This is a genomic window from Capnocytophaga sp. oral taxon 338 str. F0234 (assembly GCF_000192225.1).
In the GTDB taxonomy this organism is placed as follows: domain Bacteria; phylum Bacteroidota; class Bacteroidia; order Flavobacteriales; family Flavobacteriaceae; genus Capnocytophaga.
In genome coordinates this window covers 1,816,828-1,932,170 of the sequence record NZ_GL872413.1, presented here as the reverse complement: position 1 = coordinate 1,932,170, position 115,343 = coordinate 1,816,828, and the positions used below count along the sequence as shown (strand labels likewise).

The 115,343-nt window shown below is 34.8% G+C and carries 102 protein-coding genes and 2 pseudogenes (1 of these 104 running past the window's edge); 74 read left to right on the top strand and 30 right to left on the bottom strand.

Annotated features, from left to right (window positions below):
- The 3 genes in view from HMPREF9071_RS08710 to HMPREF9071_RS08700 are tightly spaced (at most 37 nt apart) and all read left to right on the top strand, a layout consistent with a single transcriptional unit that may run on beyond the window.
- Window positions 1–777, top strand: partial view of a DKNYY domain-containing protein gene (locus HMPREF9071_RS08710; protein WP_009746258.1) — the end only. Its footprint begins 837 nt before the window's first position; only the last 777 of its 1,614 coding nucleotides appear in the window; its start codon lies off the left edge, out of view; the stop codon is at window positions 775–777.
- A gap of 37 nt (window positions 778–814) precedes the next feature.
- Window positions 815–2,485: a DKNYY domain-containing protein gene (locus HMPREF9071_RS08705; protein WP_009746257.1), complete on the top strand. Its 1,671-nt coding sequence runs from the start codon at window positions 815–817 to the stop codon at window positions 2,483–2,485.
- 29 nt (window positions 2,486–2,514) lie between these two features.
- A complete protein-coding gene (locus HMPREF9071_RS08700) occupies window positions 2,515–3,429 on the top strand; it encodes a hypothetical protein (protein ID WP_009746256.1) in 915 nt (304 codons plus the stop codon).
- 280 nt (window positions 3,430–3,709) lie between these two features.
- Here HMPREF9071_RS08700 and HMPREF9071_RS08695 read toward each other — a convergent pair whose 3' ends face one another.
- A complete protein-coding gene (locus HMPREF9071_RS08695) occupies window positions 3,710–4,519 on the bottom strand; it encodes a hypothetical protein (RefSeq protein WP_009746254.1) in 810 nt (269 codons plus the stop codon).
- Window positions 4,520–4,731: 212 nt separating this feature from the next.
- Between HMPREF9071_RS08695 and pheT the strand changes: the two genes are divergently transcribed.
- The 9 genes from pheT (at window position 4,732) to HMPREF9071_RS08650 (ending at window position 19,229) form a co-directional block, all read left to right on the top strand.
- Entirely contained in the window at window positions 4,732–7,158 is a 2,427-nt protein-coding gene (gene pheT / locus HMPREF9071_RS08690) for a phenylalanine--tRNA ligase subunit beta (RefSeq protein ID WP_009746253.1), read from the top strand.
- Between the two features lie 16 nt (window positions 7,159–7,174).
- Window positions 7,175–7,783 (top strand): recombination mediator RecR, encoded by a 609-nt coding sequence (gene recR / locus HMPREF9071_RS08685; RefSeq protein WP_009746252.1) that lies wholly within the window; start codon window positions 7,175–7,177, stop codon window positions 7,781–7,783.
- Between the two features lie 81 nt (window positions 7,784–7,864).
- The gene (locus HMPREF9071_RS12680; RefSeq protein WP_009746251.1) at window positions 7,865–9,715 is read left to right on the top strand and encodes a 2-oxo acid dehydrogenase subunit E2; all 1,851 of its coding nucleotides are present in this window, start codon (window positions 7,865–7,867) and stop codon (window positions 9,713–9,715) included.
- Between the two features lie 18 nt (window positions 9,716–9,733).
- Window positions 9,734–10,612 carry a lysophospholipid acyltransferase family protein gene (locus HMPREF9071_RS08675; RefSeq protein ID WP_009746250.1) on the top strand — a complete coding sequence of 293 codons (879 nt, stop codon included), beginning with the start codon at window positions 9,734–9,736 and terminating at the stop codon, window positions 10,610–10,612.
- A gap of 146 nt (window positions 10,613–10,758) precedes the next feature.
- Window positions 10,759–13,557 (top strand): 2-oxoglutarate dehydrogenase E1 component, encoded by a 2,799-nt coding sequence (locus HMPREF9071_RS08670; protein ID WP_009746249.1) that lies wholly within the window; start codon window positions 10,759–10,761, stop codon window positions 13,555–13,557.
- Between the two features lie 314 nt (window positions 13,558–13,871).
- Window positions 13,872–14,600, top strand: a complete 729-nt coding sequence (ric, locus tag HMPREF9071_RS08665; protein WP_009746248.1) for an iron-sulfur cluster repair di-iron protein — start codon at window positions 13,872–13,874, stop codon at window positions 14,598–14,600.
- A 151-nt stretch (window positions 14,601–14,751) separates the two neighbouring features.
- Window positions 14,752–16,356 (top strand): signal peptidase I, encoded by a 1,605-nt coding sequence (lepB, locus tag HMPREF9071_RS08660; protein ID WP_009746247.1) that lies wholly within the window; start codon window positions 14,752–14,754, stop codon window positions 16,354–16,356.
- A gap of 11 nt (window positions 16,357–16,367) precedes the next feature.
- On the top strand, window positions 16,368–18,605 hold the full coding sequence (locus HMPREF9071_RS08655) for a DNA methyltransferase (RefSeq protein ID WP_009746246.1): 2,238 nt from the start codon (window positions 16,368–16,370) through the stop codon (window positions 18,603–18,605).
- Window positions 18,606–18,608: 3 nt separating this feature from the next.
- On the top strand, window positions 18,609–19,229 hold the full coding sequence (locus HMPREF9071_RS08650) for a WbqC family protein (protein ID WP_009746245.1): 621 nt from the start codon (window positions 18,609–18,611) through the stop codon (window positions 19,227–19,229).
- A gap of 18 nt (window positions 19,230–19,247) precedes the next feature.
- On the opposite strand, the gene HMPREF9071_RS08645 is transcribed toward HMPREF9071_RS08650, so the two are convergent.
- From HMPREF9071_RS08645 to rpsU, 3 genes are all read right to left on the bottom strand, one after another.
- Window positions 19,248–20,087 carry a DUF6048 family protein gene (locus HMPREF9071_RS08645; RefSeq protein ID WP_009746244.1) on the bottom strand — a complete coding sequence of 280 codons (840 nt, stop codon included), beginning with the start codon at window positions 20,085–20,087 and terminating at the stop codon, window positions 19,248–19,250.
- Entirely contained in the window at window positions 20,053–20,550 is a 498-nt protein-coding gene (locus tag HMPREF9071_RS08640) for a DUF6452 family protein (RefSeq protein WP_009746243.1), read from the bottom strand. The genes HMPREF9071_RS08645 and HMPREF9071_RS08640 overlap by 35 nt, the downstream gene beginning before the upstream one ends.
- Before the next feature lie 61 nt (window positions 20,551–20,611).
- On the bottom strand, window positions 20,612–20,806 hold the full coding sequence (gene rpsU / locus HMPREF9071_RS08635; RefSeq protein WP_040358084.1) for a 30S ribosomal protein S21: 195 nt from the start codon (window positions 20,804–20,806) through the stop codon (window positions 20,612–20,614).
- Between the two features lie 532 nt (window positions 20,807–21,338).
- On the opposite strand from rpsU, the gene nadE reads away from it, so the two are divergent.
- The 4 genes from nadE to HMPREF9071_RS08615 all read left to right on the top strand — a co-directional run bounded on the left by nadE (window position 21,339) and on the right by HMPREF9071_RS08615 (window position 26,340).
- Window positions 21,339–22,118: an NAD(+) synthase gene (nadE, locus tag HMPREF9071_RS08630; protein ID WP_009746241.1), complete on the top strand. Its 780-nt coding sequence runs from the start codon at window positions 21,339–21,341 to the stop codon at window positions 22,116–22,118.
- Window positions 22,119–22,253: 135 nt separating this feature from the next.
- Window positions 22,254–24,347, top strand: coding sequence for a carboxy terminal-processing peptidase (locus HMPREF9071_RS08625; protein WP_009746240.1), 2,094 nt, complete (start codon window positions 22,254–22,256; stop codon window positions 24,345–24,347).
- A gap of 97 nt (window positions 24,348–24,444) precedes the next feature.
- Entirely contained in the window at window positions 24,445–25,641 is a 1,197-nt protein-coding gene (locus HMPREF9071_RS08620; protein ID WP_253908271.1) for a serine hydrolase, read from the top strand.
- A gap of 24 nt (window positions 25,642–25,665) precedes the next feature.
- Window positions 25,666–26,340 carry an SDR family oxidoreductase gene (locus tag HMPREF9071_RS08615; protein WP_009746238.1) on the top strand — a complete coding sequence of 225 codons (675 nt, stop codon included), beginning with the start codon at window positions 25,666–25,668 and terminating at the stop codon, window positions 26,338–26,340.
- A gap of 3 nt (window positions 26,341–26,343) precedes the next feature.
- Here the strand turns inward: HMPREF9071_RS08615 and HMPREF9071_RS08610 are convergent, their stop codons facing one another.
- From HMPREF9071_RS08610 to HMPREF9071_RS08600, 3 genes are all read right to left on the bottom strand, one after another.
- Window positions 26,344–27,324: a DUF4837 family protein gene (locus HMPREF9071_RS08610; protein ID WP_009746237.1), complete on the bottom strand. Its 981-nt coding sequence runs from the start codon at window positions 27,322–27,324 to the stop codon at window positions 26,344–26,346.
- 379 nt (window positions 27,325–27,703) lie between these two features.
- The gene (locus HMPREF9071_RS08605) at window positions 27,704–29,227 is read right to left on the bottom strand and encodes a carbohydrate-binding domain-containing protein (RefSeq protein WP_009746236.1); all 1,524 of its coding nucleotides are present in this window, start codon (window positions 29,225–29,227) and stop codon (window positions 27,704–27,706) included.
- An 11-nt stretch (window positions 29,228–29,238) separates the two neighbouring features.
- On the bottom strand, window positions 29,239–29,904 hold the full coding sequence (locus HMPREF9071_RS08600; protein WP_009746235.1) for a porin family protein: 666 nt from the start codon (window positions 29,902–29,904) through the stop codon (window positions 29,239–29,241).
- A gap of 340 nt (window positions 29,905–30,244) precedes the next feature.
- Between HMPREF9071_RS08600 and greA the strand changes: the two genes are divergently transcribed.
- The 3 genes from greA to HMPREF9071_RS08585 all read left to right on the top strand — a co-directional run bounded on the left by greA (window position 30,245) and on the right by HMPREF9071_RS08585 (window position 33,126).
- Complete coding sequence (gene greA / locus HMPREF9071_RS08595; protein ID WP_173301506.1) at window positions 30,245–30,718, top strand: transcription elongation factor GreA; 474 nt, start codon at window positions 30,245–30,247, stop codon at window positions 30,716–30,718.
- 12 nt (window positions 30,719–30,730) lie between these two features.
- Complete coding sequence (locus HMPREF9071_RS08590; protein ID WP_009746233.1) at window positions 30,731–31,120, top strand: HIT family protein; 390 nt, start codon at window positions 30,731–30,733, stop codon at window positions 31,118–31,120.
- Window positions 31,121–31,317: 197 nt separating this feature from the next.
- Window positions 31,318–33,126, top strand: a complete 1,809-nt coding sequence (locus tag HMPREF9071_RS08585; protein ID WP_009746232.1) for a lysophospholipid acyltransferase family protein — start codon at window positions 31,318–31,320, stop codon at window positions 33,124–33,126.
- Between the two features lie 71 nt (window positions 33,127–33,197).
- Here the strand turns inward: HMPREF9071_RS08585 and HMPREF9071_RS08580 are convergent, their stop codons facing one another.
- From HMPREF9071_RS08580 to smpB, 3 genes are all read right to left on the bottom strand, one after another.
- A complete protein-coding gene (locus HMPREF9071_RS08580; RefSeq protein ID WP_009746231.1) occupies window positions 33,198–35,312 on the bottom strand; it encodes a TonB-dependent receptor in 2,115 nt (704 codons plus the stop codon).
- A 239-nt stretch (window positions 35,313–35,551) separates the two neighbouring features.
- Window positions 35,552–36,256: a tRNA1(Val) (adenine(37)-N6)-methyltransferase gene (locus tag HMPREF9071_RS08575; RefSeq protein ID WP_009746230.1), complete on the bottom strand. Its 705-nt coding sequence runs from the start codon at window positions 36,254–36,256 to the stop codon at window positions 35,552–35,554.
- 6 nt (window positions 36,257–36,262) lie between these two features.
- Entirely contained in the window at window positions 36,263–36,730 is a 468-nt protein-coding gene (gene smpB / locus HMPREF9071_RS08570; RefSeq protein WP_009746229.1) for an SsrA-binding protein SmpB, read from the bottom strand.
- Between the two features lie 131 nt (window positions 36,731–36,861).
- On the opposite strand from smpB, the gene trpS reads away from it, so the two are divergent.
- The 4 genes from trpS to HMPREF9071_RS08550 all read left to right on the top strand — a co-directional run bounded on the left by trpS (window position 36,862) and on the right by HMPREF9071_RS08550 (window position 42,831).
- Window positions 36,862–37,833 (top strand): tryptophan--tRNA ligase, encoded by a 972-nt coding sequence (trpS, locus tag HMPREF9071_RS08565; protein ID WP_040358083.1) that lies wholly within the window; start codon window positions 36,862–36,864, stop codon window positions 37,831–37,833.
- A gap of 15 nt (window positions 37,834–37,848) precedes the next feature.
- A complete protein-coding gene (locus HMPREF9071_RS08560; protein ID WP_009746227.1) occupies window positions 37,849–39,765 on the top strand; it encodes a LysM peptidoglycan-binding domain-containing protein in 1,917 nt (638 codons plus the stop codon).
- A 139-nt stretch (window positions 39,766–39,904) separates the two neighbouring features.
- A complete protein-coding gene (locus HMPREF9071_RS08555; RefSeq protein ID WP_009746226.1) occupies window positions 39,905–41,089 on the top strand; it encodes an OmpA family protein in 1,185 nt (394 codons plus the stop codon).
- 350 nt (window positions 41,090–41,439) lie between these two features.
- A complete protein-coding gene (locus HMPREF9071_RS08550; protein WP_009746224.1) occupies window positions 41,440–42,831 on the top strand; it encodes a decarboxylase in 1,392 nt (463 codons plus the stop codon).
- 274 nt (window positions 42,832–43,105) lie between these two features.
- On the opposite strand, the pseudogene HMPREF9071_RS12160 reads toward HMPREF9071_RS08550, so the two are convergent.
- Window positions 43,106–43,228 (bottom strand): annotated as a pseudogene (locus HMPREF9071_RS12160) (IS982 family transposase); the annotation flags it as partial.
- A 453-nt stretch (window positions 43,229–43,681) separates the two neighbouring features.
- Here HMPREF9071_RS12160 and HMPREF9071_RS08545 point away from each other — a divergent pair.
- The 7 genes from HMPREF9071_RS08545 to HMPREF9071_RS11805 all read left to right on the top strand — a co-directional run bounded on the left by HMPREF9071_RS08545 (window position 43,682) and on the right by HMPREF9071_RS11805 (window position 47,689).
- Window positions 43,682–44,377 carry a MotA/TolQ/ExbB proton channel family protein gene (locus tag HMPREF9071_RS08545; protein ID WP_040358082.1) on the top strand — a complete coding sequence of 232 codons (696 nt, stop codon included), beginning with the start codon at window positions 43,682–43,684 and terminating at the stop codon, window positions 44,375–44,377.
- Window positions 44,378–44,379: 2 nt separating this feature from the next.
- Entirely contained in the window at window positions 44,380–44,769 is a 390-nt protein-coding gene (locus HMPREF9071_RS08540) for a biopolymer transporter ExbD (RefSeq protein ID WP_009746220.1), read from the top strand.
- A gap of 8 nt (window positions 44,770–44,777) precedes the next feature.
- Window positions 44,778–45,638, top strand: coding sequence for a hypothetical protein (locus HMPREF9071_RS08535; RefSeq protein ID WP_009746219.1), 861 nt, complete (start codon window positions 44,778–44,780; stop codon window positions 45,636–45,638).
- Window positions 45,639–45,771: 133 nt separating this feature from the next.
- Window positions 45,772–46,683: a DnaJ C-terminal domain-containing protein gene (locus tag HMPREF9071_RS08530; protein ID WP_009746218.1), complete on the top strand. Its 912-nt coding sequence runs from the start codon at window positions 45,772–45,774 to the stop codon at window positions 46,681–46,683.
- A complete protein-coding gene (locus HMPREF9071_RS08525; RefSeq protein ID WP_009746217.1) occupies window positions 46,667–46,942 on the top strand; it encodes a chaperone modulator CbpM in 276 nt (91 codons plus the stop codon). The genes HMPREF9071_RS08530 and HMPREF9071_RS08525 overlap by 17 nt, the downstream gene beginning before the upstream one ends.
- A gap of 37 nt (window positions 46,943–46,979) precedes the next feature.
- Window positions 46,980–47,267 carry a GIN domain-containing protein gene (locus tag HMPREF9071_RS11810; protein WP_009746216.1) on the top strand — a complete coding sequence of 96 codons (288 nt, stop codon included), beginning with the start codon at window positions 46,980–46,982 and terminating at the stop codon, window positions 47,265–47,267.
- Between the two features lie 41 nt (window positions 47,268–47,308).
- Window positions 47,309–47,689, top strand: coding sequence for a head GIN domain-containing protein (locus HMPREF9071_RS11805; RefSeq protein WP_253908270.1), 381 nt, complete (start codon window positions 47,309–47,311; stop codon window positions 47,687–47,689).
- Between the two features lies 1 nt (window position 47,690).
- Here HMPREF9071_RS11805 and lnt read toward each other — a convergent pair whose 3' ends face one another.
- Together lnt and hutH are read right to left on the bottom strand one after the other, a co-directional pair.
- The gene (gene lnt, locus HMPREF9071_RS08515) at window positions 47,691–49,280 is read right to left on the bottom strand and encodes an apolipoprotein N-acyltransferase (RefSeq protein WP_009746214.1); all 1,590 of its coding nucleotides are present in this window, start codon (window positions 49,278–49,280) and stop codon (window positions 47,691–47,693) included.
- A gap of 19 nt (window positions 49,281–49,299) precedes the next feature.
- Window positions 49,300–50,817, bottom strand: coding sequence for a histidine ammonia-lyase (gene hutH / locus HMPREF9071_RS08510; protein ID WP_009746213.1), 1,518 nt, complete (start codon window positions 50,815–50,817; stop codon window positions 49,300–49,302).
- Window positions 50,818–51,634: 817 nt separating this feature from the next.
- On the opposite strand from hutH, the gene mltG reads away from it, so the two are divergent.
- Window positions 51,635–52,672, top strand: coding sequence for an endolytic transglycosylase MltG (gene mltG, locus HMPREF9071_RS08500; protein ID WP_009746211.1), 1,038 nt, complete (start codon window positions 51,635–51,637; stop codon window positions 52,670–52,672).
- Between the two features lie 49 nt (window positions 52,673–52,721).
- Here mltG and HMPREF9071_RS08495 read toward each other — a convergent pair whose 3' ends face one another.
- Both HMPREF9071_RS08495 and HMPREF9071_RS08490 read right to left on the bottom strand, forming a co-directional pair.
- Window positions 52,722–53,891, bottom strand: a complete 1,170-nt coding sequence (locus tag HMPREF9071_RS08495) for a MalY/PatB family protein (protein ID WP_009746210.1) — start codon at window positions 53,889–53,891, stop codon at window positions 52,722–52,724.
- 59 nt (window positions 53,892–53,950) lie between these two features.
- Window positions 53,951–54,244, bottom strand: a complete 294-nt coding sequence (locus HMPREF9071_RS08490) for a DUF721 domain-containing protein (protein WP_009746209.1) — start codon at window positions 54,242–54,244, stop codon at window positions 53,951–53,953.
- A gap of 153 nt (window positions 54,245–54,397) precedes the next feature.
- On the opposite strand from HMPREF9071_RS08490, the gene thrS reads away from it, so the two are divergent.
- From thrS to rplT, 4 genes are all read left to right on the top strand, one after another.
- Window positions 54,398–56,347, top strand: coding sequence for a threonine--tRNA ligase (thrS, locus tag HMPREF9071_RS08485; protein WP_009746208.1), 1,950 nt, complete (start codon window positions 54,398–54,400; stop codon window positions 56,345–56,347).
- 17 nt (window positions 56,348–56,364) lie between these two features.
- Entirely contained in the window at window positions 56,365–56,916 is a 552-nt protein-coding gene (infC, locus tag HMPREF9071_RS08480; RefSeq protein ID WP_083808008.1) for a translation initiation factor IF-3, read from the top strand.
- Between the two features lie 46 nt (window positions 56,917–56,962).
- Window positions 56,963–57,160 (top strand): 50S ribosomal protein L35, encoded by a 198-nt coding sequence (rpmI, locus tag HMPREF9071_RS08475; protein WP_009746206.1) that lies wholly within the window; start codon window positions 56,963–56,965, stop codon window positions 57,158–57,160.
- A gap of 88 nt (window positions 57,161–57,248) precedes the next feature.
- Window positions 57,249–57,593: a 50S ribosomal protein L20 gene (gene rplT / locus HMPREF9071_RS08470; protein ID WP_009746205.1), complete on the top strand. Its 345-nt coding sequence runs from the start codon at window positions 57,249–57,251 to the stop codon at window positions 57,591–57,593.
- A gap of 72 nt (window positions 57,594–57,665) precedes the next feature.
- Here rplT and lysA read toward each other — a convergent pair whose 3' ends face one another.
- Window positions 57,666–58,871 carry a diaminopimelate decarboxylase gene (gene lysA, locus HMPREF9071_RS08465; RefSeq protein ID WP_009746204.1) on the bottom strand — a complete coding sequence of 402 codons (1,206 nt, stop codon included), beginning with the start codon at window positions 58,869–58,871 and terminating at the stop codon, window positions 57,666–57,668.
- A 150-nt stretch (window positions 58,872–59,021) separates the two neighbouring features.
- Between lysA and HMPREF9071_RS08460 the strand changes: the two genes are divergently transcribed.
- The 5 genes from HMPREF9071_RS08460 to pyk all read left to right on the top strand — a co-directional run bounded on the left by HMPREF9071_RS08460 (window position 59,022) and on the right by pyk (window position 62,885).
- Window positions 59,022–59,561 carry a YfiT family bacillithiol transferase gene (locus HMPREF9071_RS08460; protein WP_009746203.1) on the top strand — a complete coding sequence of 180 codons (540 nt, stop codon included), beginning with the start codon at window positions 59,022–59,024 and terminating at the stop codon, window positions 59,559–59,561.
- An 11-nt stretch (window positions 59,562–59,572) separates the two neighbouring features.
- Window positions 59,573–60,427 carry a DUF4240 domain-containing protein gene (locus HMPREF9071_RS08455; RefSeq protein ID WP_009746202.1) on the top strand — a complete coding sequence of 285 codons (855 nt, stop codon included), beginning with the start codon at window positions 59,573–59,575 and terminating at the stop codon, window positions 60,425–60,427.
- A gap of 64 nt (window positions 60,428–60,491) precedes the next feature.
- A complete protein-coding gene (locus HMPREF9071_RS08450) occupies window positions 60,492–60,944 on the top strand; it encodes a dCMP deaminase family protein (protein WP_009746201.1) in 453 nt (150 codons plus the stop codon).
- A 14-nt stretch (window positions 60,945–60,958) separates the two neighbouring features.
- The gene (locus tag HMPREF9071_RS08445) at window positions 60,959–61,435 is read left to right on the top strand and encodes an IPExxxVDY family protein (RefSeq protein ID WP_009746200.1); all 477 of its coding nucleotides are present in this window, start codon (window positions 60,959–60,961) and stop codon (window positions 61,433–61,435) included.
- A gap of 13 nt (window positions 61,436–61,448) precedes the next feature.
- Complete coding sequence (gene pyk / locus HMPREF9071_RS08440; RefSeq protein ID WP_009746199.1) at window positions 61,449–62,885, top strand: pyruvate kinase; 1,437 nt, start codon at window positions 61,449–61,451, stop codon at window positions 62,883–62,885.
- Between the two features lie 65 nt (window positions 62,886–62,950).
- On the opposite strand, the gene HMPREF9071_RS08435 is transcribed toward pyk, so the two are convergent.
- A complete protein-coding gene (locus tag HMPREF9071_RS08435) occupies window positions 62,951–63,544 on the bottom strand; it encodes a master DNA invertase Mpi family serine-type recombinase (protein ID WP_009746198.1) in 594 nt (197 codons plus the stop codon).
- A 182-nt stretch (window positions 63,545–63,726) separates the two neighbouring features.
- On the opposite strand from HMPREF9071_RS08435, the gene HMPREF9071_RS08430 reads away from it, so the two are divergent.
- The 4 genes from HMPREF9071_RS08430 to HMPREF9071_RS08415 are packed head-to-tail and all read left to right on the top strand — an operon-like array spanning window position 63,727 to window position 65,730.
- Window positions 63,727–64,527, top strand: coding sequence for a TaqI-like C-terminal specificity domain-containing protein (locus HMPREF9071_RS08430; RefSeq protein WP_009746197.1), 801 nt, complete (start codon window positions 63,727–63,729; stop codon window positions 64,525–64,527).
- Window positions 64,528–64,582: 55 nt separating this feature from the next.
- On the top strand, window positions 64,583–64,855 hold the full coding sequence (locus HMPREF9071_RS08425; protein ID WP_040358486.1) for a hypothetical protein: 273 nt from the start codon (window positions 64,583–64,585) through the stop codon (window positions 64,853–64,855).
- A complete protein-coding gene (locus tag HMPREF9071_RS08420; RefSeq protein ID WP_009746195.1) occupies window positions 64,852–65,298 on the top strand; it encodes a PIN domain-containing protein in 447 nt (148 codons plus the stop codon). The genes HMPREF9071_RS08425 and HMPREF9071_RS08420 overlap by 4 nt, the downstream gene beginning before the upstream one ends.
- A gap of 42 nt (window positions 65,299–65,340) precedes the next feature.
- Complete coding sequence (locus tag HMPREF9071_RS08415; protein ID WP_009746194.1) at window positions 65,341–65,730, top strand: type IIS restriction enzyme R and M protein; 390 nt, start codon at window positions 65,341–65,343, stop codon at window positions 65,728–65,730.
- A 45-nt stretch (window positions 65,731–65,775) separates the two neighbouring features.
- On the opposite strand, the gene HMPREF9071_RS08410 is transcribed toward HMPREF9071_RS08415, so the two are convergent.
- Both HMPREF9071_RS08410 and HMPREF9071_RS08405 read right to left on the bottom strand, forming a co-directional pair.
- On the bottom strand, window positions 65,776–69,231 hold the full coding sequence (locus HMPREF9071_RS08410; protein ID WP_009746193.1) for an Eco57I restriction-modification methylase domain-containing protein: 3,456 nt from the start codon (window positions 69,229–69,231) through the stop codon (window positions 65,776–65,778).
- An 8-nt stretch (window positions 69,232–69,239) separates the two neighbouring features.
- Window positions 69,240–72,674 carry a helicase-related protein gene (locus tag HMPREF9071_RS08405; RefSeq protein ID WP_009746192.1) on the bottom strand — a complete coding sequence of 1,145 codons (3,435 nt, stop codon included), beginning with the start codon at window positions 72,672–72,674 and terminating at the stop codon, window positions 69,240–69,242.
- A gap of 222 nt (window positions 72,675–72,896) precedes the next feature.
- On the opposite strand from HMPREF9071_RS08405, the gene map reads away from it, so the two are divergent.
- On the top strand, window positions 72,897–73,703 hold the full coding sequence (gene map / locus HMPREF9071_RS08400) for a type I methionyl aminopeptidase (RefSeq protein ID WP_040358478.1): 807 nt from the start codon (window positions 72,897–72,899) through the stop codon (window positions 73,701–73,703).
- The gene (locus HMPREF9071_RS08395; protein ID WP_009746190.1) at window positions 73,703–74,464 is read left to right on the top strand and encodes a class I SAM-dependent methyltransferase; all 762 of its coding nucleotides are present in this window, start codon (window positions 73,703–73,705) and stop codon (window positions 74,462–74,464) included. Before map ends, HMPREF9071_RS08395 begins: the two co-directional genes overlap by 1 nt.
- A 37-nt stretch (window positions 74,465–74,501) precedes the next feature.
- Here the strand turns inward: HMPREF9071_RS08395 and HMPREF9071_RS08390 are convergent, their stop codons facing one another.
- Together HMPREF9071_RS08390 and pdxA are read right to left on the bottom strand one after the other, a co-directional pair.
- Complete coding sequence (locus HMPREF9071_RS08390; protein WP_009746189.1) at window positions 74,502–76,178, bottom strand: putative transporter; 1,677 nt, start codon at window positions 76,176–76,178, stop codon at window positions 74,502–74,504.
- Between the two features lie 29 nt (window positions 76,179–76,207).
- On the bottom strand, window positions 76,208–77,278 hold the full coding sequence (gene pdxA, locus HMPREF9071_RS08385) for a 4-hydroxythreonine-4-phosphate dehydrogenase PdxA (RefSeq protein WP_173301486.1): 1,071 nt from the start codon (window positions 77,276–77,278) through the stop codon (window positions 76,208–76,210).
- A gap of 70 nt (window positions 77,279–77,348) precedes the next feature.
- Here pdxA and HMPREF9071_RS08380 point away from each other — a divergent pair, with 70 nt between their 5' ends.
- The 18 genes and pseudogenes from HMPREF9071_RS08380 to HMPREF9071_RS08300 all read left to right on the top strand — a co-directional run bounded on the left by HMPREF9071_RS08380 (window position 77,349) and on the right by HMPREF9071_RS08300 (window position 91,719).
- Window positions 77,349–77,948, top strand: a complete 600-nt coding sequence (locus tag HMPREF9071_RS08380) for a riboflavin synthase (RefSeq protein ID WP_040358477.1) — start codon at window positions 77,349–77,351, stop codon at window positions 77,946–77,948.
- 5 nt (window positions 77,949–77,953) lie between these two features.
- Window positions 77,954–78,829, top strand: a complete 876-nt coding sequence (locus HMPREF9071_RS08375) for a hypothetical protein (protein WP_009746186.1) — start codon at window positions 77,954–77,956, stop codon at window positions 78,827–78,829.
- 31 nt (window positions 78,830–78,860) lie between these two features.
- Entirely contained in the window at window positions 78,861–79,901 is a 1,041-nt protein-coding gene (locus HMPREF9071_RS08370; RefSeq protein ID WP_009746185.1) for a DUF445 domain-containing protein, read from the top strand.
- Window positions 79,902–79,944: 43 nt separating this feature from the next.
- Window positions 79,945–81,075: a tRNA guanosine(34) transglycosylase Tgt gene (gene tgt / locus HMPREF9071_RS08365; RefSeq protein ID WP_009746184.1), complete on the top strand. Its 1,131-nt coding sequence runs from the start codon at window positions 79,945–79,947 to the stop codon at window positions 81,073–81,075.
- A gap of 22 nt (window positions 81,076–81,097) precedes the next feature.
- Window positions 81,098–82,177: an LptF/LptG family permease gene (locus HMPREF9071_RS08360; protein WP_009746183.1), complete on the top strand. Its 1,080-nt coding sequence runs from the start codon at window positions 81,098–81,100 to the stop codon at window positions 82,175–82,177.
- Window positions 82,178–82,228: 51 nt separating this feature from the next.
- The gene (locus HMPREF9071_RS08355; RefSeq protein WP_009746182.1) at window positions 82,229–82,783 is read left to right on the top strand and encodes a hypothetical protein; all 555 of its coding nucleotides are present in this window, start codon (window positions 82,229–82,231) and stop codon (window positions 82,781–82,783) included.
- A gap of 145 nt (window positions 82,784–82,928) precedes the next feature.
- Window positions 82,929–83,747: a hypothetical protein gene (locus tag HMPREF9071_RS08350; protein ID WP_009746181.1), complete on the top strand. Its 819-nt coding sequence runs from the start codon at window positions 82,929–82,931 to the stop codon at window positions 83,745–83,747.
- Between the two features lie 301 nt (window positions 83,748–84,048).
- Window positions 84,049–84,314 (top strand): annotated as a pseudogene (locus HMPREF9071_RS12020) (hypothetical protein); the annotation flags it as partial.
- A gap of 23 nt (window positions 84,315–84,337) precedes the next feature.
- Complete coding sequence (locus tag HMPREF9071_RS08345) at window positions 84,338–84,598, top strand: hypothetical protein (RefSeq protein ID WP_009746179.1); 261 nt, start codon at window positions 84,338–84,340, stop codon at window positions 84,596–84,598.
- A complete protein-coding gene (locus tag HMPREF9071_RS08340; protein WP_009746178.1) occupies window positions 84,565–85,335 on the top strand; it encodes a hypothetical protein in 771 nt (256 codons plus the stop codon). The genes HMPREF9071_RS08345 and HMPREF9071_RS08340 overlap by 34 nt, the downstream gene beginning before the upstream one ends.
- Before the next feature lie 257 nt (window positions 85,336–85,592).
- Window positions 85,593–85,880: a hypothetical protein gene (locus HMPREF9071_RS08335; protein WP_009746176.1), complete on the top strand. Its 288-nt coding sequence runs from the start codon at window positions 85,593–85,595 to the stop codon at window positions 85,878–85,880.
- An 87-nt stretch (window positions 85,881–85,967) separates the two neighbouring features.
- Window positions 85,968–86,336 carry a hypothetical protein gene (locus HMPREF9071_RS08330; protein ID WP_009746175.1) on the top strand — a complete coding sequence of 123 codons (369 nt, stop codon included), beginning with the start codon at window positions 85,968–85,970 and terminating at the stop codon, window positions 86,334–86,336.
- 465 nt (window positions 86,337–86,801) lie between these two features.
- Window positions 86,802–87,497 (top strand): hypothetical protein, encoded by a 696-nt coding sequence (locus tag HMPREF9071_RS08325; protein ID WP_009746173.1) that lies wholly within the window; start codon window positions 86,802–86,804, stop codon window positions 87,495–87,497.
- 22 nt (window positions 87,498–87,519) lie between these two features.
- On the top strand, window positions 87,520–88,272 hold the full coding sequence (gene fabG, locus HMPREF9071_RS08320) for a 3-oxoacyl-[acyl-carrier-protein] reductase (protein WP_009746172.1): 753 nt from the start codon (window positions 87,520–87,522) through the stop codon (window positions 88,270–88,272).
- A gap of 135 nt (window positions 88,273–88,407) precedes the next feature.
- Entirely contained in the window at window positions 88,408–89,172 is a 765-nt protein-coding gene (locus tag HMPREF9071_RS08315; RefSeq protein WP_009746171.1) for a ParA family protein, read from the top strand.
- Between the two features lie 9 nt (window positions 89,173–89,181).
- Window positions 89,182–90,084 (top strand): ParB/RepB/Spo0J family partition protein, encoded by a 903-nt coding sequence (locus tag HMPREF9071_RS08310; RefSeq protein ID WP_009746170.1) that lies wholly within the window; start codon window positions 89,182–89,184, stop codon window positions 90,082–90,084.
- The gene (locus HMPREF9071_RS08305; protein ID WP_009746169.1) at window positions 90,074–90,670 is read left to right on the top strand and encodes a DUF5683 domain-containing protein; all 597 of its coding nucleotides are present in this window, start codon (window positions 90,074–90,076) and stop codon (window positions 90,668–90,670) included. The genes HMPREF9071_RS08310 and HMPREF9071_RS08305 overlap by 11 nt, the downstream gene beginning before the upstream one ends.
- Window positions 90,671–90,693: 23 nt before the next feature.
- Window positions 90,694–91,719, top strand: a complete 1,026-nt coding sequence (locus HMPREF9071_RS08300) for a DUF3078 domain-containing protein (RefSeq protein ID WP_009746168.1) — start codon at window positions 90,694–90,696, stop codon at window positions 91,717–91,719.
- Window position 91,720: 1 nt separating this feature from the next.
- Here HMPREF9071_RS08300 and hemW read toward each other — a convergent pair whose 3' ends face one another.
- Genes hemW through HMPREF9071_RS08285 form a run of 3 tightly spaced genes read right to left on the bottom strand, consistent with a single transcriptional unit; the run spans window position 91,721 to window position 94,386 of the window.
- Window positions 91,721–92,854, bottom strand: coding sequence for a radical SAM family heme chaperone HemW (gene hemW / locus HMPREF9071_RS08295; RefSeq protein ID WP_009746167.1), 1,134 nt, complete (start codon window positions 92,852–92,854; stop codon window positions 91,721–91,723).
- 9 nt (window positions 92,855–92,863) lie between these two features.
- Complete coding sequence (ruvC, locus tag HMPREF9071_RS08290) at window positions 92,864–93,409, bottom strand: crossover junction endodeoxyribonuclease RuvC (protein ID WP_009746166.1); 546 nt, start codon at window positions 93,407–93,409, stop codon at window positions 92,864–92,866.
- Window positions 93,410–93,423: 14 nt separating this feature from the next.
- Window positions 93,424–94,386 carry a type I phosphomannose isomerase catalytic subunit gene (locus tag HMPREF9071_RS08285; RefSeq protein WP_009746165.1) on the bottom strand — a complete coding sequence of 321 codons (963 nt, stop codon included), beginning with the start codon at window positions 94,384–94,386 and terminating at the stop codon, window positions 93,424–93,426.
- A 201-nt stretch (window positions 94,387–94,587) separates the two neighbouring features.
- Between HMPREF9071_RS08285 and rplM the strand changes: the two genes are divergently transcribed.
- The 6 genes from rplM to nadD all read left to right on the top strand — a co-directional run bounded on the left by rplM (window position 94,588) and on the right by nadD (window position 98,589).
- The gene (gene rplM / locus HMPREF9071_RS08280) at window positions 94,588–95,043 is read left to right on the top strand and encodes a 50S ribosomal protein L13 (RefSeq protein WP_009746164.1); all 456 of its coding nucleotides are present in this window, start codon (window positions 94,588–94,590) and stop codon (window positions 95,041–95,043) included.
- Window positions 95,043–95,429: a 30S ribosomal protein S9 gene (gene rpsI, locus HMPREF9071_RS08275; protein WP_009746163.1), complete on the top strand. Its 387-nt coding sequence runs from the start codon at window positions 95,043–95,045 to the stop codon at window positions 95,427–95,429. The genes rplM and rpsI overlap by 1 nt, the downstream gene beginning before the upstream one ends.
- A gap of 128 nt (window positions 95,430–95,557) precedes the next feature.
- Window positions 95,558–96,286 (top strand): 30S ribosomal protein S2, encoded by a 729-nt coding sequence (gene rpsB / locus HMPREF9071_RS08270; RefSeq protein ID WP_009746162.1) that lies wholly within the window; start codon window positions 95,558–95,560, stop codon window positions 96,284–96,286.
- A gap of 73 nt (window positions 96,287–96,359) precedes the next feature.
- On the top strand, window positions 96,360–97,325 hold the full coding sequence (gene tsf / locus HMPREF9071_RS08265; protein WP_009746161.1) for a translation elongation factor Ts: 966 nt from the start codon (window positions 96,360–96,362) through the stop codon (window positions 97,323–97,325).
- 92 nt (window positions 97,326–97,417) lie between these two features.
- Window positions 97,418–97,987 (top strand): guanylate kinase, encoded by a 570-nt coding sequence (gene gmk, locus HMPREF9071_RS08260; RefSeq protein ID WP_009746160.1) that lies wholly within the window; start codon window positions 97,418–97,420, stop codon window positions 97,985–97,987.
- A 14-nt stretch (window positions 97,988–98,001) separates the two neighbouring features.
- On the top strand, window positions 98,002–98,589 hold the full coding sequence (gene nadD, locus HMPREF9071_RS08255; protein WP_009746159.1) for a nicotinate (nicotinamide) nucleotide adenylyltransferase: 588 nt from the start codon (window positions 98,002–98,004) through the stop codon (window positions 98,587–98,589).
- Between the two features lie 117 nt (window positions 98,590–98,706).
- Here nadD and HMPREF9071_RS08250 read toward each other — a convergent pair whose 3' ends face one another.
- From HMPREF9071_RS08250 to cdd, 3 genes are read right to left on the bottom strand one after another with little or no spacing between them, the layout of a single operon-like run.
- Window positions 98,707–99,405: a metal-dependent hydrolase gene (locus HMPREF9071_RS08250; RefSeq protein WP_009746158.1), complete on the bottom strand. Its 699-nt coding sequence runs from the start codon at window positions 99,403–99,405 to the stop codon at window positions 98,707–98,709.
- Between the two features lie 18 nt (window positions 99,406–99,423).
- The gene (gene bshC, locus HMPREF9071_RS08245) at window positions 99,424–101,067 is read right to left on the bottom strand and encodes a bacillithiol biosynthesis cysteine-adding enzyme BshC (protein WP_009746157.1); all 1,644 of its coding nucleotides are present in this window, start codon (window positions 101,065–101,067) and stop codon (window positions 99,424–99,426) included.
- Between the two features lie 51 nt (window positions 101,068–101,118).
- Window positions 101,119–101,598, bottom strand: coding sequence for a cytidine deaminase (gene cdd, locus HMPREF9071_RS08240; RefSeq protein ID WP_009746156.1), 480 nt, complete (start codon window positions 101,596–101,598; stop codon window positions 101,119–101,121).
- Between the two features lie 234 nt (window positions 101,599–101,832).
- Between cdd and HMPREF9071_RS08235 the strand changes: the two genes are divergently transcribed.
- Together HMPREF9071_RS08235 and HMPREF9071_RS08230 are read left to right on the top strand one after the other, a co-directional pair.
- Window positions 101,833–102,396 (top strand): hypothetical protein, encoded by a 564-nt coding sequence (locus HMPREF9071_RS08235; RefSeq protein ID WP_009746154.1) that lies wholly within the window; start codon window positions 101,833–101,835, stop codon window positions 102,394–102,396.
- Window positions 102,397–102,455: 59 nt separating this feature from the next.
- Window positions 102,456–104,027 (top strand): flotillin family protein, encoded by a 1,572-nt coding sequence (locus HMPREF9071_RS08230; protein WP_009746153.1) that lies wholly within the window; start codon window positions 102,456–102,458, stop codon window positions 104,025–104,027.
- Window positions 104,028–104,114: 87 nt separating this feature from the next.
- Here the strand turns inward: HMPREF9071_RS08230 and HMPREF9071_RS08225 are convergent, their stop codons facing one another.
- Window positions 104,115–104,861: a hypothetical protein gene (locus HMPREF9071_RS08225; protein ID WP_009746152.1), complete on the bottom strand. Its 747-nt coding sequence runs from the start codon at window positions 104,859–104,861 to the stop codon at window positions 104,115–104,117.
- A gap of 5 nt (window positions 104,862–104,866) precedes the next feature.
- Window positions 104,867–107,857, bottom strand: coding sequence for a VIT domain-containing protein (locus HMPREF9071_RS08220; RefSeq protein ID WP_009746151.1), 2,991 nt, complete (start codon window positions 107,855–107,857; stop codon window positions 104,867–104,869).
- A gap of 105 nt (window positions 107,858–107,962) precedes the next feature.
- On the opposite strand from HMPREF9071_RS08220, the gene HMPREF9071_RS08215 reads away from it, so the two are divergent.
- Window positions 107,963–109,642 (top strand): murein L,D-transpeptidase, encoded by a 1,680-nt coding sequence (locus tag HMPREF9071_RS08215; protein WP_009746150.1) that lies wholly within the window; start codon window positions 107,963–107,965, stop codon window positions 109,640–109,642.
- 8 nt (window positions 109,643–109,650) lie between these two features.
- Here HMPREF9071_RS08215 and lipB read toward each other — a convergent pair whose 3' ends face one another.
- A complete protein-coding gene (gene lipB, locus HMPREF9071_RS08210; protein ID WP_009746149.1) occupies window positions 109,651–110,346 on the bottom strand; it encodes a lipoyl(octanoyl) transferase LipB in 696 nt (231 codons plus the stop codon).
- A 446-nt stretch (window positions 110,347–110,792) separates the two neighbouring features.
- Here lipB and HMPREF9071_RS08205 point away from each other — a divergent pair.
- Window positions 110,793–115,343, top strand: a 4,551-nt coding sequence (locus HMPREF9071_RS08205) for a DUF11 domain-containing protein (protein WP_162859675.1), incomplete at its 3' end; no start/stop codon positions are given.

The following is a 115,343-nucleotide window of genomic DNA, read 5'->3' as shown; positions in this document are numbered from 1 at the left end:
ACCTTACTCGTTCCTCTCAAAAACAAAAGGAAGATACGGGTTTTTAATGAATATATCACTGATGGAGTGGATATTTTCAGAGAACGAAATGAAAAAATAAATCTTGATGCCAAGACATTTGGAATATTAGGCGACGATTATCTATATGATAAAGAAGGGGTCTACAAAAGTCATGACGTGTCAGAGAAAATTCCTTTTGATTATAAAGCGCCCGTTAGGTTGGGAAAGAATCTATCTTATCTTAAGGGGAATGTTTTTTATAATAATCAAGTGTATGATAATTGGAAGGACAAAGTGTATACCCTCACTCAAGAGCAGATAGAAGAAGTCAAAAGAAGAAATATTTATCCACATCAGTTATGGGAGAAAACTTCAAAAAAATCCTGTCCCAAAAGTGCAGACGAAGCTACTTTCAAATGGCTATATACAGGACTATATAATTCATTAGGAAAAGATAAAAATAGAGTGTATTTCTCTGTCCAACAAAAAATAACCTTTATAGAGGGATATGACATAGTTTCTTTGAAGACTGCTTTTGATAAATTTTTCTTAAAGGATAAGGATTATGTATATTATTTTTCTATTCGGCTTATAAAGAGTGACAAAGTAGAACTTCTGGCCTCTTACCAAGGACATCGCCATTATTGTAGTCATCCTTCTATGCCTGTCTCTGATTTCTATCTCTTCAAAAATTTCGAAGGTTATTGGTTAGTCAAGATAGGGGGCGGGGTATTTGTTGAGTTCTTAGGAACTGAACATAATCTGCTTATTAGATAGTGAACAAATTAACAGCAACTCAAAACTCAAAACTATTATGAGATTTTTTATATTACTTTTATGGCTTTTTTGTGTAAGCCCCTATCTTTTTGCCCAAAAAGAAATCCTACAAGTTACCGATGCCACTAAGGTGAGTAGCTTAGACGTATCGCAAAACTGGAATAGTGGTTGCCGATATGTAGAGGGGTATATCCTAAACCAAAATAGGTTGATATACCAAACCTGTGATACGCGCCATGAATTCTCGGCAGATATGCCTTCTTTTCAGCTTAAGAGAGATGGATTTGCGATGGACAAAAATGGTATTTATTACCAAGGTGTTTTCTTTCCTATTGATACTACAGGATTTAAGGTAGTAGGGGAGAAGGAACGCCCCAGAGGGGAAGGAGGCGTCTATAAGGGGGTGGAATATCTATGGCGTACCAATCAAAAGGCTTTTTTAGGTACCCAAGAAATAGAGGTGGCAGACCCAGCTTCCTTTAAGGCGGTGGAGTATTTTAATGGTTGTTATTTCAAGGATAAGGACTACCTCTATTATTACGAAAATAAAATAGTAGGTTCTCATAGCCCTTCTGTGAGAACACATAGTTATTTGGAACTGATCTCTGATAAAAATAATACCTACCATAAGGGAGTGCCTGTCTCTTACAAAGGACAAAAAATAGAAAATATAAACAATATACTTTTTAAAACCTCAGAATATGTGCTATATACACCTACTTTTGCTATAGGAGAAGAACTCAGATGGATAGAGGTGGAGGATATTGATGCCAAGACACTTAGACCACTTTCAAGGCACTATGCTATGGACAAAGATCACATATTCTATGGAAAAGCTAAGACTCCTATAGAAAAGAAAAACTTTGCTAATATACGTGTTTTTGACCAAGTAAATAGTGAGTATATCTCCGATGGGAAAACTGTCTATTCAGAGGCTGATTACAAAACAAATTACGATGCTCCTACCTTTGGAATGCTTCCTAAATCAGATTTTAAGTATGATAAAAAAGGTATTTATTACAATGGTAAAGAAAAAATGCCTTTCCACTATACCGTTCCTCCTGTGCTTGGGAAGAATACTTTCTATAATTTTGACAAGGGAGCTTATGTAATCTATCTCAATCAGGCTTTTTATCCTTTCGGAGAAGGTAAAAAAGACTATTTTCCTAATCTGACCCCAAAACAAGTAAAAGATCTCAAAGAGGGAAAATTATTTTTGGTGAATAATGCTATGGATAAAAAGGCTGAAATACAAGATGCTTTTGCATATAATTTGTACAAAGCTAATAATAAGATATACGTTGCACAAACGCCTCAAAGGGCAGATGCCAATACATTTGTAGGTTTGGGCAGTGGTTTCTATAAGGATAAGGACAAAGTGTATTATTACGACAGATGGGGAGAAAAAGAAAAGCTACGGGTTGTTCAGGGGTATGATACACCTACCTTAACCCCAGCGGGCAATGGTTTCTTAGCCGATAAAGATTATTGGTATTATGGTACCACAAGGTTATTCCAAAACAAAGATGTAGAACTCTTAGCTATCTATACAGGTTACCGAAAGGGCTGTGGTATGGATACTGCTCCTGGTACTAATTACTATCTCTTTAAGAATGCCCAGGGGTATTGGCTTGCCGAGTTAGGTGGAACAGGGGTAATGTGTCCATTAACTGATGAGCAAGCCAGTAAATTATTAAACCAACAATAGCAACTCAAAACTCAAAACTCAAAACTCTTATGAAGATAGTTTCAATAATTTTCCTATTGCTTTGCTTCTCTTTACAAGCACAGCAGAAACATTGGCAATTGGATAGTATCCAGCAGATCCAGTTCCATTCGGATAAGACAGAGTATATATATAAGACCCTCCATCAGTCCTATGATCCCAAGACAAGGACGGTTACCATGATAGATGAGATAAAAGGAAAATGGAACGATAAGTATAAGTATGTATGTGAGTATAGCCCGCAAGATAGCCTACTGAGTAAGTTAGTCTATAAGTACGACCGAGCTACTGAAAGCTGGCGGGAGCGGGAAATGATCCATTATGTATATATGGGAGCGGAAATCCAAGAGAGAATATATGATAAAAATGAAAAAGGAGACTGGCAATCCTTTAGGACCTTCTATTTTGAGAATATAGACGGGAAGTTATATCTCAAAAAAGATGAGAGTCGAGATAATACTGAAAAAGGTTGGGGAGGCATTACCTATGACCCTCCCAAGGAATGGTATCATTTCTCTATACAAGAGACAACCTACAAGAAAGGTGTACCCCCCCAAGTGAGGTATAACAGTAAAGGGGAGGCTATAGAAAAACTGTATATAAGGGAGAATGGCTATAGAGATAAGCAAAAACTCTCCTATGATGATTTAGGAAATATCCATGAATTGGAACTGTACGAACCGAGAGATTCCAATATAGGACTTAAAAAAGAAGAAAAAAGGGTATATACCTATGCCCCCGATATTCCTTATGAGGAAGTCTTAGACAAATGGAAAAAAAATAATGAAAACCGACAGCCTAAGAATGCCATTCTTTCTAAAAAAGTGTACAGACATAAGGCCTTAGGAGGCTACGAATTTATCTACGAAGATCGTTATTTCTACTCGCCTATTAAGAATGAGCAAATCAACAAATTAACTAATTAAATTGATATGAAAATATGTTCAATAATTTTCCTATTGCTTTGCTTCTCTTTACAGGCACAGCAGAAGCATTGGTAGTTAGGGTAGTATTCAGCAGCTACAAAAGCTCTTAAGCAAACAAGTCTATGTATATAAGACTCTCCATCAGTCCTATAATCCTGAGAAAAGGATGGTTACTAAGATAGATGAGATAAAAGGAAAATGGAAGCAAAACCCAGGTTGATAATCTATAGAATACAAAAAAAGAAACTGTCCGAAAAGGGTAGCCTCTCCCTCTCTTTTATTACTTATAATATTCAAATTGTTGTTCAATGATTGAAAAGAGTTCCCCATTGTGAAATTCGGTTTTCTTCGTCCAGTTCTTCATCTTGTCATATTCGTAAAGATAGGTCTTCTTTTCTGAGATGGTTCCATCACCTTCATAGGTAATAGTCTCTATCTCATTACCCTGAATATCATACTTAGAAGTTACTTTCTTTAAGAGCTTATCAGAGGAATCATAGAGGAACTTTTCCAAAGGATTTCCTGTAGCATCATTCTTATAAAGAGTTTTACTGGTAAGTACATTCTTTTTATACTTATCCTCTTGAATAAGAAATCCCTTCTTATCATAGGTAAAAGTAGTTTTCTCATCACATTTTCCTCTTACACATTTAGATTTCTCTATAAGTAAACTTTTATCATTATATTTTGAGAAAGTACTCATAGAAAGATTCCCTTCAGCGGTGAGCAGGTCGTTCCTAATTCGATTGCCTTTGTTATCATATTCGTAAAGATTGGTAGAAAAGGTTTTGTTATCTTCATCTTTTGAAACTGATTCTACTAAATACCCTTGATCATTATAGGTGTCATGATAGGACATGATTACTCCGTTATTATTGATTTGAATTTTAGTAGTTCTCCCTACAGGACTGAATTCTATTAGGAGTTCTGAGTTGCCTTTGAAAGGCTTCCCATCTTCATCTATTCGATAATCTAATATACGATATATCTTTACCTTTCCTTTAAGTTTGACAGCATCCCAACCATTTTTTTTGTTTTGACTAAAGGCTATGGTACTTGCTAAAAGCAAGATTAATCCTAATTTTTTCATTTTTTTATAAATTACTTTTTTTGAAAGGCAAAGATACAATATTTTTATTCTTACAAAATTGCTGAAAATGTTTTGTTTAATTCTTTTAATTATAATTATATTAGAAAGAATACTTAATTATCAAATAAAGATATTATGTATTCAATTAAAAAAAATTTTCTCATTACAATAAAATATAGTAATTTTGCGACTCCAAAACATAGCATCATTTTATGAAAATCTCATATAATTGGATTAAGGACTTTCTTAAGATTGACTTACCTAAAGAAAAAGTAGGTGAGATTCTTACAGACTTAGGTTTGGAAGTGGAAGGTATAACTACTTATGAAAGTATAAAAGGAGGACTTGCAGGAGTAGTGGTAGGTGAAGTATTGGAATGTGTTAAGCATCCTAATGCAGATAAGTTGAGCCTTACTAAGGTAGACTTAGGAGAGGGAGGGGTAGTCCCTATAGTATGTGGTGCTCCTAATGTAGCCCAAGGACAAAAGGTGGCTGTTGCTACCATAGGTACAACACTCTATGATAAGGAAGGAGTTCCTTTTAAGATAAAAAAGGGAAAGATAAGAGGAAAGGAGAGCTTTGGAATGATATGTGCAGAAGATGAACTTGGCTTAGGAGATAACCATGAAGGCATTATAGTTTTGGAGAATACCTTACCTAATGGGAAGCCTTGTGGTGAGGTGTTCAATGTGGTCTCTGATGTGATCTTTGAAATAGGGCTTACTCCTAATCGTGCTGACGCTATGAGCCATCTGGGAGTGGCTCGTGATCTTAGAGCAGGACTCTTACAACAAGGAATTAATAAAGAAATTATTACCCCTTCAGTAACTGATTTTTTTGTTAATAACCGATTACTTAAAATAGATGTTTTAGTAGATAACAAAGAATTAGCTCCGCGTTATTGTGGAGTGAGTATCTCTAACATTAAGGTAGCTCCTTCACCTGCTTGGTTACAGAACAGATTGAGAGCCATAGGAATCATTCCTAAGAATAATGTGGTAGATGCAACCAATTATGTACTTCATGATTTGGGACAACCTTTACATGTCTTTGATGCCTTACATATCTCAGGTAAGAAGATAATTGTACGTAACGCCACAGAGGGAGAGAGAATTCAAACTTTGGATGGAGTAGATCGCAGTCTTTCCGCTGAGGATTTGGTTATCTGTGATATGGACAAGCCTTTATGCCTTGCAGGGGTACTCGGAGGTAATAATTCAGGAGTAAGCCAAGATACTACTCATATTTTCTTGGAGAGTGCTTACTTTAACCCTATAGCTATTCGTAAAACAGCGAAACGATATGGAATTAGTACAGACGCTTCTTTTCGGTTTGAAAGAGGCATCAATGTGGATACTTGCAAATATGCACTTTTACGTGCTGCTATTCTTATTAAAAAATTGGCAGGAGGAGAAATTTCCTCTGATGTGATTGATTTCTATCCTAAGAAGATAGAGGATTTCAAAGTGTTCTTGACTTATGAAAAAATAGATAATCTTATAGGGCAGGTAATTCCTCGTGATGAAATTAAAAGCATTCTTCACTCTTTGGATATTCAAATTAATAGTATTACTGAAATAGGAATGGGACTCACTGTACCCTCATATCGAGTAGATGTACAGCGTGATGTAGATGTGATAGAGGAGATACTGCGTGTATATGGCTATAACAAAATAGAGTATTCTTCCAAAGTAAGTGCTACTATGGCTCATTCTAGTAAGTATGAGGATACTAATATACAGAATATCATAGGTGCACAGCTTGCAGGACAGGGCTTTTTTGAAATAATGAATAATAGCCTTACTACAGCAAAATATAATGAACTTTCTACAGATATTGATCCCAATCAAGCAGTCGCTATACTCAATCCATTAAGTCAAGATTTGGCAGTAATGCGGCAGAATATGCTATTCTCAGGATTGGAAACTATTGCTTATAATAATAATCGTAAGCGTAGTGATTTGGCTCTCTTTGAGTTTGGTAAAACTTATCATAGGATAGGAGATAATTTTGAGGAGCCTAAGCATCTTACACTTTTTCTTACAGGAAATGTATATCCTGAAATGTGGAATGCTCCTACCCAGAGAACGAATTTCTATTATCTGAAGGCATATATAATGAGGATCCTTGAGCGCTTAGGTATTAAGGAGGTTGTTGAAAGTCCTACTGATGAATCTGTTTTTCAAGAAGGTATTCAGCTTAGTTTGGGAAAGATACATTTAGCATCCCTTGGAGAGGTGAAAAGGAGTATTTTAAATTATTTTGATATTAAGCAGGAGGTTTTCTTTGCAGATATTAGTTGGGATAAAGTATTGGAGAATCTTTCGAAGAAAGTATTTTACACAGAGATTCCTAAATACCCTGAAGTGCGCCGAGATTTGGCACTACTTTTGGATGAAAATGTTCTTTTTGAACAACTCTATCAGATAGCTTTTAAAACGGAAAAGGAACTTCTTAAGAAGGTTTCTTTATTTGATGTTTATCAAGGAGATAAACTTCCTAAAGGAAAGAAGAGTTATGCGCTTAGCTTTGTCCTTCAAGATAAGAATAAAACTCTAACAGATAAACAGATTGATAAGGTCATGAATGTTTTGCTTGATACATTTAGTAAGGAAGTAGGAGCGGAATTACGGTCTTAATTAACCATAAGAAATTATGAACTTTTCTTCCAAATTATTGGAAAATGCAGTATATGAAATATCTCAATTACCAGGAATAGGTAAGCGTACAGCCCTTCGGTTGGCATTACATTTGCTCAAACAACCTAATGGACAAGTAGAACAATTGGCAAATTCTTTAGTGAGATTTCGTAATGAAATTACTTATTGTAAAAATTGTCATAATATATCGGATACTGAAATTTGTGAAATTTGTGCCAGTTTCAATCGTGATCCTTCTGTAATTTGTGTAGTGGAGGATGTACGTGATGTAATGGCAATAGAGAACACAGGACAATATAATGGTTTGTACCATGTACTTGGTGGTAGGATATCACCGATAGATGGAATAGGACCTAATGAGCTACATATTGCTTCTTTAGTAAAAAAGGCTAAGGAAGGAACAGTGAAGGAAATTATTTTTGCATTGAGTAATACAATGGAAGGAGATACGACCAACTTTTATATATTCAAACAATTGGAAGGTCTTGATATTACTATTTCCACCATAGCAAGAGGAATTTCTGTAGGAGATGAATTGGAATATACCGATGAGGTAACTTTGGGTAGAAGTATTCTTCATCGCATACCCTTTGAGGTACAGTAATTTGTAATAAAATTAAAGGTAGATAATAAATTTCACCTTTTAAGAGTAACATGATTCTGAACAGTTTAAAAAGAATTAAAAATGGCAAGATATGAGCTAAAATTACCTCAAATGGGGGAAAGTGTGGAAGAAGCAACAGTTTCTTCTTGGCTTAAAAAGGTAGGAGATACAGTACAGGTTGATGATATTTTGGTGGAAGTAGCCACCGATAAGGTAGATTCTGAGATTCCTAGTGAAGTATCAGGGATAATTATGGATATTTTAACTCCTGAAAAAACAGTAGTTAAAGTGGGACAGCTTATGGCTATTATAGAAACCGAAGTGCAACAGCCTACTATAGCACCTATTTCTATGCCAGAGTCGCTACAACCTTCTGTGACAGAAGTTTCTGTAATTTCTACTCAAGAAGAAAAATCTCCTTTGGAGACTAAGGAGGAAGAACTCAGTGATGAACAAAAGCAGATAATACAACAGGTACCTTACTTGCCAACTTCTGTACCTACAATTGCCTCTAAGGAGGAAAGTGGAATGAATACTTTTTATTCTCCATTAGTAAGAACTATAGCAAAAGAGGAGAATATTTCTCAGGATGAATTAGCTTCTATAAAAGGAACAGGAGCCGAAGGACGTGTTACCAAATATGATATTTTACGTTATATTGAGGCAAGAAAGGGAATTGTACAACCAAGGGAAGAAAAAGAACCTATACCAGTGCAGCAATCTGTTGAGGAGACTCCTGTCTCTACTCAGGAGAATTTGTCTAGGGAAAGTTCTATTCCTACTGATGATAAAATAGAGGTGCATGATCCTCAAGTAAATGTCAAAGAGCAGTCAATTCCTTCTCAAAAGGAACCAATGATATCTTCTCTGGCACATCCTATATCAGAATCTCAAGTGCAAATGAATGAAGCCCAAACTCAAGTGCAAGAAGGACTTCCTAATCAGAATAGGACAGAGAAAGAGGTTTTAGCTACATCTACTCTTGAACAAGAAAAGGTGCCTATTCCTGAAATACCCGTACAAGAAGAAGTAAAGTATCCAGATATAGCGGATTTCATGAAAACATTTACTGCAACACACACTAAAGATGAATCTCCTCAGAAGTCTACAAAAGAAGAAGTAAAGAAAGTGTCCACTACAGAGGTGCCTAATAATACTTTACAAATACCAGAGAACAAGCCAGAAGAAAAACCTACTACCTATACACCTTCTCCAGTAGATGAGAATGTAGAGGTGATAGAGATGACTCGTATGGGTAAACTGATTGCTAACTATATGAGTGAAAGCAAGAAGATAGCGGCTCATGCAACTAGCTTTATTGAGGTGGATGTTACTCGTATTTGGAATTGGCGTAACAAATACAAGAAACAGTTTGAGGTTCGTGAAGGAGAAAAACTTACATTTACCCCTATTTTTATTGAAGCAGTGGCTAAAGCGTTACGTGATTTTCCTTTAATGAATATTTCTACAGATGGAGAGCGTATTTTCAAGAAAAAGAATATCAATATAGGAATGGCGACTGCGCTTCCTAATGGGGATTTAATAGTACCAGTGATAAAGAATGCGGATCAATTAAGTTTAGTAGGTCTAGCTAAGAATGTGAATGATTTGGCTAAGCGTGCTCGTGAGAATAAGCTTAAGCCTGAAGAGGTAAAGGGAGGTACTTATACAGTAACTAATATTGGAGCCTTTGGTAATCTCTTTGGCACCCCTATACTAAACCAACCGGAATCAGGTATTTTAGCTATTGGTGCTATACAAAAAGTTCCTGCAGTGGTGGAAACTCCTGAAGGAGATGTTATAGCTATACGTTATAAGCTTATGCTTTCTCATAGTTTTGATCATAGAGTGATTAACGGAGCATTGGGAGGTATGTTTGTACAACGAGTTGCTCAATATCTTGAAAATTGGGATAATAATAGAGAGGTATAATCCGGCTATAATATTTCAATGCAATTGCTCGTTTTTATCCTTATTTATCCTTTTCTTTGGGTGATCTCACGATTACCTAATAGGCTTTTGTATGGACTTTCTGATGGTCTCTACTTTATTATTTATAGAGTGATTGGTTATAGAAGAAAGATAGTAAGGAATAATTTGTTACTTTCTTTTCCTGAGAAAACATTTGCTGAAATAAAGAAAATAGAAAAAGAGTTTTATCATCATTTTTGTGATATTTTTTTGGAAATGCTCAAAACTATGGCTTTTTCCCAAAAAGAAATGCAGCAAAGAATGGTATTTCCTAATAAGGAACTTTTAAATATTTTTTTTCAAAAAAGGCAAAGTTTTATTATTATGTGTGGGCATTATAATAGCTATGAATGGTTACTTTCTTTGGCTTCTCAGATTCCTCATACTTCCTATGCCTTATATACACCTATTACAAACAGATACTTTGACCAGTTTATACGTAATCTCAGGGAAAAGTTCCATAGTTATCTTATTTCTCGCTATAGGGCGATAGAAGAGATACGTAAGCAACAGCACAGAGGTGAATTATGTGCTTACGGACTTGCTAGTGATCAATCCCCTTCTGATTCTCCTAAGGGATATTGGCGTAGTTTTATGGGGATAACAGTACCTGTATTCACGGGTGCGGAGCGTATTGCTAAACAGTTTAATCTTCCAGTGGTTTTCTGTGATATCCAAAAGGTAAAGAGAGGTTATTATGAAGCTACTTTTACCATAATTTCCCAAGAACCATCCCTAACAGCAAAATACGAAATAACAGATACTTTTACCAATATGTTAGAAGCACAGATAAGAAAAGCTCCTCAATATTATTTATGGACACATAATCGCTTCAAACATGCAAAAATTCATGATTAAATTCTAAAATAGCAACTATTATTAGATAAAAATATTATTTATAAACTATGAGTAAAAAATATAGAAAAGCATGCTATTTTTATGATTATTTTTTGTATATTTGCCCTTAATATAATTGTAAGAAATTTTTAAAAATATATTCCCCTATGGATAAATATTCTTTTCTTAATGCAGCAAACACACAGTTTTTTGCAGATCTATATGACCAATATTTGGAGAATCCAGATTCGGTAGAGGCTAGTTGGAGAGCTTTTTTTCAAGGATTTGATTTTGCTCGTGAGAGTTATGGAGAGAATTTCTTTGAAATAGAATCTTCAGAACAGACAAGCAGGACAATCCCTGTAGAAACTCCTCAGGAAGTTGCCATACCTCTTTCTGGTAAGGTTGAAAAGGAATTGAGAGTACTGAATCTTATCAAGGCTTATCAACAATATGGACACTTATTTGCTCAGATTGATCCTCTGAAAGAACGTAAAACAACCGTTGTCTCCCTTGATTTAGAGAGTTTTGGACTTTCCCAAGCTGATCTGAATACAGTGTTTGATGCAGCAAAAGAGTTGCAATTAGAACCTTCTACTTTAAGTGTAATTCTGAAAAAACTACAGGATACCTTTACACAAACTATTGGAATAGAATTTGAACATTTAGATTCTCCTGAAGAAAGGAAGTGGTTTCAAAGTAAATTGTACTCTAAGTCTTTTACAGCAGATTTCTCTAAAGAAGAAAAAGTTCGTATTCTGAAAAAAATAGCAGAATCCACGACCTTAGAGAACTTCTTCCATAATAAATATGTAGGACAGAAACGTTTTTCATTGGAGGGAAATGAGGCAGTGATACCTGCTTTGGATGCTCTTATAGAAACGGCTACTGACCAGAAAGAAGTTAAAGAAGTAGTGATAGGAATGGCTCACCGTGGTCGACTCAATGTTCTTATTAATATTTTAGGAAAAAATCTTCAAGATGTATTTTCCGAATTTGATGGGAAGGATTATGAAAATCCTGAATTTGATGGAGATGTAAAGTATCACTTAGGACTTACGACTCTTCATACAACGGAAAAAGGAGGTGAAGTAATATTGAACTTAGCACCGAATCCTTCACACTTAGAAACAGTTAGTGCAGTATTACAGGGAATTACACGGGCTAAGCAAGATAACCATTATAAAGAAAACCCTTCTAAGGTATTGCCAATAGTAGTGCATGGGGATGCAGCCGTATCAGGGCAAGGAATTGTATATGAAGTAATGCAGATGGAACGCTTGCGTGGGTATAAAACTCATGGAACTATTCATATAGTGATTAATAATCAAATAGGATTCACGACCAATCCTTCAGATTCCCGTTCTACTACCTATTGTACAGATATTGCTAAGGGATTCCAAATACCAATTTTACATGTAAATGCAGATGACACAGAAGCTGTTGTTCGTGTTATGCTTCTTGCCTTGGATTATCGTATGACTTTTGGCCAAGATATATTCCTTGATGTAATTGGTTATAGAAAATATGGACATAATGAGGGAGATGAGCCAAGATTTACGCAGCCAGCTTTATATAAACTTATAGGAAATCACAGCAATCCAACAGTTATCTATACCGAAAAGCTAGTGAATCAGGGGATAATCTCAGCTAAGGAGATAGAGGCGTATGAAGAGAATTACCGTAATCATTTGGATACAGAATTGGAGGCTTCTCGCTTAAAGGATCTTACCATTATAAATCCTATTATGCAAAATGAATGGAAAGGCTTTGATCATATTGCCTCTCAGCAGGATATGCTCCTAAGGGTAGATACTTCTTTTGAAAGAGAGAAACTTGATGCACTGGCTTCTCTTATAACCACTTTGCCTGAGGACAAAAAATTTATTAATAAGATAACTAAAATTATTAGAGAACGACACAATCTTTACTTTGAACAACAGAAAGTAGACTGGGGAATGGCTGAACATTTAGCATTTGCGACACTCTTGGCTGAAGGTCATGATGTACGTCTCTCTGGGGAAGATGTGGGTAGAGGTACATTCTCTCATCGTCATGCAGTAGTTAAGGTAGAGGATACAGAAGAAGAGATTATTCCTCTTACTCGTATCAAAAATGAAGGAGGAGGAGGAACATTCTATGTGTATAACTCCTTATTATCTGAATATGGAGTATTGGGTTTTGAATATGGTTATGCACTTTCTTCTCCACAAACACTTACTATCTGGGAGGCTCAGTTCGGTGATTTTGCCAATGGAGCTCAGATCATGATAGATCAGTATATATCTTGTGGAGAGGACAAATGGAAGAATCAAAGTGGATTGGTGATGTTACTTCCTCATGGTTATGAAGGACAAGGGGCGGAACACTCTTCTGCTCGTTTGGAACGTTATTTACAATTGTGTGCTTCTCAGAATATGTTTGTTACCAATTGTACTACTCCAGCTAACCTCTATCATTTGCTCCGCCGACAACTTAAAGCTCCTTTCAGAAAACCTCTTATTGCACTTTCTCCAAAGAGTCTCCTAAGACATCCCTTAGTAATTTCTTCCGTTGAGGAGCTTACAAATGGGCATTTCCAAGAAGTGTTAGATGATACTCAAGTGAATCCTGAAGAGGTAACTACACTTGTGTTCTGTTCAGGACGATTCTATTATGATTTGCTAGCAGAACGTGAAAAATTAGATAGAAGAGATGTTGCCTTGGTACGTATAGAGCAGTTATTCCCATTGCCTACTGAACAATTGAAAGAAACGATTGCTCGTTATCCTAATATAACTGACTATGTATGGGCACAGGAAGAACCTAAGAATATGGGAGCTTACGGATATATGCTTATGAACTTTGATATGGTAAAATGGAGAGTAGCAGCAATGGATGCTTATGCCGCTCCAGCACCGGGTAGTCCTATGCGACACAAAGCGCGTCATCAAGAAGCTATTGATAAAGTTTTCTTAGCTATATAAGATAATAGATTATTTCTGAGAAAAAGGGAGAGACTTTCAGTACTTTCCCTTTTAATTTTTTATATGATCCTTATAAAAATAGATTCTAATATAAGGAAAATCTATATCTGTTTGCTTTCTCTGATTCTTGATTCATTTTATTTTTTAATGTTATTATTTGTTAATGTAGAATTATCTATAATATGTAAATTATTTATAATAAGCATGTAGTGTGTTTTTAAATATTTTCAAATAGTTAAAAAAGGATTTTTATGTATTTTTATAGAGATAGAGTAAAAATTAATTTGTACCTTTGCCAAAAATTTTAAAATAAGATGGATTTTAAGAATAAAACAATTGGAGAGATAGTAGCAGATGATTTTCGTACTGCAGCAATCTTTAAAAAATATGAAATAGACTTTTGTTGTCGTGGAGGAAGAACGATAGAAGAAGCTTGTGAAAAAAAGAAGGAATCAGAGAAAGAACTTATAGAAGAACTTGCCGCTTTACCTTCAGGGAAAGAAGAGATGGTGGATGTAAGTGGGTGGCCACTGGATTTGTTAGCCAACTATATTGTAAAAATACATCATGAATATGTAAGAGAGAAAACACCTATCTTATTACAATTTCTTGATAAGATTTGTAAGGTGCACGGAGAAAGACATCCTGAATTGTTTGAAATTAAGGATCTTTTTACTGAAAGTGCTCATGATTTGGCGGAACATTTTCAAAAAGAAGAACGAGTACTTTTCCCTTTTATAGAAAAATTGGTGAAAGCATCTCAAACAGGAGAACCATTGGAAGCTACTCATTTTGGAACTATAGAGAACCCTATTGAGATGATGAAGCATGACCATACTGTAGAAGGAGATCGTTTTGCTAAGATAGCGGAACTTACTCAAGGATATAATCCTCCTGCGGATGCTTGTAATACCTATCAAGTTACTTTCTCTATGTTGGAAGAGTTTGAGAATGATTTGCACCGACATATTCATTTAGAGAATAATGTTTTGTTTCCTAAAGCCATTGAATTAGAGAAGAAATTACGAGAGAGAAACGCTTAATAACTCATAGCAATTTGATTTAAGGAGAAAACTACTTAGAAATTTTCTAAGTAGTTTTTTTGTATAAAAGCATAAATAGTTCTATCTTTGTGCGCTTAAACTCTTTATTAGAGTATTGGATTATTTGATAACAGAATTATCGCAATTATCTATGTTAACTTATCTTATTGTTTTTTTAGGAGTTCAACTCCTACAGGGGATCCTTCTATGGAAAGGTTACCAGAAAGCAGGATATAAGGGCTGGCAAGCTTTTGTCCCTGTATGGAATATGCTTATTCTTTTTAAGATTATTCAACGTCCTTGGTGGTGGATATTCTTAGTATATCTGCCTGTGATAGGGAATATTATGGCAATAGTATTGGCGTATGAGTGGCTGCATGTTTTTGGCTATCGCAAAAAGCGTTATACACTTATAGCTATATTTACGTTAGGACTTTATTTGGGATATATAACTTACCAACCTAAGACTCAATATGTAGGAAAAAATGAAGCAATTATTGCAGAGAATGTTCCCTCATGGCTCAATGGAATTATTTATGCTGTGGTAGCTGCATCTGCCATTCATACCTACTTTATTCAACCTTATACAATCCCTACTTCCTCTTTGGAAAAAACCCTTTTGGTGGGGGATTTCCTTTTTGTGAGTAAGTTTCATTATGGGGCACGTCTTCCAATGACACCTCTCTCTACTCCTATGGTACATGATACTTTACCTCTAGTAGGAATTAAATCATATTTGTCTCATTTTCAATTGCCTTATTTGCGTTTACCGGCTCTTGAGAAAGTAAAACGTAATGATATTGTGGTATTTAACTGGCCTGTGGATACTGTGCGTTTCTTTCGTGATCCTTCAGGAATTTATGCTTATAAGCCTGTGGATAAGAAATCACACTACGTGAAAAGAGCAGTGGCTATAGCTGGAGATAAGTTAGAGATACGTGATGGAGAGGTTTTTATCAATGGAAACAAAGAACGTTATCCTGTAAGGGCTAAGTTACAAACTTCCTATAGTGTACACGTCTCTCCTCAGTTTGAAGGTTATCTTATGGGACTCTATGGAGGGCAATATACAGCAGAACAGTTGCTTCCAGTTTTTCTGTTTCAGAACTTTGGAATCACAGATGCTTCTATCTTCAGAGATAAAACAGAGTTCCTTGTTCAATCCGCTACTGAGGAAGTAGCAGAAAAGATACGTCAATTACCTCATGTAGAAAGTGTAACTAAAATTCTAACTCCTAAGGAATATAATCCAGCTATTTTTCCTCACAGTAAGAACTTTGCTTGGAGTGAAGATAATTTTGGTCCTGTGGAGATTCCTGCACAAGGTAAAACAATACAACTTTCTGTAGAGAATTTACCTTTGTATAAGCGTATTATTACAGAGTATGAAGGAAATAAATTGGAAGTAAAAGGGAATGATATATATGTAAATGGACATAAGGCGACCACTTATACTTTCCTTCAGGATTATTATTGGATGATGGGTGACAATCGACATAACTCTGAGGATAGCCGCTATTGGGGCTTTGTGCCTTTTGATCATATTGTAGGTAAACCTGTACTTATCTGGATGAGCTGGGATAGCAATGCCTCTGGTTTTAACAAAATTCGTTGGAACAGACTCTTTACTACTGTTAATGGAGAAGGAGAACCTGTCTCTTATCTTTATTGGGTATTGGGAATAGGTATTTTGAGTTACATTGGTTATGAGGTGTATAGAAAAAGGCGTAAAGGAAAAACTAAGATTAAGAAATAACACTCTTACAAATGAGTTTATATGACAACTTTGATTTTGAACTTCTTAATTCACCTGATTTTAAAGAAGATGCAGTACGAGAGGAACTGATTAATCCTATCCTAAAGGAATTAGGGTATAAGGCTTATGGACATAATCGTATCATTTATAGCAAAACTTTATCTCATCCTTTTGTGAAAATAGGCTCACAAAAACGACCTATTAATATAGTCCCTGATTATTTGTTGGAAGTAGATGGTCGTTACTCTTGGGTGTTGGATGCCAAGGCTCCTACAGAGAATATTTTATCAGGAGAGCATATAGAACAGGTATATTCATACGCTATACATCCTGATATTAATGTACAAATATTTGCTTTATGTAACGGCAGAGAGTTTGTTGCTTTTGATCGAGATAGAAAAGAACCATTACTTTATTTTCCCCTTTCAGAGTTTGATAAGCATTGGGAAGTGATGGAAAACTTACTAAGCCCCGATCGCTTTACAGAGAAAAAGATTAATATAGAAAAATCTCTTACGAATAAATACGAGCATTTTTCTTATGTGGATTTGCCCTTACCTAAACCATTATTAAAGGTTAGAAAAAGAGCAACAAAGAGACATTTTGGAGTTCATGGGTATTTCACTAAACAAAGTTGGGATGTTGTGCAACAATATATTAAACATTTTACTAAACCTAATGATGTCATATTGGATCCTTTTGGTGGATCTGGAGTCACAGCTATTGAAGCTATAATGCTTGGAAGGAAAGGAATTAATATAGATATTAACCCATTGGCTATATTCTTAGTATCAGCACTTACTTGTCCAGTGAATTTTGATAATTTATTAGAGGAGTATTCTTATCTGATGGATAAGTTTAAGAAAAAATATCCAGTAACAGATGATGAAATCCAAAAAGCTAAGAAAAGATATTCTTATCCTATAACCGAAATAAATATGAAAGGAGCAGATGTGTCTACTGTTGATGCTTTATTTTCTGATAAACAACTTGCTCAGCTTGGTCTTTTGAAATATCTTATTAAACAAATTAAAGATGAATCTATTCGAAAGACTTTCTTATTAATGTTTTCTGGGCTTTTAACAAAAGCTAATTTGACTTATCATACATCTACTTATGTTAAAAAGGAAGGTGGAGGGAATGCAAGTGCATTTCAATATTATCGATATCGCATTGCCAAAGATCCCGTGGATATAGATATTTTAACCTATTTTGAATTACGATTTAAAAAAATTTTTGATGCAAAAAAAGAAATAGCTCCTCTCATTAATGAATCTACTATAAATAATTTACAAATTATCAAGGGTTCCGCTACGCACTTAAGCACTATTGAGGACTTAAGTATAGATTATATATATACAGATCCTCCTTATGGAGATAAGATTCCCTATCTTGACCTTTCTGTAATGTGGAATGCTTGGCTGGATCTACCTATTACAGAAGAAGATCGCAAGGAGGAAGCCATAGAAGGTGGTAGTTTACATAAAACCAAAGATGAATATAGTGATCTATTGAGCCAATCTATCAAAGAAATGTATCGCGTATTGAAGTTCGACCGTTGGCTTTCTTTTGTATTCTCTCACAAAGATCCTCATTATTGGCATATCATTGTTGAAGCAGCTGAGAAATGTGGGTTTGAATATGTGGGCACTGTCAAGCAAAGTAATGGACAAACTAGCTTTAAGAAAAGACAAAATCCTTTTTCTGTGCTTTCAGGACAATTGATTATCAACTTTATTAAAAAAGAAACACCTAAGGCTATACAAAAGTTTAAGTTAGGGAATGATATTTATGATTTAGTGATAGAAACGATTGAAAGTGTCATTGCTGCAAATGATGGAGCTAACTTAGAACAAATAAATGATGAGCTTATTATCAAAGGATTACAATTCGGGTTTCTACATATATTAAGTAAGGAATACAAAGATCTTACTCCTTTACTCAAAGCAGAATTTGATTATGAGCCCTCAACAAAAAAATTCTATATCCGTAAAAATCAGAAATTTAAGACTAAAATTCCTTTAGATCTCCGAATTAAGTATTTCTTGATCTCTTATCTTAAAGAGAAAGAATCTCATAAGGAATACCCATCCACAGATGATATTATCTTGGATATCATACCTTTACTTAAAAATGGCATTACTCCTGAGAAACAAACAATTATAAATGTTCTGATAACTGTTGCGGAAGAATATGAAACGAATAAATGGCGACTCAAACAAACAGGACAACTCTCTTTTAATTTTTAAAAAATGACCTCATTATTACATCCTACCTATTTTCCTTCTATTGCCTTATTTTCTATTCTAGTTAAGACCTCTTGTCTTTTAGAGGTTTCCGATAATTATCAAAAGCAAACTTTCCGTAATCGTACCTATATCTATGGGGCAAATGGCAAACAAATTCTTACAGTTCCTATCTTACATACAGGAGGAGAAACAGGTAGGCAACTCTATAAGGATGTACAGATAGATAATGGTGTAACTTGGCAGAAATTGCATTGGAAAACTCTGCAAACAGCTTATCGTACTTCTCCCTATTTTGAATATTATGAAGATAGAATAGCACCCATATTTGAAGAAAAGTATACTTTTTTATTAGATTTGAACTTTAGAACTATGGAGGTAATTTTAGACTGTTTACATGTACAGTTGGACTGGGAAAAAACTACAGAATATAAAAAGGTTTATCAGCAAACAAATGATTTTCGTTATCTTTCCCACGCGAAAATAGTGCATGATATAAAGCAAGATGCTTATTATCAAATATTTTCAGATAAGCATGGATTTATAGGGAATCTTAGTACCTTGGATTTGCTTTTTCATGAAGGGAATCATGCACTTGGCTATCTGAAAGAAAAAGTGATGGTATAATAGGTAGAAAAAAATACCTTAAGGTACTTTTTTTATTTTATCTTTTTCCTTTTCAGGGGATTTATAAGTTTTTTCTTTTACTTTTTTATAGAGAGGAATCATATAGGAGAGAGTATAATTGTAGTTGATACCAAAATTGCTACCTTCCCATACACGCTGTATCCCAGGAATCCAGAAATTAGGAAAATCATTTTTCTTTTGGAAAAGTAAAAAACTAAATCGTATAGAGGCACCTGCATAGAAATGCTTAAATAGTTCTACCTTGATTCCTAAAAAAGCCTCCAGCCAATGAGCGGTACGTCCCTTATATGTGGTAAGAATATCTGATTTAGTTCCTATGAGAGATTCTTCCCAGTAGTTATGTAATGTATGTAGTGTATAGTGGCTTACTTCTTGATTAAAAATAGAAAAACCATAACGACCTCCAAAGTAAATCATATTCTCCATACCATACCAATTATCATAAGAGTTATAGTCTATTCCTAACTTAATATATTGTCCATTAGTAGTATAGTCAAAGTAGTTAGTTTGATTCTCCTTACGTTCTTTGCCTATTTCTCCAGCCAAGTAATACCGATAATTCCAACGATAATCGGCAACAAGTTCTAATCCTTGGTATTTTTTATCCAAAATAGAGTGAATAGGCTTAGAAATATCAGCACCAATACGTAATCCATAATGTTGGTAGTATACTTTTTCAGGATTATCTATCTTATTATCTGTAAGAGAGGAAACTTTTTCTTTGATTTTAGTCTTTTCAGGGAGGGTATCGAGTTTTTTCTCTTTATTATCCTGAGCAAAACTACAGAAAATAGCTAAAGTACTAATAAAAAATACGAACACTGGCTTGTTTTTCATCTTCTATTTTTCTAAACATTACTTGTACACGGGCAATCCAAGGAGTATATCCTGAGATAGAATTGGAAGTGGCAGTGATTTGGTCATAAATTACTTTATAACCACAGCCTTTCCCAGAGAATACTTCTGAAGCAATAGCATTAATTTTTAATTCTACTCGTGTCCCCCCTGTGATATTACCATTATTATCCACCACCGCATCCTTTATTAGAACAAAGGACGATTCTCCGGAGGTTAGTTTCAAAGGAAGTGCTAAGGAATCAGTAGTAGCAAGAGGTTGTATAGCTTGGGCTTTGTCTTTTCCAAGAATTACTAAGTTATTGATTGGTTTGGTGCGGCGTGGAGTATCCTTATCATACACGCGTACAATAAGTCGTGGAGTCACTACAGGATCATCACATATATCATCACTTTCGCAGTTGATAAAAATAAAAAGAACAAATAAAAATAAAAATTTTCTCATATTTCAATTATATTTATACAAAAAAATCCCTGCTTAACAGGGACTTTTTTATAAAGAAAAATTATATTTCTTCTAAATCTCTTAATCGCTGGATGAACTCTGCTCTTTGAATTACATTACGGCGAAGTACAGAGGGCTTACTAAAGTGCTGACGTGAGCGAAGCTCTCTTACAATCCCTACACGATCAAATTTCCTTTTGTAACGCTTTAGGGCTCTATCAATATTTTCTCCTTCTTTTACTGGTATAATAAGCATAGTATAACACCTCCTTTCATTTATGGGCGCAAAGATACAACTATTTTTTGTTTTGACAAATATATTTTCCATTTCTTCCATTTTTCTTTTTTAATGTGTCAATTCAACTATACCTGTATTAAAATATGGTGGAGTACTTTGTTTTACTTTTATAGAGTTTTATAAGGCAAACATCTATTCCCAAATGGTATATGATATAGGTTACCTTCCTCTGAATAATCATTTCTCGTGCAGGTTTTTGGAAAATGAGATTAGGACTTAATTACCTATTTCAAGGGAAGGTAGTTATAACTAATAACAGAGATTTATCTGACTGTTATTTCAAATTCTCTACAAGAGACATTGTTAAATAGTTCAGCGGCTTCTGATAGAGTTGGGTATGATGGGATAGGTTTTAGTTTAGCGGTTCATTTTAATAACTATTTGATAATAAAGGAGGCTATCTGAAAAGGATAGCCTTTGTCTTTTCTATGATTTTTCTCCTTGCAAGGTTCAATAATTATCCCTAATTTTGTGCTCTAATTTTGTGAAAATGAATACACCTAAAGTAACTGAATATATTGTTCATTGGCTTTTGGATTATCTGCAACAAACAGATATTCAGGGAATGGTTATAGGCATCTCTGGAGGAATTGACTCAGCGGTGGTTTCTGCTCTATGTGCTCGAACAGGTAAGCCTGTCCTATGTTTGGAAATGCCCATTCATCAAGCCCAGAATCAAATAAACAGAGGAAAGCAACATATTAATTTTCTTAAAGAAAAGTATACTAATGTTAGCAACCTGCAGGTAGAACTAACCTCTGTTTTTGATACTTTCATAGCTCAACTCCCCCCTGCTCAGAACAATGCTTTAGCTCTTGCTAATACCCGAGCTCGACTTAGAATGACTACTCTCTATTATTTTGCCGGTTTACATAGATATATGGTTGTGGGAACGGGTAATAAAATTGAGGATTTTGGGGTGGGCTTCTTTACCAAGTATGGCGATGGAGGAGTAGATGTAAGTCCCATTGCTGACCTAATGAAGAGTCAGGTATATGAAATAGCAGAATATCTTGATATTTTGCCACAGATTCGTCAAGCTCCCCCTACCGATGGGCTTTTTGGTGATAACCGTACTGATGAGGATCAATTAGGAGCTTCCTATCCTGAACTGGAATGGGCTATGCAATATGTGGAAAGTGGTAATGACTCTGTTCTCCTTTCTCCACGACAAAATCAAGTACTTGCTATCTTCAAACGATTGAATAAAGCAAACCAACATAAAATGAATCCTATTCCTATTTGTAAAATACCACAAGAACTAAAATAATATTTACTTTTTCATAAAATCTAAGATGTGTAAATATCAGTACTTAAAACAACTATTTTTCTCTTTGTTAAAAAATAAAAAAAATATTCTATTCTCATAATAAAGTAGTACCTTTGCCAATTATAAAATGAACCAATGAAAAAAAATATTTTTATTCTTTTCCTTTTAGGAATTATTTCCTTTGCTTCTTGTAGTTTTACAGATAAAAAATTTGAATACACAGGAGATAGAGAAAAACTCCTTATGGAGATTATCCAATATATGATTTCTCGTGGGCATTATGACCAACAACCTTTGGATGATGCCTATTCCAAACGTGTTTTTAAGGGTTATTTACAATATTTAGACCCTCAAAAGCGCTATTTCATCCAGTCGGACATTAATGAATTTAAGAAAAATGAGACAAAAATGGATGATGATCTAAAAAAAATGGATGTGTCTTTCTTTACTCTTACCTATAACCGTTTGCGTCAAAGAATGGAAGAAGCCGACAAACTTTCTCAAGAACTTCTTAAGGAATCTTATGAATTTTCTAAAAAAGAATCAGTTGATTTAGATTATGAGAATATTCCTTATACGAAAGATAAGAAAGGGCTTCGTGAACGTTGGCGTAAGCTTATTAAGTATTCTATACTCTCTAACCTAGTAATTAAGCAAAAAGAGGAACAGCATAAAAAGGAAAAAGATAGTAAGTATACAGAAAAATCCTATAAGGAACTTAAGAAGGAAGCTACAGAGACTACACGAAAAGCTTTTGAGGAAATGTTTGTTTCTTATAAGGATCTTACAGAGGAAGATTGGTTCGGTATATATCTTAACAGTTATGTTGAAGCTACAGATTCCCATTCAAGTTATTTGGCTCCAGATATTAAGGAACGCTTTGATTTGGATATATCAGGAAAATTTGAAGGAATAGGAGCAGTGCTCCAAAAAAAATCTGATGGAATACGCATTTCTGATATTATTATGGGAGGTCCTGTATGGAAAGGAAAACTTCTTGAAGTAGGAGATCTGATTCTTAAGGTAGGACAAGGAACAAAAGACCCTGTAGATGTTATAGGAATGCGTTTGAAAGATGCAGTAAAGCTTATTAAAGGAAAAAAAGGAACAGAAGTACGCCTTACTGTGAAGCGTGTAGATGGTAGCATTCAAGTAATCCCTATTATCCGTGATGTAGTAGAAATAGAAGAAACTTTTGCTAAATCAGCTCTTATCAAAGATAAAGAGCATACCTATGGAATAATTGATTTACCTAGTTTCTATATAAACTTTAATGATACTCGTGAACGTAATTCTGCATCGGATATGGCTTTAGAAATAGCCAAACTTAAGAAGCAAAATATAGATGGGCTCATTGTAGATTTGCGTAATAATGGAGGAGGCTCTTTGGCAAAGGTGGTGGAAATAGCAGGTTTATTTATCAAGGAAGGTCCTGTGGTACAGGTGCGTGATGCCAATGGAAATATACAAGTACTCCGCGATACGGATAGGGCTATTCAGTGGGATAAGCCTTTAATCATCCTTATTAATGAACTTTCGGCATCGGCTTCTGAAATATTGGCTGCTGCTATGCAAGATTACAAACGTGCTATAATCCTTGGAAGTAAGCAATCCTATGGGAAGGGAACGGTACAGGAACTTATAGATCTTAATCGGGAAATTCGTAATAGTTCTTTAGGGGATTTAGGAGCTATAAAGTTGACACGACAGAAATTCTATCGTGTGAATGGAGGTTCTACCCAGCTTAAAGGAGTAAATAGTGATATAGTAATTCCAGATCGTTATCAGTATATTAAAGTAGGAGAAAGAGAACTGGAAAACCCAATGTCATGGGATGAGATTACTAAAGCTGATTATACCCCTTGGACAGAAAATAGAAATTTTGCACAAGCAATTGCTAATAGTAAAAAGCGTATTGAAGCCAATTCTCTTTTTAAATTAATTGATGAAAATGCACGTTGGGTACAGAAACAGCGAGATGAAAACACTTATTCTCTTCAGTATGATACTTATAAAAAACAGGTAGAGGAGAGTGAAGCTATGATTAAGAAGTTTAAGGAACTTACTGAATACAAATCTCCTCTACATTTTTCATCTTTGCCTTCTGATGAAGAAAAAGCAAAGAGTAATGAAGATGTGAAGATACGATTAGATCGTTGGCATGAGAATTTACAGAAAGATATTTATGTAGAAGAGGCAGTTTCTGTATTAGATGATTTATTAAAATAAAATTTGTTTATATTATAGGTTTAATTCATGACGCTTTGAAGATAATATTATCTTTAGAGCGTCTTTTTAGGTAAAAGTAAATGAAAGGAATATGAAAATGAAATCAATATTTATAATAATGTCGGTTTTTTCTTTTTTTCAACAATTATTTGCACAGACAATCACACAGAAACAAATCTTTGCTGAGGAACTCTCTAAGATTAATTCTCTTGAAAAAGGTATTGAACAGGCGGAAATGGTTGTTAAGTATCTCCTACAAGAACACTATACTCCCAGCATTTCTATTTGTGTAACCAAGAGAGGTTTCCCTATTTGGGAACAAGGGTATGGATATGCTGATATAGAGAATAAAGTGCCTGTCAATACTCGTGAGACGCTTTATCGTATTGCTAGTGTTTCTAAGCCTCTTACAGGGGTATCACTTACTCTAATGCAAGAGCAGGGATGGATAGACTGGAATTGTTCTTTGTACGATTATGTACCCTATTTCCCTAAAAAGGAGTATGATTTCACGGTAAAGCAGTTGGCAGGGCATTTGGCTGGAATACGTGCATACAAAGGTAAAGAAGTTTTCCTTGATAAATTTATGAGTATTAAGGAAGGTATAGGTGTATTTGCACAAGATCCCTTACTTTTTGAGCCAGGAACTAAGTATTTTTATAATAGTTATGATTTTAATTTGATAGCATTGGCTATGCAAGAGGCAAGGAAGGAACCTTTTGAGTGGTATGTAACCCATAATGTACTCCAGCCTTTGGGAATGAATCATACCTTTCCTGATATGGGAGGATTGTCTCCTAATCAATCTGTACCCTATTCTGTGGATAAGAAAAAACAATTTAAAAAAGCGTCAGAGGTAAATAACTTTTTCAAGTTAGGAGGAGGGGGATTTCTTTCTACAGCCTATGATGTTAATCTGTTAGGGCAAGCAATATTAAGTAAATCTTTTCTGGAGACTGAATATCAGGAGCAAATGCTTACCTCTCAACATCTGAATAACGGACAAGAAACAGGATATGGTGTTGGGTGGCAGTCAACTAAAGACTGGAGAGGACGTACTTACTATGGTCATATAGGAAATGGCATTGGGGGATATGCTTGGTTTTATGTATATCCAGAGGAAGAAATTGTATTTACTTTCCTATTTAATGTAACCAATCCTTCTATTAATGATTATATGCATCGTATTATGGATTGTATTCTTAAGGGGGCTGAGTATAAGGAATATACAACAAATAATTATCCAATTATTAAGAAAGTAGAAGAAACAGAGAAGCTTTCTAGAGAATCATAAAGAAATAGAATTAAGTAATAGAGGATGAAAACGGTTCTAATTACAGGAACGAGTAGAGGAATAGGAGCCAAGCTTGTCAAAGAATTTGAAAAAGAGAATACTAAAGTATTAGCACTTTCCCGTAGCTATACTAAGAAATCACAACAAGGCAATGTTACCTATATTTCATTTGATATTTCTAAGGAGGAAAGCATACAGAGATTAGTTTCTTTTTTGAAAGAACAAAATATCTTTTTGGATATAGTGATTAATAATGCAGGAAAACTTGTAAATGCACCATTTGAGCGACTTTCTTCTTATTATTTGAGACAAATATTTGAGGTCAATGTACTTGGGGTATTTAGGCTTTTACAGTGCTTGATTCCTTTTTTTTCAGAAAAAGTGCATGTTGTTAATATTAGTAGTATGGGAGGGATACAAGGAGCTATGAAGTTTGCAGGACTCTCTGCATATACCTCTTCTAAGGCAGCTCTTATTTCTCTTACAGAATTATTAGCCGAGGAATATAAGGATAGTCAATGGCACTTTAATTGTTTAGCTTTGGGAGCGGTACAAACAGAGATGCTTTTAGAGGCATTTCCAGATTATAAGGCACCTATTAATGCTGAGGAAATGGCTAAGTATATTAAAGACTTTGCTCTCTATCAATATCCTTATTTTAATGGGAAAATATTACAGGTAGCCACCACAACACCATGAAATTTAGTCTAAAAATCTTACAGATTTTATAATAGTTTCCAGTTCAAAGAGTAGGTCTCGCTTGGAAGTGCCTGGAGCAGCTATAAACCCTTCTATTACTACACAACGCTCTCTCTTAGGATCCTCTATAATATAGTTACTGAAGGGACCACCCAATATGAACCCTTTTACTTCCCATAATCCTTTGCTCTCAATAGTGGAATAGGAATTAATATGAATTCTTGAATAAGTAGGAGCAAAGGCAGTACTGGTAATCATATACATACCTTCTTCAGGACCAGGAACATATTGTGCTCCAATAGAGTCTCTCATGTGGATAATTTGTTCTGTACAATCCTTATTATTGGCACAGATTTTCCCTTTAGGAACTTCATAGATAAGGATATTAGCTGTTCCATTCTTTACTTTTCGCTCTAACCAAAAGAAATTATTCTCTTGTTTTACTATATTATATACAGAAGGGAAAGTAAGGTGTATATTAAGGATTTGCTCGATAGCTTTGGTATTGTTAAGTGTCTGTCTGAAACGATTCTGTACTTCCTTCATCTCATTTTGCTTGAAAGTAAGAATAATTTCAGGAGCAAATCTCTTTATTTCACTAATCAGATCATCTGTGGTTTCTCCAATGAGAAAAGCTACTTTCTGAGGTTTAGCAAATAAAGTATCACGAATATCAAAGCGGTTCTTGGAATCTGTGGTTACGATGAGAACATTTCGGCTTGCACGTGTCATCCCCTTGAAAATATCCTCAGGAATCTGTTGAATATCAAAAATGGGTTCGCGTGCTCCAGAGATTTCTTCTACAGGAGAAGCAAAATAATGACGAAGACTATCTCCTACTATTCCATTCCATAAGGGAGGATCTATGACAATAGTTAATGAATTGATACTTCCTACGGATTGTGGTAAGTATTGTTTTTTCTCTCCTTCATTACAACTTATTAATAATAGAGTAATAAAATTGTATAAAAAGATTTTTTTCATAAAAGGATTTGAATTTTTCTTATATATAGCTAATATTGTTCCAAAAATGTAGAGATTATAAACTTTGTGTTTTATTTAATACATTTTTAACTATTTGATATCTAATTTTAACAAACTCTATAGAAAAAATAAATGTATTTGCCTACTTATGGTATGAAAGTTTTATAAAAGGAACAATATAGAGATAATAGAATATATTCAGAATACTCTATAGAAAGTGATGACGTAAGAGTTCTCTTAAGATAACAAATTATTGAACATAAAATTAGGAATTCGATACTTCAAAAACCATTTATGTGGAAAATATTAATTTATTGTTATCATTATTAGTACCTATGCAAGAATATCTTACAAGAGAATAATTATATCTTTGATATTTTTATAATACTGAATTACTACCTCTTTTAGAGGTAAATTGTTTTATAAGTGTGCCTCCTTTGTAATAGCCATTTATATAAAGACCTTCCTCTTGAGATGCGTTTTGGGTTTCTCCATTTTGGTAAAACATATAATTTTTTCCTGCAAGAAATTTACTACTGCTAAAAATAAAATAAGTAAAGGGAACAGGAGTTAAGAAAGTAAAGACTTCACGTGTATTTTCTCTTAGGTGTAACAGAGTATTTGCTTGAAGATTTCTGTTAACAATAAGGGTAGGAGCCGAGTCCTGGCTAAGAGTGGCTCTATCCTGTGGAGTTCCTCCCATAGCTATGATAGTTCCAGCTTTTATAAGAAATATACCAGAATTAGAAATATCAATAGGTGTTTTAGGAGAGGCTCCACTTTTGAGAATACTTCTTCCTCCAGTGAAAGCGATTTTCTCGTGACTCTCTAAAGTACTTCCTGTAGTGGCTTGTAAAAGATACATACCACTGTTGATATAGATGGCTTTTTCTCCATAGAGTGCAGTATCAATGGAGTTGAGATCCATGGTTGCTTGAGTAAGAGTTAATATACCAGTAGTTGAGATTCCCCTTGCCCATGCATTGATATTTAGTTTACCACTGTTAATTGTAATATAGGGTATTACAGTGGAATTGGTATTAAGAGCAGTCATACCATTCTTTTTCGTATTTAGGATATATTTCCCATTATTGATAATGATGTGACCATTATTAACTCTTATACCATCTCCTGTACCTGATTGAGTATTTACTTGAATAGTTCCTCCATCTCCAATGTAAGCATTTTGGGAATGAATGCCATCTTCTATAGCTTCGGTAACAGAAATATCACCATTTATAATACGGAGGTAGCCATTACAAGCAATCCCGTGCTTGTATTTACCTTTAATAGAAAGAGAACCCTCTCCATCAATAACTATATCTGCTATACTATAAAGAGTTCCTGTAGAAATCTGTCCATAGTTATTGGAATGATTCTCTGAGTCAGAAAGAGTATTAGTAGTATGCTTGGGAAGATATACAAAAGCTTTGCTATTGCTTTGTAATTCAATAGCAGAACCTTTATCTGAGGAAAGTGTAATATTATCAAGAGTTAGTTTATAAGGATGAGTACTTGATATTTTGAGTCCTCCTTTATTTGAATTACCAGAGAGGATATATTCTACATTCGGTAGGGTAGAGGTGATAGAAATATGAGCATTATCTTTGTGAATAGCTATGTTAGGGATAATATCTGTAGTTACAGTATTCTCGGAGAAAGAAATATGGACTTGTTTGTCAAAAGAATGATTGGAAAGTAAGTCATTGGCATTAAAATCAGTTTGGCTACTTCCTAGATTATTTGCATTGGAATCCGTAGTATTAGTGATAAGAATATTTTCCTCAGGAGTGGGAACAGGAATAGGTGGGGTAGGTGTTTTCTTAGAAATTTTGTCATCTATATCATCAGAACAAGCACCTAATAACCCTATTATGATGACGAAAAAGAAATATTTTTTCATTTAGAAATCCTTTAAAAAATAGTAAGTTGTTTTAAGCGATATTCTACTCCAACAGAGAAGTAGGAGTGACGAAAATTATTTTTTTCACCAAAATTGGCGGTCTCAAGAGCTGGGTGGTTCTTATCAAATAAGTTAGTAAGAGAGTTGGTATAACGAAGTTCAGCAGAGAAATTTTCGTAGAACCTAAACTTAAAACCTATGCAAATAGCAAAATCAAAAGAACGATAGATCCCTTTATCTAAATAATTCTCTCCATCAAATATATTTTCTTCAGATCCAATTTCAGGTTTTACTGCTAAAAACCCAAATTGAGGGCCTGCTTGGAGAGAAAACTTCTCATAGAGCTTTACATTGGCTAATATAGGTACGTTGACATAATCAGTATTGATAGAGGTTTTGAAAACTTCTCCATTGGGTAGAAGTCCTTCTCTTTCCCATTTTGCTCCTTGTCGAGAGAAAAGAAATTCAGGTTGTAGCGAAAAAATACGCCCTAAGAAGAGTTCCCCATAAGCTCCTACATAAGCTCCTAATTTTCCTTTTAAAGAAGAAACCTCAGAAGTGGTTCCTCTTAAAGTAACATAGCTTAAGCCTCCCTTTACTCCCACATCAAACTCTTGTGCTTTTCCAATAAACTGAGAAAACAAGAGAAGTGTGAAAATGAAAATATTTTTTTTCATAATAGTATTGAAAATAAAGTAGGTTTAAATAGTGTGCAAATGTAATAAAAAATGGAAAACGAAGGATAAAAGGTACAAATTTTTAACATAAAAGATATTCACATTTGAATAAGATTATTTTTCTTCATAAAAATAAAGAGCTTTTTGTTGGAAAATAAATATAAGTTTGTATCTTTGCATCAGGAAAGAGAATAGCCTATAGGATTATCTATAGTGTTGATTATTAGTATATACGTCATTTCAGTAAAGAGGAATTAATCCTTAATTTTTAATCTGTCTTTGCTGAGATGTCATTTTTTTATGGATTATTTATTTAATTGAGAAGAAATAAAATAATTTAATTATGAAAGTAGCTTATTATACTGAAGAAGGGTTGAAAGCACTAAAAGCAGAACTTGATCAATTGAGAGATGTAGAACGTCCACGTGCTTCACAAGCTATAGCAGAGGCTCGTGATAAAGGAGATCTCTCTGAGAATGCTGAATATGATGCTGCTAAAGAAGCACAAGGTTTGTTAGAACTGAAAATTGCTAAGTTAGAGGAACTTGTTGCCAATGCTCGGGTGATAGATGAATCTCAGTTGGATACTTCCAAAGTATTGATTCTCTCTACTGTTAAACTTAAGAATAAAGCAAATAATGCTATAATGACTTATACTTTAGTAGCAGAAAGTGAGGCAGACCTTAAAGCAGGAAAAATATCGGTGAGTTCTCCTATAGGTAGAGGTTTACTTGGTAAGTCTGTAGGGGACATAGCAGAGATTAAGGTGCCTAATGGAGTCCTTCAAATGGAAATTATTGAAATAAAACGATAAAACTGGATAAAAATGGCTTCTGTTTTTACAAAAATTATTAATGGAGAAATTCCTTGCTATAAAATAGCAGAGGATGAACATTGTTTGGCTTTTTTAGATATAAACCCTAATGCAAAAGGGCATACTCTTTGTATTCCTAAAAAAGAAATAGATAAATTTTTTGATTTGGATGAAAAATCATATCATCATTTGCTAGAATTTGCTAGAAAGGTAGCAATAGCTCTTGAGAAGGCGATAGAGTGCGAACGAGTAGGAATGGCTGTAGTTGGGCTTGAGGTACATCATGCTCATATACACTTAATCCCTATTTCTCGGATGAAAGAGATGACCTTCGAAGAAAAAGTGAGCCTGTCTCCAACAGAATTTCAAGAGATAGCTGATAGAATAAAATCCTTTATATAAAGTTTTTATTTTTTGAACTTAATTAAGATGCACTCCTGCAAGTATTATGTAAGAGTGTATCTTTTTGTTTATAAAATTGAAAGCTATAACTATTTTTTAGAAAAAAAAGTCTTATATTTGCATTTTGAAAAAGTGTTATTTCTGAAAAGGAGAAGAAGCTTTATCTTGCAAAATTATATAATGATTTACAATAACTTATGAGTTTAATCACAGCAAAGGAACTGGCAAAGGTTATCAAGTTAGATAAATTAGGATTTATAGGGACTTCCATAGGTTGGGGCCTTTTACATTTATTGCGTTTGGCTCCTTTGAATAAGATATATGATAAAAATAAGGATCTTCAAGGATTGGAATTCCTTAATACTTTATTGAAGGAGTTTAAGGTACATTATGAAATTCCTGAGGATGATTTACGAAAAATTCCTAAAGAAGGAGCTTTTATTACTATATCCAATCATCCTTTAGGTGGGTTAGATGGAATTTTACTACTAAAAATACTAATAGAGCAACGTCCCGATTATAAGGTGATGGCTAACTTTTTACTCACTAAGATAAAACCATTGGCGCCTTATATTATTCAGGTAAATCCCTTTGAAAATCACAAAGAAGTTTCTTCAAGTTTAATGGGATTCAAACAATCTATAGAACATCTGAAAGAGGGAAAACCTTTAGGTATGTTTCCTGCAGGAGAAGTCTCTACACAACCCAGTGGTAATATTTATGTAGATAAAACATGGGATAAGTCTGCCATTAAGCTTATTAAGAAAGCAAATGTCCCCGTTATTCCTATTTATTTTCATGCAAAAAATAGCCCTTTATTCTACCAATTAGCTAAACAAAGTGATACTTTGCGTACTGCAAAGCTTCCTTCTGAACTTCTTTCTCAAAAGAATAAGACTATAGGAATACGCATTGGTCGTCCTATATCACCAAAAACACAGGATGAAATAGAAGATTTATATGAATTTTCTAACTTTCTTCGTAGAAAAACTTACTTACTTTCTAATACTTATGAGCAAAAGAAACATTTCAAGTCTTTTGCTTCTATGATAAGAGTAAGTAAAGATGCTGATAAAGATCCACAAGAAATAGCCCCAGCAACTCCTCCTGAAGTCTTAGAAGAAGAGATAAATGCCTTGAGAGCCAAGAAAGTAACACGTCTTTTACAACATAAGGAATATGAGATTTTCCTAGCGAAAGCAGAGGATATTCCAAATATTCTTCATGAGATAGGTAGGCTAAGGGAACTGACATTTCGTGAAGTAGGTGAGGGAACAAATCTCTCTATTGATTTGGATGAATATGATACTTACTATCGCCATCTTTTCCTTTGGGAAAGTGATACTAAGCGCATAATAGGAGCCTATCGTATGGGGCTTGGGAGTGATTTTTTTGATTTATATGGCATTAATGGATTCTATACTCATAGTTTGTTTCGCTTCGAACCAGAACTTTATACAATGATGCGACAAACAATAGAAATGGGGCGTGCTTTTGTGGTAAGTGAATATCAACAGAAACCTATGCCCTTGTTTTTGCTTTGGAAGGGAATTGCATTAACTACCTTACATTTCCCTGAACATAAGTATTTGTTAGGAGGGGTGAGTATAAGTAATCAGTTCTCGGATTTCTCCAAATCACTTATGATTGAATTTATGAAATCCAATTACTATGACCCATATATTGCTCAATATGTAAAGCCTAAAAAAGAGTATAAAGTAAAGCTCAAGGACGCCGATAAGGATTTTATATTTGATGAAACACAATCTGATTTAAATAAGTTTGATAAAATTATTGATGAATTAGAGCCAGGAAACTTACGTTTGCCTGTGTTGATTAAGAAATATATTAAGCAAAATGCAAAGGTAATTGCTTTCAATGTAGACCCTCTCTTTAATAATGCTGTAGATGGACTTATGTATATTAGGATAGATGATCTCCCGGAGAGCACTATTAAGCCAGCTATAGAGGAATTCCAATCTCAATTAGAACGAGGAGAATTTTAAAAAAAGAGGCTGTCCCAAAAGGGTAGCCTCTATTGATAAGGAATAAACTTAGTTGGAATACATTTTAGTAATTAGAAAGAGAGAACTACCCCAACTATTCCATTGGCTTCTGCAGCAGGAAAATATAAAGGGGTACCTTTTTTATATCTTCCATGGGAAACATACTTCCTGTTTAGCAAGTTATTTCCAGTAATAGAAAAGAGTACAGATTTAAATACCTTTCTGGGGAATATCTCATAAGAAATATTTAAGGAATGAATAAAGAAGTCCTCTAACTTAGCATTATCTTCATTCTCATTGGTTAGATATCTTTCTCCTATATATTTAGAATTCAGGCTCATTTGTAGGTTTTCAATAGGAATAAATGTAAAAGTATTTCCTATTACCCAATTAGGAGAAAAGGATATATCTGTATTGCCCAAGTTAATTTTTTTAGTAGGATTGTTGGGATCCTTAATTGTATAATCAATATTTTTATTTTTACTATAGGATATGTTGGGATTCCATACCCATTTTGGGCTAAGAGTAATGTTAGCATCTATTTCTATTCCTGTGCGATAGCTCTTTCCACTGTTTTTTCTTAGAGAGTATCCTGTATTGCTAATATCACCGGTGAGTACTAATTGGTCTTTGTATTGCATGTAGTATAAGGAAGTATTTATTTTTATCTTTTCAGCAATATATCTCCACCCTAATTCAAAATCATTTACTTTTTCTTCTTTAGGAAGTTCTGCTCCATTAGAGATGTTTCCAGCATATTCTTTATAATCACTTCTGTTAGGCTCTTTAGTAGCATAAGCAAAAGAAAAGAAGAATTTGTTCTTTGAATTCATGTGATAACTAATACCTGCTTTGGGATTAATCATAGGAACACTTTCATCTATATCTATTCTTTTGATAGTAGATTTAAAGTTAACATATCTATATTGAATATCTCCAAAAAGATTTATTCTTGGAGAGACTTGCCAAGAGAGTTTTGCGAAAGCAGAACCTTCTTTTTTGTTGCCATATACAACAGGAGAAGGAATCTCTTTGTATGAGGCAACTGCATTTTGTGTCCAGATAATTTCATCATAATGCCTGCCTTCGTATACGTTTCCTGCTCCACCTAAAGTGAAGTCTATTGTTTGTTTGCGGTAATTAATAGAGAAAGTTGTCCCATAGAAATCATTATCTAATTGATAACGTATAACGAAATTACCTTTTGTATCACCCCAATTATCCATCTGTTCCCAATAACCTCGTCCTTTAGTATAGTGGAAAGAAAGGTTAGTATACCAGAAATTTCCCCATTTTTCACTCCAATGTAATTGGGAATGGTCTTGCTGGTAATTATCGGTTTCATTATCATAGAAATAAGTTTTCCCATTGATAGTATATTTTCCAGCAGGATTATATCTTCTATCTTTTTCTAATTGTTCAGCACTGATACCTTTGTAGGTAAGATAAGTTTTTTCCTTACCACCAAAAATAAGTCCTTTAATAAGAGTTCTATCATCAGAATAAGCTCCTTGTAAGAAATAGGATTTTAGGTCAGAGGATGCTCTATCAATATAACCATTAGAGTTGATTTTGGAAAAACGTCCAGAAATTTCGAAATGATCATTAAGTTTCCCTGTAGATAGCTTTACAGAATGTTTATGAGTAGTATATGCTCCAAAATAGTTAGCAATTTCTCCATAGGGTTTTTCAGAAAGTCCTTCTGTAAGTACATTAAGGCTTGCACCAAAGGCAGCAGCACCATTAGTAGAAGTTCCCACACCACGTTGTACTTGGATACTCTCGGCGGAAGAGGCAAAATCAGAGAGATTATACCAAAAAACTCCTTGTGATTCTGAATCATTATAAGGAATTCCATTAATAGTTACATTAGTACGATATAAGTCATTTCCTCGAATGAATAACGCTGTGGCACCATATCCTGCTCCGTCTTCAGAATAAGAGACTATATTAGGGAGTCCTTCTAGAAGGATGGGGAGTTGCTGTCCAGAATTCTTTTGTTGAATTTCTTTTTTGGATACATTGGAGAAACTCATAGGAGTACTCTCTTTTGCACGAATACCTTGGATGACTACAGCATCAAGTTGGATAGGATTCTCTCTAAGGGAATCTTTGCTAGTGGAAGTCTCTTGAGCAAATAAGTGAAGAGAAAACATCATTGTTCCACATAACAATACATTTTTCATTGTAAAAATATTTTTTACAAATAAAAGAGGCTGTTATTTGTTTGTTAAATAAAAAGGCTTATCTTTGCTACCCAGATGCAAAAATAAGCCACCAATTATAGTAATTAGACTTTATTTTTCCTTTGACTGCATTACCAGCCTAAGTTCTATGGGTATAATCTCAGCTTTTTACAGCACCCCTTTGAGATACTGCAAAATTACGATTTTTTTTAAGATGGAGAAAGTATTTAGGAGTATTTTTAGAATTTTAAATAGAAATTTTTGGTAAGTTCTTGATACTCCTTTGTATATAAGTGTCGTTCTTTTTCAATAGTGAGGACTTTAATAAGTGGATTTATCTTCTGTTCAAAAGAGAAGAGGAGTAGACTACGCTTAATAGGAGTATTTATGTTCCCTTTAACATGAAGTATATCAGAGGGGTATAGATTATCTTTTTGAGCCAATTGTTTAAAAACGGATTCTTCTTTGTAAGGAATAATTACGGCAAATGTTCCTATAGGAGAGAGTAATTGTGATACACAATAGAGGAGTTCCTCAAAAGGAAGTTCCAAGTTTGAACGAGAAAGAGAGCGTTGAAAATTTGGAGATAATACTTTTTCAGTGAAAAAAGGAGGGTTGCTTATAATAAGATCATACTTGTGCTTATCTACTTTTGAGAAAATACGTATATCCTCTTGATAAACTGAAATTCTGTCCTTCCAAGGTGATAAAGATATATTCTCTCTACATTCTTGAGTGGCTTCAGGGGTTATTTCTATAGCATGAATACAAGCAGTAGGAAATCTTTGTGCCATCATAAGAGAAAGAATACCTGTTCCGGCTCCTATATCTAAAATTCTTTGAGGGTTATTTGAAGCAGCCCAAGCTCCAAGAAGAACGCTATCTGTCCCAATTTTCATAGCGGAATATTCTTGTTTGACGGAAAATTGTTTGAACTGAAACATTCTTCTTTAAATTTGTTTAAAATCCTTTTTTATGCGATCTAATTGCCGCTTATTATCCCTTTCTTTAATAGTTTCTCGTTTATCATATAGCTTCTTACCTCTTACTAAAGCAATTTCCATTTTAGCCAACCCTTTCTCTTGTATGAAAATTCTTAAGGGCACTATAGTAAGACCTGTATTCTTAACCTCTTTGTGGAGCTTTCTAAGTTCTTGTTTTTTTAAGAGTAATTTTCGTTCACTTTTAGGTTTGTGATTGTAATAGGTTCCCCAAGCATATTCTTCAATAGTCATATTGATTACAAAAAGCTCTTCCTTTTCATTGAATTCACAGAAACTTTCTACAATGGAAGCCTTTCCTAATCGAATAGATTTGATTTCAGTCCCTTTAAGAACAATGCCAGCGATATACTTATCTAAAATCTCATATTCAAAATGAGCCCGTTTGTTTTGGATATTTATATTGTTATTTTGCATAGCTAAATAGATAAAATGATTTGTCTAACGGAAGGTGCAAAGATACGTTATTTTTATGTAAAAAAGCTTCTATGTAAATTAAAAATTGTACTTTTGTGCCTTATAAGGAAATATTATTAGGAATAACAATTATGGCACGTGTACTTACAGGCATACAGAGCACAGGAACTCCACATTTAGGAAATTTGTTGGGGGCAATTCTTCCAGCCTTACAAATGGCAGAGAATCCCAAAAATGATTCATTCTTTTTCATTGCAGATCTTCATTCACTTACACAAATAAAGGATGGGGCTCTTCTTCGACAAAATACTTATGAAGTGGCTGCTACCTGGCTATCTTTTGGTCTTGATTATCACCGAGTTACTTTTTATAGGCAGAGTGATGTTCCCCAAACAGCCGAATTAGCGTGGTATTTAGAGTGTTTTTTCCCTTATCAGAGGCTTACTTTGGCACATTCTTTTAAGGATAAAGCAGATCGTTTGGAAGATGTTAATACAGGTCTATTTACCTATCCAATGCTTATGGCAGCAGATATACTACTTTATGATGCTCAGATTGTTCCTGTAGGAAAGGATCAACTTCAACATATTGAGTTTGCTCGGGATGTGGCAGGACGTTTCAATTATCAGATGGGAGAAACGTTTGTCCTTCCTAAAGAAAGTGTTAGGGAGGATATTATGATTATTCCAGGAACTGATGGTGAGAAAATGAGTAAATCACGACGTAATTTCATTAATATTTTCTTACCAGAAAAAGAACTTAAAAAGCAAATAATGTCAATTCAAACAGATAGTACTCCATTAGAAGCGCCTAAAAATCCAGATACTTGTAATGTATTTGCCTTATATAGGTTATTAGCTTCCTCGGAACAAATTAAGCAAATGGAAGTTAATTATAAGGGAGGAAATTATGGATTTGGACATGCAAAAACAGCTTTATATGAGCTTATATTGGAGAGATTCTCTCATCCGAGAGAAAAATTTGCTTACTATATGCAACACCTTTCGGAGGTAGATGATATTTTGAAAGAAGGAGCTAATAAGGCATCTATCATTGCTGAAGAAACTTTAATAAGAGTACGTAAAAAATTAGGGTATTTATAAATAAAAAAACAGGAAATGAAAAAAATATTACTATTATTATGTCTTGGTATAAGCTTTTCGATTTGGTCACAACCCAAACAACACAATAGCTATACAGTAAAGGATGGAGATACTTTAGAAACAATTGCTAAGATTTTCAGAGTATCCCCTAATGATATAAAATCATTAAACCCTTCTCTGGAAAAAGGATTACAGAAAGGGATGCTTCTTGTGATTCCAGGTAATGAAGTAAGTTATTTTAATAAGAAACAACCTACAGGGTTTGAGATACATACGGTAAAGGAGGGAGAAACACTTTATGGGCTTGCTCAAAAGTATAGTATTTCACAAGATGATTTGAGACGTTATAATATTGTTCTTTATAAGAAAGAACTTCGTAAAGGACAAGAACTTACTATCCCTCTCTACAGGGAAGCTCCTAAGGAAATCACCAAAGGTAAAGAGGGATTAACTAAATATATTGTAAAGCCAGGAGAGGGCAAGTGGCGTATTGCTCAGAATTATGGGATTAGTCAAGAGACTTTGGAAAAATTAAATCCTAACATGCCTAATCCTTTGAAAGAGGGGACTGAGATATGGGTGCCCGCAGGAAAGACAGGAACTCCTGAAATAGGAAATGATAATAAATCTTTAGTACTTTATCAAGTGGAAAAAGGGGAAGGATTTATGAGTTTAGAGCGTAAATTTGGACTTTCTCAAAAGGAATTAGAAAAACTTAATCCAGAACTTAAAGATGGAATAAAATTGGAGGCACAAATATGGATACCTAAAAATAATTTCATGGATTATGTAGCTACTTTAGGAGGAGTTTCACAGGAAGGAATATCTAATGCCGTTGATGCAAATCCTAAAATAAGATCAGGAATGCATCCGGCTAATGCTAAAACAATTTCTTTTGTATTACCTTTCCGAGTGAATAATATTCAAGCGGGGAATGTAGCAGATATTAAAATAAAATTACAAAAAGAAAAAATTACTGCTATTGCTTCTGATTTCTATTCTGGAGCACTTATTGCTTTGGATTCTTTACAAAAAATGGGATTCTCTCTTACAGTGAATGTGTATGATAGTAATGGGAATCCCCAAGGAGTAAAGGCAATTTTATCCAGTGAGGCTTTAAAGAATTCACAGGTAATTATAGGGCCTTTTTCTCCTTCTGCTTTTAATGCTTTGTCTGAAGGAATCTCTACAGATAATACAGCTATATTGGCACCTCTTTCTAATAAGAATATAGAATTAAGACCTAATGTATTTCAGACAGTGCCTACGATAGAAGTGCAGCAAAATAGTATGATTAGCTTTGTAAATCAAAAATATCCTGATGCCAATATAGTATTACTTTCTGATGCTAAAAGTAAAGATATGAATGAGAAGCTCTTATCCTCTTTTGGGCGAGCTAAAAATGTAGATAATATTCAAGCAGTACAGAAAGCATTGGTAAAGGAAGCAACGAATATTGTGTTTGTTTCCTCTGATGATGTTGTGTTCCTTTCGGACGCTATACGAATTTTATATAATATAGCAGGAATCTCAGGAAAGAATAAGAATTATAACATTATCATGGCGACCTTGGATAAAGGAGATGCTTATGACCATAATAGTATTTCAAATACACAACTTTCAGCTTTGAAATTTACTTATCCGGCAGCTAATAGATATGCAGGAGAGACAAATCCTTTTATAAGAAAATATTATAAAACATATAAAATTTCTCCAAGTAAATATGCCTTCCGGGGATTTGATCTTACTATGGATGCGGTTCTACGAACAAGTATAGAAGGGAACTTTATAAAAGAAGCAAATATAGGGGAAACATCTTATCAGGAAAATAAATTTCAATATATGAAAACCTCTCACAGAGGGGGAGGATATGAAAATCAAGGAGTTTATATCCTTCGTTATGAGGATTTGCAAGTAAATGAAATTTACTAAATGAACAACTAAAAAATCATAAAATAGAATAGAGGTAGGATAAAAAGATAAAAATATTTTTGGTAGGAAAAAAAAATGTTTTACCTTTGCCCCACGTTTGATGAAATTTAATTAAGAATTTTATTTTAAAATCACATTTATGAGAAAGCAAATTTTAGCTTTGACAGCTTTTGTAGCCTTGGGTGCAAATGCTCAAGAATACAACAAATGGTCGATAGATGTAAATGGAGGAGTAAATAAACCTGCTCGAGAATTTACATCAGGGTATTCGACAGAGACACCTAACTTTTGGACAGTTAACGGAGGAGTTCGTTATATGTTCAATAATAAGTTTGGTTTGCGATTAGGAGGAGGTTATGATAAATTTGTAGAAAGTGATGACTCTCCTAAGTTTGATTCCAATATTTGGAATATTAACTTACAAGGAGTAGCTAATGTTGGTCGTGTACTTTCATTTGAAGATTGGACACGCGATATTGGCTTATTACTTCACACTGGGGTAGGTTATGGACAGTTAAGTGGTAAGAACTTTGATGATCCAGATAACTTAGCTTTTGTAACTTTAGGTCTTACTCCACAAGTGCGTCTTAGTAACCGTATTTCCTTATTAATTGATGGTTCTTTTTATTGGTATGCAAAACAAAATAGAACCTTTGATGGATTAAGCAATGTATCCCACTCTGGATTTAAGGGAGTTAATTTTACAGGTACAGTTGGTCTTCAAATAGCTTTAGGACGACACATGATCCATGCTGACTGGTATAGTGAAGGCAAAGAGCTTGAAAGAAAGCTTCAAGCTGCTGAAGAACGTATCGCAAAGGCTGAAAGTGATGTGGCTTCTTTAGCTAAGAAATTAGATGAAAAAGAAGATAGAATGATAGATACCAATGGAAATCGTATTCCTGATGAAATTGAAAACTATCTTAATGAAAAATATGGAAACTCAGCTAATGCCCAAAATTATGCTACAGGTGATACAGCTCGTGATCTTATTGAAAAAGGATATATTAATGTATACTTCGATTTCAATTCTTCAAAACCACAAAAATCTTCTTTGTGGGCAGCAGATTTCGTAGCTAATTACTTGAAACAAAATTCAGGATCTAGTGTGAATATTGTAGGATATGCTGATGAAATTGGTGGAGAAAACTATAACCAAAAACTTTCTAACAAGCGTGCTGAAGCTATAAAACAATTGTTAGTGGATAGAGGTATAGATGCATCTAGACTTTCTTTCGAAGGAAAAGGAGAAGACAAGACAGTTAATGTGAAAGCTCCTAATGCTCGCCAATTGGCACGTAGAGTAACTTTTGAATTAAAATAATTTAAAAGGAAAATCTTTGAAAACCTTCCCTCTTGGGAGGGTTTTTTTTTTATGAAAAAAATTTTCCATTTTTGTAGAAAAGTATTATATTTGCCCATTGATTTTTCAACTAATTTATTTTTACAATTTATTAATAATCAATGAAAAAACTTATTGAGCCTCCCTCAATTTCTTTTTCTATAAGATTTTCTTTACCTTACTTAGGAGGTAGAGAATCTTTCTTTTTCTATATTTTAAACACAAAAAATATACTTCAAAGATCAAATAATAAATATTCTCCTTTAAGAATTTGAATTTTATTTTCTATTTATTCTAAACTATCTTATCAATAAAATAAATATGTAAATAAAATGAAAAATAAATATATAGATCTGATAGATCAAACTTACTATTTTCCTCAAGAGGAATTTACTTTAGAAGGGGATGAACTTCGCTTCCATAATATTGACCTAATGGAACTAGTTCGCCAATATGGTGCTCCATTGAAGTTCATGTATCTGCCAAAAATTTCAGAAAATATTCAACGAGCCAAACGCTGGTTTGAAAAGGCTATTAAAAAACACAAGTACAAAGGAGATTATAATTATTGTTATTGTACTAAGAGTTCTCATTTCAAACATGTAATGGTAGAAGCTCTAAAGAATGACATCCACATGGAGACTTCTTCAGCGTTTGATATTGATATTATTAATAATTTAATAAAAGAAGGATTTCTAAATAAGGAAAATTATATTCTTTGTAATGGTTTTAAAAGAGATGCATATATAGATGGAATAGCAGATTTAATTAATAGAGGTTACGATAGATGTATACCTATTATTGATAATTATGAAGAAATAAATCTTTTTGACCAGAAGATAAAAGGAAAATATAATATAGGAATTCGTATAGCTTCAGAGGAAGATCCTCGTTCAGAGTTTTATACCAGCCGATTAGGAATTGGATATAAGAATATAGTCCCCTTTTATAATAAAGAATTAAAAGATAACAAGAAGGTGTCACTTAAAATGTTACATTTCTTTATTAATACAGGGATAAAAGATAATGCTTATTATTGGAATGAGCTCCTTAAGTGCTTGAAAGTGTATATTCAGTTGAAGAAAGTAGCTCCTGAATTAGATAGTCTTAATATAGGAGGAGGATTTCCCATAAAAACTTCTTTAGCATTTGAATATGATTATGCTTATATGGTAGACGAGATAATTCGTCAGATAAAGATAGCTTGCGATCAAGAGAAAGTACCTGTCCCTAATATTTTTACAGAATTTGGCAGTTTTACAGTAGGAGAAGCAGGCGGAGCTATTTATGAGATTATGTACCAAAAACAGCAAAATGACCGTGAGAAATGGAATATGATAAATTCATCTTTCATTACAACTTTACCTGATACATGGGCTATAAATAAGCGCTTTGTATTGCTTCCGATTAATCGTTGGAATGATGAGTATGAACGGGTATTCTTGGGAGGACTTACTTGTGATGGAGATGATTATTATAATAGTGAACAAAATATGAATGCAATTTATTTACCTAAGTATAATAGAAATAAACCCTTATATATAGGATTTTTCAATACAGGAGCCTATCAAGATTCTATTGGTGGGGTGGGGGGATTACAGCATTGTTTGATACCTCAGCCTAAGATAGTGCTTATTGATAAGAATAAAAATGGTGAAATTATCTCTAGACTTTTTATGGAGCAACAAAAGGCAGAAGAGATGCTCAAGATATTAGGGTATTAATTGAAGAATTTTAAGAGGCTGTCGGAAAAGGATGGCCTCTTTTTATTATCTTTGTCCTATAGTATCTCTACTCAAAAAATGTATATTTCGTTTTGACTTTTGGTATATTTCGTTTTGCTGATTATAGTTCATTGGCAGTTTCTTGAGTTTGTTTAGTAAAATATCCATCTTCTTTTGGAGGTATTTCTCTTTAGCTTATTAGATATCATTACTGGAGAACAGCCTATAATTGAAGCAAGTTACCTTAATGAATATTAGTAACTTGAGCCCACCTAAATGATTTAGCATAATTACGTTTTATCATAAATCGGTCGCATAACTGCAAAAATAAAATCTCTATTCTTTTTCGCTTCTTTCTGAAAAGATCAAATTGTGGTTTATAATTTTTTTGATTACTTACTTCTAAATTAGGTGTTTTGTTTTTTCTTCTCTAATAACTTCGTATTGGCGGGAAAGGCTAAAAAATATAATTCTTATATATCATATCGTTTAGGAATCAAAAAATCCGAGAACTTTCGTAACTCGGACTTTCGTGAAAAAACTAAACAATTATAAGATTATCTTCCATGAAGCAATTTACTAAAAAATTACCTACACTAATTTGTCAAACGATGAATAAATATATTCTTTATTATTTCGGTGCAAAGGTATGAATATTTTCTGAAATAATAAGTAGTATTCATAGATAAAAAAAGTTAAATTTTTGTATAGGATGATTAAAGAAAAAGAATTGTTATAAAGTGTTAATATCATTATAGTTTGTAGGATAAAATGATAAAATATTTAAAAATAATTTTTCTTTATAAGAAAAGATGTACTTTTGCTATTTAAAACAGATAAAATTATAAGTATGTTATTTTTACAAACAAATCCACTAACAGAAGGAACTCAACCTACAACAGAAATGAACGAAGAAAGCCTCTCTATTATGCAACTTATTTTTGATGGAGGACTGGCTAATACCATTATTATTGGTATTCTGTTTTTGATGCTTGCTACAGCTCTCTATATTTATTTTGAGAGGACATTTGCTATTGGTGCAGCAAAGCGAATAGATACTAATTTCATGAATGTAATTCGTGATAATATTTCTTCAGGTAGAATAGACGCTGCTAAGAACCTTTGTTACCAATATAATAGCCCTGTGGCTCGTTTGGTAAGTAAAGGTCTTTCACGAATAGGAAAACCTATAGATGATATTCGTAAAGCTATTGAGAACGCAGGCTCTTTAGAGGTATACAAATTGGAAAAAAATGTATCACTATTGGCAACTCTTGCAGGGGTAGGTCCTATGATAGGTTTCTTAGGGACAGTTGTAGGTATGGTGATGTCTTTCCATGCAATGGCAACAAGTGGAGGGCAGGCCGATATGACCATTCTCGCAGGAGGTATTTATACAGCGATGACTACTACTGTAGCAGGGCTTATTGTTGGAATTGTAGCTTATTTGGCTTATAATCATTTGGTAATGAGGATTAATAATGTAACTCAAAAGCTTGAAGCTACTACAGTTGATTTCTTAGATATGTTAAACGAACCTGTTTAGATATGAGTATTAAGTCAAGTAATAAAGTATCCCCAGAATTTAGTATGTCCTCAATGACAGATATCGTATTTCTGTTATTGATATTTTTCATGCTTACTGCTTCCAATAATCCTAAAGTATTGGATATGTTGTTACCTAAAGCACATGGAAAATCATCAAGTTCACAGAATGTATCTGTAAGTATTAATAAGGATTTACAGTATTTTATTAATAATAAAGTGATAACTCCATCGGAGATGGAAACAGAGCTTAAATCAGCTTTAAATGGGGTAGAAAATCCGACAATTATTCTTCGTGTAGAGGAAAGTGTTCCTATAGAGAATGCAGTTTTAGTGATGGATATAGCTAATCAAAATCAATACAAACTTATTTTAGCCGTTCGCCCTAAATAGGATATATTATGGTGTTAGATACAGTATATAAGCAAAAATCATTTGTCATTACTTCAATAATTATGGGACTTGTTATTTTATTGTTGTTATTGGCAAAAATGACTACCTCTAATACGCTCCCTCCTGATGAGGAAGGAGGGATTGCTATTACTTTTGGAACAGATAATAAAGGAATGGGAGCAATCAATCCTCCTAAGTCTGTAGAGCCTGCTGTATCTCATTCACAACCTACAGAGAGACCTCAAGAAGTGGAGAATACACCTGAGAGACAACCTTCTGAACAAGTACTAACACAAGATACAGATGCAGAAAGTGTAGTAATTCCTAAGAAAGAAAATAAAAAACCTAAGAGAGAAACTCCTAAACCAGAGAAAACAACTCCTAAAAAAACAGAACAGAGACCCTCTTCTTCTACAACAGATGCTCTATCAAGTGTATTAAATTCCTCTGTAAAAAATCCAAGAACAGGAACAGGAAATGGGAATCAAGGAGATGACGGTGTTGCAGGTTATAAAGGGGATCCGAAAGGAGATCCTTATTCTAATAGCTTTTATGGAGGAAATGGAGAAGGTTCAGGGGGAGGAGCAGGAAAGGGATGGGGACTTAATGGACGTAAATATATAAGTGGAAAGAATATGAAACAAGAGTGCAATGAGTCGGGTTTTGTAATTGTACGAATAGAAGTGGATAGAACGGGCAAAGTAGTTAGGGCTAAGGCAGGAGAAAAAGGTACTACAAATAATGCTCCTTGTCTGTTGGAGGCAGCTCAGAAATCAGCATTGACTTATCGTTTTAATTCCGATGAAAAGGCTCCACAAACGCAGATAGGTTTTCTAGCTATAAACTTTAAATTAGGAGAAGGAAAATAATTCTATAGGAAGTCTCTATAGTTTCTATAAGAAGTATTTAAAGATAGTGATATTAAAATTAGTTTCTAAATTATTTAGTTTTATTCAATAAATTGTAGTATATTTGTCACATCATAAAAAATAATAAACTTAAATGGCATATATTGATTACTATAAGGTATTAGGTGTAGATAAGTCTGCTTCTTCGAAAGACATAAAAAAGGCTTACCATCAACTTGCTCGCATACATCATCCAGATATGAATCCAAATGATAAAACAGCAGAGCAACGATTTAAACAAATTAATGAAGCTTATGAGGTATTAGGGAATCCCAAAAATCGGGCTAAGTATGATAAATATGGTAAGGACTGGCAACAGAGTGAAGCTTTTGAAAGAGCCCAACAACAAGGAGGAAATCCCTTTGATGGTTTTGAAGGAGCTACCTATACTAATGCAGGTGATTTTTCGGATTTTTTTAAGGAGATATTTGGTCAAGAAGCAGGTTTTTCCAGAGGTAATTATGGCTCAGCTTATGGAAAGTTTAAGGGGCAAGATTTGCAAACAGAACTCACTTTAACTCTTAGAGAAGCTGCAACTACCCATCCGAGAACATTTACAGTTAATGGAAAAAATATTCGAATCACATTGCCTGCAGGAGTTCAAAATAATCAACAAATAAAACTTAAAGGTTATGGAGGAGAAGGAGTAAATGGTGGGCCTAATGGTGATTTGTATATAACCATTAGGGTATTGCCAGATCCTATCTTTGAGCGTGTAGGAAATGACCTGAGAACAAAGGTAACAATTGATATGTATACAGCCATCCTTGGAGGGGAAGTACAAGTGGCTACTCTTTCTGGAAAGGTGAAACTAAAGGTAAAGTCCGAAACCCAACCAGGAACTACTGTCCGTCTAAAGGGGAAAGGTTTCCCTGTATATAAAGGAGGTACATTTGGAGATTTATTTATTACATATAGTGTGGAACTCCCTAAAAATTTGACAGACAAACAGAAAGAACTTTTTGAACAATTACGAAAATTACAAGAAAATGGAACAGCCGCTTAAAATATCAAAAACAAAGATAATTAGACTCTATAAAATAAAGTCGTCTTTTTTCAATGAATTGGTGTCCAATGGACTAATAAAAACAGAGAGGATAGATAGAGTTACTTATGTACATTATGATCAATTACCTGCTCTTGAACGTTTTGTAAATTGGCATTATGATCTTGATATTAATGTGCCTAGTATGCAAATTATTCATCGTCTGTTAGAAAAAATTCGTTTATTACAGGAGGAAAATCAAAAACTAAAGAGAAGGTAATATTTTTTATAGAAGAAATCTTAAATATTTATATATCATGAAAAAAGTAATTGTATTTTTATTTTTTTTGACTTTTTTCTCTGTCAGTTGTGGACAAGATATTGTGGGAAATAGGATAATTATTTCAAAGGAGCGAAAAGTGCCTACTTACTCTCAGATTAAAATAACTGGAAGTGGAGATGTCATTTTAACAGACGGGCAAGTGGGGCATCTTATTGTAGAAACCTCTGAGAATATAGAACCCTATGTACTTACAGAGGTAGAAAGAGGTACCTTGGTGGTGAGATTGAAATTGGGTCACACTTATAGATCTATAAAAAATTAAAGGTTTATGTGCCTGTTGATCAGAATTTTAATAAACTAACGATGTCAGGATCAGGTGATGTTGACTCCTCAAAGGAATTGGTACTGAATGATTTGACTTGCCACATGTCAGGTAGTGGAGATTTAGATCTTTCTCTACGAGCAAAATCATTAAATATTTCTATGGAAGGTAGTGGCGATATTGAACTTAAAGGGAATGTGGATATTTTAAAAGCAGATATTGTAGGTAGTGGAGATTTGGAAGCTAAAAAGCTAAAAGCTAACAAGGCAACACTCTCTGTATCAGGCTCAGGTGATATGGATGTTTTTGTCTCACAGGAACTTAGTGCAACTATTTCAGGTTCAGGTGATGTTACTATAAGTGGGAATCCACAAAAAAGAGATACTAAAATAAGAGGGAGTGGTGATGTGAAATTCTTATAGGTTATACTTCGCTTCGTTTTTTAAGAAAAGAAGTGAGTAGAATTCCTAATCCTATAAAAGCACTGATGCGTGCTATATAATCTCCGTAACGAACATAAACGGTAATTTTGTCATTGGCAAGGATAGTCTCTCTTAGGCTTCCTTGCTTTTTGTATGCCAATTGTTTTATGATATTACCACGTTGGTTAATGAATGCTGAAGTACCTGTATTAGCACTCCGAGCAATGCTTTTACGCGTTTCGATTGCTCTGAGACGTGTATAACTGAGTAATTGCTTATGTCCTTGAGTATTTCCCCACCAAGCATCATTGGTAAGTACTCCTAGTAATTGAGCTCCTTGTTTTACATACTTAGTTATATATTCTCCATAAACGGATTCATAGCAAATAACAGGAGCCACTTTTTCTCCTTCTTTTGATATAAAAACGGTAGGCATTTTCTGGGTAGTTTTCACCGCTACAGTTCCTCCTAAATCTATCATTATATCTCCTAAAATAGGCTTTAGGATGGATTGAAAAGGCATATTTTCTACTCCTACTACCAATTTAGATTTGTGATAAAAATTTATTTCCTTAGAACTATTAAGTAGGAATGCACTATTATAATCATTGAACCAATAATCTTGGTAGGGATTGTAATTGCTTTGTGGGGTAATCTTATCTTTGTCATTAATTACTTGAAAAATAGAAACACCTATTACCCAGTTCAATTGGGGATATCTTTTTAAGAAAGATCTGAAAGAATCGGTTTCCTTACTATCAAAAATATCATTTAGGTTATTGACTTCTTGAGATATTACTGTCTCTGGAGTGAATACAAAATGAGTGTTTTTGCTAATTTCTTCTTGAGTAAGTCTAAGCAAAAGGGTTATAGTTTCTCTATTGGAAAGTGTATATTTTTCAGAATAAGGATCTATATTAGGTTGCAATACGACTATCTCTACAGGTTTTCCTTCCTCTTTGTAATAGGTATATATCCACAATGAGCAACTTATTGGTATAATGATAGTTAATCCTATTCCACAAATTCTTCTATAAAGTAGAATTTTATCTCTGATTTTTATAAAAGATAGGAGGGTATAGAATGTCAGTATATTTACTAATAATATCCAAAGACTTCCTCCAAATATACCGGTATATTCATACCATTGTATCCAGACGATATTTTCTGAAAATACATTTCCTAAGGTGAGCCAAGGCCAAGAGAAATCCCAATGATGATGAAATTTTTCAAAAGCTATCCAGATTGTTATAAAGAAGATACTACTAATTTTGAAAGTATTCCTTTTAGCGACTAAATGATAAAGAAGGAAAACTAAAGACATCAAAAGGCTATTAACCAAAATAGCAAATCCAGCCCCTAATTCTGTTGAATTCCATATCCACCAAGTTGTGATAGTATTCCAAATAAAGAAACTAAGATAGGAAAGTAAGAGAACTTTGCCTTTACAAGATTTCCCTGTAGAACGTAGCTGGTATTCCATTAAGAGTAATGGAACAAAAGCTATAAAGATAAAAGGAGAAAACCCATAAGTAGGCCAAGCTACAGCCAATAGAATTCCTGAGAGAAATGCCAAAAGTAAATTTTTCATTATAGAATATATAGACAACTTAAGAATTAGACTTTAAAAATGTTTTCACTTTTTCCAAAAAGGGATACGGGGTAATATCTTCCGAGAAGAAAGGAATGATTTTACGTATTTCTTGATACCACTTTTGGGTAGTGGTTGAAAATTTTTCTTTATTTTCCAAGATATCAATCGCTTGTGCTATAGTAATGGCTTCTATAGCCAATACTTCAAAAGTATTTTCAATCACCTTATGGGTAATAGTAGCTGCATTGGTACCCATACTTACAATATCCTGATTATCATTATTGTTAGGGATGCTATGTACATACATGGAATTTGAAAGAGTTTGATTTTCAGCAGTAGTGGAGGTAGCTGTGAATTGTATCCCCTGCATACCAAAGTTAAACCCTAATTTCCCTGCATTAACAAAAGCAGGAAGAATTTCATTAATTTTAGGATTAAGTAGGTAATTTAATTGTCTTTCACTAAGCATACTAAGGCGAGTGATAGCTAATTTTAGTTTATCCATTTCTAAGGAAATATAATCACCATGAAAGTTTCCTCCATGATATACTTGTTGTGTTTCTAAATCAACAATAGGATTATCACTAGCTGAGTTAAATTCATTAGTTACAACTTCCTTAGCGGAACAAATAGTATCATAGATTGCTCCTAATATTTGAGGGAGACAGCGCAAGGAATAATATTCTTGAACTTTATCCTTGAATACAGATTCCTTATGTTCTCCTGTATAAAGATGTTCAGATCGTTTTCTGGTAAGAAGGCTATCAGAGAGGTAATTACGCATTTTCAGGGCAATAACTTGCTGTCCGTGATGTTTTTTAGCAGCATTGAGTTCTTTTGAAAAATGATCATCATAGGTTTGAACCAGTTCATTTATAGCAATGGAGAGTTTAATAGACCATTCCAAAAGAAGAGAAGCATAATGGACATTAATAACAGCAATTCCTGTCATGACGGAGGTACCATTCATCAGAGCAATGCCTTCACGTAAGTGAATTTGCAGAGGTTTAAGTCCTTCCTCTTTGAAAACCTCTTTTGTGGAACGTCTTTTTCCTTTATAGAAAACCTCTCCCTCTCCAATAAGTACTAAGGCTAAGTGAGCTAATTGGACTAAATCACCACTAGCTCCTACACTTCCATGCTGAAATATTAAAGGAGTAATATCTCTATTAATAAGTTCCTTCATAAGATGGATAAGGGAGATATGGACACCTGATTTTCCTAACGATAGTGTATTTAATCTGCATAGAATAGCTGATCTTACTATCTCGGGAGAAAAATATGTTCCCATTCCAGAAGAATGACTATGGATGATATTGTATTGTAAGGCTAATTGATCTTTTTCTTCAATTCTATATTGAGCCATAGGTCCAAAACCTGTATTTACTCCATAAATAACTTTATTTTTAGAAAAATCTTTCAGGAAATTATAACTGTCTATTATGATTTTTTCTGTTTTATGAGAAATTTCCACTTTTTTATGGTTAAAAAGAATCCCTATAAATTCATCAAAGGAGATTGAATATTGTTCCATGTCTTGTAGGTGTTTATTTTTTATATAGTTTTCTCAAGCAGGAGCAAAGTTAGTTAATTAAAGTTTATTGAGCAAGAATCGTAAGAGAATTATTTTCTTATATTGGGAATATATTATATTTTAATAAGAAATATAATTCCTAAGTGGGTGTGAAGTAGAGGTTTTCACTAAATAGAAATCTTTTCCTTTGTGTGAGTATAAGTTTTTTTGTACATTTGTCCCCTTAATAAAGAGTATAATTGTAGTATAATGGGTAAAATATTTTCTTTCCCATTATTGTTATCATCTTAATATTTTTGTGATAAAAATGGGTATTGAGGATACTGTAGTTAAATAATGGAAAATATTCTATTATATTGAATTATATATAGGAGATAATTATTTTATAAATGTTTGTTTTCGAATATAATGAAGTAATAAAAAATAAAAAGGTAAAAATAGTAAGTGTCCTTTTCATTCTATTTTATACGATAAATATATATTCTCAACAAAGAGATACCCTAATATATACAGGAATCCCATGGGGAGTTCCTCCTCAATGGTTATTGGCAGGAATGATATCAATAGGAGCTAATTTTGGAAATAATTCAGAATCTTTTACTTGGAAACATATTTAAGAGTAGATCCCTATGAGTGTTGTACACCATACGATAATATAATAAGGAAGATGGTCGCTTGCTTTCTCTGGAATATTCAATAATAAATCTGTATATTCTCCCGATCAAAAACCTTTTTTACTGCTTGTACCGATGTTACAGTTATCTTTTACAAAACAAATAAAGTAAATATTTAAGATTTAAATTTTTATACTGGTATAATGATAAAGAAAACTTTAAAAATAATAAGTATTCTCTTTCTATTAATTATTTTTATAGGAGGGGGAGCTATTTGTTATGTCCTATTTTATCCTAACACTTCTTTTCAAAGTAAAAAACAGATATTGTATATTCCTACGGGAAGTGATTATAGGTTCATCTTAAATGAACTTTATCCTATGTTATCCAATAAGAGTACTTTTTTTTGGGTGGCAAAGTACCTCAAATATACAGAACATGTAAGAGCAGGACGTTATGTAATTCGTAGGGGAATGAATAACTTAGAGATGGTTCGTATGCTCAGAAATTTAAGTGAGCCTGTGAAAGTTTCTTTTAATAATCAAGAGCGTTTGCAAAATCTTGCTGGAAGAATCGCCAAAGAAATAGAAGCAGATAGCACTTCCCTTATGAATGCTTTTTTAGATCCTGATTTCCTATATAGAAATCAGATGGATTCACTCAATGTGTTGGGGTTATTTATTCCCAATACATATAGTTTCTATTGGAATACTTCAGCCAAAGGATTTGCTCAAAGAATGGAGAAGGAATATAAAGATTTTTGGAATGATAAAAGGAGAGAAAAGGCTGCTGCTATAGGATTAACACCACAACAGGTAACAATTCTCGCCTCTATTGTACAGAAAGAAACCTATAAAGTGGAGGAAAGACCCATGATAGCAGGTGTATATCTTAATAGATTGAATGAAAAGATGTTGCTTCAAGCAGATCCTACTGTAATCTATGCCATAAAGGAAAGCACTGGAAAATATGATACTATTATAAAGAGAGTGCATATTAAGGATTTATCTACTGTATCTCCTTATAATACTTATTTGAATACGGGATTACCACCGGCTCCTATCTGTATGCCTGATATTTCTTCTATTGATGCGGTACTTTCTCCTCAGAAACATGATTATATATTCTTTGTAGCTGATACGGCAAGGATAGGATACCATAAGTTTGCCAGAACTCTTATGGAACATAATAAAAATCGTGATGCTTACAAAAAGTGGCTTAATAGCAGAGGTATAGAATAATGATTAATGGTTAATTATCAATGAATTAACCATTAATCATTTAGTTTTACTAATTATTAGAAAAAGCTTCTTTGAGTTGGTTGAGTGCTTTTTCAATTACTGAACGAGGAGATGCTAAATTAATTCGCATAAATCCTGTTCCTTCTTTTCCAAATACACTTCCATCTACGAGGGCTAAATGAGCCTTGTTAGTACAGAAAGATACTAATTCTTCTTGAGAGAGTCCCAGTTCTCTAAAATCTAGGAAGACTAAATAGGATGCTTGTGGGATAAGATATTTTACCTTAGGAAGGTACTTATCCACATATTGAAGTAAGAAATTGATATTTCCTTGTATGTACTGTAAGAGTTGACTCAACCATTCTTCTCCTTCTTCATAAGCAGCTACTGTAGTTTGGAAAGCAAAGATATTTCCATCGGTAAGCATATACCCTACAGTTTTGTCTAGAAATTTTTGCCGAACTTCAGGATTAGGGATAATAGCGTAAGCGCTAGCTAAACCAGCCATATTAAAAGTTTTACTTGCTGAGGAGAAAGTAACACAGTTCATAGCAACTTCCTTAGAAAGGCTTGCCAAAGAAGTATGTTGGTGAGAAGGTAAGGTAAGATCAGCATGTATTTCATCTGAAATCATAAGTACTTGATACTTACTACAAATATCAGCCAGTTTCTGGAGTTCTTCACGAGTCCATACACGTCCACCAGGATTGTGAGGATTGCATAGAATAAAGAGTTTACAAATTTTAACTTTTTCCTCAAAATCTTCAAAATTAATGCGATACTGTCCGTTCTCTATGAGAAGAGGATTGGTAACCACTTTACGAGAGGTATTGCGGATAGCTGCTTCAAAAGGGTAATATACAGGTGGCTGTATAAGCACATTATCACCTACATTAGTAAAAGCTTCCATAGCCATAACAATAGCAGGTACTACTCCAGGGACGAAGCAAATCATCTCCTTGGTGATATTCAAATGGTGACGTCTTTTTTGCCAATTGATAATGGATTGGTACCAAGCAAGAGGTTTGTCTGTATATCCAAAGACCTCACATTGGATACGTTTTTTTACAGCATTTACAATGAATGGAGGTGTTCTGAAGTCCATATCAGCTATCCACATAGGGATTAGATCCTCACGACCCCAGCGAGGCAAAAGAGCTTCTAATTTTAGAGCATCAGTGCCTTTTCGGTCAATAATTTCATCAAAATTATAATTCATACTTAAAATAATTTAGATATATACAAAACTAAGATATATACAAAACTAAGATATAAATATTACAAAAATATAATCTCTTTCACTACTTCTTTTTGTAAATAATCATTGATAAGTTGTGCCAATTCACTTTTACGAAAGCTTAAGTTCTCTTTTAGGGCAGCATTGTTTAAGGTAATGAATAGTTTTTCCCCTTGTAATCGTACATTGTCTGTATATTTTACAATCCCTGTTCCTGCAATTTCCACCCATGCTTCTCGGGTTCGTATCTTGTCAATTCCATAATTGAGATTGTATTGGCTAAAGAGTTCTGAAATAATTTCCTTTAAGGAAATCTCATCATTATATCTACTCATTTTTTGCTACAAAGGTAATAATAAATTTTCATAAATCATACAAAAACAGAAATAAAAAATTACCTAAAAGTTTTTGAATAAAAAACTGTAAAAAAATTTTGTCATCAGAGAAAAAAACCTTATTTTTGCCGAGTTTTTAACAACTATTAAATAATGATAAAAATTACACTACCTGACGGTTCTGTCAAAGAATATAGAAAAGGAGTAACTCCAGCTGAAGTAGCGCATGATATTAGTGATGCTTTTGCACGTAATGTAATATCGGCTAGCTTTAATGGTAAAACGATAGAAACAGTTACCCCTCTTGAAACGGACGGAAGTTTAGTGTTATATACTTGGGAGAATCCCGAAGGGAAAAAAGCTTTCTGGCATTCTTCTGCACATATATTAGCACAGGCATTAGAGGAACTATTTCCCAATATAAAGCTTACTATAGGTCCTGCTATAGCTAATGGATTTTACTATGATGTGGATTTCAATGGTAATACTATTACGGACAAGGATTTTCCAGCTATAGAAGCAAAAATGCTTGAGATTGCTCGTGGCAAATATGAGTTCAAGATGCGCCCTGTAAGTAAGGCTGAAGCGCTTTCCTATTACAAAGGGAAAAACGAATATAAGACAGAGCTTATTGAAGCTTTAGAAGATGGAACGATAACTTTTTGTGATCATAGTACTTTCACCGATCTTTGTAGAGGAGGTCATATACCCAATACAGGCTTTGTGAAAGCTGTAAAAATATTAAGTATAGCTGGTGCTTATTGGCGTGGAGATGAGAATAATCCTCAACTTACTCGTGTATATGGGATATCCTTTCCTAAACAAAAAGATTTGACCGAATACTTAACTCTCTTGGAAGAGGCTAAGAAACGTGACCATCGTAAGTTAGGTAAGGAATTGGAACTTTTTACCTTCTCCAATAAAGTGGGACAAGGACTTCCTTTGTGGTTGCCTAAAGGAGCTGCTCTTAGGGAACGATTGGAAGCATTCTTGCGTAAGGCACAAAAACAAGCAGGCTATGAACAAGTAGTAACACCACATATAGGGCACAAGAATCTATATGTAACTTCTGGACACTGGGAAAAGTATGGGAAAGATAGTTTTCAGCCTATAGCCACTCCTAATGAAGGGGAAGAATATTTGCTTAAACCTATGAATTGTCCTCATCATTGTGAAATATATAATTCACACCCATGGAGTTACAAGGATTTACCTAAGCGTTTTGCTGAATTTGGTACTGTATATCGCTATGAACAAAGTGGAGAATTGCATGGACTTACTCGTGTACGTTGCTTTACCCAAGATGATGCTCATATCTTTTGTACTCCAGAGCAATTAGATGCTGAGTTCAAGCATGTAATTGATTTGGTACTTTATGTGTTTGGTTCTCTTGGTTTTGAAAACTTTACAGCTCAAGTATCCTTGCGTGACCCTGAGAATTTGTCCAAGTATATTGGGAGTGATGAGAATTGGGCAAAAGCAGAAAGTGCTATTATTAATGCCGCTAAGGAGAAAAACTTAACTTATGTAATAGAGACAGGAGAAGCAGCTTTCTATGGTCCTAAGTTGGATTTTATGGTTAAGGATGCTTTAGGTAGAAGTTGGCAATTGGGTACTATCCAAGTGGATTATAATCTACCAGAACGTTTTGACTTATGGTATAAGGGAGCGGATAATGAAATGCATCGTCCTGTAATGATTCATCGTGCTCCTTTTGGTAGCATGGAACGTTTTGTAGCGATTTTATTGGAGCATACAGCAGGGAACTTGCCCTTGTGGTTAGTACCTGAACAGGTGAATATTCTTTCTGTTAGTGAAAAGTATGAAGGTTATGCATATAAAGTGGCTAATCTTCTGCAGGAAGCTGACCTACGTCCACATGTGGATAATCGTAATGAAACAATAGGAAAGAAAATTCGTGAAGCAGAAACTCAAAAATATCCTTATATGATTATTGTGGGAGAAGAGGAAGAAAAGAATGGAACTCTTTCCGTACGTAAACATGGAGGAGCAGATTTGGGTACTATGAAAATAGCTGATTTTATTACCCTTATACAAGAAGAGATTAATAAAAACATACGACCTTTCTCAAACGAAGTTTAACTTAAAATAGAAAAGCCATTAATAGCAAAGTACCTAACAGTAAGAACGCAAGTGAAGAGAAAGCTTCACATCGGGTAAATAGAGATATTCGTGTCCCTGAAGTGCGTTTGGTAGGAGATAACGTGGAAACAGGTGTATATCCTACAAGAGAAGCCTTACGGCTTGCCGAAGAGATGGAGTTGGATCTGGTAGAGATATCTCCCAATGCTCAACCTCCTGTATGTAAAATCGTAGATTATAAGAAATTTCTCTACGAACAAAAAAAGCGTGCTAAGGAACTAAAAGCCAAAGCTACTAAAGTAGAAATCAAGGAAATACGTTTTGGTCCTCAAACCGATGATCATGATTATGAGTTCAAAAAGAAGCATGGAGAAAAATTCCTAAAAGAAGGTGCTAAAGTGAAGGCTTATGTATTCTTTAAAGGGCGTTCTATTGTTTACAAAGATCAGGGTCAGGAGCTCTTACTTCGCCTTGCTGTGGATTTAGAGGAGTTTGGGAAAGTAGAGCAAATGCCTAAATTAGAAGGGAAACGTATGACTATGTTCATTGCTCCTGTTAAGAAGAAATAATAGAAAATATAACAGATATTTCATTCATTAATTTTTAAGTAACAAAATGCCAAAGATTAAAACTAAATCCAGTGCGAAAAAACGTTTTAAATTAACGGGCTCTGGTAAAATCAAAAGAAAGCATGCTTTCAAAAGTCACATCTTGACTAAAAAAGCTAAAAAACGTAAGTTAGCTCTTACACACGCTACTTTAGTTCATACTAATGATGAAGCTAGCGTAAGAAAACAATTAGGATTAAAATAATAATTGTTTTAGGTAAATTAATTGTCTCACCTTGGAGTATGGCTCAAAAAGAACGTAAAGTCGCCTACTACAAAAAAAATAGAAATTTATGCCAAGATCAGTAAATGCAGTTGCGCGAAGAGCGCGTAGAAAAAAAATAATGAAGCAAGCCAAAGGATACTTTGGTCGCAGAAAAAACGTTTGGACAGTTGCCAAAAATGCGGTTGAAAAAGCGTTAGTATATGCTTACAGAGACCGTCGTAATAAGAAAAGAACCTTCCGTGCATTGTGGATTGTACGTATTAATGCCGGAGTTCGCCCTTATGGGTTGTCTTATTCTAAGTTTATGGGAGCTCTTAGAGCTAATGAGATAGAACTTAATCGTAAAGTTCTTGCCGATTTAGCTATGAATCATCCAGAGGCTTTTAAAGCAATTGTAGAAAAAGTAAAATAAACGTTTAATTAAAGAGATATCTGTTATAAAAGAGGCTGTCCAAAGAGTTTTTTGGATAGCCTTTTTAGTATTTTATACCTTAACTTCTATCTGGTTATGGAGCAAATCCTCAAAAGTTTCTGCTTTGCGGATAAGTTTTGCTTGCCCACCTATCCAAAGTACTTCGGCAGGACGTGGACGTGAATTGTAGTTGCTTGCCATAGTATAGCAGTAAGCACCTGCATTCCTGAAGCAAAGGATATCTCCTTCGGAGATTTCAGCAATTTGTCGGTTTGAGGCAAAAGTGTCCGTTTCGCAGATATATCCTACCACGGAGTAGAAGCGCTTTTTCCCTTCAGGATTGGAGAGATTCTCTATAAAATGGATAGCTCCATAAAACATGGGGCGGATCAGATGATTAAATCCTGAGTCAATTTCAGCAAAAACAGTGGAAGTAGTTTGCTTGATTACATTTACCTTTACTAAAAAGAAACCTGCTTCACTCACTAAAAATTTTCCAGGTTCGAAGGCTAAGGTTAGATTTCTTCCGTACAACTTACAAAACTCTAAGAAACGATTGCTAAGTTTTTCTCCTAATTCCTCTATATTAGTTTGTACATCTCCTTCCTTGTAAGGTATCTTGAAGCCACTACCAAAATCAATAAATTGTAGTTCTCTAAAATACTTTGCTGTGTCAAAAAGAATTTCGGCAGCGTAGAGGAAGACATCTATATCCAAGATATCACTGCCTGTGTGCATATGAATCCCATTGATGTGCATTTTGGTATTTTCCACAATGCGCAGAATATGAGGTATTTGGTGAATGCTGATACCAAACTTACTATCAATGTGTCCTACAGATATTTTAGAATTGCCTCCTGCCATCACATGAGGGTTAATACGTATACACACGGGGATATTAGGATGTTTGCTACCGAATTGTTCCAAGATAGAAAGATTGTCAATATTCAGTTGCACCCCCAAGGAAGCTGCTTCCTCGATTTCCTCTATAGAGACTCCATTTGGAGTAAAAATGATTTGTTCTGGAGTAAAACCTGCATGAAGTCCTAGTTTGACCTCTTGTATAGAGACGGTATCTAATCCTGCTCCCAACTTTCGCATAAGCTTGAGAATGGAGACATTGGACAGCGCTTTCATTGCATAATTAATCCTAAGGCTTGGTACATGATCAAAAGCCTTTGTGAGACGTTTATATTGAGAGGTAATTTTATCAGCATCATACACATATACAGGATTCCCGAAGGTATGCACTATAGAAAGTAAATCTTTGATTTCCATTCTTTAGGATTTAATTTGTTTTTGATGTGCAAATATACTATATCTTTTTGGACTGTAGAGAGAAAACTCAAAAAAGAAGGAGATTTTTTAATAATTAAATTGTTTTTTTGTATATTTGCCTGTTGTTAATAGTTGAGTTTTTTATTAGTTATGGATAAAAATAAATACCCTATAGGTGTTTTTGAAATGCCACAGATGATAACTCAGGAGCAAATAACTACTTATATAAAGGAATTGTGGCAGTTTCCTTATTTGTTAGAGGAAGCAGTAGCCGCGTGTCCTCCTAATATACTTAATCTTACTTATAGGGAAGGAGGTTGGACAATAGCACAGATAGTTCACCATTTAGCAGATGTGAATATGAATAGCTTTATTCGTTGTAAGCTTGCCTTGACGGAAGAAAATCCCATTGTAAAACCCTATGAGGAAACCCTGTGGGCAACAATTTCTGAGGCAAGAGATTTTTATATAGCATCCTCATTGTATATAATCAATGGAGTGCACTGGCGCTGGTATAACCTATTGAAAAGTCTTTCACCTCAAGATTTTGAAAAGACCTACCGGAATCCTCAAAGCGGTCAAACAGTGTCCATTAAGCAAGAAATAGTTAAGAGTGTTTGGCATGGAAAGCATCACTTAGCTCATATTAAGTTGGCTAAAGAAATTGGAATTGTCAGTAGAATATTATAAATCAAAAGCATATGAAAAGAAGGTTTGTCTATCAAGATGCGAAATCCGATAAGTTTTGGGATATTGACTTTGAAGGTACTACCCAAACGGTCGTTTATGGAAAAACAGGTACTGCAGGACGAGAAGCTGTAAAGGAATTTCCTACAGCTGAGGAATGCACTAAAGAAAGTGAAAAATTAATTCTTCAAAAGCTTAAAAAAGGCTATACTGAACTTGGGAAGGGTGAAGCCGCTCCTGAAAAAAGGGAATATTCTGAAGAAGAAAAAGCCGATTTTTTCTTTTGGGAAGCCATAGAAAAAAGTTATAAATACAATAAAAAGGACTGGAAAGCATATAATTTGGAAGAACATATAGAAAAACTCACCCTCTTTCTTTCCAAATATAGTGAAGAAAGGCTTATTTCCTTTCAAAAAACTTTGCAACAGAAACTTATTTCCCTTTATACAGCTCCTATTGCCGAACTTTATATCATTCTTGGAAATGAATATGAGAAAGAGGGGGATACTTACAGCTTTGATGGTTTTATTTCAGATGATGGTTTTCTCTATTTTCGTTGTTGGCTTTTACTCAAGGGCAAAGAGTTTTATGAGGATATTACCAAGGATATAGAGTCCTTTGTCTCTGGTAAATACCATTTTGATATAGGTGATACTTGGGGGGAAGATCTTCTTTATGTAGCAGATGAGGCTAATATAGAAGCACGTCCTGATAGTGATGAGGATATTATTCGAGATACTGTATATGAGAAGTGGCCTGAATTGAATTATGATTTTGGGGAGTTCTCCATGGAAAGAGAACCTAAAAGCGGAGAAGAATTACAAAAGATGTATCCTAAGTTAGTAGCTGAGATTATGCCTATACGTTAGAATAAATAAAAAAACTTAATAAAATAGAGATATTATTTAAAAAGTAGTACCTTTGCCGCGAATTATGGAAAAGCAAGAACGATATGACCGTGCCTATATGCGTATGGCACAGGAATGGGCAAAGCTCTCTTATAGTCAACGCAAACAAGTGGGAGCTATTATTGTTAAAGACCGTATGATTATCTCTGATGGTTACAATGGGACCCCTACAGGCTTTGATAATTGTTGTGAAGATGAACAAGGGCAAACCCTTTGGTACGTATTACATGCTGAGGCAAATGCTATACTTAAGGTAGCTGCTTCTACTCAATCCTGTGCAGGAGCAACTCTCTATATTACTATGTCACCCTGTAAAGAATGTAGTAAACTAATACACCAAGCAGGGATCATACGAGTGGTATATAAAGAAGCTTATAAAGATACCAGTGGGTTGGACTTTTTAGCCAAAGCTGGAGTGGAATTGGTATATTTGCCTTGTTCTTTACATGAAGAAGTGCATGAAGAAGTGAAGGATTAATAATACTGTTAGTCATGGGATTGGTGTTAGAATGGGATTTTGATCAATATGGAGAAGATGAGTGTTTTATGGCTATTCACAGTTCATTAGCTCCCTGCAAATTTGTCTATTGGCTTAATAAGGAGTTGGATATCTGCTTTTCTCGTGCTCCTGAAGAGCTAAATGATAAAGTATCAAGAAGTTTATTCCCTTTGTTTATCTATCAAAGAGAAGAAGAACAATGGTACCTTATTGGAAATAAAGTATATCAAACGGTACAGATGGGATTATTCTCACAAATGGAACAGCTACAAGTACTTATTAGAGAATTGCCCAAAGTAGACTATTTTCTACGAATTAAATCCAGTGACCATCAAACGGATTACCTTTCTCTATTCAAAAGGGCGCGATGGATAGATTTTATCTATGAGATATTACTTTTTCCAGAGGAGAAAATATCTCAGAAGGAACAAAAAAAACTCAATGAAATTAAAGCAAAATTAATATTTTAAAAATTTATATAGTATGATAGGACGAAAAAAAACTAAAATAGTAGCTACCTTAGGACCTGCTACCGATAGCCCTGAAATTTTGAAACAGATGATATTAGCAGGAGTTAATGTATTTCGTATTAATTTCTCTCATGCTAATTATGAGGAGGTAAAACAACGCATACAACAAGTACGTGCTATAGAAGAGGAACTCAATACCCATGTAGCCCTCTTAGGCGACTTACAAGGTCCCAAGCTCCGTGTAGGAGTAATGGAAGAAGGAGTAGTGGTAGAGAAAGGTGATCAGATATCTTTCATTACTGGCGAGCCTTTCGTAGGGAATAAAGAGCGTGCTTATATGAACTATACCCAATTCCCTTGCGATGTGAAAGCAGGTGAACGTGTACTTTTGGATGACGGAAAACTCATCTTTGAGGTGCTTTCCACCAATGAAAAAGATACCGTAGTGGCTAAAGTATTACAAGGAGGCGTACTTAAATCCAAAAAAGGGGTGAACTTGCCTAATACTAACATTTCCCTGCCTGCCCTCACTGAAAAGGATATCAAGGATGCTATCTTTGCCATAGAACAAGAGGTGGATTGGATTGCGCTTTCCTTTGTGCGTCATGCTAAGGATATAGAGGACTTAAAGATGCTTATCAAAGAACATACTACTGAGAATATTCCCATCATAGCCAAAATAGAAAAACCAGAAGCCTTAGCCAATATTGATGAGATTATAGCTAACTGTCAAGGGCTAATGGTAGCACGTGGAGATTTGGCAGTAGAAACTCCTGCACAAGAGGTACCTCTACGTCAAAAGGAATTGGTTCGAAAAGCTAAAGAGGCTCGTATTCCTGTGATCATCGCTACCCAAATGATGGAAACCATGATAGAAAGCCTGACTCCTACTCGTGCTGAGGTAAATGATGTAGCAAATTCTATTATAGATGGTGCTGATGCTGTGATGCTTTCGGCTGAGACTTCTACAGGGAAATATCCTGTACAGGTCATTGAAAAGATGTCTGATATTATCAACAGTGTAGAAAATTCTGAGTTTATCAAGGTACCTCGAATCTCTCCTATACGTGAAGGTAACGAGCGCTTTGTTACACAATCTATCTGTTTGAGTGCTGCTAAACTTGCTGATGAGATGGATGCTAAAGTTATCTCTACCTTAACAGGGAGTGGTTATACTGCTTTTCAGGTATCTGCCTTACGACCTAATGCTCATATTTTAGTATTTACTTCTAATAAACGCTTACTTAGCAAATTAAGTCTACTATGGGGAGTAACTACTTACTACTACGACCGTTACGTATCCACCGATGAGACTATTGAGGATATTAACCGTATAGCCACTCGTGAAGGACATGTGAAGGTAGGTGATATTGTTATTAGTTTAAGTGCTATGCCTATAAGCTACCAAGGACGCGTGAATACCGTACGTGCCACACAGATATTAGCCTAATTTAGTGAATGGCGAAAAGTGAATAGTGAATAGTGAAAAATGCTTAACTATTCACTTTTCGCTTTTTAAAGTTTTTCCTTTACAAAGCTGCTGACCGTAAGGCGGTGTACGCCAAGGATACGCCCAATAGCGGAGTAGGACACTCGCTTGTCCAATAGCTCCTTGATGCGTTTTTCTTGTCCTGTGAGTTTGGTTTTAGCAGATTTGCTTCCTTTGGGGCGCCCTAATACCACACCCTCCGCTTTTTTACGCGCTAAGGCCTCCTTGGTACGTTGACTTATGAGGTTACGCTCAATCTCGGCAGATAGTCCAAAGGCAAAGGCAAGTACCTTACTATTGATATCGCTCCCTAAGCGGTAGTTATCCTTGATTGTCCAGACCTGAATATCACGGTTCATACACTCATTGAGCACTCCCATAATCATCAAGAGGTTACGCCCTAAGCGGGAGAGCTCCGAACAGATAAGGATATCACCCTTTTTCATGCGTTTGAGGAGCTTGCCCAGCCGGCGTTCTTCCACACTCTTGGCACCAGAGATGGTCTCCTCAATCCATTTGTCCACAACCATTTCTTGGTTTTTACAGAATTGATTAATTTCAAAACGTTGGTTCTCTACCGTTTGCTTATCGGTACTGACCCTAATGTATCCATAAATCATGGTATATAAAATTTAGAATTAGAGGGACAAAGTACATAAATTTTTGTACCTTATAGGCCAAGAATAGACTAAAATTATCTGATTTCTGTCTAAAAAAAATAGCGAATAAGGCCTTTATTTTAATCAGCCTTTATGTTCGGCAACATGGGGGAAAGACTACCTTTTCCTCAGACGAAAGTTGGGTGATCCTCTCCGAGATAGAACAACGTATCAAAGCAAAAATAGAAGCCATAGGCACACCACTCAAGGATTGGAATGTTAATATTTATAGGGGTATTCTAACAGGATACAACGATGCTTTCATTATTGATAAAGCTAAGAAAGAGGAAATTTTAGCCAATTGTCAAAGTGAAGAAGAACGTAAGAAAACGGACGAACTTATAAGGCCTATTTTACGCGGCAGGGACATAAAACGTTATGGGTATGACTTCGCTGATTTGTACCTTATAAACACTCATAATGGTGTAAAGGAGAAAGGCATAAAACGTATTCATATAGAGGATTATCCAGCCGTAAAGGCTCATTTGGATTTGTATTATCCACAGTTAGAAAAGCGTGCAGACCAAGGGGACACTCCCTATAATCTAAGAAACTGTGCTTATATCGAGGATTTCTATAAACAGAAAATTGTGTATCCTAATATGACTAAATTTATGCCTTTCTTTTTAGATAATGAAAATTTTTTAGTGAATCAGAAATGTTTTATAATGACAGGTGAAAAGTTAGCTTATTTAACGGCTTTTTTGAACTCAAATATTTTTAAAATATGTTATAGGGATAATTTCCCAGAATTACAAGGAGGTACAAGAGAGCTTTCAAAAATATTTTTTGAACAAATAAGGATACCTTTTTCAAAAGAGATAACAGAACAAGAAATACTTAGCCTAATTGCTAATAGATCGTACAAAAAGATTGAGAATTTGATATATAAAGTCTGCAACTTATCGGAAGAAGAGATAAAGTTTGTTGAAAACCAAAAATAAACTGTTGCTTATTTTGATTTTAAATTGTATTTTTGCACTTAAAAATAATACTATTATGACTGTTACATTTACAATTACGGATGATAATTCATATTCTTTGGCTTTTTTGGAATATATAAAAAAACTTGATTTTATAAAGAATATAAAAATAAAAGAAAAAAAAACAACTTCAGTTAAGCCTTTGGAAGACGACTTAGAAGAAGATGAATATGGTATGCCTATCAAGTACCGAGATGAGATTATGGCACTTTCCAAACAAGCCAATAGGAATATGACTAAACGCTGGGAAGCTGCTATTGCAAAAAAAAGAAAAAGAGCAAGAACATGATAGTCATCTCTGATACAAATATTATCTTTAGTTGTTTCTATACACCTAATGGAGCCATGGCAACCATTCTAAAAAATGAAAAAAATAGGTTACAGTTTATTGCTCCATCCTATCTCTTGGAAGAGGTAAACGAACATCTACCTATTCTGATGGAACGTAATCATCTCACTAAAAAGAAAGCGCTTGATATTCTAAAGGAAGCTACAAAGAATATTATCTTCTATGATTTAGAAGAGATCAAAAAGAAAAATAGAGAAAAAGCTGCTGAAATAGCCAAAGATATAGACCCTGATGATTATCTATTTATAGCACTTCATTTTGAGACGGGACATAAGATTTGGACTTGCGATGCTAAACTTGCTAATGGGTTAAAAGAAAAAGGGTATGATATGTGTATAACAACTAATGAAATTAGAGAAAAAACCTATAAAAAGAAAGAGTAGAATTTCTCTCCTATAAGGGAGGATTTTTATAAACAGAAAATTGTGTGGAAAGCTGTAGGACGAAATTTAGCTTTTTCTATTCTAGAGGAAGGAAAATTTGTAACAGCCCCAGCATCTTTTATCACTTCTAAAAATAGTTTATATTATATTTTAGGTTTTTTATGTAGCTCTTTTGCAAAGTATTTTATTTACAATAATAGTGATACAACAGGAGCTGGTGATATTATGTTGAATATACAATCCCTAGTAAAAATACCTATACCTCAACCTTCTAAAAACAATCAGGAAGAGGTTGAAAATATAATCTCTGAAATCATTGAGGAGAAAAAAGAAAATATAGATACAATACTTTTAGAAAATAAACTTGATGAAATTATAAATAATATTCTTAGTTTAAGCCCTGAAGAGATTGATTTTATCAGATCTTTTTGATTTAAAGAAGCCATAAATTATTTTTATGATTTATGGCTTCTTTAATCAGATACTTTCAATGAAAATTATTTCTTCTTCTGATAGATTATAAAGTTTGTAGACTAATGTGTCTATTTTACTATATTCTTTTTGATCAAGTAATGTAATTATCTCTTGTTCTATTTCTTGAGAAGGTTCTATAATAGGTAATCTAATTAAAGCATGTTTATTATACTGATATCCAGATACTCCTAATTCAATACTAGAAAATATAGATTTATAAGAAAATTCATATAGTCTTGATGATAATAAAGCTATTAGAAATTTAGGCTTATCAGATATTATCATAAAGCAGGTTTTATCAAGCATAACCTTATTTGTATCTAATGCAAAATAGGCTCCTTGTGTTGTCTCTGGGTACACAATTTTCTGTTTATAAAAATCCTCCCAATAATTTGCCCCCCAACGTTGTAAAGCATACCATTCGTAGCGTATTCCTGTCTCTGCTTTATTTCTATTAGAAAGCTCTTCTTTGTATTGTAAAAGATGATTATAAATTGCAGGATACTGATTTTCAAATGCTTTCTCAGCCTCTTTAGAAGCTCCTTTTATTTCAGGTGTTCTTTGATGAAGAGGAAAATGCCAAGGAATGAATAAGAGATAAAGATCCGCAAATTCATATCCATATCGCTTAATATCACGACCACGAAGTATCGGCCTTATAATCTCGGCGCTTTTAGGGTCTTGAGCGATAAGTTCAGCACGCTTCTCTCCGTTGATGATAAAAGCATCATTGAAGCCAGTCTTTATTCCATAATTTATGGATATATTCCATTCCTTGAGTGGTGTGCCTATGGCTTCTATTTTTGCTTTGATACGTTGTTCTATCTCGGAGAGGATCACCCAACTTTCGTCTGAGGAAAAGGTAGTCTTTCCCCCATGTTGCCGAACATAAAGGCTCAATTTTTTTAACTCATTGTCTTTGATGGTACAAGCCCAAGTGTTAAAAGTGGGTTTTTCTTTGACATATAATAGGATATTGACATCCACAGTGGCGGTTTCAAATACCTTTATTCCTGCAAAGTCTACTAAGATAAGTGGATTGGTATGTTCCAAGAAGAACTTACGTGTTGCTTGTCCATAACCTGTGCGCATCCACTTATTGGAGGTGATAAAATTACAAATACCACCTTGTTTGAGTAATTGGTGAGCCTTTTCATAGAATAAACAATAGATATCTCCTGTACGGGCAAAGGTTTCATAGCCTTGTTTTTCATAAAGAGTGTTATGCTTTATGGGAGTTCCTGTTCTTTTGTCTTTTTCAGGACTATCTGTTGTTAAAGAAAAGTATGGTGGATTTCCTATAACTATATCAAAGCCATCGGAGATACCGAACATCCATTCGGGGTCAAAGAAGGAAGCAGAGGCATTTTGGTCATAGGGATTCCAATGAACAAATTCCTTAGCATTATCGGAGGAGGCTTGTCCAAATTCTTCTAATTTTTGAGCAAGTACCTCTCGTAGGGCTTCGTCTTTTTCTCTAAGTTGTTTCTTTTGGTAGGGGTTCTTGGCATAAAAGTGTGCTTTTCGTATCTCTATCAAGGCTTCTCTGATCTCGGAGATAGCAATATCAAATAGACTACCATAGGAGGCTTTCTTTTCTCGTATGCTTATAAGGGTATTGGCTGTGATGAATTTGGTCTCTAAGTTAGGTAGAGTATGTACCCCATAGTTATTTTCAGCATCCGTATTGCTTTCTTTTTGTTCTACAATTAGAGAAATGAAGAAGCGCAGTTTACTGATTTGGGAAGCTATATTCTGGATATCTACTCCATAGATACAGTTTTCTATCAAGTGTAGCTTAAGGTCATAAAGAGAAGTTTCCTCATTGGTGTTCAATTTCTCTAATAGTTGTACCATGCGGCTAAGTATGCCCATGGGGAAGGCACCTGAACCGCAAGCAGGATCGAGAATTTTTACTTTGCGTAGGTATTGTGCTACTTCAGTGCGTAAAGGAGTACTCCACAAGGTAGTAAGTTGTCCATTTTCTTCAAATAGTTCTTCAAGGTTTTCATAGGTAAGCTGAGGCAGATGATTTTTCAGATAGGCTTTAAGAGATTCATCTACCATATAATGTACAACCTCTTTAGGGGTATAGAAACTTCCTGATTGTTTGCGGGCACTTTCTTTGGTCTCAGGGTTGAAGGCTCCTAAGAGGTTCTCAAAAACATTACCCAAGAGTTCGGGATCAAGGGCTACTTGTACGTCATTAGGGCTATTTTCTTCTATGGTAAAGTGGTAGCGATTAAGCAAAGGGAATAAGCCTTTTTCCTTGTCAAAGAAAACAGCATTGGGGATAAAAGCACGATGGGTATAGTGTCCATTGGCTTGAGACCTACGATCATTACGACTAAATCCATCTAAGTGATAGCGTACTCCATCATTACCTTTGTCCTTGTCAAGGCACTCGAAGAGTCCTCCATTAAGGAAAGGGATAGGAGCAAAGAGTTTTATAACCTCCTCTTCACTACAGTTGAACATTTCCTCATAACGGTAGAGCGTCTTGACATCACGAGTGTTTTTAGCTTTAGCAAAGGCACGTTCAGTTACTTTTTTGTTGAGGGTAGCAAAGAATAGGTTTTGCAAGATAGCATTATAATAGCTTCCTTCACTTAGTGAAGTAGGTTTGAAATCTTTAAGAAGCTGATTTAGCGAATCTTCCTCGAATAATTTATTAGGAACTAATTGTTTCTGCTTAATAAACCAGACGAAGAGTACACGGGTAATCAAGCGAATGATTTGTTCTTCCAATTGTACACGGTCATCTTGGTCAGTTTGGGTATCATTGGGATAAGTAACCCCTACTTCTTCCGAGATAGTCCACTGATACCAAGCGAAGAGTTCATTATAGAATTTCTTATTCAAAGTAGAGACATTGAACACTTCTTGCCAATGCTTGTATAGATCTTTGAAAGTCTTTATCTTAGCTGGTATTTTTAGGGTTTCCAATATATCTAAATGTCCACGATGAGGATTTAGGGTATCTATATCTTTTAGAATAGATACCTTACCTATTTTTTCACCTTCGCGGAAGGCCTGTTTGTACTCGGTACGTTCGGCATTGGCAAGAGCAATATGATTTCCATAGCGGAAAAGTACTGCTACAGGCATTGCATTGAAACGACGGTTAAAAAGACGTGTAAGGGTTGAGAGCTCGGTGCGGGTAGCGGTTTTGTCTTCTAAATCTACAGCTATGATGAGCAGCCCTTGGTAATCATAACTAAGCTCATTATCTATTTCAGCTAATGATTTTCCACTAAATACTTCATCAGTTACCATCCCTACCAAATAGATTTCGTTTATTACCTTGTGTTTTTCAGGTTTGTATAAGTTTTTTAAGAAATCTTGAGGAAGGAAAGCTTGTTCTTCAAAAGTTTGAGTTGAAATATTGAGATGCTTAAAAAAAAATGTAGTTGCTTCAAAAAGATTACCACTTTTAAAAGTATGTATAATATTCTCCATAAGTCAGTTTATTTTTTAACGATGAGCCAAGTAATTAAATCCCAATTATCTTTGTTGTATTTTGTACCCATTGTTTGTGTATTTTTCATTCCTTCAATAGCGTTTTTTCTACCTTTGCTGAGTTGGTCTAGCATATCAAGGCTTGCTTTTCCTGCTACCTTTTTGGTATGTCCTTCCCCATCTACAACTACGAGGGCTTGTTGTTGTTCAAACCATTTAGAGAGTGCGTTGGCATAGTGTTTTACTACCTCTTCCTCTCCTATATCTAACTTTTCACAACCATAGCGTGGCGCATTTTTTATCTTGGCGAGATAATTAAGTATTTCGGATTCGTTAAGGAATACTTCTGTTCCTTGGCTATCTATATAGATCAGTCTTAGGTGTTTGTAATCTTTTCTCTCTTTGGCCTTTCTCACAGGCGAGCCTATCAGAGCGATGATACCTTCTTTGGCTTGAGGTTCATCGGTAGAGGATAGGGCTATTCCTGAGAAAATACCATTGGGCAATTGTTCGTAATAGCGCCTTCTTTGGTCAAGCTCTAAGGCCAAGTCTTGTCGGAAATTCTCAAGAGAGAGGTCGTCAAATCCGAATGATTTTTCATCTTCTAAATCATCAATACTCTCTTGCATTTGTTCGAGCATTTTTCTGTTCTGTCTTTCCTCTAAGGTCTCATCAGTCGCAATTTCAGCATAGTTTTCGGTAAAATCCTTAATATCTTCAGATCCTACTACTTTCATGGCGGCCATACGTTTTTCTATACGTGTCTGTAGGTTTAGGTAGTCATTGATATTAGGAGCAGGCCAGAAGTTTACGGTATATACTTGCTGGTTAGGAGAGCCGATTCGGTCAATACGTCCTACACGCTGAATGGCACGTACAGGGTTCCAGTGGATATCATAATTGATTACCATATCGGCATCTTGGAGGTTCTGTCCTTCACTAAGTGCATCGGTGGCAATGAGAATATCAATGGGGGTTTGTAGCTGTTGTTCTACTTTTTTATCTATAGTAACTACCCATTCTTTCCATGCTTCAAAACGCTTTATAGGGTCTTGTATATCAGATGAAAATTCTTCCCATTTGCGTTCGGTAAAGAGTTTGGTGAAGGGGGCAAAACGCTCTAAGATAGGTTCAAAATTTTTGACCAGTTCTCCATTATAATCAGTAATAGCCCCTTCTCCACTGATCATGGCGATTTTGGAGAAGCCACGAGCGGAGAGTTGATCAAAGAGATACTGGGCAGTATCTCGGTAAGTGGTGAAGATAATCACTTTAGGATTGTGGGAGTATTCACTCTTTTGTTGGAGTACTTTGATAAGTTCTTGGAGCTTGGTATCACTACTTTTGGATAGGTTATCGTCCTCTAACTCTTGAGCTATCACTTCTGAAAAATAATCCATACCTTTAGAAAGTCCTTTGAGTTTAGAAATATCCCTTTTCAAAGATTTTTCAAAAAGAGTTAAGTTGCCTGCATTTTCTATATCCGAAAGTTTTATTTCTCTTTTTCCAATTGTATATTCCTGCAAATCCTCTTCTTCATCATCAGTAAACATAGAGTTTTGTGATAGGGTTTCACAACTTTTATATTTCTGGTAGTTTTCTATTTTACTTAAAACATTCTGATGATGTTGTAAGATTTTATTTACTGTAGTATGAAAGGAATACCAACTGGATTCTAGACGTTTTAAAAGTAAAATATACATCATTTTTACTAAAAAACGATCACGTGCTACATCATCTTCCAAAATATTTTCACCCGAATAAACACCTTTTTTTTCGTCTCTCCTTCGTTGTGTTCTCTCATCGCTTGTAAGAGTATAATAATTAGGCTGATACCCTGAAAGAATAGGTGGGAATTTGTGTATTAATTCATCAAGAGAATCTACTTCCAACATAATCTTAGGAGTGATATACTTATTCTGTGGTTTGGCCTTGATAGGAAAAGAGAGATTATGCTGTTGTCCTATAATCATTTTCCTTGTACGCGCTACGATGAGCGAATCGGTGAGTTTATAGAAAAAAGGATCAAACGAACGGGTGAGTTCGGTAATAGGGGCGTTCTTCTTTTCCTGCCAACGGTTGAAATGATTGGTAGTCTTGTTGAATAAATAATATAGGTTCTCTATATCCAGACTTTCTTTGAAGGCAGCATTGTTATCCTTGGTCAGGAGCTTGATTTGGTTACGTATATCTTTGAAAGAGTTATTGATAGGAGTTGCTGAAAGGAGTAGTATTTTTACTTCCTTATTTTTCTTAATAATCTCTTCTAATAGGTATTGAAAACGTTTAGACTTATCATTGCGCAAGTTATGACTTTCATCAATGACGATGAGTTTAGGAGTGTTATTGACAAAGTTGTAGTCTTGTCTATCTTCTTTGTAATGAGGTTTTTGCATGAGATTCTCATCCAAGTCGGTATGAAAACGAATGGCAAAGTTTAAGCGGTCAGCCTCAAATCGTGAATTATGCCTTACCTTATATTTGAGCCAATTATAATGTAATTTCTTAGGACAAAATAGGACGACATCATAGTCTCTATTTTGGTAAAACTTCATTACTGCTAGTGCTGTCCAAGTCTTTCCAAGCCCCACTGCATCGGCTAAGATCGCCCCTTTGAACTGTTCTAATTTGCGGATAAGACTTTCTGCACCCTTTTGTTGGAACTCATATAAGGCGTTGTATATCTCAGAGCTTTTGAGTCTGTCGATACTTCTGGCAAGGTCAGGGTTGTTGATGCTGAGTTGTACATCTTTGGCAAAGTATTCGAAGAGAATTTTGTAATAGATATCTTTAGGGAGGAAGTCCTTGAATAACTTAGCAATTTCTTGGATAAGATATTCTTTGAAATCTACTTTGGTTTCTTTACCTTGCTCATCGGTAAGATATTTTTCCGTATGAGCTTTTGGGTGCTCCCATAAGGCATTGAACCAGTCTAAGATAGCCTCATATTGGGTGTCTCCTAGCCCTCCTATATTTAGTTCAAAATTGTCAGAAGTTTTAAGACCTATACCAGCTTCAGTAAGGTTTGAACTTCCTGAGAGGAAAAAGTTCTTATGTTCAACAAGTTCTTTATCATGTGTCTTGTGTATATATACTTTTGCATGGCAGAAATTAGGTTCCAAGGTTTTTAGAGCAACTTTGTCTAACTTCAGAAAAGCAACAGCTTCTTTAGCAAGACTTTTAAGTTTAAGTGCTTTTTCAAGACTTAGATCAGCATTGAGTAGATCTAAGGAGCTTATTTCAATAGTATCTCTTTGAGTAATATCTCCCAAGATAATACGATATTGTGCTATCTTATCATTTGTGATTTTCACAAAATAAAGGAGGGCACCAATAGTAAAAAAACCTGTTACTATAGAAAAATCACCTGAACTACTGAAAGTTAAGTTTTCTTCTATCCAATTGTATACTTTTTTGCTTTTAGAATGATTATCTACTAACATATTGATCTTAAATAATTATTTTATATATTTGTTTAAGGAAAATACCCTTTTAGATTAGCTCCTGCAAAGATACCACTTTTTATGCAAAAATCAAGGAAAAGGAGTATGAGAAGTGTCTAGGTAAGAGAGTGAGGTATTTCCATCCTATGTGTTAATTAATCATTAATAATTGATCATTAATAATTGTTTTCGTACCTTTGCATGTTTGTAAAGAATCAACTCATGATAAAACCAAAAACAAGAGAACAAATAGAGATTATGTATGAGAGTGCTCAGATAGTTTCTCGTACATTGGGAATGCTTGCCAAGGAAATAAAACCTGGGGTAACTACTTTATACTTAGATAAATTAGCGGAGGACTATATACGTTCACAAGGAGCGAAGCCTGGTTTTTTGGGCTTATATGATTTTCCTAATACTTTGTGTGTAAGCCCTAACGCTCAGGTTGTACATGGAATTCCTAATAGCAAACCTTTACAAGAAGGGGATATTATTTCAGTGGACTGTGGTGCTTTAAAAAATGGTTATTATGGAGACCATGCTTATACGTTCCCTGTGGGAGAAGTAGCTCCAGAAGTGGCAGAACTTTTGAAGGTAACTAAGGAGTCCTTGTATATAGGTATACGAGAATTCAAGCTTGGTAATAGGGTGGAAGATGTAGGATACGCTATACAGACTTATTGTGAAAGGCATGGTTATGGAGTGGTAAGAGAACTCGTAGGTCATGGAGTAGGAACTAAAATGCATGAAGATCCTGAGATGCCTAATTATGGAAGAAAAGGAAAGGGAAAGAAATTTGTAGAAGGGATGGTGGTAGCTATAGAACCTATGATTAATTTGGGAACCAAGAATATCAAACAACTCCGTGATGGATGGACTATCCTCACTCGCGATGGAAAACCTTCTGCGCATTTTGAACATGATGTAGCCTTAGTAGAAGGAAAGCCTAAGTTGCTTTCTACCTTTAAGTACATTTATGAGGCTTTGGGAATAGAAAGTCATGAAGAGGATGAATTTCTGTATAAATAATGAGGTTGATTAAGACAATTCTCAATACTATTCCACGTCCTTGGCTCATACGGATGAGCTATTGGATACGTCCTGTCTTGGTATATTATTACAAAGGGAATAGGTATACTGATCCTATTGATGGTAGTACTTTTCGTACCTTTCTTCCGTATGGTTATGGGAAAGTGAGAGAGAATGTACTCTCTCCCTCTACCTTATCTTTAGAAAGGCATCGCTTATTGTGGCTATATTTGCAGAGAAATACCCAATTTTTCTCAAAGCCTTTGAAAGTATTACATATTGCACCTGAACAGGCTTTCTATAGGCGATTTAAAAAACAACCCAACTTACAATATATTACCTCTGATTTATATTCACCCTTAGCGGATGTAAAGGCAGATATTTGTAGTTTACCTTTTGAAGAGGGACAATTTGATGTGGTTCTTTGTAATCATGTTCTTGAGCATATTCCTGATGATACTCAAGCGATGAAGGAACTTTATCGAGTAATGAAAAAAGGAGGGTGGGGAATATTCCAAGTACCACAAGAATTAGACAGGGAGAAGACTTTCTCAGATGATTCTATTACAGATCCTAAGGAGCGGGCACGTATTTTTGGACAATATGATCATGTACGTATTTATGGTAGGGATTATTTTGATAAACTTCATAAAATTGGTTTTGAAGTACACCCCATACCTTGTACGGATATTGCTACTGACAAAGAGATAGAAAAATATTGCTTAGTGAAAAATGAAATACTCCCTATCTGTAAGAAATAACAGTAGGGAGTTTTAATATTTTTACAAGATTGAGAAATCACACAAAGAAAACAATTAATAGCTGTGCCACCATAATTCTCAGAAATGTAGTGAGCGGATATACACTTGCATAAGTAAGAGCGGGGATATCAGAAGAGGTGATATCATTGGCAAAGGCAAGCGCTGGTGGGTCGGTAGAGGCTCCTGCTAAGAGCCCACAAGTTTCTAAATAATTGAGCTTACCTCGCCAGCGAGATATCCACACTGTAATTATAAGAGGCACTAAGGTGATGATAGCTCCCAATCCCATCCAGAAGAAACCATCTCCTTCTGTAAGGGTATTGATGAAATTTTGTCCTGCCTCCAAACCTACACTGGCTAAGAAGAGCACAATTCCAATCTCTCGTATCATTAGGTTCGCACTCTGCGATACATAGTGCGTTACTGAGAAACGACCTCCGTAACGGCTAATGAGAATAGCTACAATCAAAGGACCTCCTGCTAATCCTAATTTCACAGGGACAGGGACGCCTGGAATATGGAATGGAATACTTCCTACCAATACTCCTAAGGTGATTCCTAAGAAGAGTTCTGCTATATGAGGTGTACTTAATCGTTTTTTAGAATTTCCAAATTCTTTGCTTGCTATTTTAATATGTTCCTCATCACCTACAATAGTGATGGTATCTCCGAATTGCAGTTTGGTGTCGGGGGATGGAATGAATTCAATTCCTGCACGATATACGCGTGTTACTGTAACACCAAAACGTCCATACACATTCATTTCCGCTAATTTTTTGGTGTAAGCCTCTTTCTGAGTAACATTAATACGACGGGAGATGAATTTCTTCTCTTTTCTTTCTTCAGGAAAAAATTGTTCTATCTTAACAGGTTCTCCTATAAGAGTTTCTAACTTCTCTGCATATTGCTTATCTACCACAAAAAGAATAATATCCCCTTTCTCTAAAATAATGTAATCATTGGCTAAAATAACTTCTTCATTTTTGAAGATTCTAGAGCAAATAAAGTTAAATTCTAATGTCTGGTGAATGGTACTTACCTTCTTACCAAATAAGGCAGGATTCTCTAATTTTAGAGCAACACGTACGATGGTGGAATGTTCTGCACGGTGTTTAAAGCCATGTAAGCGTTTTTCAGCTTCTATATTGATTTTGAGGAATGCTTTCATTCCCAACATTACAAGGATAATTCCCAATACTCCGAAAGGATAAGCCACAGCATATCCGGTAGAGAGTACCGAGTCAGATACATTGGAGGATAGGTCATTGAGTGTTGCTTGAGCAGCTCCCAGTCCAGGAGTGTTGGTAACTGCTCCGGACATAATCCCTACCATAGTAGCCATATCTATTCCTGTAGAGTAGTGAATAATAATAACTGTTAACATACAGGTTAATACCACTAATATGGCAAAAGCGTTGAGCTTAATTCCTTCTCGCTGGAAAGAAGCAAAGAAACCAGGTCCTACTTGCAAACCAATGGTATAAACAAATAAAATAAGTCCGAATTCCTTCATGAAATGCTGTACATGTGCATTCACTGTAAACCCAAAATGGGAAGCTACAATTCCTGCAAAAAGAACACAAGCAATTCCAAAAGAAACTCCAAAGACACGAACTTTCCCCAGAGCTACCCCTACAGCAATTACAATACTATAGATGATTACCGTATAGGCTACGCTCTCATGGTTGGTCATCAAGTTTAAAAACCATTCCATAAAATACAAACTGTTAATTAATTATTAATTTAATCTCCTTTTTCTTTAGATAGAAATCCCTTATCTAAGCTATTAGTATCTAAAGCATTTGCTAATAGCTCTTCATTTTCAATGCGTTGCCTGTATATATCAATGGCTGTATATACGGCTTGTCGGAAGGAACTTTCATCAGCGATCCCCTTATCGGCAATTCCGTAAGCCGTACCATGATCGGGAGAGGTACGTATTTTGGAAAGTCCTGCAGTGAAGTTGACCCCTTTACCAAAAGACATTACTTTAAAAGGAATAAGTCCTTGGTCATGATAAGGTGCAATAATTCCATCAAAATACTTGTAATCTGACATAAAAAAACTATCAGCACTATAAGTGCCAAAAACCAAGATTCCTTCATTATAAAGTTTCTGTATTACAGGATGAACAATTTTTTCTTCTTCATCACCAATAACCCCTTGGTCTCCGCAATGAGGATTGACCCCTAATACAGCTATTTTAGGACGAATAATGCCAAAGTCCATGCGTAGAGAAGTTTCCATCAGGCGGATCTTTTTCTCTACGAGTTCTTGATTGAGATTCTTTACGACATCTTTTAAAGGAAGATGATCGGTAAGGAGTCCCACGCGGAGTTCATCTGATACCATGAACATAAGGCTTTCCCCTTCCAATTCTTGAGCTAAATAGTCCGTATGTCCAGGGAAATGAAAGTGCTCAGATTGGATATTTTTCTTATTAATAGGAGCTGTAACCAATACATCCACAGCGCCTTCTTTGAGTGCTGAAACGGCAGCTGTGAGGGATTCTAAGGCACACTTGCCACTCTCAGGAGTGGGAATTCCTAACTGAATAGGAGGGAGCTCCCGCCAGATATTCATTACATTGATTTTGTGTTCAATGATAGAACTCAAATGGATGATTCCATTGTAGGCAAAATCTATCCCAAATTGCTTTTTCCCAAAAGCTATCACTTTATTAGAAGCAAATAGGACAGGAGTACAGAAATCCAACATGCGCTCATCAGCAAATGTTTTCATTACTACTTCTAAACCTACACCATTGAGATCACCCACAGAAACTCCTATACGAATATTTGTTTTTTCTGTCATTTTTTTGTTAATTTGCATCGCCTTTCAGCACATGCGTTTGGAAGTGCAAAAATACGTAATTTTATTGAAAATGTTTACAGGAATTGTTGAAAAAATTGGTAGAATAGCAAAAATTACTTCTCAAGGTAAAAATTGCCACTTTTTTATAGAAAGCCAGCTTGCTGCCGAACTTAAAATAGACCAAAGTGTGGCTCATAATGGAGTCTGTCTTACGGTAGTAGGAATTGAAAATCAGCAGTATGAAGTAGTGGCTATAAATGAAACGCTTCAAAAAACAAGTCTTAGTACTTGGCAGGTAGGCGACATGGTCAATTTGGAACGTGCTATGAAACTCGGTGACCGCTTGGACGGACATATTGTACAGGGGCATGTGGATCAGACAGGCCTTTGCCACTCTATAGAGGACGCTCAGGGAAGTCGTGTCTTTACCTTTCACTACGATCCTTCTCTTGGCAATATGACCATAGAGAAAGGTTCTATTACTGTCAATGGAGTGAGCCTTACGGTAGTAAATTCTCAGAAAGGTGTTTTCTCTGTGGCAGTAATTCCTTATACTTACGAACATACGTCCTTTTATACTCTTAAAGAAGGAGATGTGGTGAATTTGGAGTTTGATGTCATAGGCAAGTATGTCTTGGCAAAGGTAAATGCTTTGAAACTTAAAAATTAAGATTTATGAAAAAAATCATCTATTTTCTTTCAACTCTATTTTTTTTTAGTTGTCATTTTTTTTCAAAGACTTCTGAAGAAACTACCTCAGAGGAGTTAAAAGAGCCCCCTATTGTGGCAGGTGATTATCCACAAGAAGATGATGGCTATCCACAGGTGGATACTGTGCCTGATTATAGCCCCAATATTCCCGATGGGGAGAGTAATATTGTCTTCAAAAGGGAGAAGGGGGAGGCAATCCTTATGGGGGATACCATTACTACCTATGATAAAAGAGGAAGATTCTTGGAATATCGCACGGATATAGATCGGAAGTTTGTTACGATCAAGGCTATTTCGGAACTGATGTATAATGATACCCAAGAGTATTGTAATGAGTATCATTTTGTAAAGGCCGAATTACCCAATGGAGAGCCACTTATTTTAGACGGAAGGCGTGTCTATAAGCTCTTAGAGAAACCTTTTGAAAAAGTGTTTGGCGCTTCTCAAGCCATTAAGATCTATCATGCCGACTATTACGGAGTAAGAGTGTCCGATGACGATGGGCTTACAGGCTGTGGTGCGCCCTTTGAACCCGCAGTATTGGTTTCTGTAGATGGGTTCAAGGGATTAGTTACTTTACAGAAAAATGATTTCGCTCTTGAAGCCTTTGGGTATGACCATCCATCAAGAAAGAAAGTAGATTTCTTTGAACTTGCTGATAATGACGGATTTGGTGATGAAGTGAAAAAAGCAACACAAACCCCTAATGGTATTGTCCTTGCTATACATAGAGATTTTCAAGAAGGATATACCGATTATAAAGTGCTTATAACCAAAGAAAAAGATATGTATAGTGCCGTCTATTTAGACTTTCCTGAAACAAAATATGATGAACCTTAAGAATAGGGAATAACAAGCTATCTCATTTACAATGGACAACAATTCCAAACAAAAAAAGCTTAAGCGACATAAGAATATTGCTTTAGGCTTACTACTGTTAATGTTATGCATCTATATAGGTGCTGTTATAGGACAGAGAAAAGCTCCTGAACTTGTTTTTGTAGGCTATATAAAAGCCTTTGCAGAGGCTGCTATGGTGGGAGCTCTTGCTGATTGGTTCGCTGTAACAGCCCTTTTTCACAAACCTTTAGGACTGAATATTCCTCATACAAATCTCATTGAAGAGCGAAAGAATGATATAGGAGAGAACTTGGGAAGTTTTGTGGTAGAAAACTTTCTCAAACCCCAACAGATACGTCCTTATATTATTAAAATTAAGCTATCATCATTTGTGCTTGAGTGGCTCTCCAGAGAGAATACTCCTTCTCAAATGAATGGTTTTCTAAAAACATATCCAATTCACACGAAAGCAAGAGAGTTCTTGGTTCAGTTTTTGGAAGGAGATAAATATGAAACTATCCTTTCACAATCTCTTGAAAAAATAGCTATTTATCTTCAAAAGCATCAGGATTCCCTACAGAGAGAAATAGAAGGGCAGTTTCCATTATTAGTACCTACTTTCATTAGAGAAGCTATTGCAAAGAAAGTAAGTGAAGGATTCTATCTGTACTTATTGAAAATGTCTCAGGATGCTCATCACCCTATTAGAACTGAGATTACCCAGGAGTTCTATCAGCTTTCTCAAGCCTTCAATACCCCTTATTGGGAGCAACAATTCATAACCTTATTACAAAAAGGAGTAGTATACTTTACTCAAGAATTGCAGGATAACACGATGTTACAAAATCAGATAGATGCTTGGGCGCAAAAAATGGTATATCAATTTGTTTTGAAAAATAAGGAAGAAGTAGGGATGCTCATTAGCCATACAGTGGAGAATTGGGAAGGAAAGCAACTGAGTAAAAAATTGGAATTGGAAGTAGGGAAAGATCTTCAGTTTATTCGAGTTAATGGTACTTTAGTAGGAGGATTAGTAGGTTTGTTTATTTACTTTCTTACACAATTTTTCTAAGAGCTGAATTTTGACTATCTTTGCACTTTGAAAACAATCATGTATGAATTTTGAGTTATTAAAGACCGATGAGGTAACCAAAGCTCGTGCGGGGCGTATTATTACAGATCATGGGGTGATAGAGACACCTATTTTTATGCCTGTAGGAACAGTGGCTTCTGTAAAAGGAGTACAGCAACGAGAGCTTAGTGAGGATATTAATGCAGATATTATATTAGGAAATACGTATCATCTCTACTTACGACCTACTACTTCCATACTGGAGCAAGCAGGGGGCTTACATAAGTTTATGCATTGGGACAGAAATATCCTTACCGATAGTGGAGGTTATCAGGTCTATTCTTTTTCAAGTACTCGAAAAATAAAAGAAGAAGGAGTAAAGTTTAAAAGTCATATTGATGGATCTTATCATTTTTTCTCTCCTGAAAAATCTATGGAGATTCAGCGGAGTATAGGAGCAGATATTATGATGGCATTTGATGAATGTACTCCTTATCCATGTGAATACGAGTATGCAAAACGCTCTATGCACATGACTCATCGTTGGTTAGACCGTTGCATTATTTATTTACGAGAAAATGCTCCTAAATATGGTTATAATCAGTCACTATTCCCTATTGTTCAGGGCTCTGTATATCCAGATTTACGTAAGATTTCTGCGGAATATATTGCAGAGAAACAAGCAGATGGAAATGCTATTGGAGGGCTTTCCGTAGGGGAGCCTGTAGAGAAGATGTATGAAATAACAGAGCTTGTATGTGATATCCTCCCTAAAGAAAAACCTCGCTATCTTATGGGAGTAGGAACACCCATTAATATATTAGAAAATATAGCCTTAGGAGTAGATATGATGGATTGTGTAATGCCTACCCGTAATGCTCGTAATGGTATGCTCTTTACCGCTTATGGAACTATTAATATCAAAAATAAAAAATGGGAAAATGATTTCTCTCCTATTGATGAGGATGGCTATACTTTTGTGGATACTTATTATACTAAGGCTTATCTCCGTCATCTTTTCGCAGCAGAGGAATTTCTAGGGAAGCAGATAGCTACGATTCATAACTTAGGCTTTTACTTATGGCTGGTACGTGAGGCAAGAAAACATATTTTACAAGGAGATTTTCTCCAATGGAAAAATCAAATGGTTAGCCAGATGAATAACCGTTTGTAGTGCATAGATAAACTTATGAGGAATGAAAATAATTGACAGATATATACTCAAGCGCTACTTCTTAACATACTCTGCTCTTTTTTTGATGTTTATTCCCATTGGAATTTTGGTAGATTTTGCTGAGAAGAATCAGAAAATGACTGACAATCACGCCCCTACAGAGGCTATTATTAAGTATTATGCTAACTTTGTAATACATTTTGCTAATATTCTTTTTCCTATTTTTCTTTTTCTTTCGGTGATATGGTTCACTTCTAAATTAGCTGAGAAAACGGAAATTGTAGCGATGCTTAGTTCAGGTATTTCTTATAATAGATTCTTGCGACCATACTTCTATGGAGCGACTATACTTTCAGTATTTGTCTTGATAATGGGGATGTTTGTTGTCCCTTATTCCAGTGGAGTGTATAATGAATTTTATGGTACTTATCTTTCGCCTAACCTTTACTCTAAGGGCTCTCGCCTATATAATCAGGTCAATAAGAATGAATATATTTATGTTAGTAGTTTTGATGCAAATAACAATCAAGGTTCAGATTTTGTTCTAGAACGCTTTGATGGACTAAAGATGACTGACAAAATTACAGCAAGTAACATTCAATGGATAGAGAATGATAGCATAAAGACTTACCGCCTTTCCTATTATACACATCGCAAAGTGGGAGAGTTTGATGATATTTATGAACAGGTGATTCAAAAGGATACATTGTTAAATTTCAAAACAACAGACTTACTGCCTATAGAATATGCAGCGGAAACTAAGAACTTCTTTGAATTGAACAAATTTATTGCTGAAGAGCGTCAAAAAGGATCACCAAACATTCGCATTTATGAACTGGTATACTATCGCCGTTGGGCAGCTATCTTTAATGTATTTATATTGACTATTATAGGAGTAGCGGTTTCCTCTGTTAAGAAAAGAGGAGGCATGGGAGTGAATTTGGCTTTTGGGGTACTTATTGGATTCTCGTATGTATTCTTCGAGCGTATCTTTGGAATTATGGCAGAAAAATCAGGAATCACCCCCCTTATGGCAGTCATTATCCCCAATGCGATGTTTGCCTTATTGGCAGTTTATATGATACGGAAATCAAGGAGGTAAGTCAGTGGTTAGTTATTAGTGCTCAGTGGTTAGTAACTCAAAATTTTTATTATGTCAGTAATTGCTAAATTGTACTTTGACGGAGGAGAAAGAACACTTTCCTCATATTGGTTTGAAATGAAAAGGGGAGGAGGCTTTGGAAATCAAGTACCGACCTTTCCTAATAAAATGACCTTTAAGTTGGAATTTGACCTTGAAAAAGGAGATGAATTTTTTACTCGTTGGATGGTCAAGCAAGAAAGCCAACGGGTAGAAATAGTTCTTTATGACATTCGCTGGAAACGGGTGGTAGAGCGTTTTGAGCTGATTTATTGTACTCCTCTAAAGTTCGAAACTCTCTTTGACCATCAAAGAGGTTCCAAGAATCTCTTAGTGATTGATGCTCTTACCATGATCACCAATGAGGTATATTATACAGATATGCGCTTTGGTGCGTATCTTACGGGGGAGATTGAAAGACCTAAGAAGAAAAAAGAGGATACAACTCCAAAAATAATAGACTATTATTTGACGGATAAACATCAAAATATCTTTAAAGATAATTTAAAAAGTCATATAGGAGAAAAAATTTGGATTAATATTAATAGTGAAAATCTTATAGGATAAAAAATAATCCTAAATCTAAATCAAAAAGAAGTAGATTTTGAGTATCAAGGGAAACGACTTGAAAATGATATTCTAAGAGATTTTAAAATGACAAAAGATTTTGAAAGTATTGAACTGACAATCATTGAACCTAAAGCAAATAATCATGAGTGAAAAAATTATAGAAAAGGTAGGAATAACTCTGCAAGTACCTTGTATAGGATATGAGAGGACTATAAATTTGATGATTGAAAAGAAGATCAGATTTGCTATTTTTGTAATACAAGGGCTGCTCAAAGAGGATCCTGAGATTGGAGAAGAAAAAGCTGTTTATCCTACAGATATAGATTATGAAGGATTAGGGAAAATTAAAAATTTAGAATCACAAGACACAATAGTTAATATCTATCTCTCTTCTACATTAGAGAATACAAAAAATGCTGTTTTAAGAGAAATTAAAGATTTAAGGAAAGTAGATGAAAGCATAAAAATTATAATGGTTGGTCATAGTATGGGGGCTGATAATATTGTAGAATTAACAAAAGAAAATAGAGATATCATATTTAATTTTATTATTTTACTTGATATAAAAGATGCAACATCATATGGTATACTTTCAATAGATGATGATAATATAAATGAAAATGTAGAAAATGTTATAAACTACTATCAAGAGGGAGAAAAAACGGGTATTGGAGGAGAAAAAATAGAAATAATTAATCCCCAAAAAACAAAAGGGGTCAATATACTATCTCCTGGTTCAAATCATCGTTCTATTGATAATGATTTAAAATATTTTATAATTGAAGATATTATTAACTTTAAAAAAGGAAAAGATGCTGTAATGATAGCAAAGAATAGAAAACTACCTATTTTCAGACCCAGTGACTCTGATTCAGAAGATGTATTAAATTTTAAACCAAGATGGGAAAATCTTTCTACTCCCATTACAATTGAAGAAATATCAAACCCTTCTAATAAGTAAAAAATGAAATTAAAGAAAAATAATGAAAAAATTTATAAATTTCTCGTTATAACAGATATTATTTCTGTTTTATTTCTATTCTTATATCTTTGTTATTGGAAAAAATATATGAATGATTATATGTATTATATTTTATCTATATATATCCCCGCTATAGTTATTGTAGCTTTTCTTATATTTTTTATTTGTAAAGTAAGAAGGATATTATCTTTGTTTTTTATTCTATTTAATATTCTTATTATTTACATTTCTATTAGAAATATTATAAAAGTTCTATATGGATAGCGTCTAATAAATATAAGGCTATAGACCTATAAAGGACTATAATATAACACAAAAACTAAGTAATGTCGGAAAGAATTTTCCTACACTACACAAAGTAATACACCAAGTAAAATCTTGGATAAGAGATATATACTCTTAGGTTTCAGAGCTTAATATAACTGTTATTTGGCGGAGTATAGTTTTAGAATCAATCGTTCACAGATATGCGCTTTGGTGCGTATCTTACGGGGGAGATTGAAAGACCTAAAAAGAAAAAGGAAGAAGAAGATTCTTTTGATGTAGATTTTGATATAGAATAGTTTATTATGAATAATGACACCTTTGTTCCACTTGGTATAAGATCCTATGATGGTTCTTATGAAAGTAAATATATTATGATCCCCTATACCATCTCAGGGAGCAATGCTAAAAAGTTAACCATCCAGATACGGAATGGAAGTACTGAACTCTACAAACAAGAGTTTACAGCTTCCAGTTCTCTTTCTGTAGGCAAACACTATTGGTCATGGGATGGCTTTGACAACGAGGAATCTTGGATACTGAAATACTTACAAAAGGCAACTTAAACTGCAAGATCACAGCCGTTAGCCAAAAAGGAAATGTTTTTACCAAGTTCAAAGACCTTAAGTTTTCTTATAAACAGGTAAATTGGGTAGATGTTCGAATAGATCGTCCTAATAAAATAATACAAGCGACAGTACGTATCAATCTGAGAGATGGAGGAGCTGTAGGACTAGATTCTGAATTAAAAGCATATGTAGCTGCAAGAGGTATGGGAAGTGAAGAGACAGTACTTTTAGAGATGGTTCCTTCTGATATTGTTAAAAAATATGGGCAACCAACCTTGAAGGCTCGTACTCGTAGTTTTGAAGATTTAAGAGACTTGGCATTACAAGGAGTAGAGAGATATTGGTCTCGTCGGGCTACTAACTGGGTAGGAAAGAATGTGAAAATAGGAGACGATTTTTATCAAGTTATTGTAAAAGGTTGTGTTCGTTCTAATGTAGATGATTTGCCTGTAAGAGACATAGTTGTATATTTTCCAAGCAATAGTGAAGATTATAGTTTTAGGAATATTCTTCTCGCTACAGATATAAAAACTAATGAAAAGGGGCTTTTTTATATTAGAGAGAATAGACAAGATATAAAAGAATATCTATTTTATCTGATATATCATGATTCTATTATCAAAGAAGTTAATCTAAAGGATAATAAAAGTATGAACTCTTTCTTAGAAGAGAGAAAAAAGGATACATTTGATATTGGAATTGTATATTTTGAAAAGCTAAAAGACAAAGAATAGTGTTTTGGTTGTTTTAAAATTATAGCAATTATTATGAGATTGAAAGAACCGTAGCTTCTGAGTTTGATGTCATACATTTAATAGGCTTAACTAAAATGAAAGTAGAATGAAAAGGATAATATTTTTAATAATATCATTGTTATTGGTAGGTTGTTATGAGGCAAAGTATTTATCAATTCCTTATATAAAAGGAAATTTGTATTCTAAGGAAGATAACAAACCTATTGCTGGAGCAGCTATATATAAATCGCTATTTATTGTATGAAGATTCCCAGAAAGGAGATGTACAAACAGATAGGGATGGTTATTTTTATATAGAAGGTCTTATAACAAATAAAAGAAGTTCTATGGAGAAGACCTATTGTAGAAAATTTTTTAAGAGAAAAGACTCTATAGTTAAGATTCTTGATTTGGACGAGGAAAGATATAAAAAATGTATGGATAGGGATACTTTCAACTTAGGCATTCTTTATCTTGAGGACTTGAAAAGTGTAAAGTTAGGAAATTATAAATATGAAGTTATAGAGGATACGCTCACTCAATAGATTGTGCTGAGAAATAGATCTCATGATATATCCTTTCTGAAGAAGATTTAAAGGATTATTATGGCTAACTAAAATGAATATAATCTTATGAAAAGGGGAGGAAAATTATTATGTATATCCATAGCATTAGGAGTTATCTGTTGTAAGCCTATAATATATGATGATCCATATAAGATAATTACTATCAAAGGGTGGGTGTTAGATACAGAAAATATCCCTTTGGATAGTGTAGAGATCTTAAATTTCAAAAATGAGATTTTGGCTTATTCTAATAAAAATGGGTATTTTGAGATACATGAAGAAGAGCATATTCTTCATGATGATGTTTTCTTTCAAAGAGCTAATTATATAACAGACATAATAAGGTATTATGTTTTTAGTGAGATAAGAGGCAAATGGTTCCCTTATTCAGGCCTTGATACTATTATTCTGAAAAAGGAAATAAAGGCTAACTAAAATGAATATAATCCTATGAGAGCATTATTTTTCTAATCTATACTAATAGACTGTTATAATACGAAAATGCCCACAGATAAGATAATCACCAGAAGAGGTTGGGTGATGGATGTCTTTTTCAGACCTTGATACCATTGTTTTAAAAAAGAATAATAGGTTATAGCTAACTAAAATAGACATAATTCTATGAAAAGGTAGATTCAGTTGATAAAGGGAATTTTGACTGTCAAAATTTGTTGCTTAGAAAAAAATAACATCATTCGAGAGTAAGACGATGTAAAAATAGATCGATCGGTAAAATTAGATTGTCAAATGAACTTGTTGTAAATACAATGGCTTTGTTTGATTGTCAGAAGTCTTGGAAAGGAATCATATAATGTCATAAATAATTATAAATTGGGATATATGAAAGGTTGTTGGCTATTTTTGATATGTATATTCTCCTCTTCGTGTTTGGTTTCACGAATGGCAAGTCCTATTATAACAGGGCGGATATTGGATTATGCAGGAAATCCTATTGAACAATGTCAAGTAGGAGAGTTTCTTACAGATAAAGAAGGATATTTTAGAATTCCTGAAAAAAGATATCACGAATTTACCTTTATCGGATTTGAAGCTCCTCCTGTTTTTGTGAATTTGATAGTTAGAAAAGAAGGCTATGAATCGGATACTATAGTTATGTACAACCCATTTGGAGGAGCTGCCCAGAAGGGAACTGTTTGGGAAGCATACGATATTTATCTAAAACGAATAGGAGAAAAAATACCAATAAAGAAAGCAATTGAGGATATAGAATGGGAGATAGTCTATGTAAAAGAAGGTAACGAACTTATGGGATTCCCTAATGTAGAGAAGGAAAATATACCTCCCACTCGTAAAGTAAATAATAAAAGAGAGTTATTTAAATATAAGAAAGAGGAGAGTTATTCAGGACAAAGAAAATTTTATCCAGCAACAAGTATGTTGTTTAGTAAAAATGAATTGTGCTTTTATGAATATTTGGATGAAGAAATGACTAAGGACACAACCTACTATGGAAAATATCAGTTTGTTTCTGATAGTATCCTTCAAATAGAGATGAACCATCCAAAAATTAAAGGCAGGTATCGTGTTGGAGAATTCGAGAAGTATTTTTTTAGGCTGAAGGCAATAAATAAGTAATTAACGTATAAAATAGATAAAAATGAATTTACTAAAAGGAAAGACCGCTATTGTTACCGGAGGTAGTCGTGGCATAGGAGCTGGAATTGTAAAGGCTTTTGTAGAACAAGGAGCTAATGTAGCTTTTACTTTCTATGGAACTGCTGTAGAAGAAGCAGAGGCTGAGATACAAGAACTCAATGGTAAGGGAGCTAAAATAGCTTTCTATCAGAGTAATGCAGCTGATTTTGAGTCTTGCGAGGAACTTATTAATAAAGTACTAGAAGACTTTGGAGGAATTGATATTTTGGTAAACAATGCAGGAATTACCAAGGATAACTTACTGATGCGTATGAGTGAGGCAGATTTTGATAAAGTGATTGCTGTAAATCTTAAGTCTATCTTTAATATGACTAAGGCAGTACAGAAGATATTCCTAAAACAACGCAGTGGTAACATTATCAATATGAGCAGTGTGGTAGGGGTACAAGGTAATGCTGGACAAGCTAATTATGCTGCTTCTAAGGCAGGTATTTTGGGTTTTACCAAGTCAGTAGCTTTGGAATTAGGCTCTCGAAATATTCGTTGTAATGCCATTGCTCCTGGTTTTATAGAGACTGAAATGACAGCAAAACTTGCTCCTGAAATAGTGGAAGGTTGGCGTAATGCTATTCCACTTAAGCGAGGAGGAACTGCAAAAGATATTGCCAATGCCTGTGTATTTTTAGCTTCTGATATGAGTTCCTATATTACAGGACAAGTACTCCGTATAGATGGGGGAATGATAACTGCTTAATGTAAAGGAATATTTACTGGCATGAGAAATCATCTCATGCCAGTTTAATATTTTTTAACAAATGTGTTAATAACTTTGTTTTGCCAATCGTAAAAATCGCCGTACTTTTACCCTCTGAAAAAAGAACAAGATATTATGGGCAAAATCATAGCCATAGCCAATCAAAAAGGAGGTGTTGGGAAAACTACCTCTTCTATTAATTTAGCGGCTGCCTTAGGTGTTTTGGAAAAAAAAGTACTCCTAATAGATGCCGATCCACAAGCGAATGCTACTTCTGGATTAGGAATAGAAGTAGAAGGAGTAGAGCGAGGAACGTATGAAGTATTGGAGCATTCTGCAACAGCAGAAAGTACTATCCTCAAGACGAATTCTCCTAACTTAGATCTTATTGCAGCACATATTGATCTGGTAGCTATTGAAATTGAATTGGTAGATAGACCACGAAGAGAGTATATGCTCAGGGAAGCTTTAGCTCCTATTAAGGATCGATATGATTATATTATTATTGATTGTGCTCCTTCTTTAGGATTACTTACTTTGAATGCACTTACTGCAGCAGATTCAGTAATTATTCCTATTCAATGTGAGTATTTTGCCTTAGAAGGATTAGGAAAGCTTCTTAATACTATCAAAAGTGTGCAAAAAATACATAATCCTGCATTGGATATAGAAGGATTACTCCTTACCATGTATGATTCTCGTTTACGACTTTCTAATCAAGTGGTGGAAGAGGTACAAAAACACTTTAGTGAAATGGTTTTTGAAACTATTATTCAACGAAATATTCGCCTTAGTGAAGCACCTAGTTTTGGAGAAACAATTATTAGTTATGATGCAGCTAGTAAGGGAGCTGCCAATTATATTAGTCTGGCAGAGGAAATTATCAAAAAGAATAGTTAGGACATAATTATGGGAAAAGTAAATAAAGGACAACGATTAGGACGAGGATTAGGAGCATTACTTCCTACTGAAGATATTCAATCAGCTTCTGATACTAATGCCGATAAACTTATAGGAAATATATTAGAGCTCCCTCTAGATCAAGTTACTGAAAACCCTTATCAACCACGGACTGTCTTTAACGAGGAGACCCTAAATGAGTTAGCTTCTTCTATTAGGGAATTGGGTGTAATTCAACCTATTACAGTAAGGAAGATAGCTGCTCAAAAATATGAACTTATCTCCGGAGAACGCCGGTTACGCGCTTCTAAGTTAGCGGGACTTACTTCAATACCGGCTTTTATTCGTATAGCCAATGATGAGGAGTCTCTTATGATGGCTCTTGTAGAGAATATTCAGCGGCAGGATTTAGACCCTATTGAAGTAGCTTTGAGTTATAATCGAATGATAGAGGAACTGAGTCTCACTCAAGAACAGATGAGTGATAGAGTAGGGAAGAAGCGCTCTACGATTACTAATTACCTACGACTTCTGAAGCTTGACCCTATTATTCAAACAGGAATCCGAGATGGATTTATCTCTATGGGACATGGACGTGCTTTGATTAATGTTGAGGATAGGGAAGAACAATTGGCTATATATAATCGTGTTATAGCACAGAACCTTTCTGTTCGTGAGACAGAAATGGCAGTTCAACAACTTAAAAATCCTCAAAAAGTAGCGGTTATAGTACCTAAACGGGCAAAGGAAATACCTGCATTTGCTGCTGAAGGAATGGAGAGATTGCGCCAGCATTTTGGGAATAATGCAACAATTAGGATAGATAAAACAGGAAAAGGAAAAGTAGAGATTCCTTTCAAAACAGAAGAAGAATTCAAACGCATACAAAAAATACTATACGGTGAGGGTTAGTTTTTGGATAGGAATAGTTTCCCTTTTGGGTATAAGAGTTTGGGGACAAACGGACACGCTTTCAGTGAGAGTTAAGGATACCATAACTGTGCCTCAAACAGTTATTCTAAAGACATGGAATACAGATCCACTTTCACCGGCGCGGGCAGCTTTCTATTCTGCTATTCTCCCAGGATTAGGTCAAGCTTATAATAAAAGCTATTGGAAAATACCTATAGTATATTTGGCTATTGGAATTCCTACATATTTGTATTTTCGTAATGATAAAGAACTTGACCGTTATCGAACAGCCTATAAAAGTCGTTTAGATGGGCGCACAGATGATGAATTTTATGGAGGACGTACGGATGGGAATCCTCGCCTTAGTACAGATGCTCTTCGCCGTGCTCAGGATTTATATCGCAGGAATAAAGAAATGGCAATGCTATTTGCTATAGGATTCTATGCACTGAATATTATAGAAGCTAATGTAGATGCTCACCTTAAACAATTTAATGTAGATGAGAATCTTTCTATTGAACCCTTCCTTCACCAAAATAGATTTAATAATTCATATATAGGAATTTCACTTACCTATAACTTTTAATAATAAAATTAAAAACAAGAGAAATGAAAAAACTGGCATTATTTGCAATTCTACTGCTTCCCTTTTCTTTGAAAGCACAAGTGAGAAAGGTAAGAGGAGAGATGAGGCCTCCTGTAATTGAAATTACCAAATTAGATTTTGCAAAAAATGAATTAAATTATACCTTTGAGAAAATTAAACTTCAAAATCAACGTTGGTATAAGTACAATGCTGTAGGACTTAATATGAGTGAAGTAGCTTATTCCAATTGGAGTGCTGGAGGGGTAAATTCTGTATCTTTCTTAGCAGATGCAAAATTTCGTCGTCGTTACTTAGTGGAGAACTATTTTTGGGATAATGAGTTGATTGCTAACTATGGAATTAATATCCAAACAGGGGAACGATTACGGAAAACAGATGATCAGGTACTTGTGAGTTCTTCTTTTGGTTACCGTACGGGATTCCGAGATTGGTATTATTCATCCAAAATTTCATTCAATACCCAGTTTAGTGATGGATATGATTATCCCAGAGATCCTGATGCAGACCCTATTTCTCGTTTTATGGCACCGGGGTATCTGTATTTAGGAATTGGTATGGAATATGCTCCTGAAAAAGAAAAAGTAACTGTTTTTATTTCTCCCTTGACGATGAAAGCAACATTTGTAATGGATCAAAATTTAGCTGATAAAGGTTCTTTTGGGCTAGCCCCTGCTGAATACGATAATATAGGTAATTTGTTAAAACATGCTAAACAATATCTTATTGAAGTAGGCTTCCTGTTATCAGGAAAACATGAAATAGAACTTTATGAGAATGTTAATATGGTTAATCAGGTATCTTTCTATACGCAATATGATAAGAGTTTTGGAAATGTAGATGTGGATTGGCAACTTTCTTTTGATATGAAAATTAATGATTTTTTGCAGGCACGTATAGGTACTCATCTTAAGTATGATGATGATATTAAGTTCAAGGAAGAAACATTACCTAATGGAGTAAAACATTTGTATAGTCCACGTGTACAATTCAAGCAAATATTAGGGGTAGGGTTGAAGTATACTTTTTAAGTTATAACATAAATAAGTCTGATGCGATACCATCGGAAAGAAATAATCCCTTTTTTGATGTGATAATGTGATTATTATAATAAATGAGTAAGCCTTTTTCTATATAGGGAAAGGCTTCTTTTTTTAGGTAGGTAACATAGAATTCTCCAAAATCTTGTTGAATGCTTTCAAGAGAGATACCTTTTTGGATTCTAAGCCCTGTCATAATACGTTCATTGTATAGGTCTTTTAAGGAGAGCACTTCTTTCCCTTGAGGAAGAATACCTTCTGAAATTTGTTTTATATACTTGATATTGTGTGCTATATTCCAGGTACGTTCTTTGCCATTATAACTATGCGCAGAGGGACCTATTCCCATATAATGTTTTTGCTCCCAATAAGCAGTATTATTTTTACTAAAATATCCTTTTCTTCCAAAATTGGAAAGTTCATAATGAATAAATCCTTCTTTCTCTAATATATCTTTTAGTAAGTAGAATTGTTCTCTTGCTTGAGAATCATTGGTAGGAGGAATTTTTCCTTTTTTAATAAATTGATATAAAGCGGTCTTAGGCTCTACTGTAAGAGCATAAGCAGAAAGGTGTGGAATGCCAAAGGAAAGAGCTATATTGATATTCTCAATCCATCGCTTATGAGACAAATTAGGGATTCCATAAATGAGATCAATGGAGATGTTGTCAAATAATCCTATAGCTTTTGCTAAAAGTTCTTTTGCTTGAGATACTGTATGGGCTCTATTCATTAGCCGTAAGTCTTCTTCAAAGAAGGATTGTATACCTATACTTAGTCGGTTAATCCCTAATTCTTTTAACTGCTCTAAAGAAATCCCTTTTTTGGAAAGAGTAAAATCATCAGGATTTATTTCAATAGTAATCTCAGCATTAGGATCTACAGTGTAGTGATAATGGATAGTAGTCAATATTTCATTAAGTTCCTCAAAGGTAAGTATTGATGGTGTTCCCCCTCCTAAATAGACAGTCTGTAATGTCTGAGAAGCTTCTTTTTTTCTCATTTCCAATTCTTTGCATAAAGCTTTGATCATTTGAGGTTTTCGCTTTAGGGTTGTAGAAAAATGAAAATCACAATAATGACAAGCTTGCCGACAGAAAGGAATATGGATATAGAGGCTATACATAGGGGAGAATTAGGAAATTCTATCTTCATTTTGCTTAATAAAAGCCTCCCATGAGGAGTAACTTTTATTTTTTTCCATCTTTCCTCCATTGAAGAAATGGCATACAGCTACAGCAAGTCCATCAGTAGCATCTAAATGGCTGGGAAAATCCTTAAAATTTAGAAGTTGCTGTAGCATTTTGGCTACTTGTTCCTTGGTTGCATTTCCATTGCCTGTAATCGCCATTTTTACTTTCTTAGGTTCATATTCTGTGATAGGTACTTCTCGGGCGAGTCCAGCAGCCATGGCTACACCTTGTGCTCGCCCAAGTTTAAGCATGGATTGTACATTTTTCCCAAAAAAAGGAGCTTCAATAGCTAGTTCATCAGGTTTATAATTATCAATGAGCTCAGTAGTACGTTCAAAAATGAGCTTGAGCTTTAAGTAATGATTATCATATTTATTTAATAATAGTTCATTCATCTGAACAAATTTCATTTGATTTTTTATTACCTGAATAATGCCAAAGCCCATTACTGTAGTACCAGGATCAATACCTAAAATGATTTTTTCCATCCTGTTTTTTCTTTTTAACAATGTACCTGTAATACTTCTACAGCTCCTGTAAGAGTAATCTCAGAGCAGCAAGCAGGTACAAGCAGGGTATTCCCTTTTTCTAAAGGAAGTTCTATGTTTTTGTATTGTAGGCTTCCTTTCCCTCCTACTCCCATGTATATATGAAAGGAATCCTGCGGAAGCTTAAAAGAGGTAGTTTGTGTAATCTTTAGGTAGCTAGTAGTAAAGTAAGGGGAATTGACAGCTTGGTTTTCAATATTTTCAGTTTTGTTATAGAATTTATGAAAATCATCTTTTCTTTGAAAATCAATAGCATCTAAGGCAAGTTCTGTATGCAGCTCTCGGTAATTACCATTTTTATCCTTGCGGTCAAAGTCATACACACGATAGGTAATATCACTGGTCTGTTGTATTTCTGCTAGTAGTACTCCTGCTCCTATAGCATGGATTTTTCCAGCAGGGATAAAGAACATATCTCCGTGTTTTACTTTTTCATAATTTAACAATTGAGTGAGTGTTTTTTTCTCTAAATGAGCTTGATATTCTTCTTTGGAAACATCTCTGTTAAAGCCGATAATGATGGATGAATTTGGATCTGCTTCCATGATATACCACATCTCTGTTTTTCCAAAGGAGTTATGGCGCTTCTTAGCTAATTCATTATTAGGATGTACTTGGATTGATAGGTCTTGAGCCGCATCAATGAACTTGATAAGCAGAGGAAAGTCTGTTCCAAATCGTTTATAGACATTTTCTCCTAATGTAGCTTTAGGGTGTTCTTCTATGAGTGCTTGTAAAGAAGTGCCCTTTAGTGCTCCATTATTAATGATTGAAACATCTCCTTTTACAGTGGAGATTTCCCAACTCTCTCCTATAAGAGGTTGGTTTATAGATTTGTGTAGCTCTTCTCTGAGTTTATCTCCTCCCCAAAGACGTTCCTTAAAGATAGGATTAAAAATAAGTGGATATAGGTTCATTTAAATCAAAATTTGAGAGGACAAAAATACAAATTTTTTTTCAATGTGAAAGTTTTCAAAGTGTCCATTATAAAATATTTATAGGAATGGTCGGAAAAAAATTTGCAAGTTTGATAAATTGTTGTACCTTTGCACGCTGTTAGAAATCTCAAAAAATGAAGGACTAACAGAATAGGAATGTTTAATTAAAATAATTTAAGTGTGGACACATTAAGTTACAAAACACTCTCAGTAAATAAGCAAAACGCGGATAAACAATGGGTTATAGTGAATGCTGAGGGTCAAAAATTAGGGCGACTTGCCTCAAAAGTAGCGAAGCTCCTTAGAGGAAAGTATAAGCCAAGTTATACACCGCACGCAGATTGTGGTGATAATGTAATCATTATCAATGCTGAGAAAATAGAACTCAGTGGACTGAAAACGGACACTAAGGAATATCTTCGCTATACAGGGTATCCAGGTGGGCAACGTATTCAATCTTTTAAACAGGTGCTTACTAAGTTTCCTGAGAGAATTATTGAAAAAGCAGTAAAAGGAATGCTTCCTAAAAATAAGTTAGGAGCAGCTTTATTCCGTAATCTTAAAGTATATGCAGGAACTGCTCATAATCATGAAGCGCAAAAGCCTGTTTCTATTAATCTAAATGACCTTAAATAATGGACGTAATTCACAAAATTGGACGAAGAAAAACCGCTGTGGCTCGTGTTTACATGAAAGAAGGAAGCGGGAAAATTACCGTTAACAAGAGAGATTTGGCTAATTATTTTACTACTCCAACTCTTCAGTACAAGATAAAGCAACCTTTTGCTCTGTCAGGAACTGAGGATACCTATGATATTAATGTGAATGTATATGGAGGAGGAATTACAGGACAAGCAGAGGCTATTCGCCTTGCTATTTCTCGTGCCTTGTGTGAAGTAGATGCTGAAAATAGAGCAATACTCAAGCCGGAAGGATTGCTTACTCGTGATCCTCGGATGGTAGAGAGAAAGAAATTCGGTCAAAAGAAGGCTCGTAAAAGATTCCAATTCTCAAAACGTTAATATTTTATTTAAAATTATTTATTGCCGTATTTTCCCTATGTGGAAAGTTAGTTTAGCATCCAAATACAATGGGCGAAATATGACCACCATTTATTGCTAAATCATACGGAACGTAAACTATTAAAAAAATGGCAAATTCAATAGAAGTAAAAGACCTATTAGAAGCTGGAGTGCATTTTGGACACCTTACCAGAAAGTGGAACCCTAATATGGCGCCATATATCTATATGGAAAGAAATGGTATTCACGTAATTAATTTATATAAGACTGCTGCTAAGATAGAAGAAGCCTGTGAAGCTCTTAAAAAAATTGCTGCTTCAGGGAAAAAGATTCTTTTTGTAGCTACTAAAAAACAAGCTAAGGATATTGTAGCTGAAAAAGCTACTTCTGCATCTATGCCTTACATTACTGAAAGATGGCCTGGTGGTATGCTTACCAATTTTGTTACTATCCGTAAGGCAGTGAAGAAAATGTCATCTATTGATAAGATGAAAAAGGATGGTACTTATGATACTCTTTCCAAGAAAGAAAAATTGCATGTAACTCGTCTTAGAGAAAAATTAGAGAAAAATTTGGGCTCTATTGCGGACATGACTCGCCTTCCTTCTGCTCTTTTTGTAGTGGATACTTTAAGAGAACACATTGCTGTAAGAGAAGCGCAAAAGTTAAACATTCCTATTTTTGCTATGGTGGATACTAATTCAGATCCTCGTGAAGTGGATTATGTAATTCCTGCCAATGATGATGCTTCTCGTTCCATTGAAAAAATTCTCTCTTATGTAGTAGAGGCTATCAAAGAAGGTCTTGAAGACAATAAGAAAGCAGAAAAGTCAGAAGAAAAGACTACTGAAAATTAATTGTTAAATTTATAAAGTGATTATTTAAAGACTCTGTATTAAATAATCACTTTTTTAAAAAATATAGAAAAATATGTCAAAAATTACTGCTGCTGAGGTAAATAAACTCAGACAAGCCACTGGAGCTGGAATGATGGATTGTAAAAATGCTTTAGTAGAAGCTGAAGGGGATTTTGATAAAGCTATTGAAATTCTTCGTAAAAAAGGACAAAAAGTGGCTGAAAAACGTGCTGATAGAGAATCTGCTGAGGGGGCTGTTATTGCAAAAGTAAATGCTAATCATACCAAAGGAGTTATTATCTCTCTCAACTGTGAAACAGACTTTGTTGCTAAAAATGAATCTTTCGTGGCTTTAGCAAATGAATTAGCTGAAGTAGCTCTTAACTATAAAACCAAAGAAGAATTCCTAAAAGCTCCTTTTAAGGGAATTACTGTAGCTGAAAAACTTACTGAGCAAACAGGAGTTATTGGTGAAAAAATTGAGATAGGACAGTTTGAAGTTTTAGAAGGTAACTATGTGGATCTCTATATTCATGCAGGTAACAAGATTGCGGCCTTAGTATCACTTTCTGCAGCTATTGACAAGGCTCATGAGGTGGCTCGCAACGTATGTATGCAGGTGGCTTCTATGGGGGCTATTGTGCTTTCAAGCAAAGATTTTGATCCTGCTTATGTAGCTAGCGAAACTGAAGCACGTATTGCTGCTATTGTGAAAGATAATGAAGAGCTAAGACGTCTTGGAAAGACAGAAAAGCATGTACCTAAGTATATCTCTGCTCTCCAACTTACTCCTGAGGTACTCAAACAAGCTGAAGAAGATGCCAAAGCAGAACTTAAAGCAGAGGGTAAGCCTGAAAAGATTTGGGATAGAATCCTTCCCGGAAAAATACAACGGTTCATTGATGATAATACTACTTTAGATTTAGAAAAAGCATTGCTTGATCAGTATTATATCAAGGATGAGAGTAAGAAGGTGGCTGACTATGTGAGGGCTTTTAATGTAGAAATTACAGGATTCAAAAGAGTTTCACTCGTGTAGTCTCTCTTATATAAAGTATTATTATTTAAATAAAATAAAAGGTGTTTTCTTAACTCTAAGGAAACCCTTTTATTTTAAAAGAAAGCTTGAGTATGACTTCTAAAATTATTATTTTTTCAGCGCCTTCAGGAAGTGGAAAATCAACTATCATCAGAGAACTTCTGAAACATCCAGATTTAAATTTAGCCTTTTCCATTTCCACTACCTCACGTATTCCCAGAGGAAATGAGCAACATGGAGTAGAATATTATTTTATTTCGGTTGATGATTTCAAAAAAAAGATAGAAGAAAAGGCTTTTATAGAATGGCAAGAAGTATATGCTGACAACTACTATGGGACTTATCAAAGTGAAATAGATAGGCTTTTTTCTCTAGGAAAAAATATTATCTTTGATTTGGATGTATTTGGAGGAATTAATCTTAAAAAGCATTTTAAGGAGCAAGCACTTTCTATATTTGTTCAGCCCCCTAGTCTTGAAGAACTAAAAAAGCGTCTTGAAAAGCGTAATACAGAAACTATAGAAAAGATTGAAATGCGTATTGCTAAAGCTAAATATGAGATGGAACAGGCATCCCATTTTGATAGGCTTATTATTAATGATGATTTGTCTCAAAGTGTAAATGAAGCACTTCAAATGATTCGCAATTTTCTTAGTAAGTAATGTAATAATTCATTATGAATCAGAAAAAGATAGGTCTTTATTTTGGATCATTTAATCCTATTCATGTAGGTCATCTTATTTTGGCTAATTATTTAGTGGAACATAATGATCTGGATGAAATATGGTTTGTTGTAACACCACAGAATCCCTTTAAGGATAAGAGAACTTTATTGGGGAACTCCTATCGTCTTGAAATGGTACAACTTTGCCTCAAAAAATATGAGAAATTATGTGCTTGTGATATAGAATTCTATCTTCCACAACCTAATTATACTATTGATACATTAATTCATTTGGAAGAGAAGTATCCTCAACATGTGTTTTCTTTGATTATGGGGGAAGATAATCTAAAATCTTTTCATAAATGGAAGAATTATGAGGTTATCTTAAATAGATATTCCATTTATGTATATCCACGGATTGTTGAAGGAAATATTCCAGAGCAATTTAAGGAGAATCCTCATATCATATATGTGAAAGCACCTATTATAGAAATATCTGCAACAGCTATAAGGGAGGATATTGCTAAAAACAGAAATGTACAACCCCTTTTATCTTCAGAGGTATGGAATTATATAGATAAGTGGGGATTCTACAAATGAATTAATAGTTTACTGAACTTTACAATAATAGGAGAAAGTTCTTACACTTTCTCCTACATGTTTTAATATTTCTGATTTTATAGTTACTATAGAGTATTAGTACTATTTTTTATTAAATTATTTTATCAAGTTATTGACTTCTAGAGATTCTCCAATCTCTAATAGGTGTAATCGTTTATGGGCGTCACTGAACTTGCGCTTGGAGGCTTCTTTGTCAATCTTTATTACTTCAAAGGTATCATAGTGTACTCCTAATACATTATTGGTCTCTACGAATTTGGCGGCAGTAAGCGCATCCCTTACGCCCATCGTATAGTTGTTTCCTATAGGGAAAATAGCCAAATCAACTCTATATTGATGAGGAATGATTTTCATATCCAATGTAAGGGCTGTATCTCCTGATACATAGATGGTTTCATCTTTATAATTGATAAGAAATCCTGCAGGATTACCTCCATAACTTCCATCAGGGAAGGAAGAAGAATGGACAGCTTTAATCATTTTAATCTTTACTTTCCCATCAAGGAACCGATGAGATCCCCCTATATTCATATCATGTCCATCTATCCCTAATTTTCGGTAATGATCAAGAATTTCAGGATTTGTAATTAGTTGTGCTCCTGTATGTTTTGCAATGGTTTCTGTATCAAGAATATGGTCACCATGAGCATGGGTAAGAAGGATGTATGTTGCCTTTATATTATTGATATTGATATGTTTGGCAAGAGGATTAGCGCTAATGAAGGGGTCTATAAGGAAGTATGTTCCTTCAATTTCAATATTGACACATGCATGTCCTAAATAAGTTACTTTCATGATTATTTTATTTGGTTATTATTTAAAGTATTCTATGCATTCACCTTGTTTTTGGAAATACTCCTCATAGCAGAGGATAACAAAGCGGAAATCAAAAGGATTGAGATGTCTGATTAAGAGTTTGATAAGTTGTCCTTGTGTCTCTATCATATACTCACTAAAATTATTCACTCTTTCCTGTAGAGATTCTTTAGGAAATAGGCTAATACGCAAGGAAATTGCTCTATCCAATTGATCTTTATATTTCTTTTTTTGAGCTTTAAGCAGACGTTTTTCTAAGTGTTCTAATCCCTTAAGTTGTTTTGCTTCTTGTGCCCTTACTGCTCCTAAGAAGGACTTATCAGTATGGGAGGCTATTTGAAAAAGGTCATTAAATTGCTTTTGTAAGAATTGTTTTTGTTCAGAAAAATCAATGGGAATTTCAGAAATTCTCTTAGTAATTTTACTTGTCAAAAGGTCATTTTTCAAAAAAATGTCATAATGAGTAAGGTTTAATCTATCTATATTTTTTTGTTGCTTTTCACTAATGAGAAGTACAGAATTACGAAGCATAAGAATAGGAAAAGGTACCTTGTAGGAGGTAAACATTTCTTTGAGTTCCAGCCAGTAAGCAATTTCCCCTCCTCCTCCTATATAAGCTAAATTAGGTAGTATAATTTCTTGATATAAAGGACGAAGAATTACGTTGGGAGAAAATCGTTCAGGAAAATCCTCTAGTTCATTTAGAATTTCTTCCTCAGTGAATTGTATGTTCGTATTAAGCACTTTATATTTTCCATTTTCGTTTACAATACGTTCTCTTAACCCTTTCTTTACATAGAAAATATTAATTTCACGAGGATGCACTTGTTCGGGGTAATTTCTATTAATTCCTTTAATGTAGAGAAGTGTTTTTTCTATTTTCTTTTGAGAGATGTGCTCTGTGAGTTCCTTCTTGAAATAGGGAAAAAATAACTTTTTGAGAGATTTATCATTTCCATCAATAATTACTAAACCATATTGAGCAAAAAGTTCATTAACCAAGTAACGGGTAGCAGCAGATAGATTAGAGTGTTGTGTGTAAGTTTTTTCAAATAAATCTGTTAAATATTGTGCTTCATGACTTTTACCTAAGGTTATTTTGAGTATATTAGCAACTTTGTAGAGTTCCTCTGTGGAGAAATCTCCTACCATTCCTTTTTGTTCTGAATGCCATGAGAGTTTTTGTCCTTGTAAAGTAAAATGATTAATCTCCTCAAAATCATGATCCTCTGTAGCCATCCAATAGATAGGAACGAATTGGTATTGAGGATATAGTTGTTTGAGTTGTTGGCAACTTATAATAGTGGAAATAATTTTATAAATAAAATATAAAGGACCTGTAAAAAGACTTAATTGATGTCCAGTGGTGATTGTGAAGGTATTTTCTTCCTTTAAAGATTGTATATTCTGATGTGTCTTTTCAGAAATGGATAGGTTTTTATATTGACTCTCTAATGATTCTACAAGGATCCTCCTATTTTCCTTAGAAAAATAGACTTGTTTTTCATTTAACTGAGACAAAAAGTTATCTATAAGGGGGAAACGATGGTACAAACATCGTAGTTCTTCTTTTTGAGATAGATAATCAGTAATGAATTCAGAAAAATATCCTGTATCCTTGTAGGGAATATAATCAGTCATAAAAATATTTTTTGAGGAATAGAGAAAAATCTACAAATATCTTATAGGTAATTATTTATACAAGAGTTCGAAACAGAAAGGAAGTAGCTCTTTGATAGAGGAAACTTCTAGTACTTTCCCTTGAGAGCTAGCACAAAAAACAGTAATAGGGGCTCCTTGGGTACATTCATATTCTAAGAGAGCCTGTCTACAGCTACCACAGGGAGTAGTAATTTCCCCTTTAGGAGCTTTATTATTATCTCCACAAATAGCAATTTTTATAATCTTTTCCTCTGGGTAATTAGCTTTTGCATAGAAAAGAGCCGTGCGTTCAGCACACAATCCAGAAGGATAGGCTGCGTTTTCTTGATTATTTCCTGTGATAATCTGTTGGTTACTCAAGAGAATAGCAGCTCCTACCCAAAAGGAAGAATAAGGTGCATATGCTTTCTCTCTTATTTCCATAGCCTTATAAATGAGTGCTTTGTCTTGTTCAAGCATATCATTCAGATCATGGATTTTATAACTAAATTGGTAGATTTGTTCACTCATAATTTATTGATATAAAAGAAATATAATAAACAATATATAATAACTAAGTATAGGAAAATAGTTTTATACTAGAACGAAAAACTGAGAAGCAAAGATAGAAAAAAATAAAATAAAAACCTATAAAAAAATAGAATTTCTTTTCAAAGCTAATTTTCTTGATAAAAAACAATCAAAAAAAATTATTTATTTGATTGTTTTTTGTATTTTTGTTGCCAGATAATAAAGTATATTTTCATGGAAATATTTACTACAATGGATGCTTATTTAAGAGGATTCTGGTTTATAGCTATTCCAGTATCTATTATTTTTGTAATCCAAACAATAATGACCTTTGTAGGAGCAAATGCTTCTGATGGATTAGAGGCGGATTTTGATGGAGATTTTTCTGGGACAGATGCTCCCTTTCAACTTTTTTCTCTTCGCAATTTAGTTAATTTTCTGTTAGGATTCAGTTGGACAGGTATTTCTTTTTATGAGTTAATCTCTAACAAAGTACTATTAATTGTGTTTTCAGTGATTATAGGGTGTTTATTTGTATATATTTTCTTCTTAACTATTCAAGCTTTGATGAAACTTGCCGAAGATAATTCCTTTAAGATAACAGAGACTTTGGGTAAAGTAGCACAGGTGTATATTCCTATTCCTGAATACTTATCAGGCAGGGGAAAGGTAACTTTAAGCATACGTGGTTCTCTCAGGGAATTAGATGCGATGACAGAAGGAGAAAAGATTCCTTCTAATGTAACTGTAAAAGTAGTTAAAGTAAAAGATGAAATTCTATTTGTAGAAAAAATCTAAGGTAATTTTTGATTCTGGATATTTAGTCACCAACAATAGTAATTAACAATTAATTATATATGGATTTTTCATCTCCCATTAGTTTGATTGCTATATTTGCAATCGTTTTGTTTGTAACCATTGTATCTCTTACTGCACGATACAAACGTTGTCCATCGGACAAAATATTGGTTATCTATGGGCGTACAGGGGGTACCTCAGCACGTTGTATTCATGGTGGAGGCGCTTTTGTATGGCCTGTAATTCAGGATTTTGCTTATTTGGATTTGCGTCCACTTTCCATTGAGGCAAATCTCTATAATGCTTTGAGCCGTCAGAATATTCGAGTAGATGTGCCTTGCCGCTTCACTATTGCCATTTCTACTGAGCCTGAGAATATGAATGCAGCTGCAGAACGCCTCTTAGGGCTTTCTCCTGAGCAAATTCAAGAACTTGCAAAGGATATCCTCTTCGGACAATTGCGTCTGGTTATTGCTACCATGACAATAGAAGAGATTAACTCCGACCGTGATAAATTTTTAGAGAATATCTCTAAGAATGTAGATAGTGAACTTAAAAAAATAGGTCTGAAGCTTATAAATGTTAATGTTACTGATATTAAGGACGAATCCGGTTATATAGAAGCTCTTGGAAAGGAGGCTGCCGCTAAAGCTATTAATGAAGCTAAGATTAGTGTAGCTGAACAAGAGAAAATTGGAGAAACAGGAAAGGCGCTTGCCGATAGAGAACGTGATACTCAAATAGCAGAGACACAGAGAGATAGAGATGTAAAGATTGCTATTACTCAGAAAAATAAAGAAATTAGTATTGCTCAGGCTAAGAAAGATGAGACAGTGGGAATTGCTGAAGCTAAGAAGGATGAGTCAATAGGAAAAGCTGAAGCCGATCGTGATAGCCGTATCAAGATATCAGAAGCCAATGCATCTGCTATCAAAGGAGAGAATGGAGCTAAGATAGAAATTGCTAATTCAGATGCACTACGTAGGGAAAAAGAAGCTGAATCCTTGCGTATTGCTATTTCTGCTGAAAAGGTACAACAAGCTAAAGCCTTAGAAGAGGCATATTCTGCAGAAGAAAAAGCTGAATCAGCTCGTGCCGATAGGGAGCGTGCTACCCAACAGGCAAATATCATTGTTCCTGCTGAAATTGCTAAACAGCGTGTGATTATAGAAGCTCAAGCAGAAGCGGATCGCTTGCGCGAAAATGCTAAAGGGGAAGCCGACGCTATCTATGCGAAAATGGAAGCCGAAGCCAAGGGGCTCTTTGAAATCCTAACTAAGCAGGCACAAGGGTACAAGGATGTGGTTGGTGCTGCAGGCGGCGATCCTACTAAGGCATTCCAATTACTGTTAATAGAGAAACTTCCTGAATTAGTTAAAACTCAAGTAGAGGCAGTAAAGAATATTAAAATAGATAAAATTACTGTTTGGGATTCCGGAAATGGAGAGAATGGCAATAGTTCTACAGCTAACTTTGTCTCTGGTATGATGAAGACCGTACCGCCACTCAATGATCTCTTCAATATGGCTGGACTCAATTTGCCAAACTATTTAGCAAAGGCTAATGAAACTTCCCAAGATACTCCTACAGAGGAAGTGCCCTCAGAAGGAAAAAAAATAAAAAATAGATAAAGCCCAAGCAAAAAGGCTTGGATATGTGAGTAAATAGATAACAGGTATAGCTAAGAAAATTCAAACTTAGCTATACCTTTTCATTTTTTATTTAGTTATGATAATGATCTTGGAATCAAATTCTTTCTTAGGATGTTCCTCCAATGCATCAAAACTAAATTGTAATGTATGGTCATCTATTTGCCTGAGGTAAGGATGGTTTCCTTGTATGGATTTTATTTTTCGATCAAACTTACAAAAGAGGTTAGTTTTTATTACATAAAGACTTTTTATTTTCTTACTTAATTCAGATTCAGAATGTTCCTCCTCCTCATCAATGTCTTTTTCATTTGAGGAGTTATTTGAGGTTTTCTCAGTTCCAATTCTAAGTAACTCTTCAGGAAAGAAAAAGAGGGTCTTTCCATCCCATTGGAAAATAGAGGAAAAAGAACTTCCGTACTGGGTGATACTTTCTTCAGCCTGACCAGTTTTGCCTAAGGCAACCCATTCTTTCTGGGACAAGTGATCCCCTTTCAAGGCAAATCCATAGGGAATATTACTATCATCCTTGTAAAGTCCTTTGATAAACGTACGTTTACCTAAATTTATGGTATCCTTTCCTGTAAGAGGTTTTCTTCTCTCTTTTGATATTTCATAAATACTTTTCCATTTTTTATCAAGATCTTTCTCTGCATACGATTTCATGATGCTATCTCCCAAGAAATATATCAATCGTTCCATATTCACTTCTACCAAAAAAGAAGAAGAGGTATTCTTATGGAAAGTAAAGGTAATATCACTTGTACAGGAACTAAGTCCCCATAAGGCTACAAAGAATGCTAATAAGCGTCTCATATTTATTAGAATTCAAAGCTACCTACTTCTATGACTTCTCTTTTGTTAGAGAGACGTACTGTAGTCTCTTGTTTCTTTTCTTGAGAGGTACCATAATGGGTAAAGAAAGTAATTCGGAGGCTTACAGGGAAGAGTTGCTTTTGAGAGCGATTCCCATAATAGTTTACCTCTATCTTATAGTTACCCTTAGGAGCTTTCTTAAGCATAAATTCCTCTGGTCCATATCCTTGGGTTATATCTTGGCTCATAGTACCTCCTAAGAAAGTACGTCTATGTCCATAGAAACATTTTTCCTCCTCAGGGTCGGTAACCCATAAGTCCATATCGGAGTTGTCCGTATCCCAAGTAAGAACTACACGGATGTCCACAGGCTCTTTTTTGAGTAGTCGTTTGTCTATAAAGGATGTCCGAATACCCTTTTGGGTATTTACGATATTATTAATTTCATTCATCACGATCAGTTGCACCTCTCTGAATCGGCTATCCCAAGGATGACTAACTACCTTGTATAATGTCTCTACTGCTTGTTGATATTGCTTATCTTGCGCAAGGGCAAGTCCCAAATCGCGATAGGCTTGTGGCTCCTCTTCACGGATAGAGAGCACCTTGCGAAATACCTCTATAGACTCTTGGTTTGCCTTGTAGTTGCTGAGCTTGTAGCCTAATATGCGAAGCAGTTGTGCATCTTCCAAGCCAAGTTCGGCTAAGTTGGACACCACTAATACTGCCTGCTCAGTATCTCCTTTTTTGAAGAAGTAATCTGCTACGTCTACATAGAAAGAAGGGGTCTGTCCGTATTCTTTCTTGAGTTTGTAGTAAGTCTCTATCGCTTTAGCAGGGTCAGCATATTCCATTACTTTTAGGTAAGGGGTGTCTGGGTTATAGTTGCTTAGGATTATTTTAGAAGGATTTGTATTAGAGGTGTTTTCCTCCTCAGAATAAGTTATTACTCCGCTCATATTGGCTTGTGTTATTTTATTGGCTTGTCTTCTTTCTTTCTTAGAAGCCCTATGCCCTGTTACAACTACATCAGCGAGCTGAGCATCATTATTACTTGAGACAGAACTTCGATCTGCTCTTATAACTAAAGCATTACTTTGTGATGCTACAGCTCTTGCTTGTACTCCAGCAGCCACAGCATGTTCTTCTCTCACTATTTGCATTCCATCTTGTTCTTCTTTTTTAGATTTCTCAGGTTTGGTACCTACAATAGGGAAGTCAGTATTCCACCATTTGCTTTGGGCCTCGGATAGTCTTACAATATAGTCCAGGTGTTCCTTCTTTGCTTTTTCCTTATCTTGTTTTTCCTTGTTTACATGGTGGTAATATTCCTTTTGGAGTTCTTCAGGAGGAGTGATTTGGTAGCGAAGATAATCCTCTACTGTTTCCAATACAATCAGGGAGTTGCCCTCGGTTACAATACCATATTCCCGACCTACTGCATCTATCTTTTTAGTATCAGAACCTTCCTTTTGGAGCTGTGAGATCTTTTTCTCTGCCCATATATGGCGTAAAAGTGAGAATTCATGTATATTTGCCTCTGAGGTTTTAGAAAAAATAACCTCCTTCTGTATGATTGTTTTGTTTGGATAGCCAAAAGAAATAAGCAATGTGGCATTCTGAGAGAGGAGTTCACCTGAGAAAGTGAAATTTTCCTCTATCAAGGTACCCTTTTCAGGGTATAAGTGTGTTATTTTTCCTTGTTTTACTTCATATCCTAAGAGCTGGAAGGACTGATAACGTAATGACTTAAGTGCTTTAGTGGGCTCTTGAGTGTTGAGGTTGATAAAACTACCCCCTGTGGTTCCTGCTAAATATTGTAGTTTGTCCATATTCGCCACAAGTTGGGAGGTAATGATATTAACAGGAGTGTGAAGGTTTTTGACTAAGTTATTGATCTTGAACTCTTCTTTGCCAAAATTAAAGATACCATCGGAGAATAGGAAATATTCATCTGCTCCATGAGGGAATATCATCGCATTTCCGTCGGTAGCTCCATCATAGGTTTGATTTTCTAAACAGTGTTTTAATTCTTGCCAATTACCGTCTTTTACCTCAAAGAAAATAGGCTTGGAAGTACGAATATGAAAGGTAGTGAGGGTCACTTTTATATTCTTTACCTCTTTGAAATAGGCATCCAAGAGAGCATATTCTTTGGCAAAATCTCTTTTCTCACTTGAGGAGGATATATCCCAAAGGATTCCTATATTTTTAGGAGCTTCTTTAGCTCTCAGAGGTAGTTTTTCTAAAGCGATATTTCCATATAAGTAGCTTTTATCTCCTTTGGAGGCACTGATGAGCTGGGGTTTGTCTATCTTTGGAAAGGTAAGAGCGATGTTTTTATCTAAGGTATAGTTGGTCTTCTCTACCTCGCTGATATAGCTATTGCGACTTTGAGTAAAATCCAGTTGTAGTGAATTCTGTATATTGGCTTTTACAAAACGGGAGACTACTTCGGTGTGTATTCTAAATTTCTTAAGTTTCATAGCCGTAGCGATAGGGAGGAAAAAGAAATCCTGTCCGTCCTTTTGGGAGAGTTCTTGCTCGAATGCGATAAGTATACGGCGAGAACCTCTTCTGGGCATAGGATATACACGGGCACGGAAGTTGTTTCCTTCGGTTTTTTCTAACAAACCTGGGTCTACACCACGACGTACAATGTCCTCAAAAGCTTTGCGTCCCAGAGCCTTATCCACTACAGCACCCTCACGGAGCTTTCCATTAATATCCAGAGCGAAACGAGAGACTTGTTGCCCATCGGAGAGAGGAAACTCAAACTCGCCTTCCATTACACGGCTATTGGGATTATAGAAACTCATTTCCATAGTAGTTACTGCTGTTTGTCCCATTACCAATATATCTATAGAAAGTTCTTGTAAGATCATGGGATTAGCATTGTGTTCATTAACTACTTTTACCTGAGGAATAATAGTTTTTTGGGCTATTATGGGAGTTAAAGAGTAAAACAGTATGAGAAATGATAGAAACTTTTTCATCTTTCTATTTATTAAAAAATTGCTATAAAATATTATACAAATAACATGCCAATATTTTGCTTATTATCTTAAAAAATATTTATCTTTGTCCCTAAAAATGATAATATGTTAAAATATTTGTATATCCTTCTATTTTCATTGCTTCTTTTGGGGTGCAGGCAAAGGGATTCCAAAGTAATAGTGAAGGAGATTTCCAATAGAGAGGTTAATGAATCCTATCAAGCAGTATCTTTGCAAGATACAACGGCGGCGTCTCTTAAGAAGGTAACTATCAAGGATCACATCTATAGACCTGTAATAGAGCGAGAACTTGTGGACTTTTATAAAAAATACGATTATAGAACTCGTTGGTTATATCAGAATAAACCATCTGCTCTTTTTACTTCTTATATAAAGGTTCTTGATGAATTTGTAGATTATGGATTTTTTCCGGAGAATTATCATAAAGAAAGACTCGCTCATCAAGTAGATTCTCTGTATAAGTATTCTTATTCTTCAGAGCAATTAGAAGGTTTAGATAGAGAAATTACAGCTTCTTTTTTACTTTTTACTAATCATTTGACAAGAGGACGTATTCCTAAGGTAGGAGATGAAAAGCGTATTTGGAGACGTAATCGCCCTTATTTGGATAATGTAGAGCTCCTTTTAAAGCTTAAGGATGATGATAATCTTTCCTTAATTATAGATGCTCTTCAACCGCAGCAATCTTTTTATAAAGCAATGGCACAGAAATATAGAGAATTAGAAAAAGATACGGCTATTACTTATCCTCTTTTTTCTATTACAGATTTGAAGAGTTATGGCATAGGTTATGCCGATAGCACAATTCTGGCCCTGCGAGCTCATTTGGAGTATAAAGGTTATAAATCTCCTGTACAAGGTGAACCTCAACAGGTAGATTCCTTACTTATAGAAGCAGTTAAAGAATTTCAAAGGAGTATAGGGATTCCTGCAGATGGAATACCTGGTGCATTAACTATGAATTATTTGCAGATGAACATTAAGCAGAAACGTGATTTGTTACTCCTGAATATGGAGCGCTTACGTTGGCAAAATAAAGATTTAGGAGAGGATTATATATTGGTGAATATTCCTGAGTATTGCCTACGCCTATTTCATAAGGATTCTTTAATGTTTGAAACTAGGGTAGTGGTAGGTAATCCTAAAACGCCTACCCCTATTTTCTCTGACAGTCTTAGGTATATAGAGTTTCGTCCCACTTGGTCGGTACCACAGAGTATTGTACGTAAGGAAATGATACCTAATATTATAAGTAGTGGAGATTCACTTAAATATGCTAAGCGTGGATATAAACTTTATGAGAATAATAAGGAGATAGATCCCACTCAAGTTAATTGGAAGGATGATCAGCTACATAAACGTATTTTCTATTTTGTAGAAGATCCTTCCGAACGTAATTCCTTAGGTTTGGTGAAGTTTGTCCTTTATAATGATATGAGTATCTACCTGCATGATACCCCTTCCAAGCGACTTTTTGGAAATACACAGCGTACCTATAGTCATGGCTGTATTCGTGTAGAATATCCTGATCAATTTGCTACTTATCTACTCAAATCCTCTGAAGATTGGGATGAACAGAAGGTCAGAGAGGCAATGGATACAGGGAAAAACCAGTACAGAGTGCATCCCAAGAAGCACTTTGTGATAGATATATCCTATCTTACTGCTTGGGTAGATAAGAAGGGGAATCTTATTATCCGTAATGATCCTTATCAGTTTGACAAAGAACAACTTAAGGTACTTAATCACTATAAAACTATGTAACTGTTCTCTCAGTTGAGCGTGGCGGAGAATACTTCTAAGAAATGGTGGATAATATGCTCCTTAACATCTTCTAAAGAAACAGAATGTCCAAGTTCTGCTTCAAGAGAGGTAACTGCTTTGTCGGCAATTCCACAAGGGACAATATAATTAAAGTAAGATAAATCTGTATTTACATTCAGGGCAAAACCATGCATGGTAACCCAGCGAGAAGCTCTTACACCCATTGCACATATTTTGCGAGCTAAAGGAGTACCTACATCTATCCAGACTCCCGTTTCTCCCTTGCTACGTTCCCCTTTGAGTCCATAGTCTGCAAGGGTAAGGATGATTACTTCTTCTAAATAGCGTAGGTATTGGTGGATATCAGGGAAAAAATTATCTAAGTCTAAGATAGGATAACCAACCACCTGTCCCAGCCCATGATAGGTGATATCCCCTCCACGGTTTACCTTATAGAAAGAGATATGTTTCTGTTTTAGGAAATCCTCACTCATGAGCAAGTGCTCCATTATTCCACTTTTTCCTAAGGTAAGTACATGGGGATGTTCTACGAAAATCAGATAGTTAGGGGTAGGGATAGGTATGGGGAGGTTTCTATTGGTCATTTTCTGAGTAATAATGGATTGGAATAACTCCTCTTGAGCCTCCCAAGCTTCCTTATAATCTTTTAATCCCCAGTCTATTAGAGTAATTTTCTTATTCATAACATCTATTGTGATAAAGAATTGCAAAAGTACATAAAAATAGGAAATCTTCCTAACTAAAAAGGTATAATCCTGTTTCTTGGCTATCGTTAATTTGCAAAGTATTATATAGTGAGGCTTTTTTAAGAAGAAAATACCTGTAGATAATTTTACTACTTATTATAAATAAAGTCATATCAAAATAATTATAATAGCTATGAAAAGTAGTTAGAATCTTTCTTATATTTATTCTTAACATTTTTTCCATTAGTGTATGAAATAATACAGTTCATGAAAAAAAAAGAAAATTATTTTTTTTAATTGAATTTTTTTAATACTTTTGCTTTTGTATATACTTATATAAAATAAAGATATTTTAAGAAAAAAATTCTTTTTTTATTTTTTTATAAATCAGTTGTTTAACATAATATATTAGAATCTTTACCGTAACGAATACCATAATCATTATGAAAAAGTATTTATATCTTTTAGTGGCTCTTTGTTGTTTCTTTTTAACTGATAACATGAGAGGGCAGGTGGCAGATACTCCTATAAAATTGCGATGGGATAATAATGGACAGGCTATCAAAGGAGATTTTATGCTTATAGGTAATTTACGTAAAGTGGGAGGAAATCTAATTAATATTTCAGATCCTTCTCATGGAAATAGACCTACGATGAATGCAAGTGCAGCAACCTTACGAATATCTTCTCCAAGTTCTTGTCTACGTGTGAAATGGGCTGGTTTATATTGGGCCGCACCTGTACAAATGGGGAATAATGATGTTAGAAAAAGACAGGTCAAATTTAAATTACCTGGTCAAAATTATTATCATAGTCTTACGGCAGATGTACACATGCAATCTAATTTTGCAAATATAGAAGATGCTTATAATTCTTTTAAGGACGTAACTTCCTTATTGCAAAGTATTGGCTCTAATTTCAATAATGGAGAATATGTTGTTGGAGATATCTATTCTGATGAATTTGATCAGGGATGGGGAGGCTGGAATTTAGTTGTAGTATATGAGGATGTAAATGCAAATACAAGTAAACGTATATACATATATGATGGTTCTCGTTGGAATTTCTTTCAGTATGCAGGAAAGCAGACACGCACAATCCCTATTACAGGATTTCAAACACCCCCTGCACCTGCTCCTATAAAAGCACGTATAGGTCTGTTCACAGGGGCTGGAAATATGGATTCTTTTGACCAATTAAAAATTAATGGGCATGTACAAGGGAATGGAACCTCAGTTCCTAATAGAAATGATGACTTTATGGATGCTTCAGTCTCCTTAAATCACTCTTTGACAGCCATGCCAAGAAATCCCATTACTCCATTGCGAACAACTTTTGTAGATATAGATGTTTTTGATATTTCTAATCCTAATAATACAGTTATTGCTAATGGAGCAACTTCTTTAAATATTGAATTTGTGGCAGAAGATGCTTATATTACTTTTGTAGTTCCCTTTTCTGTGGATGCGATAGCTCCGCATGTAGAGACTCAAAAAGAAGTACTTGGCTTGGAGGCAGGACAGTGGAAGGATTTTACTAATAAACAAGTGGCTTTTGGCGATGCGCTCAAATATCGTTTAAAATTTCGTAATATAGGAAATGACAATGTACGTGATGCTATTCTTGAGGATTTACTTCCGAAGGGGATTACTTATGAGAATTTTGAACAACCTTTGCCTTCGGGAGTAACCTTTATTTCTGCTACTCCTAATTATAATAACACAGGACGTACCATGATAAAGTTCCAGGTAGATCCATCACTTCTACAGTACTCTCCTACGGCTCCTTTTTCAGCTCCTATAGTGCTTAATGTAAAGGTAAATCCTGATTGTGCTGATCTTATTGATTTTTGTTCTAATGAGATGAAGAATCAAGCAGAAATGCTCTATCATGCTTCGTTGGACAATAAGGAGTATCGTACAGGTTCTTTTGCTAATACAGGAGGTGCTTGTGATCAGAATAGTGAAGAAGCGACTACTTTTTTTGTTAAGGATGACTCCTGTGCTTCACAACGTCTTCCTTTTTGTGGGGGTATGGTGCTTAAAGGAGGTTCCGGCTTTGTTTCATGGAAATGGACTAAGGAGGGGCAAGCAGGTGTAATTGCTACCACTGAGGATTTACCTATTTCTTCTGCTGGAGTGTATTGGGTAGAGCGTACTCCTCCTCCAGGAGGTAATCGCTGTAATAATACATTGCGTATTAAGTATGATGTATATAACCGTACAGGAGATGAACTACACCCTTTGAGAAATGCTCCTTATATTACCGAACGCGAGGTATGTAATATTGATGGTAAAGAGTATCTTGGTATTGCTGTGTGCAATGGTCAACAAATCCTCACTATTACCGATGCCTCCCTTACTGATGGACAAGTAACTTGGTATAAATATAAGATACAGCGTCCCAAACCTACTGATGGTTGCCCACCTGTTGTTTTAGGGGGGAGCATTCAATCTGATAGTCAGTGGCAACTTGTACATACAGGGAAATCCTTTACTCTTAAGGCGGTAGATATACATGCTAATGGTTCTGAATATGCCGTACGAATAGGTCATCCTAACTGTCCACTTACCTATCACTTCCGTGCTTATAAGGGAGACCTTACCTATAGTGCTACGGTAGAGAATATTATCTGTGGCATAGGAAAGATAAAAGTTGCCGGTTTGCCTAATGGAACTTATCAATGGAAACTTTCCGGTCCTGCAGGCTCTACTTCCTATACAGATTTGGCTGCAGGCACTACTCATTTTGATATTCCAGTAACCCAAGCAGGAGCTTATCAAGTATATATACGTGCTAAGGTGGCAAATTTCCAAGAGAATGTATGTGAATATATAAAGGATGTAGATGTAGCTTCTGTTACTGATGACACTGCCTTCACTGTTACCCAAGTGGAAGAAGTCAAGTGTGTAAGTAGTAATCCTGCTTCTGGGAAACTTCGTGTAGTGGTGAATTCTGATGTTACACTACCGGTAAAAGTAACTGTAACCCAGGGAACTACTATAGTGACAAGTTATGTGGTGGACAATACTACCAAACTTAATTCTGATAATATTCCTACGGTAAGGAATGTTCTCTATGCCTTACCAGCAGCTAATAATTATAAGGTGGTTGTGGAGCCTACCTATCGTACAGGCTGTTCTGTAACTCACAATAATATTACTATTGATCAAGTTCCTGAACTAAAGATAAATGCAGGGGGAGCTAAAAGTATTGCCTGTGGTCTGGAGAAAGAAATAACTATCAAAGTACAAGGAGGTAAGCTTAATCCTATTAATGGTAGGTATTCTTTTATTGTAAAGAATCAAGCAGGTACTATCACCTATGATGATGTAGAGGTGTTTGAAGGTGCAGGAGGAACCCCTGTAGTACATATTTATACTTTGAAAGTGAAGGATACTTGGGTAGGCCCTGGATCCAAAGTATATAAGGTATTTGTATATGATGAAAATAATTGTGAAGCCACCAAGGAAATCACCTATGAATATCAGGAAAAGCCTATCTTTACTCTTGATAAAGTAGTAGATGCCGTATGTAGTGCTACTTCAGGACAACTCAAGGTAAGTATTACTAATACCAATTTCCATGCTTCCGATTATACACAGGTACAGTATGTTATACGTAAGCAAAATGCTGATGGTACTTGGCCTGATTGGGATAGTCAAATACGTCAGTCAAATAATACTTTCCGTGATTTAGCAGTAGGAAAGTATCAAGCACGGATTTATTATACTAAGGGAACTATTACCTGTCACTATCCAGAGGATTGTATTACCTATACTGTACATGGAGGAGGAACACATACTGAGTGTAACCCCCCTCATACAGATCCCATAGAGCAAACTATCTCTGAAGGGAATGGACCTATTCGTGCCTTTGCTGGAGTAATACAGCTTGCTTGTGAAACTCCGGCAAACTCTGCTTCTATTCGTGTAGCAAATGTAAAAGGAGGAACTACTAACTCTTATCAATATAGTATAGATAATGGTGTTACTTGGCAGCTTTCTAATACTTTTGATAACCTTACTCCTGGTCTTTATCATGTGAAAGTGCAGAATGTACCTGCTACTCCAGGAGGGCCTGTCTGTGAATGGAACAAAGATATACAGGTGATGGCTCCTATTGCTCGTCCTACGCTTAATGCAAGTATCAAATATGACTGTGACGGTATTGCTAGGGCAAATATTACCACCGATAAAGGAACGTATAGTTATAGCCTCTCTCATACACCAGGTACTCTGCCTACAGTGCCTCCATCAGGCTTTACTGCTGGTACAGTGCCTCCGGCTACCTTCCCTAACATTACCTCTTCAGGTAATCAAACTATTAGGGTGTTTTATAAGGAAACTGCTTCACCAAATCCTATAGTATTATTACAAGAAGATTTTGGTCAGGGAGTTAACAGATGTGACCCTAATGTGTATTCAGCTTATGGATGTGTACTTAATTCTGTTATACATGATGGTTATTATGTAGTTACTTCTGCTGAAAATAATCAGAATACTTTAGCAAATGGCTGTTGGACAACTCCACGTGACCATACAGGACTCCCTAATGGTCGCTATCTAGCAATGAATGTGGGAAGTATAGGATATAATAAGCCCATATATACTAAAGAAGTAGAAGATGTAGTCCCTACACAACCTATTAAGTTCAAGATGTATGTGTATAATTTATGTTTCTGTACTTCCTGTGGTGCACCTCTTTTCCAGATACGTGTGGTAGATAAGGTAACAGGAGCTAATTTGGTACCTCCTTCCTCTACCTTAGCTCCACCATTGAACGGACATGACCCAAATGCTTGGTATGAGTTCTCTGGAGAATTAGCATCTCCGGGAGTTACTTCACTTCGTATAGAAATTGTTAGTATGAGCCCTGTTATTAGTGGTAATGACCTTGCTTTAGATGATATTTATGTATATCAAGAACCTAAAGCCTGTGCTAGCAGTTATGTTGATCTTACTGTTCATGTAGAGAAGACAGAAAGCAAGAAA

Excerpts from the sequence above, each read along its gene's own strand:
- HMPREF9071_RS08435 (WP_009746198.1), bottom strand. The coding sequence starts at position 63,544 with ATGATTTATGGATACATTAGGGTCAGTACCGATAAGCAAACGGTAGAG.
- HMPREF9071_RS08345 (WP_009746179.1), top strand. The coding sequence starts at position 84,338 with ATGAATAATGACACCTTTGTTCCACTTGGTATAAGATCCTATGATGGT.
- HMPREF9071_RS08600 (WP_009746235.1), bottom strand. The coding sequence starts at position 29,904 with ATGAAAAAAAATATTTTCATTTTCACACTTCTCTTGTTTTCTCAGTTT.
- recR (WP_009746252.1), top strand. The coding sequence starts at position 7,175 with ATGAACTTTTCTTCCAAATTATTGGAAAATGCAGTATATGAAATATCT.
- HMPREF9071_RS08705 (WP_009746257.1), top strand. The coding sequence starts at position 815 with ATGAGATTTTTTATATTACTTTTATGGCTTTTTTGTGTAAGCCCCTAT.
- HMPREF9071_RS08405 (WP_009746192.1), bottom strand. The coding sequence starts at position 72,674 with ATGTTAGTAGATAATCATTCTAAAAGCAAAAAAGTATACAATTGGATA.
- ruvC (WP_009746166.1), bottom strand. The coding sequence starts at position 93,409 with ATGGAAAAAATCATTTTAGGTATTGATCCTGGTACTACAGTAATGGGC.
- rplT (WP_009746205.1), top strand. The coding sequence starts at position 57,249 with ATGCCAAGATCAGTAAATGCAGTTGCGCGAAGAGCGCGTAGAAAAAAA.
- HMPREF9071_RS08390 (WP_009746189.1), bottom strand. The coding sequence starts at position 76,178 with ATGGAATGGTTTTTAAACTTGATGACCAACCATGAGAGCGTAGCCTAT.
- HMPREF9071_RS08285 (WP_009746165.1), bottom strand. The coding sequence starts at position 94,386 with ATGAACCTATATCCACTTATTTTTAATCCTATCTTTAAGGAACGTCTT.
- HMPREF9071_RS08310 (WP_009746170.1), top strand. The coding sequence starts at position 89,182 with ATGGGAAAAGTAAATAAAGGACAACGATTAGGACGAGGATTAGGAGCA.
- HMPREF9071_RS08590 (WP_009746233.1), top strand. The coding sequence starts at position 30,731 with ATGGCTTCTGTTTTTACAAAAATTATTAATGGAGAAATTCCTTGCTAT.
- HMPREF9071_RS08330 (WP_009746175.1), top strand. The coding sequence starts at position 85,968 with ATGAAAAGGGGAGGAAAATTATTATGTATATCCATAGCATTAGGAGTT.
- HMPREF9071_RS08645 (WP_009746244.1), bottom strand. The coding sequence starts at position 20,087 with ATGAAAAACAAGCCAGTGTTCGTATTTTTTATTAGTACTTTAGCTATT.
- rpsI (WP_009746163.1), top strand. The coding sequence starts at position 95,043 with ATGGACGTAATTCACAAAATTGGACGAAGAAAAACCGCTGTGGCTCGT.
- HMPREF9071_RS08395 (WP_009746190.1), top strand. The coding sequence starts at position 73,703 with ATGAGGTTGATTAAGACAATTCTCAATACTATTCCACGTCCTTGGCTC.
- HMPREF9071_RS08360 (WP_009746183.1), top strand. The coding sequence starts at position 81,098 with ATGAAAATAATTGACAGATATATACTCAAGCGCTACTTCTTAACATAC.
- nadE (WP_009746241.1), top strand. The coding sequence starts at position 21,339 with ATGAATACACCTAAAGTAACTGAATATATTGTTCATTGGCTTTTGGAT.
- HMPREF9071_RS12680 (WP_009746251.1), top strand. The coding sequence starts at position 7,865 with ATGGCAAGATATGAGCTAAAATTACCTCAAATGGGGGAAAGTGTGGAA.
- HMPREF9071_RS08550 (WP_009746224.1), top strand. The coding sequence starts at position 41,440 with ATGAAAAATAAATATATAGATCTGATAGATCAAACTTACTATTTTCCT.
- HMPREF9071_RS08350 (WP_009746181.1), top strand. The coding sequence starts at position 82,929 with ATGAGTGAAAAAATTATAGAAAAGGTAGGAATAACTCTGCAAGTACCT.
- HMPREF9071_RS08300 (WP_009746168.1), top strand. The coding sequence starts at position 90,694 with ATGAAAAAACTGGCATTATTTGCAATTCTACTGCTTCCCTTTTCTTTG.
- HMPREF9071_RS08695 (WP_009746254.1), bottom strand. The coding sequence starts at position 4,519 with ATGAAAAAATTAGGATTAATCTTGCTTTTAGCAAGTACCATAGCCTTT.
- HMPREF9071_RS08670 (WP_009746249.1), top strand. The coding sequence starts at position 10,759 with ATGGATAAATATTCTTTTCTTAATGCAGCAAACACACAGTTTTTTGCA.
- tsf (WP_009746161.1), top strand. The coding sequence starts at position 96,360 with ATGTCAAAAATTACTGCTGCTGAGGTAAATAAACTCAGACAAGCCACT.
- HMPREF9071_RS08640 (WP_009746243.1), bottom strand. The coding sequence starts at position 20,550 with ATGAGAAAATTTTTATTTTTATTTGTTCTTTTTATTTTTATCAACTGC.
- ric (WP_009746248.1), top strand. The coding sequence starts at position 13,872 with ATGGATTTTAAGAATAAAACAATTGGAGAGATAGTAGCAGATGATTTT.
- HMPREF9071_RS08675 (WP_009746250.1), top strand. The coding sequence starts at position 9,734 with ATGCAATTGCTCGTTTTTATCCTTATTTATCCTTTTCTTTGGGTGATC.
- HMPREF9071_RS08700 (WP_009746256.1), top strand. The coding sequence starts at position 2,515 with ATGAAGATAGTTTCAATAATTTTCCTATTGCTTTGCTTCTCTTTACAA.
- HMPREF9071_RS08625 (WP_009746240.1), top strand. The coding sequence starts at position 22,254 with ATGAAAAAAAATATTTTTATTCTTTTCCTTTTAGGAATTATTTCCTTT.
- lnt (WP_009746214.1), bottom strand. The coding sequence starts at position 49,280 with ATGAAAAATTTACTTTTGGCATTTCTCTCAGGAATTCTATTGGCTGTA.
- pdxA (WP_173301486.1), bottom strand. The coding sequence starts at position 77,278 with ATGACAGAAAAAACAAATATTCGTATAGGAGTTTCTGTGGGTGATCTC.
- HMPREF9071_RS08370 (WP_009746185.1), top strand. The coding sequence starts at position 78,861 with ATGGACAACAATTCCAAACAAAAAAAGCTTAAGCGACATAAGAATATT.
- hemW (WP_009746167.1), bottom strand. The coding sequence starts at position 92,854 with ATGTATAGCCTCTATATCCATATTCCTTTCTGTCGGCAAGCTTGTCAT.
- HMPREF9071_RS08605 (WP_009746236.1), bottom strand. The coding sequence starts at position 29,227 with ATGAAAAAATATTTCTTTTTCGTCATCATAATAGGGTTATTAGGTGCT.
- gmk (WP_009746160.1), top strand. The coding sequence starts at position 97,418 with ATGACTTCTAAAATTATTATTTTTTCAGCGCCTTCAGGAAGTGGAAAA.
- HMPREF9071_RS08220 (WP_009746151.1), bottom strand. The coding sequence starts at position 107,857 with ATGAAAAAGTTTCTATCATTTCTCATACTGTTTTACTCTTTAACTCCC.
- HMPREF9071_RS08585 (WP_009746232.1), top strand. The coding sequence starts at position 31,318 with ATGAGTTTAATCACAGCAAAGGAACTGGCAAAGGTTATCAAGTTAGAT.
- HMPREF9071_RS08375 (WP_009746186.1), top strand. The coding sequence starts at position 77,954 with ATGAAAAAAATCATCTATTTTCTTTCAACTCTATTTTTTTTTAGTTGT.
- trpS (WP_040358083.1), top strand. The coding sequence starts at position 36,862 with ATGGCACGTGTACTTACAGGCATACAGAGCACAGGAACTCCACATTTA.
- lysA (WP_009746204.1), bottom strand. The coding sequence starts at position 58,871 with ATGGAAATCAAAGATTTACTTTCTATAGTGCATACCTTCGGGAATCCT.
- cdd (WP_009746156.1), bottom strand. The coding sequence starts at position 101,598 with ATGAGTGAACAAATCTACCAATTTAGTTATAAAATCCATGATCTGAAT.
- HMPREF9071_RS08215 (WP_009746150.1), top strand. The coding sequence starts at position 107,963 with ATGTTAAAATATTTGTATATCCTTCTATTTTCATTGCTTCTTTTGGGG.
- HMPREF9071_RS08615 (WP_009746238.1), top strand. The coding sequence starts at position 25,666 with ATGAAAACGGTTCTAATTACAGGAACGAGTAGAGGAATAGGAGCCAAG.
- HMPREF9071_RS08455 (WP_009746202.1), top strand. The coding sequence starts at position 59,573 with ATGAAAAGAAGGTTTGTCTATCAAGATGCGAAATCCGATAAGTTTTGG.
- HMPREF9071_RS08580 (WP_009746231.1), bottom strand. The coding sequence starts at position 35,312 with ATGAAAAATGTATTGTTATGTGGAACAATGATGTTTTCTCTTCACTTA.
- bshC (WP_009746157.1), bottom strand. The coding sequence starts at position 101,067 with ATGACTGATTATATTCCCTACAAGGATACAGGATATTTTTCTGAATTC.
- HMPREF9071_RS08655 (WP_009746246.1), top strand. The coding sequence starts at position 16,368 with ATGAGTTTATATGACAACTTTGATTTTGAACTTCTTAATTCACCTGAT.
- pheT (WP_009746253.1), top strand. The coding sequence starts at position 4,732 with ATGAAAATCTCATATAATTGGATTAAGGACTTTCTTAAGATTGACTTA.
- HMPREF9071_RS08460 (WP_009746203.1), top strand. The coding sequence starts at position 59,022 with ATGGATAAAAATAAATACCCTATAGGTGTTTTTGAAATGCCACAGATG.
- HMPREF9071_RS08380 (WP_040358477.1), top strand. The coding sequence starts at position 77,349 with ATGTTTACAGGAATTGTTGAAAAAATTGGTAGAATAGCAAAAATTACT.
- HMPREF9071_RS08230 (WP_009746153.1), top strand. The coding sequence starts at position 102,456 with ATGGATTTTTCATCTCCCATTAGTTTGATTGCTATATTTGCAATCGTT.
- HMPREF9071_RS11810 (WP_009746216.1), top strand. The coding sequence starts at position 46,980 with ATGAAAAAAGTAATTGTATTTTTATTTTTTTTGACTTTTTTCTCTGTC.
- HMPREF9071_RS08315 (WP_009746171.1), top strand. The coding sequence starts at position 88,408 with ATGGGCAAAATCATAGCCATAGCCAATCAAAAAGGAGGTGTTGGGAAA.
- smpB (WP_009746229.1), bottom strand. The coding sequence starts at position 36,730 with ATGCAAAATAACAATATAAATATCCAAAACAAACGGGCTCATTTTGAA.
- map (WP_040358478.1), top strand. The coding sequence starts at position 72,897 with ATGATAAAACCAAAAACAAGAGAACAAATAGAGATTATGTATGAGAGT.
- HMPREF9071_RS08575 (WP_009746230.1), bottom strand. The coding sequence starts at position 36,256 with ATGTTTCAGTTCAAACAATTTTCCGTCAAACAAGAATATTCCGCTATG.
- pyk (WP_009746199.1), top strand. The coding sequence starts at position 61,449 with ATGATAGGACGAAAAAAAACTAAAATAGTAGCTACCTTAGGACCTGCT.
- HMPREF9071_RS08530 (WP_009746218.1), top strand. The coding sequence starts at position 45,772 with ATGGCATATATTGATTACTATAAGGTATTAGGTGTAGATAAGTCTGCT.
- mltG (WP_009746211.1), top strand. The coding sequence starts at position 51,635 with ATGATAAAGAAAACTTTAAAAATAATAAGTATTCTCTTTCTATTAATT.
- HMPREF9071_RS08525 (WP_009746217.1), top strand. The coding sequence starts at position 46,667 with ATGGAACAGCCGCTTAAAATATCAAAAACAAAGATAATTAGACTCTAT.
- HMPREF9071_RS08610 (WP_009746237.1), bottom strand. The coding sequence starts at position 27,324 with ATGAAAAAAATCTTTTTATACAATTTTATTACTCTATTATTAATAAGT.
- HMPREF9071_RS08450 (WP_009746201.1), top strand. The coding sequence starts at position 60,492 with ATGGAAAAGCAAGAACGATATGACCGTGCCTATATGCGTATGGCACAG.
- rpmI (WP_009746206.1), top strand. The coding sequence starts at position 56,963 with ATGCCAAAGATTAAAACTAAATCCAGTGCGAAAAAACGTTTTAAATTA.
- tgt (WP_009746184.1), top strand. The coding sequence starts at position 79,945 with ATGAATTTTGAGTTATTAAAGACCGATGAGGTAACCAAAGCTCGTGCG.
- lipB (WP_009746149.1), bottom strand. The coding sequence starts at position 110,346 with ATGAATAAGAAAATTACTCTAATAGACTGGGGATTAAAAGATTATAAG.
- HMPREF9071_RS08425 (WP_040358486.1), top strand. The coding sequence starts at position 64,583 with ATGACTGTTACATTTACAATTACGGATGATAATTCATATTCTTTGGCT.
- rpsB (WP_009746162.1), top strand. The coding sequence starts at position 95,558 with ATGGCAAATTCAATAGAAGTAAAAGACCTATTAGAAGCTGGAGTGCAT.
- HMPREF9071_RS08560 (WP_009746227.1), top strand. The coding sequence starts at position 37,849 with ATGAAAAAAATATTACTATTATTATGTCTTGGTATAAGCTTTTCGATT.
- HMPREF9071_RS08225 (WP_009746152.1), bottom strand. The coding sequence starts at position 104,861 with ATGAGACGCTTATTAGCATTCTTTGTAGCCTTATGGGGACTTAGTTCC.
- HMPREF9071_RS08620 (WP_253908271.1), top strand. The coding sequence starts at position 24,445 with ATGAAATCAATATTTATAATAATGTCGGTTTTTTCTTTTTTTCAACAA.
- HMPREF9071_RS08535 (WP_009746219.1), top strand. The coding sequence starts at position 44,778 with ATGGTGTTAGATACAGTATATAAGCAAAAATCATTTGTCATTACTTCA.
- HMPREF9071_RS08410 (WP_009746193.1), bottom strand. The coding sequence starts at position 69,231 with ATGGAGAATATTATACATACTTTTAAAAGTGGTAATCTTTTTGAAGCA.
- fabG (WP_009746172.1), top strand. The coding sequence starts at position 87,520 with ATGAATTTACTAAAAGGAAAGACCGCTATTGTTACCGGAGGTAGTCGT.
- HMPREF9071_RS08355 (WP_009746182.1), top strand. The coding sequence starts at position 82,229 with ATGTCAGTAATTGCTAAATTGTACTTTGACGGAGGAGAAAGAACACTT.
- thrS (WP_009746208.1), top strand. The coding sequence starts at position 54,398 with ATGATAAAAATTACACTACCTGACGGTTCTGTCAAAGAATATAGAAAA.
- rpsU (WP_040358084.1), bottom strand. The coding sequence starts at position 20,806 with ATGCTTATTATACCAGTAAAAGAAGGAGAAAATATTGATAGAGCCCTA.
- nadD (WP_009746159.1), top strand. The coding sequence starts at position 98,002 with ATGAATCAGAAAAAGATAGGTCTTTATTTTGGATCATTTAATCCTATT.
- HMPREF9071_RS08650 (WP_009746245.1), top strand. The coding sequence starts at position 18,609 with ATGACCTCATTATTACATCCTACCTATTTTCCTTCTATTGCCTTATTT.
- HMPREF9071_RS08445 (WP_009746200.1), top strand. The coding sequence starts at position 60,959 with ATGGGATTGGTGTTAGAATGGGATTTTGATCAATATGGAGAAGATGAG.
- HMPREF9071_RS11805 (WP_253908270.1), top strand. The coding sequence starts at position 47,309 with ATGTCAGGATCAGGTGATGTTGACTCCTCAAAGGAATTGGTACTGAAT.
- HMPREF9071_RS08545 (WP_040358082.1), top strand. The coding sequence starts at position 43,682 with ATGTTATTTTTACAAACAAATCCACTAACAGAAGGAACTCAACCTACA.
- HMPREF9071_RS08540 (WP_009746220.1), top strand. The coding sequence starts at position 44,380 with ATGAGTATTAAGTCAAGTAATAAAGTATCCCCAGAATTTAGTATGTCC.
- HMPREF9071_RS08250 (WP_009746158.1), bottom strand. The coding sequence starts at position 99,405 with ATGAAAGTAACTTATTTAGGACATGCATGTGTCAATATTGAAATTGAA.
- HMPREF9071_RS08325 (WP_009746173.1), top strand. The coding sequence starts at position 86,802 with ATGGCAAGTCCTATTATAACAGGGCGGATATTGGATTATGCAGGAAAT.
- HMPREF9071_RS08420 (WP_009746195.1), top strand. The coding sequence starts at position 64,852 with ATGATAGTCATCTCTGATACAAATATTATCTTTAGTTGTTTCTATACA.
- HMPREF9071_RS08555 (WP_009746226.1), top strand. The coding sequence starts at position 39,905 with ATGAGAAAGCAAATTTTAGCTTTGACAGCTTTTGTAGCCTTGGGTGCA.
- lepB (WP_009746247.1), top strand. The coding sequence starts at position 14,752 with ATGTTAACTTATCTTATTGTTTTTTTAGGAGTTCAACTCCTACAGGGG.
- HMPREF9071_RS08495 (WP_009746210.1), bottom strand. The coding sequence starts at position 53,891 with ATGAATTATAATTTTGATGAAATTATTGACCGAAAAGGCACTGATGCT.
- hutH (WP_009746213.1), bottom strand. The coding sequence starts at position 50,817 with ATGGAACAATATTCAATCTCCTTTGATGAATTTATAGGGATTCTTTTT.
- HMPREF9071_RS08235 (WP_009746154.1), top strand. The coding sequence starts at position 101,833 with ATGGAAATATTTACTACAATGGATGCTTATTTAAGAGGATTCTGGTTT.
- HMPREF9071_RS08490 (WP_009746209.1), bottom strand. The coding sequence starts at position 54,244 with ATGAGTAGATATAATGATGAGATTTCCTTAAAGGAAATTATTTCAGAA.